We start from the raw sequence: 115,343 nt of genomic DNA on the forward strand, positions 1-115,343 counted from the left end.
TCGACCACTCATTTCTCCTAATTGTTGGCGGAAGAAATTGATACGCTGAGCAAAATTACCGTGAGACTTTTCTTTTCCGTGCTTAGAATTCAATGTCACATTTTCTTGATATGCCGCATCGATGAGTTTATTGATTTTCTCATTCACCGCTTTCATACTCTCTAAAGTATTTGCCGAGTTGATCTCTTGTGTTAAATCAACCAAACCTTCAGATAATTTTTTAGCTATCTCCTCTCGATCCTTAGTCAGTGTTGAACCTGTAATATAATCTTTTAATTTATATAAAAACTTCATAAATGAAGAGGATTGATAAGCCTCAAGATCCATTTTAGCTGACTTGACTATTAATTTCAGGCGAGCAAGATATGAGTTACACAAATCACCCGCATTGATCTCACGAAAGCGACCAAACTGTTTGCTTTGTGATACATCTATTTTTAAATGTCTTTCAATAATGTTACTGGAAGAAAAGGTTAATACTTTAACATCAGAGATATCCACGCCTTGTTTTCTGAAATAATCTAACGTTTTATACATGCTATAAAGACTTGGTCTATAGTGCCCACTATGCTCCGTTATGGAAATTAACTTGCCATTTTTAATTTCAATTTCACCGGCTGAAACCACAGGTACCCCTGCGTTCATTGATGAATGAGCAATACCTGTTTTATCATGGTCAATATGTTGAAAGATAGTTAACTCACCATTCACATTTAGTGTAAATGCAGCAAATCCTTCCTTGTCATGGGAGATACTGTTTTGAGTATCAAATACCTCACCGCCAGCGTTATAGAACGCGCCTTGTCTAATTACAGCCCTCAGCATGTCACGTTCTTCAGGATTGAAAAATTCCGTTTTTTGAAGGTTTACTCTTCCATGTTTCAATTTTAATTGACCTTTATCCTTTAATTTTGAATTTGGATTAACATCCAAAATATCTTTCTTTTGAATTAATTTATCGACTTCTTCAATATGAGTAACGCCTGTTTTTTCAGTTTGTTTTAGATCTGATTTAATTTTTTCACTAAGAACAATTGGAGATTTGCCAGGAATAAAATCAGGATTATCATCTTTACGTAATTCTCTCTCCAACATTAACCTTTCCAAGGTTTCGTTTAAACTTTCCAGGATATCCTGATCTTTTAAATCGAGCACAAAAATCATGTAGTTTTGTGCGATAAGTCTGTCTTCCTCAGTGCGTTTATCGTCCTTGTAAATTTCCCAGGCGTGATCCAACCGGTGTGCAAGTGTCCCCCTCCCATTGTATAAATCTTGTCTTAACTGATCTTGACGTTCAGTCATTTTTGACATTATATGGATGAAGGCTTGACAACTTCTGGCTTGCTTATCAGTGATGTGATCCAATTTTATGTTGAATTTTTCTACTAAAATACCTTCTGCTTTTTTTACTCGGTCGTTAGCCTCTTCTTGACTTTCAGTATCTTCATTTCTCGGTGTAATGTATCGAATATAAGCTTCGTCAATCACCTTATTTCTTCGATCAAGGCTCGTTGCTTTACCCAAGCGATTTTGAAAGGATTTCAAGCGACTTCTTGCGCGTACAGTTAACTCATCCTCCCCTTCTTTGAGTTCCCGAACTAAATTAGGTTCGACTAATTCCTCATGCAATTCTTTTCTTTGTAAAATCGCTGTATTATAGTCAATCGTCTTCGCTACAGCGCGTTCAAAAGCATCATCATTTTCAATCTTGAACAATTGTTCCAATGTAAGAGAATTAAACCCTGGTAAGTTTTTAAATTCATCTTGCACTTCTGGTAGTTCTAAAACACTGATAAATTCATTTAAACTATGGCCTCCATAATAGTACGTCAAATAAGATATAAAGGATTTGAAATAATTTCTTAATTGTTCTTCAATCTCATTAGCATCTTTACCTTTTGCTTCATACACGTATTTTTTGTCTCTAAACAATTGAGCCATGGCTCTTACTTGTATCAACATAGTTCCAGAAATGGAGTTAACAAAAGGAGCTACTTTCGTAGCAAATGTTCTATCAGGGATCAGATGTTCTTCCCCATCATCCATATAAGTACTGTTATCTGCTGGCCTACCATAGCGGGCTGGCATTTCAGAATGCAATTCATCATCGCGTCTGAGTGGCATGTAGGATCTCATAATGCCCAGATTGTTGGAACGAACCGTTTGCACATGACCAGTAACAGTGTCTTTTCTGGCTACTCTACCGCGGTTTGGCGGGTCAAAAACATAATCTTTTTTAGAATACAAATTAAGAGGATAACGACTATTATTCTTTTTATTATTAACTACTGACATGGCTACCTGAGAACACTGGGCCAACAGCGTCATTTTATCTTTTCTTTCTTGCAATATCTCTTCTGGTGATTTTTTACCTTTACCTGTTTCAGGTTTTAGAGATTGAAAACTGGTTGGATCTTTTAAAGCAAGAATTCCTTCTCCATATTCCTTTTGTGTCCCGGACAAGTCCTCGATGCTCCATTTGGTACCACCATAGACATGTTGCAAAAGATATTGTTTTGTGGATTCACCCAATCTAATAAACATACTCTCAAAATGTCTCTTTAATCTTCTGCTATCTAAGGAATCAAGAGAATCTGATAAGGTTTCGTGACTTAATTGACTTTCAAAATAACGACGAACAGGATCATCATTAATAGCCGCTCTGTCCTCAGTAATCTCATATTTTGATAAAGTGTCGTCTTGAAGCAACTGCTCCAGTATCTCAGCATCCTGGGGAGATCGAACACCAGATAAATATAGGGATTTAATCTTATCGTAAGTTTCTGTGTTGCTTTTGTCTTTACGATATTTTTGGGCCAAGATTGTTAGGGCTTGAAATACTGTAATTTTCATAAGGACCACCCGAAAAAGGATAAACAACTATTCCCAAATATAATTATGGTCTATTTTTGTGGTTATTGGTTTATTTATATATTTATTGGGCTTTATATTGATAGATTATCAAATGCATATTAAGAAATTATTAATGTTATTACTTTGTGTAAAAAATTAGTACAAATATTGGGGTCTATTGACAATAGCGCCCTAAGCCCACGTTCATTGTTTTATGCGCTGAACGTAGACTAAGGGCCGAATTAAAAGCAGCTTCATTCTAAATGATTCATCAGTCAACTATAAAAAACTTTGTGCCGGAACCAGATATTCCTCATCTTTATTCACATCTTTTGGGGTTGGTGAAACTTTATATAACGCATATACAATTAAAACAAGAATAGCAACTGAACTCACTAATAATCCCAAAAACATTACGGGATCAACTTCTGTTGTAACAGATGAATTTGGTCCCAAAGTGTTAGCAGCTTGAGCACTTATTTGAGAAAACATTGACGCAGCACCAATTGCCAAATTTCTTTTACTAAAAAATGTTGGAGGATAAGAAGTTGAGGTGCAACCTAAGGTTTCTAAACGATTAAAATGTTCTTGTAACAAATACACTTGAGTTGGGATGATTTCTACTATTTGTTGTTGATCGAGCAACCTAAAATCTTGCTCGAGAGCGTCATAGTCATCATTCCAAAAAACCGTGGAGACAATCACGTTTGCTATTGAAGAGGCTGGTTTAATGATGTCGTTTTCACGACATCGCCATTCGATTTTATAACCGCCACCATGAAATACAGGCGGCTTTAGTTTAGAAATAGTCCCTCCATGATAAGGGGCTACTAACTGATACATACTTGCAAAAGGTCCCCATTTACTTTGGTCATGGAGCTGTTTAATGGGGTCTTCAATACTCAAACCTAAATGTAAACGCAGATGGAGCTGGCGTATATCCACTCCAGTTCGAATTTGATACATTTCCGGCGCAACGCCCCCTGGAGCTCGTGCTGCGACTTCCAGAAAAACCAGTTCATTATTCGACGTTTTTTTAAATACCTCTAAATGCGTCACTCCATCAGGAAGTATTGGAAAATGGCTTAATGCTTCCTCAGCAAATTGTTTTAAACGCTTATAGTCTTCTGCACCTGGATTCAGGGTCATTGTTGCCAATGCTTTTCCTGAAAGAGCATCCGCATTGGGATGTAAGTACTGACTAACCAAGGTAAACTGTACCTGACCATTTTGAACCACTGAATCACAGTGAAATAAAATTCCATCGATGTATTCATCAATTTCATAAACGTGACTACTCTCCGATGCTTTGTTACTCCACGCTCTTAATGCTTCAGTATCCTGAATAAACGCTGTATTAAGACTGCCGGCGCTATCAACAGGCTTAGCAAACATAGGAAATCCCAGTAATTGTTCAATTGATTGAAGATAGGCTTCAGGATTATGTTTATAGGCTTCAGAATCAAATTCAGTGTAATTTGGTAGTTTAACGCCCTTAGGCCCCAGATGTTTTTTCATCAATAATTTATTACGAAAATTTTGAATAACGTCTATACCCGGTCCTTGTATATTAAAGGCCTCTCTATAATGATCTCTTAATTGAGCAACGAGCTCTAATTGAAATTCATGTAAGGTAGCTATGTTGGATTGATCGCCCATTTGATAATATTGAGCAAATATTTTATCCATTTCCTGTTTTGCTTGCACAAACTCAAATTGTTCTAACTCAATAATGGCAGTGAAGCTTTTTTTAGCCTGCGTGCCTAGTGAATCAATACTACCTTGTTCACTAATAAGCACTAAAATCATCTCGGGGTCTTGTTCGTTTATTAGATTATCCCAATCAACCAAAGATAAAGCAGATTTTTGTTGTATGATAAAAAAGATTTTTCTCATTAATACTCCATTATACAGATTGTGTTCCGTTATTTAATAACAATATGTCGTCATTTTAATCAATGCTACAGTGTTGATGAAGCACACTCGCCCAGTTTAGAAATAACCCGTTTATTAATTCCTTTTTTTAGATACCCTATAAAAAAATCCAACAGGACAGTTACACAGAACAATTTACAGGATCAAGATGTTTTCTTAAAAAAATTCTATCATGACCGTTTAAATAATTTTTTATAGTCCCGATAGGTTTATAACCTTGCTTAATATAAAACTGTTCAGCTTGAAAGCTAAAAGTATCTAAGGTGGATTCATAGATGTTATGTTTAACCGCCTCTATTTCTACTTGTTTAAGCAACATAGAACCTAGACCCGCCCCCCTGTGACGTTCATCAACCCAAAGCACATCTACATATACTGATGTGGGAAATGAGTAGACAGTGGCACCTGCAACTATCTCATTGTTCTCATTTTTTGCATAGATGGAAAATCTCTGTGGTTGCCCACCTGCGAATGATTCATTGTATCGGCGTATCCCTTCACTAATCACTCTATTTTGTTTTTCTAGCACCTTGCTGTCAGTAACCAGTTCAAATTGATAAGATATTTATTTTATCCCAAACTATTTATCTTTTATTTTCAATAAGCATATCTCGTTACCATCAGACCGAATCATATAAATAGGGAGTGTGATATGTCAGCCAGTGCTCATGAAGTGCAATCATCAATCTCAAAGGTCAAACGTCAGGATTTTGCCAAGGAACTGGATACTCGCGATGCTCAGGTGCGTATATTGCGAGGCGCCTTGGCTTTTGCCGAGTCAGAGATGCTTTATGAAATTTTTCCGGGAATAAATGGTAATATAAGAATCACCAACTTTGATGGACTGCCTATGGAGCGTATTAAGCATCACATACAGAATGATGGCGTTGGATCGTTGGAAAATGAACTTCAATTACTCTGGAACTCCGCCATTGGAGAAAAAAAGGTCGCCCCAAAAAAAGACGAATTTTTTAAGGAATACTTCTATCCCGTCGATTTAACACTTAATTTTGTGATGAGAATACCTTCCACAGATGGAGGCGAAAGGCGAACTTGTCATGTTGATATCCAGTTTCTTGGCGTGCAACTACCGGCAGACGAAGCGCTTAAGATTAAAACCAATAACCCCGAGCTGTTTAAACCTAAGACCAGCTTGTCCTGCCAGATTTCCTGATCGGCTATCAGGCGTAGATACTGTCTTTAAACGCAAGATAAATTTTCATTAAAAGGCAGTTTACTTTTTAACACTCCAAAGATGATATGAGCTAATTTGCGCATTACAGCACAAACAATAGTTTTAGGAGTTTTTCCATTGTTCTGAAGTCTGGTAACGAAGGCAGATAGTCCTTTGTTATGTCTTTTAGCTACTAATGCGGCCATATAAAGAGCTTTCCTGAGACGACTATCACCTAATCTCGAAATAGTTGTTTTTCCAAACAATTTCCCGGATTGGTGTTGCTTCGGAGTGATCCCAATGTATGCAGCGAATTGTTTGGTGGTTTGAAAGGAGCTGACATCAGGCATGAGTGCTAGCACACGAAAGGCTGTGAGTTTTCCAATGCCTTTAATACTCGTTATTAACCTCATGTTCCTGTTTAACATGGGCTCCTCATTAATTAATGCAGTCATCTTTTGTTCCACTAAACTTACTTCTTTTTCTAGATTTTTAATCCATTTAATTAACAGGTCGGTTGCCATGCCTTCATGTAAGCTATGTAATTGGTTATTTAGTTGTACCAATTGGCCTTTAAGCATATCTAATAATTTCATTAATCCTTTTAACTGCTTTTGAGCCTCAGAAGTAGTTACATACACTCGGGGTTGCATACATTTACAAAATTCGCGAATCACCCTTCCATCGATGATATCGTTTTTATTTCGCGCTAAGGAAGCTTTTGCAAAGTTTTTGATTTGATATGGATTAACCACACTAACCTTGATGGATTTTTTTAATAAAAAATCAGCAATGCCCTCACTATAATGTCCGGTAGCTTCCATGCAAACCCAAGGTGACGTGGAATTTTTGGTAAGCCATGCAGCAAATTCAGCATGACCTTTGGCATCATTAGGGTAGACTGAATGTTTGTAACGATTATTAATAAAAGTAGCTACATCAAATTTATCCTTGGCAACATCTACACCTACATATTCAGTCTGATCCATGTTAATCTCCGATAGCGTTAAATACTTGGCGATTATTTATCAATGACCATGCTTGTTCATGCAGGCTTACTTTGAAGGGTGGCCTAAGATACTGTTCGGTCGATAGATAATTGGGGAGAAGGTCCTATTCTACGCCACAGGCTTTATGCCTTGCCTGGATTCAAGATCTCTTCTCCCATCCCAAGTGCCCTTGAGATTAAGCTTTCTTGCTTACAATTTAAAGATACAAGCCTGGGAGTAGGCCCAAAGGGCCGTATCCCAGGTTTTCATTGTTATGCCAGCTTAAGTTCACCACTCATTTACTCTCCAAACTCACTTAGACCAACCTCTTTCACTAATTTTATGGCAATAATCCATTTTCAACTTAAAAGTAACCCTGGGATACGGCCCTTTGGGCCTACTCCCAGGCTACGCCAGCTGAACAGATTCACAACTCAACTTATAAATATAAAATAAGTTTAACCAGGTTTTCCCAGGGTGGTTTGTTCATCTTCCCAGACTGTTAACCTTGGCAGTTCTGGGTATTTATCGTTATACTCCTTGATATAACCAGACCATACTTTATGATCATTTCTATAATTCGCATCTCTTAAAGCTCGGACGCATTTCTTCATTTCGGTCCTTAGCTCCTGAATCATTTGCCCAGTAATAATTTGATCCAGTTTGTTTTTAATATTTCCATGTTTAAAAAAACCTTTCCCACGGTTAGCAACTTCGGTTTTTATTTCACGCAGATCTTCTCTCAACTGTTTTAAGGTATCTGTTTTACGTTCAAAATCATCAATAATTCGCATTGAAAACTCTTTGTCGAGCGTTGGATTTTCATGCGTATTCAGAATAAGGAGTTCTCTTGCCATTACGTCTTTAAAAGTACTTTCTATAGCACTGAATTTTCCATGAATCTCAGCAACTGATTTAAAATGGCGAGTGGTTCCCATCATTTGCTCCGTGAATACTGGCAGACACCTATATTTTAGTCAATTTGGTGCAAATTTCAACTCAAGATCTTAGATAAAAGGGCCATTCAGGTCCGATCTTGTTTTTGCCCTTTAAATAAATAACCTCACCAAACAAAAAGCAAGACCAGGCAATATATACTCACTTGGTAAAAAAAATTACTCGATGATAATGTTGTCCGGTTCAGTCCTAACACCAACAGTAATATGGAATACAACTTGTTGCCCTTTAAAGTTAGGCTTTGGATCAAGGTAATATTTTTGACGAAAAACAGTTAAAGTTGGCGAGGTAACGGATAATGCAAAATACTCTTTTAATCCAAACTTGGCCTTTATCAATCCATCAACTCTAAAAAAGTGCTTTTGACCAATGTGTGCTCGATTCAAAGTAACATTTTCTTCAGGATAAATAACAGAAATATGTGCGCCAACATCTTCAGGTAGCCTAAAATAATCAGGCTTATCTATATCATAATGGGCACTCAGTATCGGGTGAATTAAATGGATGTAATCATCATCTATTTTTAAATAGCAATAGTCATCACGCTGTTCAAGCAGCCCTTCTGTTTTTAAAGTGCCGGCTTTATTGAGCGCTGTTTTGCAAGATAAGTGGATCATATTATACTGCTCAAAATGTTCTTTCATTTAATCTTGCTCGGTCACACGTACATCAAAGGCCAGATATTTTTCATTTTAAACCATAATTTCTTAACGCAAAAGGCAAGACCTGCTCTTTAACGATCCCGTAAGTCCATCAACATAAATAAAAAGGTAACTTCATTAGTTCATTTATACAGTCGTTTCATGAAACAGCGTTCCATATATGTCGAGTTAAATGGAAAAACAAAGCAAATAAAAATTTAGGGCAAATACATGATGCCCTTTATCATTTTTAACAAAAAATCAGATCCAATATTGAACCGATTAATGCACCACAAACCATAATGCACTAATATTTATTACATGGGACATGTGGTACAATACGTACTGCAAGGCACTAACCGTAGTAAATAATGGAATCCATAATGCAAAATTGTTCCTGTTATCTGATAGGTGATGATCACTTAATGATTCAGTGCGCTGAACTTCTTTTGAAGAAAAAGTACCGCATTTTAGGAATCATATCAGCACTTGATGCAGCACGAAAACTGGCTGAAGCACATCATATTAAGCACTACACTTCTTTAGATGAGGCAACTGAATCGTTACTCGTCACCGATTTTGATTATTTGTTCAGTATTATCAACGGGACTATTGTACCCCCAATAATTATTGAACGAGCACGCCATTTAGCCATTAATTTTCATAATGCGCCTCTGCCCCGATACGCTGGGGTACATGCACTGTCATGGGCTATTTTAAACAACGAACCAGAACACGGCGTCACCTGGCATGTAATGAACGAACGTATTGATGAGGGAAACATACTGAAACAAGCCCGATTTCCTATTGATGCTCAGGAAACCGCCTTAAGCTTGAGTTTAAAATGTTATACCCATGCCTTGTCTTTATTTAACGAACTGATTGAGGATCTACAAAACACATCCATTACGTCAATCCCGCAAGACATCACGCAAAGTAGTTATTACAGTTTTAAGCAAAAGCCACCAGGTAACGGGTGGCTTAGTTGGGAGCAACCCGCATGTGACATCGTGCGTACGGTCCATGCCTTGGATTTAGGTCACTATCATCATAACCGCCTGGCCACACCCAAAATTCAAATTGACAACACCGTATATCTTGTGGCGCGAATGCATCAGCTTGGTAGGGGCTCAGAAGATCGTCCAGGAACACTTGTGGCACTTCATCCTCATGCCTGGCATATCAGCACCAAAACTGATCTTGTTAGCTTAGAACAACTGATGCTACTCGATGGAACGCCGTGCACTCTTTCTGATTTAGCGGTAAAGCATCAGCTTAAAAAGGGGATGCATCTTGCCTCGCCTACCCAAACCCAACGCAACCATTTTCATTATTTTAGTGAACACCACGCCCCCAAAGAGTTGTTTTGGGTTCAGGAATTAAGTACGTTCCAACCCGCCTATTTGCCTTTTCAACCAAAACACAGCGAGCAGTGCATTGATGATGCTTTAATCTCTGTCTCGCAGCTTACTGTCGATAACACGTTGAAGGCACAATGGACAAAGTTGCCTGAAAATGTTGAAACGATGGATGTGCTCTTAGCAACTTTATTTATTTATTTGTATCGATTGGGAAATAAAGAATCGTGCGCTCTTTGGTTATACGACTCACAAGACGCCATGGTGCCGGATGATCTCACTTTATTTTTTGCATCATTCCTCCCCTGTTCGCTTCTCCTTGATAACCGCTTCACCTATGCTAAAGCCATTCAGCAAATTCACATGATGCGTACAACGCGTAAAAAAATGGGGACTTTTCTACGTGATGTCTTTTATCGATACCCAGAACTTTCTCAAACAGAACATCATCAGGCCCCTTTGGCCCTTTATGTAGGCACAGAAAAGCAATGCGCCACGCCCAAAAACCTCGTTAATGCCTCTGTGCTTATTACGATTTCATCCGATACGAACACCATCACCTGGTGGATTAAAGAATCGATGGTGGATCATAATAAGGCACTTATTTCAGTGATAAAAAATGCTCAACGGCATTTAAATCATCTGATACAGCACTTAAATACAACGCAGCATCAACCCATTGAGACACTTTCATTGATGGATGAGGCTGAACGTCACCTCATGCTGAATATGGGAATACCTAAATGCTTTGTATATCCCAAAGATAAAACAATAGTCCAAATATTTGAGGCTCAGGCTCAAGCAACCCCAAATCACACAGCGGTCGTGTATGGAGCAAAATCACTAACCTATGAATCACTGAATCATCAAGCGAATCAATTAGCACGTTGCCTGCAAAATAACGGAGTCATGCCTAATACCTATGCTGCCATTTGTACTACCCAGGAACTGCATTTAATTATCGGTTTATTAGCCATCTTAAAAGCAGGGGCTGCCTACATTCCCATCGATCCTAATTATCCCAAAAAGCATATTTATTCAATTCTTAACGACAGTAAACCCAGTCTTTTATTAGCTTCTCATCATCTGAGTCAACGAGTTGAAGACGACTGTGCGGAACTGGGCGTTCCTATCGTTCTTTTCGATGAACTGGCATTATTGATGAAACAACAATCCTCAGCCAATTTGGATCTAACAGACATTTCTTCTTCAAGCCTCGCCTACATCATGTACACCTCGGGCACCACAGGCAACCCCAAAGGAGTAATGATTCCACACAGAGGCATCACGCGGCTGGTAAAAAACACAAATTACATTGAGTTTAAGGAACACGATAAAGTGGCACAAGCAGCGAGTATTAGCTTTGATGCTGCAACGTTTGAAATATGGGGAGCCCTTTTAAATGGTTCAGAACTTATTGCCGTGCCTCATGCTGTCTTACTGGATGCCAACAAATTCAGTTCTTTTTTAGAAAAAAAACGCATTACCATCCTGTGGCTTACATCTGCTTTATTTAATCAACTCTCAGCTCAGGATGCATCCATGTTTCGTCATCTGACCTATCTTCTTGTTGGTGGCGATGTACTGAATAAAGAACGTATTATGAGCGTGATCCAATGCGAACAAGGTACTCCCGAATACGTTTTAAATGGCTATGGACCAACAGAAAACACCACGTTCACGACGACTTACCACATCACAAAACTCGATGAATCACATGAGACCATCCCGATCGGAACCCCCATTGCCAACACAGAGGTTTATGTTCTTGATGAGCAACTTCAACCGACCCCAGTAGGTGCTCTTGGAGAGCTGTATATCAGTGGTGATGGATTAGCACAAGGCTACTTAAATCGACCTGAATTAAACGAGCAAAAATTTATTCAAAATCCTTTTCAAACCAGCACTAATTCAGTCCTCTACAAAACAGGAGACAATGTTCGTTGGATGCCTAATGGAACTATTGACTATTTTGGGCGTCAAGACAATCAAGTCAAAATAAGAGGCTTTCGAGTAGAACCTGAGGCCATACAGGCTCATTTACTCCATCACCATGCCATCAGTCAATGTGCGGTGATTACCTCAAACAGTGCCAATAACACCAAGGTATTGGTTGCCTATATGGTCTGTACTGAAGAGGTGAGCGACGAAGAAATTCGTCTCTTCTTAAAAAATCAACTTCCTGTATATATGATTCCAAGCTACTTTGTTCGCCTCGATAAAATGCCATTAACCCCTAATGGCAAAGTGAATTATAAAAAACTGCCCACACCGGATATCACCCAATTCGCTGTAGGGAGTAATTATTGTGCTCCTGTAACTGCCACAGAACACGCATTAGCTGAACTTTGGAGTACGTTACTGGGTATAACAAAAATTGGCGTGGAAGATAGTTTTTTTGATTTAGGAGGTCATTCCTTATTGCTGACTCAATTAATCTTGAAAATTAAAAATTTATATCACATCGATTTACCTCTGCCTGAATTTCTTGAACACCCAACCATTAAGCATTTAAGCCAATTGATTGAAGGAAATACCTTGTCAACACGTGCCGTGAATCAGCTCATGCTGCGCGACCGGTTTTTACATAGGGAACTATCCCTGGCGACCCCGTTGTCGCATCCTCAGGATATAAATCAGGTATTACTGACCGGGGCATCAGGATTTCTTGGAGCTCATTTACTCTATACGCTCTATCACCACTCTCAAGCAACAATTTATTGTTTAATTCGTGCCCAAAATGAAGACGAGGCTATAGAGCGGCTCAATACAACCATGGCTAAATACGATTTTGATTTATACTGTAACGAACGAATTATTCCCTTGGTTGGTGATTTAGCAAGTCCCAATTTAGGACTGTCTTCTTCTAATTTATCACAACTATCTAAAACAATTGATGTCATTGTGCATAATGGCGCTTCGGTCAATCATCTTTACCCTTATGAGCAACTAAGAGAAGCCAATGTAAGAAGCACTCGTGACCTCATCGCCTTTGCCGCAAAAAACAAAGCGAAACCCATCCACTTTATTTCTACTCTATCGGCTGTAAGTCATTTTCTGGATGAGTCGCATTCTATCGTGGAAGACTTTATGAGAGTAGACAATGACATCCCTCCCCCTCAAGATGGATACAGTCAAACTAAATGGGTAGCAGAGCAGCTTCTTTCAGAGGCAGCACATCAAGGCTTATTAATTAATATTTATCGCCCGGGATGGATTGTAGGTCACAGTCAAACAGGCGCATTTAACGCTCAAAGCAATCACTTATTCCTATTACTTAAAGGATGCATTCAACTTCAAGTCGCTCCCGACTGGGATCTCATGTTGGATATGTTACCTGTAGATACTATTAGCAACGTTATTGCAAAAAGGATTCTTCTTGGGCCACAAACCAACCGTGTCTTTAATCTGATTAATCCCAACAAACTGCCCTGGAGGCAATTAATTCATTATATAAACCAACGCGGCTATCCGGTCGCATTAATTGATCCTCAACAGTGGAAGCAAGAACATGTTCAATTCATTAAAGAAGATAACGCGCTGTATAGCCTTTACTCCCTGTACATTAACAGTCAAAATGATGATTGGATGAAGGGGTTAGCCACTATCTCTCGTGCCAATAACTATAATACACATAATGCATTTAATGAGGTAGGGCAAATAATGCCCTCTTTAAATAAAGAACTATTGGATGTTTATTTTAATTATCTGGAAAATGAAGGCTTTATAAAGCCCCCTTTAACTCATTAATCTGTTTGGGGATAGCCAATGAAATGGAGAGCAGACATTGATCATGAACACATCACAAAATGTATATCTTGAATCCCTACTCAAGAATTTAAAAGACGTGGTTATATTTTTGTCATCCGATGGCATTATTGAAGAATTAAGTCCAATAGCAGAAGAGTATTATTCCTGGAACATAACGAACATAAAAGGGACCCAATTCTCCACTTTATTATCAGAAGGGAGCCCATTTTCATTCTCAGATTTTGTTGCCATTCGTGATAATGGGGCATCTATTGTAACCATTATAAACCACAAAAATCTTAAAATTTATCTGTCCTGGTCAGTTGTTCCGCTAGCCAATAGCTTGGGCTGGCTGCTTATAGGTCGTGATGTTTCAGACAGCGACAAGCATGATGTTGTTCACCATACACTTTATTCCCAATTAGAAAAAATATCAGCTTGTGTTCCCGGTAATTTTTATTGGAAAAACACCGATGCTGAATATTTGGGATGTAATGATACTTTACTTAAAACCTTAGGACTTACCTCCATCAAAGACATTATTGGTAAAACAGACAAAGATTTATGGCCTGAGCAGGCACAAACGCTGAAACAGAACGATCAGCAAGTCATTCAGACAGGAAAAACATTATTTTTAGAAGAAAAAGTAACGATGAACGGCCAAGATCGGTACTTTACAGTCATTAAAATGCCTTTATTAGATGATAGGGGCAACACTATTGGTATTTTAGGTAATTCACTGGAGATTACAGAACTTAAAAATACTCAAGCCGCACTGCAAATAGCCATAGAAAACGCCGAGGCTGCGAATCGAGTCAAAACGGAATTTATCGCTAATATGGGGCATGATATACGTACCCCGCTGACAGGAATCATTGGGTTTTCAAACCACTTAAAAAACCATATTAAGGACATTCAATTCAAAGAGTGCGCCAAACAAATTCATGACAGTGGGGAGCAATTACTAGGGTTGCTTAATTCAGTCCTGGACATGATAACGGCAGATAACCTGAATGAAAACAGTTTAATTAGCGAAGTTTTTGATGTACATCGCCTTATAAACGATGTCCTTGAGCTGGAAGTTCCAGCAGTTCAGGAACATCATTTGGCTATAAAAACACAAATCGATGAACGGATCCCTCATTATCTTATTGGCGATAGGATGAAATTACACCGAATATTGCTTAATTTAGTTGGAAATGCTATCAAATTTACTCCCAAAGGCCAAATTGAAATCAGTGCAACTTTTATTGAACAAGAACATGAAACCATCACCATCCAATTCAAAGTAAGTGATACCGGAATTGGAATCCCGTTGCATTTACACGCTAAGGTCTTCGAAAGTTTTTTTAAAATTAGCCCCTCGCACAAAGGAGCCTATACAGGAAATGGCATTGGTTTGCACATTGCTCAGAAATATGCCGAACTGTTAGGTGGTGACTTAAAGCTTGAAAGTACTGAAGGGATTGGAACATCCTTTTTCTTTTCCCTAAAAATGAAATTAGCTAATAAAGACTTAATATGTTCTTCTAAACATCAAAATACTGCTGTATTGGAAGAGACGCAAACAGTTCAGTCTGCCTTAATAGAACCACTGCATGCACAGCAACTTCATGTACTTTTGATTGAAGATAATGAATCAGCATTAAAAGTATTAAAGATGATGATAGAACCCTATAGCACTCACATCCGTACCGCGGGCGATGCAGAAAGCGCGATGTTATTCGTTAGAGAATCCCCGTTTGATTTGATTATTTCCGATATTGGGCTGCCCAATATAAATGGCGATGAACTTGCCAGCACTATTCGAGCCTTTGAAAAAGAGCATCAACGACGACCTTGTTATATTGTCGGGCTAACAGGTCATGCTTTAAATGATATTATGGATGACTGCATAAAAGCAGGAATGAATGAAGTCTATCGAAAACCAATGAATAAAGACGCTTTAAAACAAATCATCAATCATTTTAATATACCTGATTTGCGGCAATTGCAAGGAGAAGAAAAAGAAGCGCGTATGCAGCAAAAATCACTTATTGAAGGCGAAATCCCTAAAAATGAAAAAGATTTTTTTGATTTAAACAAATTTCCAATTTTTGATATTTCTGAAGCGTTAAAATTTGTAGGGACGGAAGCGATGCTAACCGAGGTTTTGACGGTAATGAAAGATCAGTCCGTTCCGGATGATTTAAAACTTATGACTCAGGCGTATGCTGAATCTGATTGGGAAAAAGTACAGCAAATAGCCCATAAAATGAAAAGCGGAGCCATTTATGTAGGAGCCGTCCGAATGAAAATGGCATGTCAATATCTTGAACGTTATTATAAAGTCGGACAAAGAACATTATTAGAGCCTCTTTATCAGCAAGCATCTGTTGTTATAGATCATACGATGGAAACAATTAGCGATTACTTAAAAGGTTGAACTTCACTTCCATGTTGAAACCCATTCTTTTTTAAATGAGGTTAACATACCCCTTTAAATCCTTGTTAGTCACTTAAATTTTCAATACAAATGGTTTATAGTTGAATGCTTGGTTGAAAAGGGAATTTTAATTATGCTCAAACGAATCATTTTATTTATTTCTGTCTGCACTTTATTTCTATCGCCTTTTTGTTTTTTGCATCCTGTATACGCAGAGGATGTTGCCAGAACAAATCAATATTGGTGGCCCAATTTGCTGGATCTTAGCCCTCTTCGCCAGCCAAATGCCACTTCTAATCCAATGGGTACAGATTTTAATTACGCACAAGCATTCAATAGCCTTGATTTGAATGCATTGATTGATGATCTCAAAAAACTAATGACAAGTTCTCAGCCGTGGTGGCCTGCTGACTATGGCAATTATGGCCCTTTATTTATTCGGATGTCATGGCACGCAGCAGGTACTTACCGAATTTACGATGGTCGAGGCGGAGCCAATGGTGGGTTTCAACGATTAGTTCCGCAAAACAGCTGGCCAGACAATGCAAACCTCGATAAAGCCCGACGTTTGTTGTGGCCAATTAAACAAAAATATGGCAATAAAATATCTTGGGCAGATTTGCTTGTTCTGACTGGAAATGTTGCTATGGAATCCATGGGCTTCAAAACCCTGGGATTTGCTGGTGGTCGAGAAGATGCATGGGAAGCTCTTAATATAAACTGGGGTTCTGAAGGAAAATGGTTGGAAAGCAATCGCCATACTCCGGATGGTACTCTTCAAAAACCACTTGCCGCTTCAGTTATGGGCTTAATTTATGTTAATCCGGAAGGTCCAAACGGAGTTCCTGATCCTCTTGCAGCAGCAAAAGATATTCGAGAAACTTTTGGTCGCATGGCAATGAATGATGAAGAAACTGTTGCATTGATAGCTGGTGGGCATGCATTCGGTAAAACTCATGGCGCAGCATCTACCCAAAATCTTGGGCCAGCTCCTGCAGGTGCCGACATTGAACAACAAGGTTTTGGTTGGAAGAACAGCTACGGCACTGGTAACGGCAAAGATGCTATTACGAGTGGCCTGGAAGGAGCTTGGACAGTCACACCGACCAAATGGAGCCATAATTATCTGCAAAATCTGTTTGCATTTAACTGGGTGCAAACAAAAAGTCCTGCTGGAGCCACTCAGTGGATTCCTGATAATAAAAATGCGTCCAATATGGTGCCGGATGCTTTTGACACGAATGCACGTCATGCCCCTGTGATGTTAACAACGGATCTGGCGCTTAAATTTGATCCTGTTTACAGCAAAATAGCCAAACGATTTCTCGATAATCCCGATGAATTCAATGAAGCCTTCGCGAGAGCTTGGTTCAAACTAATTCATAGAGACATGGGGCCAAAATCGCGTTATCTTGGCCCATTAGTCCCCAAAGAAACGATGATTTGGCAAGATCCCGTACCAGCAGTTGATTATAAGATGGTTGATGAAAAGGATATTGATCTGCTGAAAACACAAATCGTTAATTCTGGACTAAATAATGCTGAGCTTATAAAGACAGCCTGGGCTTCAGCGTCTACATTCCGTGGTACAGACATGCGTGGGGGTGCCAATGGCGCAAGAATTCGGCTTGAGCCACAGAAAAATTGGGAGGTAAACGAGCCAGCAACTTTAGCTAAAGTTTTAAAAGCCCTCGAAAGCATTCAAGATAATTTTAATAAAACGCAAACAGATGGCAAGAAAGTATCGCTTGCTGACTTGATTGTCCTTGGAGGTAATGTTGCCATTGAACAGGCAGCAAAGAAATCTGGCTACACCATTAAGGTTCCATTTGCACCTGGACGCACGGATGCTTCACAAGAAATGACCGATGTGAATTCTTTTGAAGTACTCAAACCAACCGCGGATGGTTTTCGTAATTACTTTGATAAGAGTAATCAAAAATCCCCCCCTGAAATGCTCGTCAGCAAGGCAAGCTTGTTGAATTTAAGTGTTCCTGAAATGACTGTTCTGGTTGGAGGAATGAGGGTGCTCAATGCTAATTCGGGGAACAATCAGTATGGGGTCTTAACTGATAAACCTGATGCCTTAAGTAATGATTTTTTTATCAATTTGTTAGATATGGCCACCGAGTGGAGAAAGTCCAAGGATGAAGAAGGCGTCTATGAAGGTTTTGATAGGAAAACAGGCCAATTAAAGTGGAAAGCTACCTCAGTAGATCTTATCTTTGGAGCCAACTCTGAATTAAGAGCTGTTGCAGAGTTCTACGCGACTAATGAAGCCAAAGAACAGTTCGTAAATGATTTCATAAAGGCATGGGTTAAGATCATGAATGCCGATCGATTTGATCTCAAAAACAAGCTTGCAGCTAAACAAAACAGCAACTAACAAAATCAAAATAAGCTAATATCGATGCAGCTCTCGTAATATTATGAGAGCTGTATTTTTAATTTTTATATTCTATATTTATTTAAGGTACATCAGGTGAACCTTGTATGTTGACTTACTTAAAAAAAGGTTGGAATGGAGAGTTGACCTTTTTCCAAATTATTTTTGGGAGATACTCTAGTTCTTATCTTTTTGATGGAGGAGTTGTATATATCGGTTTTTACATTCTACTGATATGCGCCTTAGTAAACCATCCATGGAATATCAATAACATTTGGCTGTATCCATTATTACTGTATTCGATAGGTTTCTATATATGGCTGTTAAAAGCATTTTGGGGGTCTGCATATCAAACAACTCATTTTTATAGCTTTATATTGATACGTATATTTACTATTCTCTTGCCCATATTTTCAATTTGTTTATTCTTTTTGATACTCATCTATTATTTTGTATCTGCGCTATTTGATTTATACAATTAAGCCTATAGCGTAAAACCAATTCTGCAGACTATCCTAACTATTTTGCACCCTTTCTCGCCATTTTCCTGCCAAGCTAAAATAGTAAATTTAAGCTAGAATTATAATAATGATAGGCTTTTGGACATCTTGTTATTTTTATAATAAGTGCTTAAAAGGATGATACTTTATATGGCTCAATTATGAAAAATGATTTATAGAGCATCCTTTATATTATCTGGCGGAGATTGCGGTGTTAATACAACCCGTTCAACCTGTAAATGTTACCGTTAAAATTGGCGATAATATACACGAATGCCAAATGATCAGCCTATCTGACACCGAGCTGGTTTTAAACTGTAACGATTATTTAGACAAGGACAGCCAGGTATTGTTTATTGCCCGCTATTTTCGTGGAGCGGCGATTATACGTGAAATAGACTTTATAAAATTCCATTTCACGTATAAATTGGAGATCGAAAACATACAATTTCAACCGGGCTTATTAATCAACACCCGGTTATAACTTGGATATAAAGAATTATATTTATAGCCAATAAACAAATAAGAATAAAAACAACCACACAACGTCTACAAAATGCCAATACCAAGCAACACCCTCAAATGCAAAATGCCGCTCTGGAGTAAAATGACCACGTTTGCAGCGTATTAAAATAACAATCAGCATAATGGTACCGAGCGTTACGTGCAATCCATGAAAGCCTGTAAGCATAAAGAACGTTGTTCCGTAAATACCAGCAGCTAAAGTTAAGTTCATTTCAGTATAGGCTTCATGATATTCATAGGCCTGGAGCAACAGGAATAATATACCCAATGCAATAGTCAGGGACATTCCAACTAATAATTGAGTACGCTTGTTCAATTTTAAAGCCCAATGAGCCCACGTAATCGTAACCCCTGAAGTTAAAAGTATCAGAGTGTTGATTGCAGCAAGGCCCCAAGCACCCATAGCTTCATGGGCACCAGAGAAAATTTGATTATTCGGGTTATCCAGTAATGGCCATGCTGCTTTAAAATCAGACCACAAGGTATAATGAGTTATCGGGTGTATTTCACCACCTAAAAGGGGAACAACCCAAAAGCGGGCAAAAAACAGAGCACCAAAAAAAGCCCCAAAGAAGCACACTTCGGAAAAGATAAACCAACACATTCCCCAACGAAATGATCTATCGACTTGCATGTCGTAAAGACCTTTACCATTTTCATAAATAACCTGACCAAACCAGCCAAACATCATAAAGATAAGGATACACAGTCCCGCAGTGAATATATACGGACCATACCAATCAAGATGAAGCCAGGAAGCAGCTCCTACCAGAGTTGTAGTCAATCCAATCGAGCCCACCAAAGGCCAATGACTAGGCTTGGGGACATAATAAGTACCGTGTGCTCCCATTCTATTTTATTCTCCTGTATCAATAAATCAGGCTGCAAAAGCTGATTTATGGTCTGTTTATAGTGCAAGATTTATATTTAATAACTTGTTCATCGGGAAGATTTGATTTACGGAGATGTTTTATCTGTATTGGAACCAGATAAGATCCCCACGTTCTAATTCATAATTCTTCCTGACACATCAAACAAGGTATAAGACAAAGTAACCGTCTTAACGTTCTCTGGTAACTCTGCATCCAGATGAAATAACAACGGCATGTTCATTGCCTCATGTCCGTTCAAGGTCTGCTGAGTGAAACAAAAGCATTCTGTTTTTTTCAAATATTTAGCGGCAATTCCTGGAGTTACGCTGGGTATTGCTTGAACCGTCATTCTATGATCTGTTTTGTTTTCAGCATAAAAAGCAAGCCGGGCAATTTCACCAGGGTGTACCCGTATTTTAGAAATTTTAGGATAAAATTCCCAAGGCACACCGCTATTATTTGTTGCAACAAATTCAACCAATACTTCCCTTTCTTTATTAATTTTTGCTTTGCTCACATCATAAGCAACTGCCTCTGGATTTGTTTTGCCATTGATACCTAAGGTTTTGCATAAGCTATTATAGATAGGTACCAAGGCGAAACCAAAAGCAAACATTCCCAAAACAACAAGAGTTAATATGATGAGTAGTTTTTGTTGCTTTTTTACATTATTCATTAAACCCCACCTTTAGTGAATCTCAGGTGGAGTTGTAAAAGTATGGTAAGGTGGTGGAGATGGCAATGTCCATTCCAAACCATGTGACCCTTCCCAAACTCTAGCTGTAGCTACATCCTTTTTAGTACCTCGTTTTCTTACAGTTCCTATAATGTTAAATAAAAACAGTAACTGGGAGAAACCAAAGATGAATGCCCCAATAGTAGCAATCATATTAAAATTAGCGAATTGCAAAGCATAATCCGGTATCCTTCTTGGCATGCCTGCAAGTCCAAGAAAATGCATGGGGAAAAATGTCAAGTTTACGGAAATAACGGACAGCCAGAAATGCCATTTTCCCATACGCTCGTTATACATATGCCCGGTCCATTTCGGCAGCCAGTAATAGGTAGCAGCAAGGAGAGCAAATATAACCCCGGGTACCAACACATAATGAAAATGTGCCACAACAAAATAACTATCCTGATACTGGTAATCAGCAGGTACTAATGCCAACATCAAACCGGTAAATCCGCCTATAGTAAACAGAAATACAAATGCCAAGGCAAAAAGCATAGGCGTTTCAAATGTCATCGCCCCTTTAAACATGGTACTGACCCAGTTAAACACTTTGATGCCCGTAGGAACCGCAATAAGCATGGTGGTATACATGAAAAACAATTCAGCGCCCAAGGGAACGCCAGTGGTAAACATGTGATGCACCCAAACAATAAAGGATAGGAGGGCAATACTTACAGTAGCATAAACCATAAAATGATAGCCGAATAAAGGTTTGCGACTGAAGGTGGGAATAATTTCAGAAATTACTCCAAATGCGGGCAGAACCAATACATACACTTCTGGATGTCCAAAAAACCAGAATATGTGTTGAAACAGAATCGGATCACCACCGCCTGCAGCATTAAAGAAACTGGTTCCGAAATGTCTGTCAGCCAACATCATCGTAACAGCACCTGCCAAAACAGGCATAATCGCGATCAATAAAAATGCGGTAATTAACCAGGTCCATACAAACATGGGCATTTTCATCAAAGTCATGCCTGGAGCACGCAGATTCAAAATTGTTGCGATAATATTGATCGAACCCATAATCGATGAAAGTCCCATCATATGAATGGAAAAAATCATAAAATCGGTACTGGGAGGCGCATATTTTGTTGATAGTGGCGCATACATTGTCCATCCAAAATTAGGACCACCGCCCGCATGAAACATTGTAGAAAATAAAAGACAGAATGCGAATGGCAGTATCCAAAAACTCCAGTTATTAAGTCGAGGCAAAGCCATATCAGGGGCGCCTATCATCATAGGAATCTGCCAATTCGCCATACCTGTAAACGCGGGCATGACTACCCCAAAAAGCATGATCAGACCATGCATGGTGGTCATTTGATTAAAAAAGTTAGGATCTACAAAACGATGTCCAGGTTGAAACAGTTCAGCCCGAATAACAAGAGCCATACCACCAGCAACAAAAAAACTAATCATGGCTAACCATAAATATAGGCTGCCGATGTCTTTATGGTTTGTGGTAAACAACCAGCGTTTCACAAATCCCATAATTCCTTTACCCTGTTCTGGACCGTGCTCATCATGAGACGCTTCTGCATGCGCTAATGCCTTGCTCATTGTAAACCTCCTGCTTTAGCTTTATTAACCATGGTAGGTTTTTTATTATTACTTTCTCGCAACTTCGCAACATCTGATGGTTGAATTTCGTCGTCAGTATTGTTACCCCAAGCATTTCGCTCATAAGTTGTTATTGCTGCAATCTCTTCATCAGTCAACTGATCTTTATAAGGCATCATTCCAGCAGATCCCGGAATACCATTAAGAATCAGATCAATATGACGTGAAATAGGCTTGCCTACTGCAACTGAACTGCCTTTCAAAGCAGGGTACATAGGCGGAAGACCGGTTCCATCAGCTTTATGGCAGGCGGAACAGAACTGTTCGTATTTTTGTTTACCCAAGGTCATTAATTCATTGCGGGACATTGTTTTTTGATCGGCTGCCTGAGTTTCTGTTCTGGCATACTGATCTTCAATTTTATCCTGCTTGGCAACCCAATCATTGAACTCATTTTCACTTACAGCCTGAACTACAATCGGCATAAAACCGTGATTGATACCGCACAATTCAGCACATTGCCCCCTGTAAACTCCAGGCTTTTCTATTCTCGCCCATGCTTCGTACATGAATCCGGGAATTGCATCTCGTTTAATTCCAAGTTCAGGTACCCACCAGGAATGGATTACATCGTTTGAAGTAACCAGAAAACGAATTTTTTTATTGACTGGCAGTACAAGCGGTTTATCTACTTCCAGCAAATACCATTGGCCTTTTTTCTGTTTATTTTGAATTTGATCATAGGGTGTTGATAAATTACTGAAGTAACTTATGCCTTGATCGAGGTATTGATATTGCCACCGCCATTGATAGCCAACAACCTTAATTGTAACGTCAGACTCTGAGGAATCATCCATTCTTATCAATACCTGGGTAGCAGGAATTGCCAAACCCACCAGTATTAAAAAGGGTATTATTGACCATACGATTTCAAGACGAGGGTTGTCATGAAATGATGCAGGCTTATAACCTTTGGATTTTCTGTGGTGAATCAGGGAATATATCATTACCCCGAAGACAACTACACCAATTACGGCACATACAGCCATACACACCATATGCAAATAATACATATCATGGCTTAGCGGAGTAACCCCTTTATACATATTTAGCTGCCAGTTATCTGCAGCTGCCCAAACTGATTGACCCGATGCAAAGCCACAAAGCATTATTACGAATCTACAGATCTTTAACCTGTTTAACATCCCAATCCCTCATCTCGTCAAGTAGTCGGGAAAACCCGACTCATTTAAATCGATTTAACCAGTACAAAAACCTATCAACCTACCACAAGGAATAATTTCCATCGGTTTTGGATTGACTGACCATATACTTGATTGCCTCTATCACTTCATCTGTAGTGCATTGATCGCAACCACCATTTTTAACATGGTCTTTGCCCTTAACCGTATTTTCTATTAAAACATCCATATTTTTGGCAATTAAAGGTGCCCAGGCCTGTTTATCACCAATTTTAGGAGCACCCAATTTACCGTCATTATGACAAACGGCACAATTTTCATTGTATATATTCTCACCGCTTGCAGGATACTTTTCGGCACCACCCGCTTTCAAATCAATCCATTGAGCACGAGTCAGGGATTCATTTAATATATAATCCACAGAGGAGATTATATCGTTGTCAGAACAGGTGACACAGGCTCCTTTAACAGGCATCGAGTTAAAACCATGGATCACATGCCGATACAAGCCTGTTAATCCACTGCTTTTCAACCTCATATACCAGTTTGCGGAATCACCAATTACTGGCGCACTCATCTTGCTATCCTGATGACATATAATGCACGCTTTCAGGTAAACCTGTTTTCCTCGCGCCAGAGTTGGAGGCATATCTGAAGGGGATACTCCGTAAAGCTCTTCACTTTCTACAGTCTTCAGATAAGTCGCAATAGCCAACCGGTCTGCATCTGTCAAATGACTTAAGCTGTTGTGGTTTACTTCAGCCATTGGCCCGGCAACGGGTCCTGCGTTATTAATCAGCTCATTGTTTTTAAACACATCAGCAACCTGATCATGTGTGGCGGACTCCAATCCGTACTTGGTAATATTAGGAGCCCAGTAGCCGTCAATGAAACTACCTGTCAGATAATATCTGTTTTTGGGTGCTCCAAATACATTAAGTGGGGTATGACACATGCTGCAATGACCCAGTGTATCCACTATATATTTCCCGCGATTCCATTCAGGTGACTTATCTGCCTGGTACTCGATAGAGTTCTCTTCCGGGAAGAAAAACAGAATATTCCACCCCCACAAAGAGAATCGTGCACCGGGCACTCCAAATGGAAAAGGCAAATCTTTATTTTTCTGATTTATGGCGGGAATACTCATAAAATAAGCATATAAAGCGCGAGCATCATCATCCGTCATTTTGGAAAAATAAATGTAGGGAAATACAGGAAAATAGTTTCTTCCCTTTGGATCCCTGCCATCTTTAAGGGCTCGGATGAAATCTTGCTCAGTCCAGTTACCAATTCCAGTCTCTTTGTCTGGTGTTATATTAGGACTATAAAAAGTTCCAAAAGGTGTTTCTAAAGGAAGTCCGCCTGCATAAGCACCAGTTCCGCCTTTAACATCAGTATGGCAAGCGATGCAATCACCCATCTTTGCCAAATATTCACCGCGTTTTATCAATTCCTGCTGTGCGCCAGTTGCAGGAGCAGTAGGAGGATAGCTCGGATAAAAACCATCAATTAATGGTTCGATGGGTTTATTAGAAGCATCTTCAGCTTGTACTGTTTGGCCCATAACGCTGAGCATTGCGAATGATACAGCAACTATAAACTTTTTTCTAAACAAAGAGCCCACGCTCCCTCCTATTTGTTCTTATTTTGCATGCTTCTCTTGAGGAGACAGAATAAATGTCGCATTTTATACTTCTCTGTAGCCAAGATGCAATGTATTCAGGTTGTTAAATGGCCCTTTTATTCAGTTAAGGCTAAGGTGTAAATTGACCTGCATATCACCACTTAACCAAGATGAGCAAAAACAAGCCACGCAATGAATCAGCCCCGGCAAATAACTGCTAACAGAATACCTACTTCACTGTTATAATGACCATTTTTTTAAAACAAGGAATCTCATCATGGCATTCAAACCAGCAATGGAACTGGCGAAGTTACAGCAAGAAAATCGACACGTGGCTACAATTGATGGCCAAAAAATACTATTAATCTGGCACAATGAACAAGTTCATGCAATCCAGTCACAATGTCCTCATCTGAAACTGCCTTTAACCAAAGGCACCATTACTGAAGATTGTGCCATAATCTGTCCATTTCACAAGAGCGAATTTGATTTAAATACTGGTGAAGCCAAATGTTGGTCTCCATGGCCCCCTGTCGTGGGCTCGTTGTTAGGAAAAATTTCAAAAGAAAAAAATTTGAAAGTATATCCTACTCGGATCGAAAACGGGCAAATAATGATCAACATGTCATGACTAATCAGTACAATTTATTGCATCGACTATAAAAGTCCATTGAGGAGCGCGGGATGAGAATTTTGAATGTGATGTTTTCCAAAGCAAACGGAGGACTTGAACAAGCATTTTTAAACTATACCCCCGCTCTTACCATGCAGGGCAACACAGTCATTCCCGTGATTCACCCTAAAGCTGAAATTAAAAACAATTGCCCCCCAGAGCATTTAACAACAATTCACAACTTCAATCAGCATGACTTTGTTGCTGTCTATAGACTAAGACAACTCATTAAACGTGAACATCCGGACTGTATCATTACTCACAGCTATCGAGCTGCTTATTTACTCAAAAAAACCAGGACAAAAGTTCCAAAAATTGCAGTGTGCCATGTTCGAGGTCACTACGATTTTGGAACGGATGCGATCATCGCAATTACCGAGCACATGCGGCAAGAGATTATCAATTCAGGAGTACCGGCAAATACCGTTTATACAGTGCCTAACATGGTTCATATTCCTGAGGAACTAACCTTCAAAGAACCCAAAGAATTCACCATACCCACTATTGGAGTTTGTGCTCGACTAGCAAAAATTAAAGGAGTCGATATTTTTATCGAAGCTCTGGCTGAGTTAAAAAAACGAAACGTTGCCTTCAAGGCTAAAATTGCAGGTGATGGCAAAGACAAAGAGCAATGCATTCAATTAATAAACCATCATGGATTAACTGATGACATTGAATTATTAGGCTGGATAGAAGACAGGCACTCTTTTTACAAGAGCCTCGATATTTTTTGTCTTCCCTCTCGCGAAGAAGCATTTGGGCTGGTCGTATTGGAAAGCATGATGCATTCTTTGCCCATGGTGCTAAGCAGGTTATCTGGCCCCTTAGAAATTGTGGGGGATTCGCAAAGTGCGCTCATGGTGCCACCTGAAGATCCCATCAGCATGGCCGATGCGTTGGAACGCGTAATCACCGAGAAGCATCTGGCAAGGCAGCTGGCATATAATGCCTATCAACGTGTACAACACTATTCCAACAGCATCGTAGCTCCCATACTCCATAATGTATTAGAATCTGTGTGCCGAAACTACCATAAAAGTTACTCTAAGTGAGGCATCTGACTCTTGGTCACCAATAGGGAATCTTAGGGAATTATGCACGTAGATTACTCCAAATACCTCATACTCGCTATTGAGTTCCAATAATTGACTGTGCCACATTAATAAACTTATAGTTCAAAATTAATTCACTCAAGCGAGTGCAATTGATAAATTTATGATATAATCGTCAGCCTTTTAATCCTGTTCTTGCTTTATATTATGTTTGTATATTTTAATGGCTTGCTTTTGGGCTTATCGTTGATCATGGCTCTGGGACCTCAGAATGTTTTTCTGATCAAACAAGGTGCGCGCCGGAATCATGCCACATTATCCGCTGCCGTATGTTTTATCTGTGATATTATTCTAGCCTGTGCCAGTGTTGCGGGCCTGCATCAAATACTATTAGCTCACCCTACTCTGAAAATTTGGCTGGTTTGGTTTGGTACTGCATTTCTACTTTATTATGCAATAAAAGCCTTTCGAAGTGCGTTCACCCATCATAAAAAAGAATCAGACAAGGCACATCAACCTCATAACAGAGTTCAGATTGTCCTTTTTGCCTTGGGCTTCAGTTTATTGAATCCCCATGCCATTATCGATACGCTGGTCATTATCGGCAGTGGCAGCAGCCAATTTCCCCATAATAAGATGGCCTTTTTATTGGGAGTCATCTCTTCAAGCTTATTGTGGTTCAGTTCACTAACCGTTACAACGCGTTATTTTTCCAATATATTGACCAAGACTACTGTATGGCAAGCAATTGAATTGTTCAGTGGGGTATTAATGACCTTTATTGGAATTAAACTGGCATTAAGTAGTTTTTAAAGGGGAAAATAGAAAGGGCCAATCAGTGTGTCGCCAATTGACCCAGTGGAATGACACATAGCAAGTCCAACCTCGCAAACTGAATATCTCATATTATACCCAATAATGTCAATATTTTTACGTTATTTGCCGAATTTGGTTGATGGGTCAATTTAAAAAGTCCTTTTACAAAGAGGCCGAAGACTCTCCGCTCACCATATCAATCCGTTGTACCATTTACTGATTATTTTAAACGCGGAAAAAACATCGGCGTCGTTTTCTGGTAATCAATATAAGCCTGCCCTCTTGATTCTATCGATCCCTTTTCAGTCATTGGGCCTGTGATTTGGGTCATGATCAAATATAGGGTTAATGGTGAGAGCAATCCAATAAAGCCGCTGCTGTATGCCAATCCAAACAATGAAAATCCACACCACACCAACCATTCAAAAAAGTAATTCGGATGTCTGGAATAATACCAAAGGCCTATATTACATAAGGCTCCTGAAGGTGCTCTTTTATATTGTTGCAGTTGCAAATCCGCTATAGTCTCGCCAACCAAACCTGTAATAGCGAGCAGGAACCCTAAATAATCAAAAATACTCAGACTAGCCACGCCTGCAATACCACAGAAATACCATGGGATAGCAATTAGAGTAATCAATAAACCTTGTATCTGAAAATTAAGGAAAAAGCCCAGTGGCTTGGCTATTTTCCAATGATTACTTAATCGAATGTAACGTGGGTCAACATGCCCTATCCTGATTCGTGTGTACCAAAGATAGAACCCCAAACGCCCTCCCCACAAAGCAAGTACTGCTCCTAATATCAGGGCACGAGTCGAAAAGGGATTGGCAAACAAATAGACAAGACCGCTTATAGTTAAGCCTGTAGCCCAACCAACATCTACTATTGAAGGATTTTTCAAATATCGATACAAACACCAAATCAGACACATATGAAGAAACACAATACAATAGACAAGGAGAAGCAGTTTCATAAAATTAATTCCCGATTTATTTCATCATGAATGCCAGAGCGACACTTCCTTTTCCAGCATGAAGCCCCAAAGCAGTTGAAGCGGATTCGATAAATGCAGGGGGTTGTCCAAAAGCTTCTGTGGTTAACTGAGCAAATGATTTAGCTTTGTCAGGTACTCCTGCATGCACCAAACCATAGGACTCCAATTGCTGATCTTCGCGCAGAGAATCTACATGACGAATCAATTTAGTTAATGCTTTAGTTTCACTAAAAGCCTTATCAAACATTGCTGCCTTTCCAGAGCTATTCAGGCGAATAATGGGTTTTATTTGGGCTAGTTGAGCGATACGACCACTTAGCCTGCCAATTCTTCCACTACGAATTAGTGATTCAAACTGCGACACATACACTACCTGTTCTATTTTAGGTATTTTTAGAATCAATTCCTTTTTTATTGCTTCGATAGGTAATCCAGAAGCAACTAATTGAGCGGCAAAGCTGACCAGTAATCCTAACCCACCGGATGTCTGACAAGAGTTCACCACATGCACATTATTTAAACGGTCAGTCGCCTTGATTATTGCATCGTGTGTACCACTTAAACCTTGTGAAATAGGCAAAACAAGTACATGCTCGTATTGGTTAGATAAATGCACCAGTTGCTCTTCGATGAGTGCTGGCGATGGAAACGATGTTTTTGGATAGGTTTTAAGATTGCTTAAATGATCATAGAACGTTTCCTGGTTGAGGCAGATTCTATCCAATAAATTATGACCATCCAGATGTATGTTTAACTGGATAATATGAATTTGATTCTCGTCCAGTACGGATTGAGGGATATCAGCGCTTGAATCCGTCACTAAAGCTATCGGGTATTTACGTTGATGTATCATTTGAAATTGGCGTAACATATCCTGAGCTTTAGCATGAGTAATCGTACCCGAATTAAAGAGGGATTCAAAAACCACTGCCGGTTTTGTGCAATGGACATGAAATCGGCATAAATTAGCATTTCCGCTGCTTACAACGCTATCGCCAAATTGTTCTAATTGATTTGCGATTGAAGTTCTATCAATGAATTCCCCTGAAAGGGTAATTTCAGTACAATATCGTTGTTCTGGGATACTGCCTTTGTCTGGCAGTTCATGATTAGCTTTTAAACAGTCTTCCTGATGATGAGTACGATTTATCTCGCGAGGATTGCTTAGATAATCTGCAAAACCATGAATAAAATGGTAAAATCCTAAAGCTCCAGCATCTACAACTTGAGCATCTTTTAAAACAGGTAGCGTATTTGCTGTGCTTTGAAGCGCTTGACTCACATCGGATAAGCTGTGTTGCATTAACTTTTTGAAGCAAATGAAATCCTGTGCTACTTTACTGATGCTGGTCGACCAGGCATCGATTACAGTAATAATGGTACCTTCTACTGGATGAAGAATAGCCGATCGGACGCTTTGACTAGCTTGTGTAATTAATCTGGAGAACGTTATCGTATCAATATGTTCCGAGTTTAATTGAGTTTCAGTAAGCCCATTAAAAAACTGAGAGAAGATCATCCCTGAATTACCGCGAGCGCCAATAAGGGCGGAGTCTGCCAAGGATTTAAACGTTTCCTGCAGCGTGTGTTGAGAGGAGGAATGCGTGATGACTGATAATGCGGTAGCAGACATATTATCGCCAGTATCTCCATCAGCTACAGGAAACAGATTAATGGCATTAAGATTCTCTCGATTGGAAATTATAGAGTCACATGCCGTTAAAAATGCTGAATGGATGGTTTTTGCATCAAGATGATGAATTTCCATAGCTGCTATTTTTTGATTAATGGTCTATCTTATTAGAATACACATATAAGTTATTAATTTAAAAGAGTGATTTATTTAAAATTTAAAGATAAACAAAAACAGGTCGAAATTTAAAACCAATAAACAACAATTATAAACCAGGGGAAGAGCTATGAAAAAGTGGGGGCTCACGATAATAGCAGTGATGCTATTCAATCAAGTTGCTTTTGCAAATCAAAATTGGAATGATTGGGTTGCGGGGGTTAGAGAGGAAGCCTTACAACAGGGTATCGCTCCCAAAGTCTTTGATGAAGCGTTTGCTGGTATTAAAGAACCCAGCCGTCAAATTAAAGGATTTATGCATTCACAACCGGAACATCGATTAACGTTTACAAAATACCTAAATACTCGCGCTGATAATTACAGAATTGCGATAGGACGCAAAGAATATAAAAAAAATAAAGAGGTATTGGACGAAGTTGCCAAACAGTATGGCGTCAATCCTTGCTTTATTGTGTCATTCTGGGGGATGGAAACCAGCTATGGCACGTATATGGGAAATTTCCCTGTCATCAAGGCTTTGGCTACTTTGGCTTATGATTCAAAACGCAAAGATTTTTTCCGCAAAGAGCTTATGCTGGCCTTGCACATTCTTAATGATGGTCATGTCAGTCTGGCTGATTTTAAAGGCGAATGGGCGGGTGCCTCTGGCCAACCCCAATTCCTGCCATCCAGTTGGGTAAAATATGCGGTTGACTACGATGGCGACGGACGCAAGGATATTTGGAAAAGCAAGCCTGATGTATTTGCATCCATTGCGAACTATATGAAACAAAATGGATGGCAAACGGGTGAGCCCTGGGCAATACAAGTTAAATTGCCCGCTAAATTTGATATGAAAATGGAAGGAAAAACAATAGTCAAACCCGTGAGTGAATGGAATGAATTAGGCGTTCGTACTGAAAGTGGGCATCCATTACCGTATCAAGAATTGCAAGCCAGTATCGTTCAGCCCTATGGCGGACCGACATTTTTAGCATTTTCCAATTATAAGATGATATTGCGTTATAACAATTCAATCTATTATGCAGGTGCTATAGGATATATGGCAGATAAAATCTGTCAGGCTCAATAATTCTGCTCAGTCCCAAAACGTGAAAAACGTTCAAAAAACCGGGTATGGACGACGTCTTAACCCGGTTTTTTTTGAAACTAAATCATTGTATCTGTCACCATCTGATCTATATTAAATGAGGGGGCTCAAGAGCATCGGCGTACATCATCCCGAATGAAATGAACGCCTCCAGAATGAAATATTGTACCTGCATTTGAAGATCTCTCACTGCATTGAGTGATGACGAAACTTCTGGTTTTTTTGAGGCATTACCTCAATATCAGATAAATTTTTTAAGGATGCATAAAGTGAATGAATATCTTGATAAAACGGCCAGCCTGCCCCCTGAGGTACAACGCATTGTATGCAACAAAGCAACGGAATACCCGCATACCGGTCAATACAATAAAGTGAATAGCCATGGGACTTATTTGTGTCGGCGTTGCGGATTGGCATTATTTCGAGGAATCAGTCAATTCAGTTCAGGATGTGGTTGGCCAAGTTTTGACGATAACATAGCTCATGCAGTGAAACAGGTGCCAGACAGAGACGGCATGCGTACTGAAATAGTCTGTTCACGTTGTGCTGCTCATTTAGGACACGTATTTACAGGAGAGTCCTTTACTCATAAAAACCTACGCCATTGCGTCAATTCAGCGTCGTTGGATTTTGTAAATGACAGGCAGGTCATGGATAGTGAAGAAGCTCTGGTAGCTGGAGGGTGCTTTTGGGGAGTAGATCATTTTTTAAAGCAAATTCCTGGTGTATTAAAAGTTGAATCAGGCTATAGCGGAGGTCATATCCTGAATCCCAGTTACGATGAAATCTGCCGAGGAAACACTGGGCATTATGAAACGGTACGAGTAATTTATGATCCTGCCAGAGTGGATTATTATCAGGTTATTAAACGCTTTTTTGAAATACACGACCCCACTCAGAGAACAGGTCAAGGGCCAGATTTGGGTCAACAATATCAAAGCGCTGTCTTTTATTACAATCCCGAACAGCAACAGCAAGCTAAGTCTTTAATACAAAAATTACAAAATAAGGGATTTCAGGTTGCAACGAAATTACTGGAGGCTCAAACTTTTTGGCCGGCGGAAGATTATCATCAGGATTATTATCTGAAACATCAAAAAGCACCTTACTGCCATAAACCGATCAATCGTTTTGACGATGAATCATTATGAATGCTGAATGGAACATCCATTGAACAGAGATTTCTGCTCAATGGATTTCAATAAACCAGTTACTGTTGTTGATTAAAATACCCGGGAATGTAGGGATATAAAGGAGCTGAAGCCACTTCATTCTCAGGCATATCAAGAACAGGAGCCGATGGTGTTACAGGCATCGAGTGAACAGAGGAAGTACCACTAAAGAACGGGAATGCAGCACCATTAAACTCATTTACATTTTGCGCTTTAGCCAACAAGTGCTGCATCGCAACCTGGTGTTCATTTAGCTCACTCTCTTTTTCGGCAATAAGCCGTCCGGATTCTGCAATACTCAGATTGAGATCAGGGAGAGTGTGCTCGCGTAATTCATCAGCTTCTCTGGTATGTTTTAAAATAAGATCTTGATTCGTGCTTATGGTTTTTGCGTTTCGTGCCATCTGATTGTCCGCAGAGGATTTTTGAAAGTGATACACAACTGCTACAGTTAAAGAAATTACAGTAGCTAAAGCCAACACTCCTGATAGCGCAAAATACAAGGGACTTACCACAAGCGATCCAATGATTGAAGCGCTGACTAATGCACTGGCGCCAACAAAAAGAGAAACATACAGTGCATTACTTCTCGAAGAGCCTGCTGATTCACTATTTAGTTTCAACCGTTCATTTTCCTCTGCAAGCTTCTTATTGCTCTGCCTTAATTGCGGGTTAGAGCGCTCATAATGCTGCAACTTTGCTGTGCATTCGCGGAGCCATTTTTGCTGTTGTTGTAACGTACTTCTCGCCTCACCCAGGGACTTAATCAGTGTTTGTTCTTGACCGCTCATCTCAAGGTAAATTTTCATCATCCCTGTGATTGTTTTTAATGTATCGCGCTCATAATAACCTAGCTTAAGCTGAGTTGCGCCTTGTAATGCTTCGTCAAGTTGAGACACAAACAATGAGTAGCTATTGTTCACGGCACTTTGTACTAATTTAGCTTTTAATCTATTTAATTCATCAATTTTAAGAGTAATTTTCTGAGTTAGTGCTTCACGGTTTTTCTGTGACAGTTGCATCAAATCAGGATCATCCGTCGTTCGCGCTTGTTCTCTTGCCAGCCGTTCCTGATTTCTAATGTGCCTTTGTTGTTCACGTTTTGGAAGTTCAACGTCCAATTGTTGCCTTAAATATTTTAAACGCGCTTCTGCCTGATTCTGTTCATTGCGAAGACCGCCCAATTGCTGCCCTTCATGAAAAGAATCCGATCTCTTTAATCGAATGACCTCTTTCAATCGGTGAAGCTCGTCATTCAGTCTGTTTTCCTCACGAGCCAAACCATCCAGAGCAAGTTGATCTTGAATGGAATAAACAACGGGATATAAATTAGGCACTTGTATGCCATTTTGAGGATGCCCATGGACATTGGGTTGAGGAAGCGCGGGGCTTACCACGTATCGGACTTGAATCGCTCTACGCTCAGTTTTTAGTCGCTCTATAGACCGTTCAACCTGATTAAGGTTTATTTGATATTCGGAAAGCTGGCTTTGCAGTTGAGCGCTGTACTTGTTTTGCTGATAGATCATAGTTCCAAGCTGGGCCAGCCTGTTTTGTACTGCAGATACTTCCTGGACATAATTCGTTCTTAACAGGCCGTCACTGTTTTTTTCCTGTTCATCATGTATGACCTCTTCAGCATCACTCTTTTTTTGAGACTCACATGCAGCATAGGTAAGCTGCTCGAGTACCATTTGCTTATCGGCAATGAAGTGTTCATTTAAAAATGTGTCAATTTCGTTTGTAACGCTCGATAAAGGTTTCCGCTCCAGGAGGTATTGACGCAGAGTAGGAAAATTGGCTTCGCTAATAACAAGATTGGTTTGATATTTCACTACATCGTTGATAATGATTTCTGATAACGCCATGATTCGTGACTCCTCAGGTAAATAAATTATTAACTAATTGGTATGTCTTAAACACGTTTGGAATTATGTAGCTTTCAGGCACCTAACCTATATCGAAAGTCCTGGCCCATTCCAATGTTCAGCTGTTTGGGCTGGTTCTCTCCTTCTGTACTGTCTTAATTGTCATTGAGTTGGAAGAATTATGTCAGACGAATGTTAAGGAATTGTTAAATGTATGTTACAAAAATGTAAATTTATTCGATTTTTTAGGTATTTGGAAAGGAGTTCAAGGGATGATCGTGTTAAGCGCTAAATTTGATTCATTTAAATTCACAACTCATAAACCTCTATAGGATTCACGATTCAGATTTGGATTCAATATTCTTATACTCTTCATCTCCAATTTCTGCTTTACGCTTATTTTCCTGCAATTGAATCTCATTGAGTTGTTGTTGCCAAAAGATTTCGGCTTGTTCTTTTAATTGATTTAGTTTTCGCAGGAACAGACCAAGATGATTGGCCAGCATAGGGAGTTTTGATGGCCCGAACACAATGATTGCTACAATAAACGTGACTAAAAACTCGCCACTGCTCATAGTGATTGATCATCCTTTTTTGATTCAGTAGAGTGGTCATCGCTCATGGCTTTACGAAAATTTTTTATGGCTTCCCCCAGATCGGTGCCAATCGTTTTCAATTTGGAAGTCCCAAATAATGCTACTATAATTCCCAATATTAATAATAATGATAAAGGGCTGATGCCGCTTAATCCCATTTTAGCTCCTTAATTTACGGTTTATGAGAACAAATAGTCCCGCTACAGCAGCCCCTACTAAGGCTATAGGAGTCATCTGCTGATAGTCAATTAAATCAAGATAATCGACTGCCGCCAGCGACAAGAATGAAATAAACACGCCTATACCAATGCTGTTCCATTGAATCATACCTTCCTGATTGTTCACATCTGAATAGTTATGATTCTTTTTTGCGACTAATTCGGCTTTTTTCAACTCCAACACATCGAAAATTAATTTCGGCATATTTGGTAATTGCTCGGTAAAAAATGGCAAATTTTCTTTTAATTGATTGAAGAAATTCTTTGGACCAATCTGCTGGCGTAGCCATTTTTCCAAAAAAGGCTTTGCAGTGACCCACAGATCCAGATCGGGATAAAGCTGTCTTCCTAACCCCTCAACAGCTAATAATGTTTTTTGTAACAAGACTAACTGAGGTTGAACCTCCATTTGAAACCGTCGCGCCACCTGGAACAATCGTAGTACGACCTGGGCAAATGAAATATCTTTTAAAGGTTTTTCAAATATGGGCTCACATACAGTTCGAATAGCACTCTCAAATTCGTCAACGCGCGTATCTCGAGAAACCCAACCAGACTCAACATGCAGTTCGGCTACTCGTCGATAATCACGGTTAAAGAAAGCCAATAAATTTTCCGCCAGGTACCGTTTGTCGTTTTCATTTAAAGTACCAATGATGCCAAAATCAATACAAATATACTGGGGTTCCTGAGGATGTTTATAAGAAACAAAAATATTTCCCGGATGCATGTCCGCGTGGAAAAAACAGTCACGAAAGACCTGGGTAAAGAAAATTTCTACACCGCGTTCAGCAAGTTTTTTGATATTAATCTGGTTATCACGCAAACTGGCCACATCAGAGACGGGTATGCCATGAATACGTTCCATAACCAAAATATTGTCACGCGAATAATCCCAATAGATTTCTGGAATATATAACAGCGGTGAGTTATTGAAATTACGTCGTAATTGAGCCCCATTTGCTGCTTCTCTCAGCAAATCCAGCTCATCTAGTAATGTATGTTCAAACTCTTTGACTATTTCTTTAGGTTTCAATCGTCGACTTTCGGGCCAGTATCGATCGGCCAATCTGGCGATGGTATACATAATACTGATATCTTGTTCGATAATTCGTCGCATGTTCGGTCTGAGAATTTTGACAACAACGTCTTCACCTGATTTCAAAGTGGCTGCATGAACTTGAGCCATAGAAGCAGATGCCAGAGCATCAGAATCAAACTGAGCAAAAAGTTCATAAGGAGATTTCCCATAGGCTTGTTCAAGCATGGAAATTGCAATATCACTGGCGAATGGAGGAACTTTATCCTGTAATTTACTTAACTCTTTAGCTATATCCTCAGGAAGTATATCGGGTCGGGTTGACAGAGCCTGACCAAATTTTATAAAAATAGGACCCAATTCTTCCAGAGTCTTCCGCAGGGCTTGCCCTCGAGTGAGCTTTTCCTTTCGCAACCAATTCCATGGATTTAAATAAACAATAAAGCGCAGGGGCGCGAAAAGTCTAAGAGATACGACCACGTTATCCAATCCATTGCGGGCAAGAATAAAATTAATATGGATAAGGCGAATTATTTGCTTCATTGATTTCATGACAACTCATCAGTTAATAATCGTGATGTTGGTTTCCATTGTACACCGTAGATACAATGTAATCTGGAGATTCGCTTGGAGATTGCTAAAAGTGCTTCTGTGACTTTAATAGATAAAGTCAAGTGACTATCAAATAACTGCTTCATTCGATTAATGAGTTTCATTATCGTTCAACAATTGGTTCACATGCGCCTGCAATCTTTCAACACTTAATGATAATTCATCGACATCATTATAAAAATCTTCAAGTTCATTTCTCGATGGAAGAACACGTAATTCTTCCTGAAGAAATTCGGTGACATTATGACGCATGGATTCACTAAATTGATTTTTAAACTCCATACCCTTGCGTATAAAAGAACCAATTTGGTGGGCAACCACATCGCCAGTAAAATGAGCTAAATGGCCTTCCCAATCAATGTCCATCTCATCGAATAAATGTTTTACCTGCTGCCCAAACTCGATATCACCAGACATCCTGATTTTATCATTGAATAAAGAGCGTGCTTTTGATGGGGGCAATAAACTAAGGCGTATTAAACCGATAGGGTTGCTATGAATTACCGTATCCGCATGGCCGTCATACTGATCCAGAAGTTGCATTTCCCCATCAATGAATTGAATAAAAAAACGGACATTTAATGGAGCAACAACCATTTCCAGCACTTTTCCATGCAGGGCAATCTGTTTGTCACGCATTGAATCATCGAGGCTCATTGCCTGATTAATTGCTTTTTGTAATGCTTTTAAAGTGTATTTTTTTAGCATATTAAACTCAATATTTATAGGCAACGTGCAAGGCAACAATGCCTCCACTCAGATTATGATATTGGCAATCTTCAAAACCGGCTTTTTCTATCATCTCTTTTAAATCATCCTGATTTGGATGCATGCGTATTGACTCAGCAAGATATTGATAGCTTTCTTCATCCTGGGCAATAAATTTGCCTACTTTAGGCAGGATATTAAACGAATACCAGTCATAAACTGGCTTTAACCCGGGTAGAGTTGGAGTTGAAAATTCAAGTACCATAAGCTTGCCTCCAGGTTTACAGACACGGTACATGGAGCGCAGGGCTTCCTCTTTATCCGTAACATTTCGCAAACCAAACCCCATAGTGATGCAATGAAAGGTATTATCCGCAAAAGGCAGGCATTGCGCATTCCCTTGAACAAAATTAATGTTTCTAAATAAACCTTCATCAAGTAATCGGTCGCGTCCGACATTAAGCATTGCTGAATTAATATCAGCAAGAACTACCTGGCCACTATCACCAACTTTCCTGGATAGCAAACGAGTTAAATCGCCACTTCCCCCAGCCAAATCCAGAACCGTTTGTCCTGGTCGAACCTGACTTAATTCTATCGTAAATCGTTTCCAGAGGTGATGGATTCCAAGCGACATTAAATTATTCATTAAATCGTAGCTTTTAGCGACCGAATGAAAAACATCCGCAACTTTTTTTTCTTTTTCATCCCAGGCTACGGATTTGAAGCCAAAATGAGTCGATTTTTCCTGATTATTCATAAATAACCTGGTTGAATAGTTAAAAAACTTATCTTAACTGATTATCATCAATATACCCAGACAATGCATTCAAATAATGCTGTTCATCAGGCGGCATATTATTTTTTTGAGAACTCCATAAACACTCCGCTAATTGTTCCATGATTAAATGTTCAACAGCTAAAGTGTCTTTATATTTCTTGACCAGAGCATGATAAACAGCACGAATTCCTTCAGGGCGATCTGTGCTGATTTGTTCTCGTACCGCCAAATGTAACCCCATATGAAGAAAGGGATTGGTTTCACCTAATTCAGGGTAATAAGCATGCTCTTGAAATTTAGAGCTTTGCTCAAGAATTTTATGATATTCAGGATGAACCAGTATCACCTGAACGATTTCATTTTCCAAAGGACTCAGCAGTTGCTTTTGTTGGTATTTATTCCAACTGGTAAAAAACATCTGTCTGGTGTCCTGAATTGTATCCCCGTATAACATGCTGTACCAAATCAATTAAAAGGCTGATTTTAACTGATTGAAATTATAACAACAATGGTGAGCAGCAAATAGGGCTTTTTCAGGCATAATGAACAATCCATCCCGAGCTTAAATAAAACTCAAACTCAGCTTTAATAGCCATGGGTTGTTTCGCTTATTCACTTCGTAATGAGACCATAGGTTCAAGCTTTGCTGCCCGACGAGCTGGATAAAAACCAAAGAAAATTCCCGTTGCCGCAGAGACTAAAAAACCGGCTATAGGAGGAAGTAAATAAATTGAGAAAGACCAGTCACTAAAATATGCCACTATGCGGGTAAAGATGAGCCCCAGGATCACGCCAAGAATTCCACCCAACAAAGAGAGCATCACAGACTCCACCAAAAAGAGGGCTTGAATCTCGCTGTTTTTTGCTCCAACTGCTTTTCTAATACCTATTTCCTTTTTTCGCTCACTGACTGAAACCAGCATCACATTCATCACCCCAATGCCTCCAACAAGCAAAGAGATACCGCCAATAACCGCAAGTAACAAGGTGAATATACGCCCCTGACTTTCCATACTAGCAATGATTTGTTTGGCACTACGTGGGAATATACTTAATTTTGGTGCGAATGAACTGATCATTTGTTTTATTTGATCAATGACTTCATCTATAGGACTGTCGGGTTTTAGAAGAACTACCGCATTATTTATTTTTGCATCTTTGCTCACCAGACTGATGCCTGCAATAGGAATTATTGCCGCCTGATTAATGTCTTCATTAAAAAATCCGCTTTCTTTCCAATGACGTGCAATACCGATAATGGTGTATAAAGACTGACCGATGCGGAGCTGTTTCCCAATCGGATCGTCCATACTGATTTCTTTTATTTGCTGTGCCAATCCATCACCAATCACACAAAAATGTTCAAACGACTCAACAAAAGAGACAAAATGTCCCTGAGCCAAATCAACATGCACAATCTCAGCTAAATGTTCATCTGCGCCAATAACAACCCCCTGCATCAGTTTCCCTTGAAAACTAAGCTGTTGATAGGCCGTACTGTATGGGGCAATTTTTACTATATACGGAATTTGCTCTGCCAATTTTTGCCATTGATCAACGGATAGGGAATCCTCACCACTGCGCGATTTACTTGGCACTTTTTGATACACTGAAACGGCTAATAAATCAGTTCCCAATGCCTTGAATTGCGCCAGAGCTTTTTCTGTAGCCAACTGGCCGCAACTAATTAAAGCAACAACCGCAGCAGTACCCACCAAAATTCCAAGCACCGCTAAAATGGAGCGTAATTTTGAAGCGGTTAAATTAACTAGAGCTTGCTGACAATGGTTTACAAAATTCATTGGCCAGACTCCGCCACGACGACTCCATCAGCTAAAGTAATTCTACGCCGACATTGTGCCGCGACATGTTCATCATGGGTTACCATGATAATAGTACGGCCTTCATCATGCAGTGCTAAAAACAGATTCATTACTTCGGAGCCTGTACGCGAATCCAAGGCGCCTGTCGGTTCATCAGCAAGGATCACTTGAGGTTCCGTAACCAAAGCCCTGGCGATTGCAATTCGTTGTTGTTGACCACCCGATAATTGCATTGGCCGATGAGATGCGAATTGCGCCATCCCTACTTTTTCGAGTACCTGCATCACTTTGTCTTTGATTTCCGTAGCAGGCGTACCTCTATAAGTCAAAGGCAAAGCAACATTTTGCATTGCCGTAAATCGAGGGAGCAAATTAAACTGCTGAAAGACAAAACCAATGCTTTGATTGCGTAGCTCGGCAGATTCATCATCACTTAAACCTGCCACATTCCTGTTCTTTAAAATATAAGATCCTGAATCCGGCTTATCCAGTAAACCAATAATATTCATCAAAGTTGATTTTCCAGAACCTGAAGCACCCACGATGGCAAGCAAATCCCCCTGATTTACCGTCAAGGAAACCTCTTTTAAAACAGTACTGCTAATCCCTTCAAGCTGATAGGTTTTTACCAAATCCCTGAGCGTAATCAAGGGTTCATTAGTCATAAACCACCACATCGCCATCTTTAAGCCCCGACTCAATCACAACCGAATCCGCCTGCGCCGGGCCGGTGGTAATAATGCGTTTTTCAATAGAGCCTTGAGCCAATCTTAAGTTAACAATGCTGTTTCCCTTCTCACGCTTTACTGCAGCAATAGGAACCAATAATTGATTATCACTCGCTACATTGAGCTCAATAGCTGCACTCATACCCACTTTGATCCAGGGTTGTTGTTCCGGTGTCAAAGACTTTACCTCGACTACTGCAGTAAATGACGGCAATCCGCCACCACTGGTATTTGAGGCTTGTGCATTGACGGCGACCAAGGTGCCTTTTAATTGATGTTTACCAAAAGCAACACCACTTATCGTTGCATTCATCCCGGGGCGGATCTTGTCTATATCTATTTCAGGAACGTCGATTTCAATACTAATTCCTTTCAAATCACCAATTAAAGCAATAACTTGCCCTGATTTCACTGAAGAACCTACCGTTACTCGTGCCGATTTATCTTCCCCAGATTTTGGAGGATACAACATGACCCCGTCACTGGGGGCTTTTAATCGAATAATATTATGGTTTGAGGTTAATATTGTTCGTACCTTTTCAAAGTCCGCCAGACTCAAATCAGAAAAATTCTGGGATTTATTCTCATCCATTTTTTCCAGCAACTCAGTAAGCTTACGGGTGGCTTGCATCAAGGTAACCCTAGCAGTATCGACACCGGATTTTTCACTCAAAAAATTATTTTTAGACAACAGGCCAGCATCCCATAACTCTTGAGTCCCAATAAATTTGGCCTTGGCAATGGAGTAGCTGTCTTTGGCTTTAAGATAGTCAGTTAAGGTATCATTGTACTGCTTCTGCAATTCAGTGGAATTCAGCGTTAACACGACATCGCCTTTCCTGACCATCTGACCGTAATGAAAATTCATTGATTCAACTACTGCGTCCATTGGACTGGTCAGTGTACTTTCATGCAAAGGCTGAATGGTTCCAGTGAAATGCAAAGTTTTATGTAAGGGTTGAGGCTTTACCGTATAAGCATTCAACGTGCTGGCCTTAGGCTTATCCTGGCTGCCGCATGCTGACAGAATGCCGGTTACCACCAAGCTCATAATAATTTGTACGTATTTATTCATCCGCCATACCTTAGTTTAATTTGCCAATAGTCCAGCGTGGTTCCTAAAGTCCTTTGCAGGGCTGATAACTGATTAAGATACGCAATCTTTGCACCGATTAAACCAGATTGCGCCTGTATTAACTGATTCTGTGTATTATTTACATCCAAGGCACTGGAAATGCCAGCCTGCTGCTTTTTCTTTTCCAATGCGTATGATTTTTCCGCCAGTTGTACCTGTTTTTTAGCTAATTCATAGCGTTTTGCCAAGCTTTGTATGCTATTTATTGTGTTCGTTATATGGGTAACCAAAGCACGTTTTGCGGCAATCAAATTGATTCGATCTTTTTCCAATTTTAATTTCGCGCTGATTAATTGACTTCGACGCCCTATATCATTCAGTGGAACAGTAAGCGTTACTCGAGCTGATTCGGTAATATTATTCCCATTATAAATACCACGTACCCCTGTGTTGGTACCAGTAACATCATTTACAGTGCCACTTTGTACATTAGCTGATAAATCCAATTGCCATAATTGTTGATTTTTTGCAACCTTATACGCTCGTTCATCGGCACGTAAAGCCATTTTGTGAGCCAGGTATTGAACATTATGATTCAGAGCAAGATCAATAGATTGTTGCAAATCAGGAACCACGAGTTCGTTCAACGTGACATCGCTAGGTACTGACAAATGCATTTCAGGATCAAGGCCTATGGTTTGCAATAAATCCTGGGCAGCTGTTTTAAAATCATTTTCACCTTGTTCCACTAATAAACTCAACGATTCAATTTGATAGGATTGTTGAATATTTCCAGTAGGTTCCAACTGGCCGGCCTCTATTTTTTTTTCATTAATTTGATACGATTTTTTTGCTTCTTCTAATTGTAAACGCTGATTTTGCAAGTTATTACCACTTAAAATAAGCGCTCGATAGGCAATAATGACCTGAGTGATTTGATCCACCACTGATTGCTGTAAGCTGAGTTTATTAATCCACTCATTATCCATGGCATCCAAGAGTCCGGCTTCATTTACAGATGAGCCAAAACCACGTAAAAGCGGCTGAGTTACTGAAAAATTTAACACCGGATTATAACTGTTGTTCACTCCGACATTGTTATCTATAGCTAAAGAGCCTTTGGTACCTAACTTGGTTTTCAAGCCTAATTCAGGGCTTGCCAAAAAAGTATTGGTTGAGGAAGTGCCAACGCCATCAAAAGTACTTTTCTGGATCATTCCCTGAGCGCCAAGCGCATATTGCAACTCAAATTCATTATGTGCCAAACGTAATTGATAACGTTGAATAATGCGATCCAATTCAGCATTTTGGATATTGGGGTTGTATCGTAAAGCCAAAAGAATGGCCTCTCTGATACTCAAGCGCAGAATGGTTTTTTTACGTGCGGCAGGTGATGTAGGTAACTCAATCCAGTTTTTTAACATCAATTCAGGATTGTTGATCGCTTCTCGCAACCGAGCCCCCGCCTGCTCAACACGCTGTGCTTCTGCAGAGGGATCATCGACCCATTTATATAAAGATTGCGATGACTTCGAGGCGCTTGCAGAGTATGTCACTGAACCTAACAGGAAAAACAACAGGAATATCTGTAATAACCCTATTTTTTTTATTAAAAAGTTCACCAATCTCATCGCCCGTTGTTTTTAAAATTTAACCTGAAACAGAAAATCTTTGTTTATCCTGCAGTCTTAATGCGGTTAATTCACCGCCCCAAAGGCATCCGGTATCTATCGCATGGATTCTGGGATTGGGACATAAGCCCATTAGAGCAGCCCAGTGACCAAACACGATGTCTGCCTCAATTTCTTTACGTCCAGGAACTTCATACCAGGGATGCACATGAGCTGGCGCTTTGGAAATTGCGCCCTTATAGTTCAGCTCCAAACGCCCCAGGTCATCACAAAATCTCATCCGGGTAAAATAATTGGTAATGACTCGTAGTCTGTCCATCCCCGTTAAATCATCTGACCATATATTGGGTTTATTACCGTACATCTGTGCCAAAAACTCTCTATAAAGAGCACCAGAAAGCACTGCTTCCAATTCTTTTGCCAAAGACATAGCCTTAGGTAAATCCCATAATGGGGAAATTCCAGCATGGCACATAACGACATTGAGTTCCGGTGAATAACACAGCATCGACTGCTTTCTCAGCCAATGTCCCAACTCTTCACCATCTGGAGCATTGACAACTTCCTGAATCGTATCATCATGCCCTTTCCAGGGTCGTCCTCCAAATAAGGAGCCTAATAAATGCAAATCATGATTTCCCAAGGTAATCATCGGGGTAATTGGCAACCTGCTGATAAACCGCAATACCGCTAAAGAGGCCGGGCCACGATTAACCAGATCACCGACAAACCATAAGCGGTCGACTCGCTCATTAAATTGAATCAATTCAAGCAATCGCTGCAATGGTTCATAGCATCCTTGCACATCTCCAATGGCATAATCAGACACCGCGCTTAGCTCCCGGTATTAAAGTAGACACGTCATTCTCAATGTTCTGCCATTGCCCTGATGCAGGTAATTTTTGCAAGGGGCTAACTACTATAGCATTCTGTTGCTGGGTAAACTGACTGGTAAATTGCGCTTTGTGAATTAATTCCGTTGCAGACATGGACTCGATCTTGCCAGTGTTCAAGTGATGAACTTCTACGTTTGATGGCAGGGCTACCGCAAACTCAGTAAAAACCACCCCTGTTTGCATATGTTGAGTATGAGCCTGTTCAAATCGGCCAATAACATTTCCTGCAATTCCACGACCGTGTAAACCTAAAGATAAAAATCCATTTTGAACGGCTTGCCAATTTTTATACTCAGGATGTTCTCTCACAAATAATTGAAACATTTCCTGCGACATTAACATTCCACCGGGCACCATAAATAAAGGTGCCTTATTAATCAAAATTTTGCCCTCAGCCAATGCATTGGTAAGCCATTGAATAAATTCGACACCTATTGCCTGTTCTTTTTCTGCAACAGACGCAGGAACTCCCCCTGCAAATGTTCCCGCTCGTCCATAACGTCCAACGCGGCCAACCCCAGCCTTCACCATAAATTCACTAATGTATCGCTGAATGGCTATAGCATCTGCACGTATTAAAATAGCTCCCAAGGTACCTGCAGAACGCATGTCCTCATTCAGCAAAGCTAACCATACCGCCAGAACCTGGGGATTTGAGGCAATCCAGGTAAATCCACTCACCGGCATTAAAGCTCTTGCCAGCAGCAAATTCAATCGACGACGAAAATCCTGATCCGATTCTTTCTGGAATTCATAATCATAGTAAGTTCCCGTATTGACCAAACTCTCAAGCAAGGGATTCCATTGTTTTAATAATTGGCCGTTTGCATCGAATAAATTAATGCTGTAATCAACAAAGAGTTTACCTATCCCTTGCAAAACAGCCGCAGAATATAAGGCATACTGCCAAAGTACCTGTTCTTCAGATAAAATCCCGGTCTTGTCAAGGACCATAAAGTCCTTAAATAAACTCAATGCTGCTTCTGTGCGATTCAGCGCGTAATCGACCAAGCCGCCAGGTTGAGAGTAATAGCTGTTTGTCGTTTCAGGAAGAAATTGGCAATAGTTGACCAGATTCTCAATAAGAACCTCGCATAAACTCGCATATCGAGATTCTTCCAGACCACTCAACTCCCTCATTTTTTGTAATAATACCTGACGCTTATTATCGAGCAGAAATTGAGTAGCGGATACATTGCGCGTCAAATCCTTAATTGATTTGGATTGCGCAGACAAAGGGCTTTTTCGTTGACGATGAAACAAAACAACCTCCAATATGCTATATTATTTATTTTACACTATTTGGAAATAAATTTCGCTAGTTGAACATATTCAGCAACAGAAATTTGTTCCGGTCTTCTACTACCATCAATACCTAAAGCACTTAATTCATCTACAGAAATGATTCCCTTCAAATTATTAGTGAGTGTTTTGCGACGCATGGCAAAGGAACTGGCAACAATTTGCTCTAATTGTTCTACATCAACAGGCTCAAAAGGAGAGTCGCGATAGGGTGTAAGCCTCACTACAGCAGAATCCACTTTAGGCTGTGGGTCAAACGCTTCTGGGGGTACATCAAATAAATGCTCGACCTCGCAGTGATACTGTAACATGACGCTCAGGCGGCCATAAGCTTTAGTTCCGGGACCTGCGGCCATTCGATCGACAACTTCTTTTTGTAACATAAAATGCATATCCTCTATATAAGAGGCATAACCTAACAAATGAATCAATAAGGGCGTGGAAATATTATAAGGCAAATTTCCTACCACTCTTAAATGTGAACCGAACAGACTGTAATCAACCGTTAACGCATCAGCAGAAATCACATTTAATTTGCCCTGAGCTATGGGAAGATTGACCAGAAAGTGGTGTAAATCCGTATCAATTTCTACTGCAGTCAGTTGCTTCAAGTGGCGCAACAAAGGCTGAGTTAATGCCCCAAGACCCGGTCCAATTTCTAACACATTGTCATCAGCTTGAGGATTAATAGCGCGCAATAATTCATCAATAATATGCTTGTTTTGCAGAAAATTCTGACCAAAACGCTTACGTGGGCTATGCCTCACTTTTATCACCTCAAAAGTTAAAAAGAAATTATAACGCGCTTAAGGAATGATTACTAATGCCAGACGGGCTATGAATACTATTATGCATGTTGAAAAGCCTTAAACCGGCAAAAAATGCCTCTTAATATTCTTTTGCATGCCAATTTTTTGATCACCTGTTTTAGCATGGAGTTATACGGATCAATAAATTTGTAAAGCAATAAAATATATCTGGCCTAGGCCACACACAATGATGTAAAATCGGCCAAACTGAGCAAGGCTGATGTGCTCATCCTTTTATTTCCACTTATTTTTAGGCAATTGCTATATGACATACAGAAAAATGCTGAAATCTAAAATTCACCGCGCTTATGTGACCCAGGCCGATTTGGATTACGAAGGCAGTATCACCATTTCTCCGGAATTACTCAAAGCGGCGAACATTCTTCCTTACGAGGCAGTCAATGTCTGGAATATCACTGCTGGAACCCGATTTGAAACCTATGCCATTACCGGGGAAAAAGGGTCTACCGATATTTGTGTTAATGGTGCCGCAGCTCACTTGGTTACCCCTGGAGATTTGATCATTATTGCCTCATTCACACAAGTGCTGGAAGAGGATTGCGCCTCCATGGTACCGACCGTAGTTTTTGTCGATCAGTTTAATCGTTTAAAAGAAATAAGACCTGAAATCGTAGGAGTTAAAAATAGAGACTCTTGCGCTATCGTATAACAGGCTTTTTATTCTGTTGCCCGTTTAATTCGCGCAATAGGAAGATAAAGATTTATAGTTTATTCTATTACCTATTTATCCAGGTCAACAGAATCTATGCTAATTCATTTGATGGAATTAAGACGCAGGGCACTTAATACCTTAATCTGGTTTAGCGCTCTATTTTTTATCTGTTTTTTCATGGCAGCGGATCTGTTTCACTTGTTAGTGACCCCGTTGCTCAAATCCCTGCCTAACCAGGAAGGGTTAATCGCAACTCAAATTACCTCTTCTGTTTTTACCCCACTTAAGCTTGCTGCTGATACCGCAATGCTGCTCAGTGCTCCGTTTGCTTTATACCATATTTGGCGCTTTATCAGTCCAGGCCTGTACAAAAATGAAAAAGATCAATTACGTGGAGCGATCCTTATCAGTTTGGTGCTTTTTGCAATCGGCGTGGTATTTTGCTTTTTTCTGATTCTCCCCTTCATGTTTCAATTTTTTGCCCATGCCCTTCCCAAAGGGGTGCGGTTGATGCCCGATATGGCATATACCCTGGATTTTATTACCCGAATGCTGCTGTTATTCGGTTTTAGCTTTCAAGTACCGCTAATCTGCCTTGTTCTTGTCCGCTTGAACCTGATTGACGTACTGACACTAAAAAAAATCAGGCCCTACATTATCGTAGGCGCCTTCACAGTAGGAATGCTGCTTACCCCTCCAGATGTATTATCTCAATTAATGCTGGCCTTACCTTTATGTTTTCTGTATGAGCTGGGTATTATTCTGGCCATTGTATTCGCTTAATCTTATTTCGGACTTGATCAGCTTTAGCCGTTACTTCCGTAAATTTCGCCAGCCTCTGATCTGAGGCTAAACAATCTATGCAAGAATCCTCCCCAAGCCCAACAGAAAACTCTTTGTTTATCGAACTGGCTAAACCACGCGCCATTTATCTATTTATAATTTAGAAATTAACTCCATAGGCTTACTCTCCGAGACATCAATGACTTTCAGCGGCTTAAAAAATAATAGCCGTGGTTGACCACCAAATTTAATAAACTCCTGTGGTTCCTGATTTTTCAAAGTCTTCTGTAAAATTCTTTTTGAGCCTTCATTTGATGGATGTACTGTAGCAACAATCTCTTTAATATTCCGCTCTAATGAATCAATCTTACTTTCAGCAATTATGTGTTTTATAAATTTTTTTCCCAAGATTGCGATTTCAGTTCCATAACCTTTTCCCCAAAAAGCTTGATCAATAATATAAATGATTTCACCGACATTTCGATGACCGCCCCCTACAGTGGAGAAATCATCCAGACAATGTTTCATATAAAGATAACCAATAAATTCTTGGGTAGCTGAATGGTAAATTGAAAGCACAGAGAATTGAGTACCAGAATTCCAGCGTTTGGTTTCATCTTGAATGAATTCTCTTATGGAAGCACTATCCCAAACCTTGCCCTCACCAAACATTTTTGTATTTTCGGGATTCTCTAAAAGAGATGTATATTTTTCAATTAAAAAAGATTCTTCATCTTGATTAAGGGATCTGCCCTCCACCCTTTTTGAACAAATTGTATACTGATTCAATTCACTTTTGATGAGTACATTACCCAATTTTTTTGATGTATAAGTTACCTGTTTCATTGAAGTATTCCTCGAATTGTTTTTTTAATTAAATTGTGCCCCGTTTCAACTAAGGGGATACACCAGATTCACGTCGGTATAGAGGAGTTTGAAGTAAGAATTCACTAACGTTGTGCTTCACAATATCATTAAGGCAATGATTATAAGCAAATACCTTACGTTGCCGTTCGGAACTGGTACCTGAATTCATAATCATTTTTAGAGTAGAAAAATAAGTTTGATAGTGCAGTTTTTCAATATAGGGTTTTAATTTTTCAAACCATTCATCTATGTCTTCACGCATCAATTTGGTTTTACCTTCAGTATTCATTACTAACTCAGCATCCAAACCATAACGAATGGCTCTCCATTTATTTTCCCGTGAAAGCCAATAAGGAGGATAGGCAACTGATTCAAGCCAACTTCCATTATCAGCGAACCAATGAGCAAATGTATGAATCAGGGCAACTAAAGCTAGCGTTTCAGCTAAGGTGGCTGCTCCATCACAAACCCGAATTTCTAATGTTCCAAAACCAGGACTTGGTCTTAAATCCCACCATAAATCTTTAAGTGATTTAACTGAACCGCATAATTTTAATGACTTATATAGATGCTCAAAATCTTTCCATGTTCGGACATGATAGGGCTGTCCTGCAGTGGGTAGCGCTTCATAGGTGGTAGGTCTACAAGAAGCTAGACCTGTATCTATGCCTTGCCAAAATGGAGAGCTTGAAGAAAGAGCTAATAAATGAGGCAGAAAATACATAAAAAAATTGTTAAACCGAATGCAATCTTCCCCACTGGACATGCCTATATGAACATGCAACCCATAGACACTCATGCGTCGTGTAAGCCATTGATTGCGATCAATCAAGTCCTGATAACGCGTCGTAGGAGACACGACCCAATCAGAGTATTTAGAGAAAGGATGAGAACCAGTTGTAGAAAATAAAATCCCTAAATCTTTCGTTGCTAATTGTAATGACGCAAGTGTTGCATAAAGATCGTCCTCGACTTCCTGGGCAGTAAGGCATTTATCTGTATTCACTTCTATAGTACTTAAATAAAACTCTTGTTTGATTTTTTCAAGATGAGCTGTAGCGTTAAGAACATCAGTGGCTCTGGAGCATAAGTTATAGCTTTTAGAATCAATGAGCTGAAGCTCAATTTCCACTCCTAATGTTAATACTCCATTACTATTAAAATATACTTCTTCCTCCAGAGAATGGCTGTCTAATTGCAATGTATTCCTGTTTGGTTTCAAGAGGTTGCTTATTTGATTATCCATTCGATAATCCTCCCTTTATTGGTGATCTTTGAGAATTATTAATGAGACAGGCGTATTGAACATTATTTTCAACACTATTTTTGAGGATAGTTCTATAGTTATATTGAATACTTGGATACAATAGTCAAAGTCCTTAAATATCTATATCTGTTGATATGATTTGTACACAAAGCATTTGTCATATTAATGGGTAAATTTCTTCATTGCAACTGTTAATAGGTAAAGAATCATTCATGAGTGATATCGAAAATCAATCGCCAGACAATAACATAAAGGCGGCTCAACAATCAGAGCAACGTTCCAAAAACATCATTCTTGCCTTGCGAAAAATTATGCAGCAGATGGATTATCATTCCAGAAGATTAAACAAATGCTATGGTTTAACTATCCCTCAAATAGTCTGTTTGTATGAAATTTATGAAAATGGACGAATGACTATATCTGCTCTTTCAAAAAAAATTTATTTATCAATGAGTACTATTGTAGGGGTAATTGACCGTCTGGAAGAAAAACAATTTGTCAATCGAACTCGTGATATTGAAGACCGCCGTATTATTTATATTGATATTACAGAAAAGGGAAAAGAGTTTGTTGCTGCTGCTCCTTATCTTCTACACAATAGATTGAACGATAATCTTCAGGTTTTAACTGAAGAAGAGCAAATAACGCTTGCTGATTCTATCGATTTATTAGTTAATCTCTTAAAAGACATATAAAAATGACGTATTGAAGCACGTTTGTATTATGCATCAAAATCTAATTAGTTTTCTGTTAACGCATATGATGCAGATGCCAATTTACGATCAATAGCCAGGGGCTGTTGGCAACTCAGCTCCTAAATCAATTTGGTTTACTGAATTTTTAAATTTCTCTTAAATCCCATCATTTAATTCAAGCTATTGAACAATGTACCGATACATTCATCACAAAGCTCACAAAAGGTGCTTAAAATGGATAAAGTTGCTAAATTTAACATTGGGGATGTGGTGATTCATACACGTATACGTTACAGAGCAATTGTGGTGGATGTGGATCCCATATTCCAGGCTTCAGGAACATATAATCCACAGGCAAGCCAACGCCAATTTGCCACACGTAACCCATGGTATCGATTATTAGTAGATGACAGCAGCCAGGTAACCTATGTTGAGGAATGCATGTTAATTGCAGATCCCAGCCAGCTGCCCATCAATAATCCCAATATTCATCATTATTTAAGAGAACAGGAAGGGAGTTATCGGATTACTAATGCTAAACATTAAATACTTGAGATGTATAGCGAATAAGTTCCCAATGGGGAGAATGTGTCAATCAGAGAAGAGCTATCACTTTGCTCCAGATGACCTCTTTTCTTGCTTTGTCATCCAGAACGCAGTGAAGGATTTTCAAATGCGGATAGGATACCAATTGCAGAAAGCTCTCTCTCTTCATTAGTAATGACGTCGCCCGGAAGTACTCAAAAGCGACTTAGGTACTCCTTAACATCAAAACCAGCAACGCAATAAAACCAATTAAAACCAGAGCTAAAACACCCATAGTGAGCGAGCTTTTACTTAAATTTTCTTTACTGAATTGCTCAGGACTTCCCTTAATGACACGATACAAAACAAATACAATCAATACGGCACCAATAACCCCTAAAATTTGATATAAGGTCTCCATCAATCATCTCCTGTAAGTTAATCCTGATTATTTTTAAACCGCTTTACCTGGATTCAAATGCGAAAGCGTCTGAAAACAAATGAGAGGGCAATACACCATTACTCACTAAAACATCACGTGTACTGTAGACCATGTCAAAAGGACCACTCAGTACGATTTGCCAATCATTAAGATCATTTAAATGTCGAGTCAGCACACAGGAAGCAAGCGTCTCCTTGCTTTCATCAGAAATGAGTGAAACATACCTAAAGCGACTGGCATGATTCTGCCAATGAGTGACCTTTTCATCCATATACAGATCGCTTCGTGAACGAGCGCCCCAAATCAACTCAAATGATCGTGGATCTGAAGTTGCTAACAATTGTTCAATCATTGCTTTAACCGGTGCAAATCCTGTGCCTCCGGCAACAAACAAAATGGGTCTATCGATCTCTAATTCATTGATGCTGCACTGACCATAAGGCAGGCGAATAGTAACTTCTCCATGTTCTTTTATATGAGAGAATAATTGCTGATTGTAAGGATTTTCATGACTGTGACGAATATGTAATTCATATTTGTGTGATCCTAAAGGAGCATTGGCAATAGAGTAGCTTAATTCGTCATCACCCAAAAGAATCTGCAGATATTGGCCAGCCTGATATGAAACATATTCAACGGGATTTAAAACCAACCGCATGATACTGTCCGTCAATGGTGAAATGGTTTCAACCTGAGCCTGAACTATTTTTTCATTCATTAATCTAATCCCAGTGAAGACCAATATCCATTTACCTTTTTTAAAATATCCTCATCCATTTGGATTGGTCTGCCCCATTCTCTTTGTGTTTCTCCAGCCCATTTGCTGGTTGCATCCATTCCCATTTTTGATCCCAAACCAGAGACGGGAGAAGCAAAATCGAGATAATCTATAGGTGTATTCTCAATCATTACTGTATCACGAGCCGGATCCATTCGTGTAGTAATAGCCCAAATCACATCTTGCCAATTTCTGGCATCCACATCGTCATCACAGACAATGACAAATTTAGTGTACATGAATTGCCGCAAGAAAGACCAGACAGCCATCATAACTCTCTTGGCATGACCAGGGTATTCTTTTTTAATGGTGACAACAGCCAATCGATAAGAGCAGCCTTCAGGCGGTAAATAAAAATCGACTATTTCAGGGAATTGTTTTTGTAGTAACGGGATAAACAATTCATTTAACGCAACGCCTAATATGGCCGGTTCATCAGGCGGTCTTCCCGTATAAGTACTCAGGTAAATCGGCTTATCACGATGGGTAATCCGTTCCACGGTAAAAACAGGAAAAGATTGTACTTCATTAAAATAACCGGTGTGATCACCGTAAGGACCTTCAGGGGCCTCCTCACCTGGTTCAATATAACCTTCCAATATAATTTCCGCACTGGCAGGTACATGCAATTCATTGCCAATACAACGTGTTAATCGGGTACGCTGCCCTCGCAACAAACCAGCAAAAGCATATTCAGACAAAGTATCAGGAACAGGGGTTACTGCCGCCAAAATAGATGCCGGATCCGCGCCAATGGTTACTGCGACGGGAAAACGCTCGCCCGGATTGGATTTCAACCAGGCTTGATAATCAAGAGCGCCGCCTCGATGGGAGAGCCAGCGCATGATCAACTTATTTTTGCTCAATAACTGTTGACGATAGATTCCCATATTTTCGCGCGTTTGGTTCGGACCTTTTGTAGTAACCATTCCCCAGGTAATCAAAGGCGCCACATCACCCGACCAACACGTTTGGATGGGCAGCATGGTTAAATCCACTTCATCCTTTTCCCATACATGGGTTTGACACTCAGCACCACTCACGTATTTGGGCGCCAAAGTCATGGCAGGTTTTAATAAAGACAATTTACTAAATAGATCTTTAATCCCCTTGGGAGGTTCTGGTTCCTTTAAAGCGGCCAATAATTTGCCAACATCCCTTAATGCGGTGATCGACTCTTCACCCATACCCATTGCGACACGATCGACCGTACCAAACAGATTAGTCAAAACCGGCATTCGATGATTGGATGTATTGGTGAATAACAGAGCAGGTCCTCCAGAGCGCAGCACGCGATCACTGATGGCAGTCATCTCAAGATAAGGCGAGACGGGATAGTCAATTCGTTTTAATAAGTCTCGTGATTCGAGTTGTGCGATAAAGTCTCTAAGATCAGAGTAGTTCATTAGTGATTTAACTCAAAAGGATTACATTATTTAATTCCAATTTAACCCTTAATCCCTTCAAGTTGAGAGGGCACTTATGCCAGTCTCGAAGCCTGGTTAACAAGACTTAGAGACGAGGCTACCGCCTCTCCTTAGTTCGAACGGATAGAGGCGAAAATCGTGACTTAATGGCAATTGGTATTCGACAAGCAATCCAACGCTGGGTTATTGCTTGCAAAACCGTACTTTTAATTACTCTTGTCTTTTCATTGCATCAAAAAATTCAGCGTTTGTTTTATGATTTTTCATACGCTCTAACAGGAATTCAATGGCATCACATTCATCCATGGACTGCAGGATTTTACGTAATATCCAGGTACGCTGTAAATCTTCTGGGCTGAGCAATAAATCTTCACGACGCGTTCCTGAGCGATTAATGTTAATTGCAGGAAATACGCGACGCTCAGCGATATTACGGCTCAGATGGATCTCCATATTACCGGTTCCCTTGAATTCTTCGTAAATCACTTCGTCCATTTTTGAACCCGTGTCAACCAAAGCCGTAGCGATAATGGTCAAACTGCCGCCTTCTTCAATGTTTCGTGCCGCACCATATAAGCGCTTTGGACGTTGTAAAGCATTCGCATCAACACCACCAGTTAATACCTTACCGGATGATGGAACAACAGTATTATAAGCACGTGCCAAACGGGTAATGGAATCAAGAAGAATAACAACGTCCCGCTTGTGTTCAACCAAGCGCTTTGCTTTCTCAATAACCATCTCGGCTACTTGAACGTGGCGATTTGCCGGCTCATCAAAGGTACTGGCTACCACTTCACCCTTTACAGAACGCTGCATTTCGGTAACTTCTTCAGGACGCTCATCTATCAACAATACAATCAGGTAACATTCCGGGTAATTTTTTTCTATAGAGCGCGCAATATTTTGCAGCATCAAGGTTTTACCCGCTTTGGGCGGAGAAACAATCAAACCACGCTGACCGCGGCCAAATGGCGCACACAGATCGACAACCCTTGCGGTTAAATCTTCGGTACTGCCATTGCCTTGTTCCATCACCAAGCGTTGCGTCGCAAATAAGGGAGTCAAGTTTTCAAATAATATTTTACGTTTTGCGCTGTCTGGTGTGTCGTAATTTATTTGATCAACTTTTAATAAAGCAAAATAGCGCTCGCTGTCTTTAGGTGGTCGAATTTTACCAGAAATGGTATCACCTGATCGAAGACCAAAACGTCTGATTTGACTCGGCGAGACATAAATATCATCTGGACCAGCTAAATAAGAACCATCCGCGGATCGCAAAAATCCAAAACCATCAGTCAAAACTTCCAGAACACCATCACCATGGATGTCTTCGCCTTTTAAAGCATGGGCTTTAAGAATAGCAAAGATAATGTCTTGTTTGCGCAAACGGGAGGTATTTTCAACTCCCATCTCTTGGGCGATATTAACGAGGTCAGCAATAGCTAATTGCTTTAGTTCACTAAGATTCATACTTCTCACTTGATTTATTGTTTAAACGAATTGAATATCCGAGAAAATTTTTGTTAGGGAATAGCAGTTAAGGATTCGACTGCCTATGCAACATACTTGAATTAAAGTTTGTCACATATTGCTAACAGGCTATCACAGCTTTCAAACAAGATCCAATTTTTTTTATGAAAACTAAAAGAATTTCTTTATAAAGTAAATCAGAATATTTTATCAATATTGGGTTCGAGTGATGATTGAGCTCTGTATCTGCTAACCCTCAACCATCACTTAAATACAATTAGACGTGACTTTCAACAAAAGCACTTAATTGAGATTTGGATAACAAACCCATTTTAACAGCTACAACCTGCCCATTTTTAAATAAAATTAAAGTAGGTATGCTCATAACACCGAATTTTGAGGGCGCTTGAGGGTTTTCATCGATGTTAATTTTTGCAAAGTTAACATCGTTACTGTGAGTTGCGGCTACTTCTTCCAGAATGGGGGTAAGAGCTCGACAAGGCCCACACCATTCCGCCCAAAAATCGACCAAAACTGGTTTGCTGGAATTAATTACATCCTGCTCGAAACTTGCGTCTGTCACAGCTTTAATATTATCACTCATGAGTATTCCTCAACTATTTATAATTCAAACTATTATTATAGATCACCAGCAACCGCTTGCAACACACTTAAAGCAGTAATAGCCGCCGTTTCTGTACGTAAAATTCTTGGCCCCAAAGATAAGGGTAAATAACCCGATTTACAAGCCAATTTAATTTCTTCATCAGTCAACCCACCCTCCGGCCCGATAATCAGTGAGCTATCTGATTGACCGATTGTGTAATCCCGCCACGTTTTTTTTCCTTCTGGATAGAGAATAAATTTGGATGCGGTGTCTACATACCTCAAGTACTCTTCTAATGAAACAGGAGCATGCACCGGTGGAACCACGTTACGCCCAGATTGTTCACACGCTGCAATTACTGTATTTTGCCATTGATGCCATTTTTTCGACATCCTTTCTTTATCCAGCTTTACCGCACAGCGTTCCGTGATTAACGGCGTTATTGAAGCCACGCCTAATTCAACTGATTTTTGCATCACCAACTCCATACGATCTCCTTTAGAGATGGCCTGGGCCAGATGAATGCTCAATGGTGATTCCCGATTGTGTTCTTTAACCGCCTCAATCAAAACCCTTACTTGCTTTTTCTTAACATGCTCAATAACCGCTGAAAATTCGCGATTGTCTCCACAAAACAACGTCAGAGGATCGCCAGGTTGCATACGCAACACCACGGCCACATGTAGTCCCGCTTCAGGAGATAGCTCCACTAATTGTCCATTGTCATATTCACCAGGTTGGTATATACGAATTTCTCTCACAATTTATTCACCAAAAATCTTGAAAGGACACTATAACAAAAATTACTTAATAACGTCTGCTATGCTAAAATAATTATTTAATTTCGCACGCAATTATCTTATCCAAGGAATTAACCATGACGAACACAACGCGTATTGAATCAGACAGTATGGGTGAAATTGAAGTACCCGCAGATAAATATTGGGGTGCCCAAACTGAACGTTCCTTACATCATTTCAATATTGGCCATGACATTATGCCTCGTGAGGTAACTCATGCTTTTGGAATCCTGAAGAAAGCAGCGGCCCTGACGAATCAGGACTTAGGAAAATTACCCAAAGACAAAGCAGATTTAATTGTCAAAGCAGCTGATGAAGTAAGCAAAGGCATTCTGGATGATCATTTTCCTTTGCATGTCTGGCAAACAGGCAGCGGCACTCAATCCAATATGAATGCCAATGAAGTTATATCCAACCGAGCCATTGAATTGGCCGGCGGGACTATGGGCAGTAAAACCCCCATACATCCCAATGATCATGTGAATATGTCTCAATCCTCAAATGATACGTTCCCTACGGCCATGCATATTGCTGCGGCCATTGCGATCAATCAAAAATTACTGCCTGCAGTTCGCAACTTAAGGGATGCATTCGCAGTGAAGGTGGCGGCATTTAAAGATATAGTAAAAATCGGCAGAACCCATTTACAAGATGCGGTGCCAATCACCTTGGGTCAAGAATTTTCCGGTTATGTTGCTCAGCTGGATGCCTGCATCCACCGGCTGGAAGAAATTTTGCCAGAACTATATGAATTGGCGGCGGGAGGCACTGCCGTAGGAACTGGTTTGAACACACACCCCCAGTTCGCAGTCAAAGTTGCAGCGCACATTGCCAACATTACCCAATTACCGTTTGTTACAGCTCCTAATAAATTTGCTGCTTTAGCATCACACGAGCCTTTGGTTTTTGCACACAGTGCCATGAAAACGCTGGCCTGCGCATTGATGAAAATCGCCAATGACATTCGCTGGCTGGCTTCAGGACCTCGCTGTGGCATAGGAGAAATAACCATTCCTGAAAATGAACCCGGTTCATCCATCATGCCTGGAAAAGTTAATCCAACACAATGTGAAGCAATGACCATGATTTGTGCCCAGGTTTTAGGTAATGATACTGCAGTAGGAATAGCGGATAGTCAGGGCAATTTCGAACTGAATGTATTTAAGCCCGTCATTATATTTAATGTGCTGCATTCGTTGAACCTGTTGGCAGATACCTGTCATTCATTCCAGGAATTTTGCGCGGAAGGGATAGAAGCCAATCAACCAGTAATCGACTATTATTTACACCACTCATTGATGCTGGTAACCGCACTAAACCAACATATAGGTTATGATAAAGCAGCAAAAATAGCTAAAACGGCTCATCATGACAATACGTCTCTACAGGAAGCAGCCGTGAAACTGGGCTATTTAACCGCAGAACAATTCGCGGAATATGTAAAACCGGAAGAAATGATTGCTCCGCAATAAGCCCATTCCTTTTTATAGACGATTGAATCCTGGCGTATTTAAGCCAGGATTCAATTCTACTCAATATATGGAGTTACATCAGAAAGGCCTGTATCCCATAATTACTGTATGACTGGCAATTGTGGTGCAGCAGTTTGTTTAGGTCCTGGAGTTGATTTTTGGGTGGGCTCTTTTGAAGCATAACTTTTTTGTTTGGCTTGTGGTTCACTTGCGGTTGATTGACTGCTAGGAGTTGAGTTTGCAGTGGAATAAGTTGACTCTTGAGCGCTTTGGCTATCCATATAGCAACCTGACAACCCAAAAACCAAAGAAGCAACACATCCCCACTTCAAAAATTGTTTATTGTTCATATTAAGCTTCCTGCATAAGTTAATAAATTGAAACCAAAATAATAAGTACTTCCGCAAATAATATAGATTAAAAATCAGCAATTAACCACAATAACTATGGATTTTCTCAGCACGACGATGGAATCACCTAATTAATGCTTTAAACCTCTTTCATCTATCGCAACACTCCTAAATGATTGTTACATTGTCATGAATTTAGAATTTCTGTAAATAGAGTATTTTTATGAGTTCCAGGTTCCGAGCTGTTCATATCTTCCATCTGCGATGCACCCACCACCATTGCTCCGGATGAGCCAAAATCATGCGTTCCAAGGTTTGATTGTAAATCAGGGTATTGTTGTATATGGCTTGAGAGTGATCCGGGTGTTCTTGCCATTTAAGGGCGGGGAAAAACTCAATCACATGCTTCCCTTTAGCCTCTCGATAACACGATAAAGGCACCACAGGGCAGCAGTATTTCGATGCAAGAACAGCCAGGCTACGATAAGTTCCAGCTTTGGCACTAAAGAAATCTACTGCCAACCCTGAATTTTTTTCTATACTGGCATGCTGATCGAAAAAAAAGAGCACGATCTCCTTCCTACTCAGTGCGCGGCTGACTAACTTGGGGGCGTTAATGCTGCTGATCAATTTAAGATTCCATTTATAAAAGCGCTGAAAAATCATCTGTTCCAGCCACTTTTTACGAATAGGCCGTCTTATGATATGAATTTTATCAATCAGCGAATCAAAATGAAGTAGCCCTGCTGACACAGCCAACTCCCAACTACCCAAATGGCCCGATAAAACTAAAACCCCTTTGCCCTGATTCACTGCCGCAAAAAAATGCTCAGCACCGCGAATTTCTACTCTGCGTTTCATACTGTCTGTACTCAACCATCCAACTAGCATTATGTCCCTAAGCACCATAACCAAATGAGAGTAAAAAGCATAAAGTAATCTTTTTTTTGCAGCAGGACTGACATTATCTTTAAAAACCCGATCAATATTGCTGGTAATAATGTTTTTCCTCAAAGGAACAATCCAATACATTAATCGCCCCCAAAGAGTAACGCGAAGTTTGGAAAAATCGTAATCTGCCATCATTATGCCTTAAAAATTACCAGCGCTTATAAGACCAAAGCCATTGCTCTGGATGCGAAAGGATCATTTCTTCAAGTCGTTTATTGTAATTTTGGGTATTTTCAAAAATCGCTTCTTGTTTATCGCCGCTCTGAGAACGCTCGATTTCGGGATGTAATGCAATCACATGCTCTCTATTGTTAACTCGGTAAAAAGTTATTGAGATAACGGGGGAATTATAACGCACTGCAAGATACGCCAGACTATTATAAGTTCGTGTATTCTGGCCTAAAAAATTTGCCAGGACAGTATTATTTTCTTTCCAGGACGGTCGAAGATCAAATGGAAAACATACAACCCCTTTTTTGCGAAGTGCTGCACCCACCTTAGAAATTGCATTTTTGTTGTTTATCAGCTTAAAACCGGCTGCTTCATAACGTCGTAAGAAGATGTTATCTAAAAATTTAAAGCGTAAAGACTTTCTAATGCAATAATAAAGGTCTTTATTGTCCTCAATTTTATCAAGAAAAAACAGGGGGGCAAACTCCCAGTTTCCAAAATGCCCAGTTAAAACGAGCACGCCATTACCCTGATTCATCGCATTATATAAATGTTCCAAACCGATAACTTTTACACGCTTCCCCAGACGTTTTTTACAGACTAACGCATATAAGATCCATTCCTTTATGCTTGTCACCAAATGAGAATAATAGGCAATTACCAAACGTTTTTTTTCTTTAGAGCTAAGCGAATGTTGAAATACACGTTCAATATTATTTTGTGCGACACTCTTTTTAATTGGGGTAATCCAATAGACAAACCACCCCATTAACGACAAGGGGAGTTTTTTTAAATCACGTGTTAAAGTGACCATAGAATTATTCCTTCATAACACCATCCAGATAAACCAGTTCACAGATAAAGTAAAAAAATCCGGCATAGAGGGCAGTCTACAAGCAGTGATTTCCAAAGTAAAATAGTACTTGGTTTTTGCCTTGAATTTGAGCTACTATCCCTCTTTTGAAACATCCCATAATTCAGAGAATTAATTGAGCTTGTGTCGTCCTTTACGAATTGCCATGATAGCAGGAGAAGCCTCAGGAGATCTGCTCGGAGCCGGTTTAATTAGGGAATTAAAAAAACATCGCTTCCCATTAGAATTCGAAGGCATAGGCGGCACACAAATGATTATGGAGGGCATTCAGTCCTTCGTTAACATGGAGCGCTTGTCCGTTATGGGTATTGGAGACGTGCTAAAGCGGTATCCAGAACTGTACCTAATAAGAAGACAGCTGCTCAATCAATGGATACACCATCCTCCCGATGTATTTATAGGGATAGACTATTCCGATTTCAATTTATGGCTTGCCAAAAAATTAAAACAAAGAGGGGTAAAGACCATTCAATACGTCAGTCCAAAAGTTTGGGCATGGCGACAAAAAAGAGTTTTTCACATAAAAGAAGCGGTTGATTTGGTTCTGACCCTTTTTCCTTTTGAAGAACAATTTTATCAAAAATATGAAGTACCTGCTCAGTTTGTTGGACATCCTCTAGCTGATGATATTGATTTGGATATGGATACGAAACAAAAAAAAATTCAACTGGGTTTGAATAGCCAGGAGCAACACATTGCCGTATTACCCGGCAGCAGAGCTGGTGAAATAAAATATATGGGTCCATTGTTTCTTAATGTCATTCAAAAAATCTACGCACAGCACCAACAAGTTCATTTTATGGTGCCACTCGCCAATGCAAATTTACAGAACATGTTTCAAAAACAACTGGAGGGCAGGGGTATTAAAGCGAATATCCAAATAAGCACTCAAAATGCCCGAGAAGTGATGGCTGCTGCAGATGTGGTATTAGCAAAGTCGGGCACAACAACACTGGAAGCAATGCTGTTGAAAAAACCGATGGTTGTTGCGTTTAAATGGGGTGCGATTACCCATGCCCTTATTGCGCCACAACTTAAAATTCCCTTTATTTCTCTTCCCAATTTATTAGCCAATCGTGAACTGGTTCCTGAGTATCTTCAATCAAAAGCGCTTGCACAACCTATAGCACAACAGATTCTGCAATTACTGCAAACACCAGAACACCATCAACTCACTCAACAATTTAGAGAAATTCACAAAGACCTGCGCCAGAATGCCAATGAAAAGGCGGCTTTAGCTGTACTAAAGGTTCTTGATGTTGCCTCGGCCTGACTCTTTTTTTAATGAATAAATCTGCCTAAGCCACTCACGAGATGGCATGGCAGGAAAACCTCCCTCTCTAGCCCCTGGTGGGACGTCTTTAAGAACTTTGCTGCCAAACAAAATGTTTGCCTTGCTACCAATTTTTAAATGGCCAATGACACCAACCTGTCCCGATAAAGTAACGCAATCCCCTAATTCTGTACTACCCGCAATACCCACCTGAGCAACAATAATCGAGCCTCGCCCCACTTTAACGTTATGCCCTATCTGGATCAGGTTATCCAAACGGCAAAAATCACCAATAACTGTGTTATCCAGCGATCCCCTGTCGATGCAGGTATTAGCCCCAATCTCAACATCATTACCGATAATTACCCCTCCTCGGTGAGGAATTTTATAGTGTCCATATTCATCGCTTGCAAAACCAAAACCATCTTGACCAATGCGAGCACCAGGATAAACGATTACTTTGTTTCCCATGAGGGTATTGCTGATGGAGACATTATTTTCAATATGGCAATCATCGCCTAGAATAACGCCTTCACCAATATATGAATTAACACCAATTTTACAACGAGCGCCAATACGAGCCCTGTCGCCAATAAAGGCACCATGTTCGATTTGACACTCGCTGCCAATTAATGCAGTTGATGAAACATAAGCTGATGCCGCTATAAAACTACGCGTTTGTTCTAAAGGATAAAAAAGTTGAGCAATCAGGGCATAAGCTTTATAGGGATTTTTATGAAGCAACAAATGCATCTGCTCAGGAGCATGCTCTTTGTATTCAGGAGCGAGTATACAGGCCCCAGCCAGTGAATGTTTTAAAGCCTTCAGATATTTTTTTTGGTGCAACATGGCCAGATTTGTCGATTGAGCATCAGCAAGCGTCGCAATATCAGAAACCATAAATGAGCCCTGAGACTCCTGTAATAACTCAGCCCCGGAAATCTGAGCTAATTCAGCAAGACTGAAAGGTCCACGAGGAGTAGAAAATCGATGTGAATGCATAAGCACCTTTATTAACAAAATTAACGATAGATACCGCGTGTTGAACTATTAAGAAATTTGATAATGTCTTGAATATCCATGTTTTCAGGAAACTCTGATTTAAGCTGCTCAATGGCTGCTTTCATGGTAAGGCCTTGATGAAAGAGTATTTTATAAGCGCGCTGTATGGCAATTCGCGCTTCGGGTTCATATCCGTTACGACGAAGTCGTTCTATATTGATTCCGTACCGTTTTGCCGGATTGCCTGTAACCAAAGCAAATGGAGTAACATCTTTAGTTATCAAACTAAGTGCACCAATCATTGACATACGCCCTAATTTGATGAATTGATGAAGCACGGAACAGGCGCCTACAGTGACCCTATCTTCAATAACTACATGACCCGCAATACCTACAGAATTGGTAAAAATATTATTATTCCCAATGGAAACATCATGCGCAACATGAACATAGGTCATGATGACGTTGCTGTTGCCAATAAGGGTTTCTCCGCCACCTCCGGCTGTTCCACGGTTTATCGTCACATATTCTCTAATCACATTATCATTGCCAATAAAGAGCTTACTGATTTCACCCTTAAATTTAAGGTCTTGAGGAGTGCCACCCAGAATAGATCCAATACCAATATAATTCCGTTCGCCAATATGGGTCCAGCCTTCAATGGTAACATGAGAGGCAATTGTAGTACCCTGCCCAATTCGAACATGCTCGCCAATTATTGAATAAGGACCAATCGTCACATCAGAACCAATTTTTGCTCCTGGGGCGATTACTGCTGTAGGGTGAATGCCCTTTGGAGATGAGATAATAGAACTGGGGACATAGGCATGATCTAACGGACTCACAAGCATGATGTTACCTCCACAACACTATTAATTTAAAACTTAAAGAACTGCGTCAACAGGAAAGAACGCCCCAGATAATCCATTAAACAACAACAGCCACCCATTAAAAGAGTATCAGGGGGAAAAAATGTTAAACAATCGACATGATTTGAAATGGATTCAAATCATGTCCACAAACGAGTTAAGCAAAATAGCTGAATTTAACGAATACGTCACGAATAGCCAACCGCTGATTAAAATATAGGCTATTAGCGGTATTGTTGCCACGAATTGCATCAGGCGAAGTATTAGTCCAATATTGCTCTGTATTAATCCCACCTTGAACCCCAACGCTACTGCCATTTTTTAAATCAAAATGAGTTGCAATCGCCAAATTGGACCCAATAACCAGTGATGTCCACATTCTGTTACTGCTATTCTGAGTATAACTGTATCGGCCTGTTTGCTGGTAGCCAGGAATAAACGCAGTTGGTGTAGTAATCAGAGCTTCATTCCAACTGGTCTTGTAGGTTCCACCTAAAAGTGAAGCAGAAACATCACCAACAAGGCTAAAGTATCGGTTTAAATCCCATGCTGCGCCCATACCTATACGAGGGCCAATTCCGAAATATTTCGCTGCATAATTCATTTGATCGGTCAATGGTTCAAGTGACGTATTAAAGGCATTGGGATCAATAGATATTAATGTTCCAGCATATTGAGCTGAAAATCCCTTTTTAAATTCTGATGCTTTAATGCCATAATAACGAGAAAAATGAACGTAATTCAAAAAATTACTTAGAAAATTTCTGTGTGTTATCAGATCAGCCGTTTGATAGTCGTAATAAGCGCTCACTACTGCACTTGCAGGTCCTATCATCTCCTTCCCACCAGATGAAGCAATAAAAGCAGGATTTTCAAATTGAGATCTTACAATCTGGCTTAATCGATTAACCAGCACATTGCTTTCACTGGTAATAGCTGTAGCCACAGTACCCCGATTTTTTAAATTGGTATAGCTTAAAACGACATCATGCCCGTTTTCTGGACCAAATTGATAACCCAAGCCCAAACTGTAACCCCAGCGTGAATCAGTATTCGTCATCAGTGCTGTTTGGGCTCCACCAACGATGGTATCCGCAAACGGGGTTCTATTAATGCCGTCATCACTTAATGAACCGTATATAGGTGACACATAACCAAAGAAGCGCTTGCTATCATCGTGAACCTCGCCCATGACTCCAGCAAAAGATAATGAGCTATTGGCTACAATCAAACTTAATAAACTGGCTTTCCTGACAAAATGCAACATAATCCTTCAAACTCCTTGTTATTATTAATATTCCTGATCCGGAATTTTCAAAACATAGTATCAATATACCCAAAATGCGTCTACGAATTTTTTAAATAAGGACCATTTTTATATTTTTATCCATTTTTAAATACTTGCTCTGTACATCACCCAAAAATCGGTCATGCCCGTGCAGACGGGCAACCATTTATGATTCATCACGGAAGCAAGATGAGATGACTCCCTGACCTATGTTGGACATCATATAATCTGGATCGCCAAAGAGAAATACTTGTTAACTTGATAGTTCATATGGCCTGAATAATAATTAAATGCTGCTCCAAAATTTAAATTCACTATAAGGTGCATTCAAAATTCCTTTGAACTTTAAGTAGAGTTGACTGCACAATCTGCTCTTTAAAATACAAGGCAACAGTTTTGCATTTTCTCCTCAGATGCTTATAATCAAATCTCTTATCATACAAAGGGACTAACATGATTTACCCTAATATTCTGGCCACCATAGGACATACTCCGGTAGTAAAAATTAATCGCTTAGGTAGCGATTTAGACTGCGAACTCTACGCTAAATGTGAATTTTTCAATCCCGGAGGCTCGGTTAAAGACCGGATCGGGTACGAGATGGTTATTCAGGCTGAACGCCAGGGAAGAATTAAACCAGGGGATACTCTGATAGAACCCACTTCCGGAAATACAGGAATAGGTATAGCACTGGCAGGAGCCGTGTTAGGATATAAAGTGATTATCACCATGCCGGAAAAAATGAGCCAGGAAAAACAATCCGTTCTTGAACTCCTGGGAGCAACAATATACAGAACACGGACAGAGGCTGCATCGCACGAACCAGACAGCCACATTTCCCTGGCAAAAGCACTTCAAGCAAAAATACCCAACTCGCACATCCTTGATCAATACTCAAACCCCAACAATCCTAATGCCCACTATCATGGAACAGCCCAGGAAATAATTGATGATTTTGGTATGGACTTACACATGGTGGTAGCAGGAGTTGGAACTGGCGGCACAATAACAGGCATAGCAAAACGCTTGAAGGAACACAATCCAAAAATCCAGATCATTGGCGCTGATCCGGAAGGTTCTATACTGGGTGGCGGAACTGAAATCAAATCCTATCTGGTTGAAGGAATAGGTTATGATTTCTTTCCTGATGTTTTGGATAATAACCTAATTGATGCCTATGTTAAGACAAATGATGCTGACTCATTCCACACTGCAAGACGATTAATTCACGAGGAAGGATTACTCGTAGGAGGCTCTTGCGGTGCTGCGATGTGGGCGGCATTGCAGGCTGCAAAATCCTTAACAAAGGGACAAAAATGCCTGGTCATTTTACCAGACTCCATTCGAAACTACATGTCAAAATTTGCACATGATGAATGGATGAAACAACAAGGATTTCTGTAAACAATCCAGAAGAGGTGTTGAATTGACTCCAGAGTGGAGTCAATTCAACACCTCACAAGACAATTGATTAAACGGGCTTAAAGTCCATAAATCTGAGCAATCAACAAGCAGATCAGGCGGCTGGACTAGCTGCCCGCATTCCGGGTTTATCCATATAATCCAATAATAGATCAGGATCTACCTGATTCAGACTAATCCACTCAGCCAAAGTTCCAGCTAATTCTTCATTCACATATTGCGCATTACTCATGCCATCAACTTTAATTACCCTGCCTTCAGGTGCAGTTAATTTTGAGAAAAATAATTTGGAGTCGGGAATAATCGTGCTTTGTGACGGCAAAAATTTGATATAGAGTGTTATCAAATGTTCTCTTGTCAAACCTTCCATCAATAAGTTCTTTTTCCATTGCTCATAAGTTCTTAAAATCTGTTTATTATCTGATTTAATCAAATCGATTATTTCGGCAAGAGTACTCTTATCACATTCTTCGTTTATAACTGGCTCAGGAGGCTTAATTGCCAATTGACCTACATAAGCATAATCCGCTTCATTTTTGACTCTAGGATAATAGTTACCCTCATTAACCTGTAAGGTCAGTTCGGCTTTAAACATATGAGACGGGCCATGAGAATATATCTCTCTGAGCCGCAATTCTTTTCCCTGTTCCGTAAAAGAAAGAACAATCGTTATCCCCAGGGCATGGGATAAAGCGCGAAGAACACTAGAAGGAACTGTTGTATCATGCTGGCGCAGAAACGCTTTAGGCGTATTGACATTAAGGCCATCGAAAGCTTCACGGTAATCTAAAGGGTGGGCGTACACTTCATCTATAGTAATTTGGTGTAATACATAGGCCAAACATTCTACCACCTCGGATTTACGCGCGTTGTTAATTAATATTCCCATGCGCTCTGTTGGCGTCAGGTATGCTTGATTCGAAATAAATTTGGGATAATAAGTATAAAAGCGCTCTAATATTTTCTTTAAAGTATGATCATTAACACGGTTAGATTGTTTAAAAAAATCAATAAAAGCTACAGCCAGAGCTTGAAACTGCTTGCCACCCACATTAATAAATGTATCTTCTGATATGACCTGCTTTTTATCGTGTTTTGCAAGAGCCCTATCAAAAAAACTGTTTCTGGCCATGGTACTCTCCACCCCCTAATCTATATGTCCATTCTAATGAATCAATATTAAGGAAATATTAACTGGCTTTTTACAATTTACTGTACTAATTTCCATTAGGAAGCAGTAATTAAAATCAAAACGTCTATTTAATCAACTTCAGTAGATGCGACTCTCACTTTAGAGGCTGAAGACAAGCCCACCACGTAGCGGTCTTAGAGCAATTATCAACAACGCTTGAATAATTTAAAACAGGGATACGTACGGAAATGAAGCATAAAGCTTGCCAAAATCACACGATCATCTATTAAACCATCAGCCCCTGGTAACAGCACTAATCGAATCACACATCGATGGATTAAAGCAAATATGGGCATTCGATCAAACCAACATATCAGAGATAGCTTCAACTGGCTTTAATGCACAAATCAAGTTCCAATTTTGCCGTTCCAAAAACATTTTTAACGATATAGAATGAACTATAACTACAATACATAGGTAAATAAGATCACAATACCTAATCAGGAACTCATTGCCAGACCTGACTTAAGATTGTAACGGAACTGTGTATAGAGAGCATTCTACTGGAAAAGATGGAACGAAAAGGAGAGCGCATGGAACAGTATCAAGATAATGATATAGTCCGCGTCAAAGAGTTATTGAGGCATACAGGCGAATTTATCGCTTATTTTGAACTTGCTGAAACCAAGATGTTGGAGTGGCGGGAAGAAATTGAACAACAAAATACCAAATTACTGCACTGCACTCAATCGCTACAAAATGAGCTGGCCACAATTATCGACTTGTTATCCCAAGCAGGAGTAGCCCAATTTAAAGTAACGGCAGAAAAAGCATTGGTACAAGGGGAGGCCAATCTGCACATATTAGAGCGTAACTGCAATGAATTCGCTCTTACATTTCAACAGCATCAGAACCAACTCACCACGTTAACCGAACAATGTATTGATAAAATTGAAAAAAACGCTACAAAGGCAACGCAAACGATCGTAGCTCAACTGGCTCGATACGACGTTCATCAATTTCATCGCATAGCCAGTGAAAGCTGTGATCATGTTGAACGAGTAGCGAACGACGCAGTAAACAAAAGCAATAAACTACTTAACATGTTTCAGTTAAGATTTGGCCTCTTTGCGGTCTTTACCACGCTCTTAACGGCCTTTGTTATTGTACTGTATCTTAGCGATGAGCTTCCCTGGGAAATGCATCGCCAAGCAATGAATGAGCGAGAGGCCGGAAAAGTACTACTCCAGGCATGGCCCAATTTAAGTCAGGAAGAAAAAGAAAAAATCTTAAATGATGATGGCTTACGGCATGGTTGATACCATTTTCAATTTCATGCATCTCACCGCAACCCTGCTTTTCCTCGTGATAATGTTCCTATTGCTATTTAATTATGTGCCTAAAATGCTAAGGCGATTCAAAATTCAGCGATGGCAACATTCTTTGAATCTGCCCAAACATGCTCAAGTTTTTAAGCAATTGTACACAGAGGTGGATGGATTCTCTCTTTCTCGCCTGGCAAGGCATAATCAGAAGGAGGATGCAATTGAATATACTTATGGTGAAATTGAATTTTTGCCTTTTATAGCTCTGTTATCTTTAGTCAGTCCAGACTGCGACACTGTATTTTATGATTTGGGATGCGGGGTGGGAAAAGCGGTAATTGCCTGTGGTATGGTTTATCCTGTACGGAAAAGCATCGGTGTAGAGATACTTCCGGAGCTTTATTCAAGTGCCTGCGCTCAAATCCAAAAACTTGCTGCCAATCCTGACTACAGGACTCAAACACAATGCATCCAATTTATTAACAGCGATCTATTGGACGTTGATTTAAATGAAGCAACCCTCGTTTTTATTAATTCCACCACATTTTTCGGTACAACCTGGGAGCGAGTCAATTCGATGCTCAGTCATTTACCGCAAATTCACACTGTAATTACAACGAGCAAACCCTTACTAAACCGTGAATTTACAATGATAACCCGTACCAAATTACAAATGAGCTGGGGGATTGTCCCAGCATTTATACATATTAGAAAACTAATTTAAACTAACTGGCTTGAAAACATTGAATAATTTTTTTCCCCGTCTATACTTATAAAACAAAGGAAAAATGTCAGCACCTGCTGTGTCTTGGTAGCAGACTTTAGATCACGCGACAAAACGAGGTGGGTATGATTAAATCGGAACTCATTGAACACATCGCTGCTCGAATGACGCATCTTTCAGAAAAACAAGTAGCTGATGGGATCAACAGAATCTTGGAATTAATGAGTGAAGCCCTCATTAATGGGCAAAGAATCGAAATTAGGGGATTTGGAAGTTTTTCACTGCATTATCGGCCACCGCGAAATGCTCATAATCCTAAAACCGGGGAAAAAGTTGTGACTGAAGCAAAACACAGTCCTCATTTCAAACCAGGCAAAGAACTTCGTGAGCGAGTCGATGCGTCTCGAGCAAAATATCCATTGTCTGAAGAGGATTGAGTGTTCACAAGCTCACAAAGGAATGTAATAGACCAACGGATAATCCCGTATATCAAAGTGATACGGGATCACCAATTCAGATAATATCTTACGTGCGTGGCAAAGTCACACCCGTTTGCCCTTGATATTTTCCACCACGATCGCGGTAAGAAACGGCACACACTTCGCTTGCCTCTAAAAACAACATTTGCGCCACGCCTTCATTTGCATAAATTTTAGCAGGCAACGTTGTAGTATTTGAAAATTCCAAAGTCACATGTCCTTCCCACTCAGGTTCTAAAGGTGTTACATTCACAATAATTCCACAGCGTGCATAAGTTGATTTCCCCAAACAGATAGTCAAAACATTTCGGGGAATACGAAAATATTCAACAGTTCGGGCCAATGCAAATGAATTGGGCGGTATGATGCAAACATCGGATGTCACATCGATAAAACTATTTTCATCAAATGCTTTGGGATCGACAATAGCAGAATTGATATTGGTAAAAATCTTGAATTCATTAGAGCAACGGACATCATAACCATAGCTTGACACACCATAAGAAATGATACGACCGCCATCATTTTCTCTTACTTGTCCGGATTGGAACGGGGAGATCATTCCATGCTCACGAGCCATTTTCTCAATCCATCTATCTGACTTAATTGACACTATTAGACCTCATTGCTTCTAAAAAAATAGAGTTCTATCATAAAAATTGCTCAAACGAAAGTTTGAACTCTAAAAATCATTTATTTTTTTAAAAACCAACCACAATAATTATTCTTCGAGCACCATGGGCATAGGGCATATAATCATTAAATGATTAGTCCCTGTACTATTTACCGGGGTCTGTGAACACAATTAATTTATATTTTTTGCTGCTATTGAGCAAGAACTTGCGAAGTCTGCAAGTAGTACACATGTTCCGATCTTTTTGAGATGGTCATATACGATATAAAGAGTAAACAGAATATCTGGCATTCCGGAGAGCATAAGCTTAATCAGAAATTCATTGCAGCCTGGCAATCGATTTATTTTAGCAGGCTGCAGTAGGTGGATAGGTAATCTCGAGTACTCATCCGCAGAAACAAGTTACGAAACACTGGGAGCCACCTTATGAGAAACCAAAATCCTCTAGAAATAGACTCCTATCTGGGCAGACACGGTATCCGCTGAACGGCCTGTACCCAAGGTAGGAAGATTCACCAATCCAGGAGGAGCAGCTCCATTAGCATATTGTCCCGCTCCGTAATCGATATCATGACGATATTCCAAACTTTCAACTGTATCTTTCCATATTGATATGTTGAATACACCAACAAACCTTTGTTGAGGTAAGTTTAAGGCTAAAGCATCTTTTGACCACTGATATCCCAGACCAATTGAAGAGGGTCTGTTGAAGGCCCTAAAGGTCATACCGACTTCAGCTTGAGCAGCCTGAGGTCTGGCCCCTCTACCATTGAAACTCAAATCCTGAGGTCTAAATGCTTGTGTCGCGCCAACCCATTCAGCAGTGAAATTGTATCGGTCATAGCCTATGTTGCCGTGTACGTCCATTGCCTGGGTTTTTCTTACAGCTTCGTTACCATTAGTAATTGAGCCGAATCCACCGAATGTGGTACCTATAGTAGAACCCGTGCTTTGCATTCCTGCCGCATCATCTATTGAACTAATGTAACTCGCTCCAATTTCACCTGTAACCTCTTGATATTCAAATATATACCCTAAATTCACTCCGCCTACACCAGATTTACCTAAATTAGTATCACTTCTGTAAGCATAGACCGCAGCAAAAGGTCCTGAATCTTCCTGAGATTTATAACCTAAAATAAACGGCCTTGTTTTGGTACGTGCAACATTCATCGTTAAAGGAGAACTGATCATGGAGCTTGAGTATCGACCAAAGGGAACGTAAAGCTGACCCGCAGTAAAATACAATGGAGTTTTATCCAGATTCCCAATATTCACAAAGCCCATATTTAAATTAAAAGCTGAATTATTAATGCGAGGACCTACTTCAGGGGGGCTTTCATCGTAAGCAATAGCAATATAGGCTTCAACATTTTGATTCAGTGCTGCAGCGATATCCAACTCACTTGAACCCAAGGTCAAATCACCATTGGTATTGCCTCTAAACGGGTCGTTAAGAACGCCTACAGGTTCAGACTTTCCGCTCAAGGCTATAATGGGCATATGAGGAACAGGGTAGCCTATACTCTGATAGGCTCTATAAAGACGACGACGCTGTTGCATCAAACGAATATCTCGGTTAATACTCGAAATATTGACGATGTAATCTGAACCATCAAACGCAGGCCTGTCCCCCAAATACGGCGAACTGACGACCGGGGTACCCGCGATATAAGTAACGACTTGATCATCGGCAACAAGCGCTGTAGGGTAAAAACCTATTGACTCGGGATGCGCTTCCGGTGCGTGCACGGTTACATGTGTAGAATAATAATCATTTCTTTTTTTCTTGCCTTTACCCCCGGCAGGAACCGCTTTAGGCAAACTTTTTTTCGCTGCAGGTTTTCTATTACTAGGCTCTTGCGATGTATTCTGTGACACCAATTTTTTTTGTAATCGATCAAGTTGTGTTTGCAAATCTTTAGCCTGATGTTGTAAACGTTGGATTTCACGTTGGAGTTGTTGGTTATTTTCCGCATATAAGGTCGTTGATAAACAGGCCAAAGCCAATATGATTTTCTTAAACTTCATGCGGGGTACTCCTGTTTATTATTTTTACATCAACATCATTTAAGCAACGGATTATATCGTGACAAATTCCAGATGGCTAGGTTCTGTGAGCGAATTTTTAATACGTTCAATTGAACCTTCATTACGAACGAAGTGAAGAAATCCAGAACAATATGTTAGCAAAGAGTCGATCTGGTTTGCTTCTCTCATACTCAAAATAACCTGTTTTTAAACATAAACTATTTGTTGTCCACAGAAGCTAAAGTTAAATTCGAAGCTTGTTTTTAATCCATGCACCGGATTAGCATGGTATTTCAAGCTGAAATTTATTGGTTTTATAAATGATGTACTTGGTTTAAAAGGGGATGAGCAGGCGTCAGGTGTTGTGGTTGAGATATTGAGAATAAATTAATAAATAGGCAGTACGCTGTTGCTAAAAAAGTCCATTTTTAATGGGCTTTTTTAGCAACAATTACTTGATTATGCATTACCTACGTACTTAACACCGAAATATGGTCCATATAAACCATAATCACTGTCAGCAACTTGAGATGCTGTGAATCCATTAACACCAACTGTTTGTAAGGCATTAAAGTAGTTCACTACCTGATAACCACCCTCAAAATTCAATACACCTTGAGCCATAGCATAAGCATAATTTACTCCGAGTTTAGCTTCTAAACTGGGAACAATTGCTTTTTTACTGCCATATCGATCAAATAATACAGCGCCTACAGGTGTACCAGTGAAACCATAGTCAAAACGACTTGTTCCATAAAGAATAGAACCTGCTCCATTCGCTGTAACACTGAATGAATCGGTTATATCGTATGAGTAATCAATTCCAACTACTGGACCAACACCTTTAAAAGCTGTTTTATCATATTGATACACAGAATCAATTCCTGATGGAATTAATTGAGCAGGTGATCGATAAAAATAGGAATAGGCATTATCATTTATGTTGGCATACTGCAATCCACCATAAAAACGCATGTTTTTAACCAAACCAAAATCAGCATGCTGGCCCAGAACAAGATTAACCTGATCAAAATAAGTATCGTCTTGAATACGGTAAGATGAAGATAATGGAGCCGCTAATTGTGAAAAGGGTATTAAACCGACAAAACCATCGCGGTTTGAATCATTTTTATAATGAACCCAGGTCATTGTTGCATCATTACCTGTATTAAAATGATAGGAACCCTCCAGGCGATACCCCCAATCCCACTCATTATTTACTTCACGATAGCCATTAAATGGTAAAGTATCATGTTGATATGCTTTATCAGCATCAAATATTTGACTTAAGTACAGAGCCTGTACACCAATGTCCCACATTCTTGCTTCGCAAGGAACGGTTACATTTCCAGGTGTACATACTGGTCCCATAGTGCCAGCAATTGCAAAGCTGCTTGCTGCCATTCCCAATACAGCTAAAGTCGTCTTTTTTAACATAAATACTCCCTTACGTAAAAGAAAAAAAAAGCCCATCACCTTAATGACGGGCTCTACAATAATTCTTAATTTAATAAGAAATTATACATTACCAACATACTTCAAACCAATGTATGGGCCAGAAGCTGAGAAATCAGTTTCAAAACCACCCAGTGTGTTTCCTATTGTATTATGCATAGCATTGAAGTAATTAAACCACATGTAACCAACGTCAAGAGTTAAGTCACCTTGAGCCATTGCATAAGTGTAATCAGCACCCAGTTTAGCTTCTACTTCTGGAACAATTGCATTCTTAGAACCGTAATTGAAGTTAAAGCCATCATTGAATTTGCTGGTACCAACTAAAATTGCAGTAGCTGCTTTAGCATAAATTCCGAAACCGTTACCAAATACATAGTTCATGTCAAGGCCGGTACGTGGTCCAAAACCACTGAACTCAGAGTTTGCATTAGCTAGGAATACGCCACTGTTATAGCGGTTGTGATCCATTTGGATTCGTGCATACTGAACACCACCGTGGAAACGCATTTTTTTGTTAGCACTGAAATCAACGAATTGACCTAACTCACCATTAACAGCATCCCATTTGATGTTGTGACGATAGTTATCAACTGAACCGAAGAAATAACCGTCGTTATCAGTATCTAAGTGATACCAGTTAACATTGATGTCATTTCCAGTGTTGAAGTGGTAAGAACCTTCTAGTTTGAAACCCCAATCCCAATCATGATTCCAATCTTGGTAATGGTGATAACCGTTAAGATCAACGCTCTCACGGTAACCCCAATTAGCATCATAAACAGGTTGTAAATACAGAGCGGTAATTCCGATATCCCATGCAGTTCTTTCGCAAGGAACAGTAACGTTACCTGGGGTGCAAACTGGTCCCATAGTACCAGCGAACACTGCACTGCTACCTAAAGCAAGAACAGCTACCGCTGTTTTTTTCAAATTTAACATGCTTATCTCCACTTTTTTATTATTAATTTCCGTTCGTTACCAATTTTATTAGTAATCAGCAACAGTACGCATTCTTCGCTCTAATCGAGAGCGTACCTGGATAAATTATCCAGCCGGACTTAAATAAAGTCAACAGTATTGCTGAAATTTCTTAAAAAGTTAACAAATTACACATTACCAACATACTTCAACCCAATGTACGGGCCAGAGGCTGTGAAATCACTTTGGAAGCCTGCTGGAGATGCGCTGTTATGCATCGCATTGAAGTAATCGAACCACATGTAACCAACATCCAGAGTCAAGTCACCTTGAGCCATTGCATAAGTGTAATCAGCGCCAAGTTTCGCTTCAACTTCCGGAACTATTGCATTCTTGGAACCGTATCTTAAATGAAGCCCATCATTGAAACTGCTAGTTCCCACTAAAATAGCTGCTGCACCTTTAGCATAAACACCAAATCCATTACCAAATACATAATTCATATCAAGACCGGTACGTGGTCCAAAACCGCTAAATTCAGAATTTGCATTGGCTGAGAAGACACCGCTGGTGTAAAAATTATGATCCATTTGCGTTCTTGCGTACTGAACACCACCATGGAAACGCATTTTCTTGTTGGCGCTGAAATCAACAAATTGACCTAACTCCACGTTAACAGCATCCCATTTATCGTTATGACGATAATGATCAATCGCATTAGAATAATAGCCGTTGTTATCCGTATCTAAATGATACCAGTTGACGTTAATGTCATTTCCAGTATTGAAGTGGTAAGAACCTTCTAGCTTAAAGCCCCAATCCCAATCCTGATTCAAATCCTGGTAATGTTGATAACCATTGAAGGAAGCAATTTCACGATAACCCCATTCAGCATCGTATACAGGTTGTAAATACAGCGCTGTGATACCAACATCCCAAGCAGTTCTTTCGCAAGGGACGGTCACGTTACCCGGGGTGCAAACTGGTCCCATAGTACCAGCGAACACTGCACTGCTACCTAAAGCAAGAACAGCCACTGCTGTTTTTTTCAAACTTAACATGCCTTGTCTCCACTAAATTATAATTGAGTTCCCATTTTATTGATAACTCACCTTTTAGAGTTGTCAATAGCATGCTTTCGTCGTTCAGGTTCGAAGCATGCAACGATATGAGTATCAGCACTGATTTTCAGGTTGTCAAGAATTTCGATTAAAAAAATGAATATTTTCATGGGGATAACATTTTTTTGGGCACGCAATGTAAATTTTGAGCAGATATTGTTTTTCTGAAATCGACTAAAACCAAACATCCATTGTTTCGTTTTTATATCATTGTATTCGCTTTTTAAAAATGGAATCCATGATAAAATTTCTAAACTTGGCTATTCACCCATTTAAGAACGCTCCCCCCAAATGGGTGATGCCAACAACTTTTTGTATATCGCGCTTTATACATGACCTACATATTTCAAACCGATATAAGGACCTGACTCTGCAAGATTACCTTCAAACCCTCCAAAAGGAATAGCAATTGAATTATGTGTTATTTTGAAATAATTAAACCACATATAACCTGCATCCAGAATCCAGTCGCCCTGAGTTTGCGAATAAGTATAAGCCGCGCCCAACTTAGCCTCAACTTCAGGAACCACCGCATTTTTTGAACCGTAGTTTAAGAAGAACCCATCATAAAATCGACTGCTTCCGACCAATACAGCAGTTGCAGCCTTTGCATAGACCCCAAAGCCATTTGAGAACACATAATTCATATCAATACCAGTGCGAGGCCCGAATCCGCTGAATTCTGAATCAGCATGACTGTTAAACACGCCTCCTCGGTAGTTATCGAGGTTGCCTTTTAGTTGTGCATACTGAACACCGCCATGGAACCGCATCTTCTTATTTAAACTAAAATCAACAAACTGGCCCAACTCAGCATTAACTACGTTCCATGTCAATTCGTGATGAAAAGTTCGATCAGCGATTCCAAAATAACCATTATTTACCGGATTTAAATACATCCAATTTACAGTGAGGTCATTGCCTGTATTGAAATGGTAAGAACCCTCCAGTTTAAACCCCCAGTCAAAACCATGATTCCAATCACTATAATGATTATATCCAGCCACAGGCACAATACTGCGGTAACCCCAGTTAGCATCTTCTATAGGCTGTAAGTACAATGCGGTTAAACCGACATCCCAAGCGGTACTTTCGCAAGGAACAGTTACATTACCTGGAGTACAGACTGGCCCCATGGTCCCAGAAAATGCCGCCCCGCTGCCTAAAACCAGTAATGCGACTGTTGTTCTTTTTAAACTCATCATGCCTCTCTCCATCGAAAATTAGTTAATTCCATTAGTTATAATGCAACATGCATAGCATTTTGTAGCTAAGATGCTTTGTTTTAGTGAGCGTTTTAATAACTATAAGAGTATCTAAAGTGACTATGAAAAAGTCAAGATAAAATAGAATTTATTGAATACTATCAGCAAGATAGCATTATTGGAAAGATTGGATTATTTTTTTATCAACTCAATGACAACACGGCGGTTTGCAGCACGCCCTTCATCGGTATCATTGCGTGCTATTGGCTTTAGTGCTCCAACCCAGGTGACAGACAATTTGCTTTTGGGTACACCAAGCCATATTAGATAGTTCTTTACTGCTTCAGCTCTGAATTGAGAAATGGCATTATTATACCCTTTGCGGCCACTCTCATCAGCGTAACCGACAACTCGAATCACATCGACCTGCATGTCTGCCGCAACATATTGAGCAATTCGACGTAACTGCGCTTTATCTTCATCCGTTAACATTCTACTGTCTATGCCAAAATGAAAGACCGTTTCTTTTACATCGTCATAAGAAAAGGGCAATAATCCGCCAAGACATTGTTGATATTTTGCATACACTTTCTGAAAGCGAATTGGTGAGAGTGCTACGGTAACGCTAAATCCTTCTTCTGATAAATAATTAAAATTTGCCTGATAGCCCTGGGATAAAAAAATCAGTAATTTTAAAGCAGGTTCCCGGCCTAGATAAATTCCATATTCACCGGGTTTAATATAAGAACGGGCAACGACATACGAATTGGTTAAAGAGGGTTTCCATACAGGAGGTTTAGCCAAAACCAGAGCAGGCAAAGATCTTTGCACTTGATCCCATTTGCGCAAAATAAAATGCGGCGGTTTTGTAGCGTATTGTTCAAAATATCCTATTCCATAATCTGGAATAGCCAATGACAATCCACATCGAAGAGGATTTCCACTCATTTTCCATTTTTCAGCTCCCATGGGACTGGCATAATCAATATGTGGCACCGCCATGGCACTTGTCATATAGAGCATACTGCTCATCATACCGGTTAGAATACTTTTGCCTGAAAAATGTCCAAGTGCCATTATTTGCTCATCCCAATGACCAAATTCATGATATCCTTAAGTATCGGCAATGTTGCAGGAATCTTTATTATGCGATCTCTACTTATTAACCGCCCGGATGACTGGCATGTTCATCTCAGAGACGGAGACCAATTAATCCATACGGTTCCAGCAACAGCACTACACTTTGCACGCGCATTAATCATGCCGAATCTTAAACCAGCTCTTACTACCTTACCATTAATACAAAGTTATCGAGAAAGGATAGTCGCAGCTACACCCACCGGTAATTCCTTTACTCCCTATATGACGTATTATCTCAATGAATCGGTGTCAGCTGATGAATTACACATTGCTGCATCAGAGCCTTATATTTTAGGAGCAAAATTGTATCCGGCTGGTGCGACAACCAATTCTGAAGCAGGTGCCAAATCATTAAGGGCACTTTATCCATTATTTGAGGTCATGCAGAGCAATAATCTGGTCTTACAAATTCATGGAGAGGTGACTCATAGTGATATTTTTGAACGAGAAGCATTATTCATCGATGAATATTTAATCCCCATAATCACTAATTTCCCTAAATTGAGAATCGTACTGGAACATATTTCAACCAAAACAGCTGTCGACTTTGTCAGTGATGCCCCCCAAACGGTTGCCGCCACAATTACTCCTCACCATCTTTTTTATAATCGTAATGATCTATTGGCCGGGGGATTAAAGCCCCACTATTATTGTTTACCTATTTTAAAACATGAGAACGATCAACGGGCTCTGCAACTCGCCATCAGCAGTGGAAATCCCAAGTTTTTTGCGGGCACTGACAGTGCCCCTCACGAAACATCAACAAAGGAGAGTGCCTGTGGTTGCGCCGGGATATATTCAGCACCCTTTGCTGTTGCCCTCTACACCCAGATGTTTGATGAGCTTAATCAATTAAATAAACTCAACGATTTTATGAGTGTGCATGGAGCCGAGTTTTATCAATTGCCCATAAACAAAGAACAGATTGAATTGATAAACACCCCTCAAAACGTTCCTGAAGTGATGCCTTTTGGGCAGGGTAAGGTAGTTCCCATGGCTGCTGGACAAACGCTGCTTTGGAGTACCCATGAAGAAAAATAATACTGTATTAAGCACCCATATTAAAGAGAGATTTCGTGGGTTTCTGCCTGTAGTTGTTGATGTTGAAACTGCCGGTTTAGTGCCGCATAAAAATGCGCTTCTGGAAATGTGTATTGTTCTCGTTGAAATGGATTCAGAGGGGCAACTAAAACGAGGAGATAGTTTTTTTGAGCACATCTTACCTTTTCCCGGGGCTGAATTAGACCAGAAATCGTTGGAATTTAATCAAATCGATCCCTTTCAGCCTCTGCGTTTTGCAGTAGAGGAACAAGTTGCTTTAGATCGATTATTTCAACCCATCTTTGCTGCCTTAAAAAAAACACGCTGCCAAAGAGCGGTTCTTGTAGGACATAATGCCTGGTTTGATTTATTGTTTATAAAGGAAGCAATTAAACGAACAGGGGTAAAATCCCCATTTCATGCATTTACCTGCTTTGATACTGCAACACTGGGTGGTTTAATTTATGGACAAACCGTGTTGGCAAAAGCAGCTCATGCAGCAGGAATCCCATTCGATCCTCAAGAGGCTCATTCAGCCATTTACGATGCGGAAAAAACAGCCGATTTATTCTGTGCCATGACCAATCAATGGCGTACATTGTCGATGTTGTAATTGCACGGTTTAATAAAAATCCGGGAACTTGTCTCATCATAAAATGAGACTAAGAATTCCCGGATTAAAGCGCATTATAAAGAGTCTGAATGTTCAGACAGATAAGCGGCAACACCTTGAGGAGATGCTTTCATACCGGCATCACCTTTTTTCCAGCCAGCAGGACACACTTCTCCGTGCTCTTCAAAAAATTGAACGGCATCTACAGTACGAATAATTTCATCAATATTTCGGCCAATTGGTAAATCGTTAACAATTTGAGAACGAACCATTCCATTAGTATCAATGATGAATGCACCACGGAATGCAACGCCGGCAACTGGATGCTCAACGCCATATGATTGACAGATGCTGTGAGTCATATCCGCAGCCATAGTATAGCGTACAGGTCCAATACCGCCATTTTTTACTGAAGTATTTCTGTAAGCATTATGAGTAAAGTGCGAATCGATAGAAACTGCGACCACCTCAACGTTTCTGCTTTTAAACTCTTCAATTCGATGATCAAGAGCAATCAGCTCAGAAGGGCACACAAAAGTAAAATCGAGAGGATAGAAAAAAACTACACCGTATTTGCCTTTTAAATGTTCATGTAAATTAAATTTATCAACGATCTCACCATTTCCCATTACTGCCGCGACAGTAAAGTCTGGTGCCTTACGCCCAACTAATACACTCATTCTATGATCTCCATTGCAATACGTGAGGTTGCCCTCACGCTATTATTGTCATTATGCAGCAATCGCATCACGTAACATGGGCTCTAGTTCACCTTGCTGAAACATATCAGCAATGATGTCAGAACCACCAATTAATTCACCTTTCACATAAAGTTGTGGAAAAGTAGGCCAATCAGAAACCTGGGGTAAAACCTGACGAATATCCGGATTAGCAAGGATATCAACATAGGCAAAGTCAACTCCACACGCTTCAATGCACTGGACTGCGCGAGCAGAAAACCCACATTGTGGCATCTTGGGTGTTCCTTTCATGTAAAGCATAATTGCATTTTCTTCAATTTGCTTTTTAATTTTATCTAAAGTATCCACTTATGCACCTTTTTAATAAATAAATCCCGCCAATTATGGCGAAAACCAGACAAGGTCGCAACTAATGAGTCGCATTTGCATTATGATGCAGCAAATCAACCATACTGGCAACCTGATGCTATTTCATAAATAAAGAGAGTTATTTGATAAAATAGTCAATTTGGACTAATAGTATACACCAAGTTTACAAAAAATAATAATCAAATGCTCTTTCAAGTACATTGAATATCGCATCCATCCTGCTACACTAATCGCTTTATGAATCGGAGATAACAATGACATTTACCCTGCCCCAATTACCTTACGCACTGGACGCTTTAGCGCCGCATATATCAAAAGAAACTTTGGAATACCATTACGGCAAACATCATAATGCTTACGTTACCAATCTAAACAAACTGATAGTCGGTACCGAATTTGAAGCGATGAGCCTTGAAGACATTATCATGAAAGCAAAAGGCGGAATTTTTAATAATGCAGCCCAGGTTTGGAATCATACATTTTATTGGCACAGTTTGAGTCCCAATGGTGGCGGAGAACCCAAAGGCAAACTGGCTGAAGCGATCAATAAACACTTCGGTAGCTTCACTGCCTTCAAAGAACAATTCACCCAGACAGCAGCGACAACCTTTGGTTCTGGTTGGGCATGGCTTGTCCAGGATGCAACAGGCGCTATGAAGATAGTCAGCACCAGTAACGCTGCTACGCCTATGACCGATGGGTTAACCGCTTTATTAACTTGTGATGTATGGGAACATGCCTACTACATTGATTACCGCAATTTGCGCCCCGATTACATTAATGCATTCTGGTCTTTAGTCAACTGGGATTTTGTAAGCAATAACATGAAATAATGATAAGGACGAAAGGGAGAAATCATGGCTTTAATTACGACCTACAATCCGATGCCCGTAACCTTTACCCATGGTAAAGGAGTTTGGCTGTACGATGAACAGGGAAAAGAATATCTCGACGGTTTAAGCGGAATAGCGGTTTGTGGTCTTGGCCATGCACACCCCGAGGTGACGCAAACAATCCAGGAGCAGGCAGCTAAATTATTGCATACCTCTAATGCTTTTCATATTAAGGAGCAAGAGCTGCTTGCGGCAAAACTTACCGCAATGGCAGGAATGGATCAGGTGTTCTTCGCCAACTCAGGTGCAGAAGCGAATGAAGCTGCCATTAAATTAACCCGTCTTTATGGACATAAAAAAGGCATTGAAACGCCTTCTATTATTGTAATGGAACGAGCCTTCCACGGGCGAACAATGGCTACTTTAACTGCATCCGGAAGCCGCAAAGTTCAAGCGGGTTTTGAACCCTTGGTACCCGGATTTATTCGAGCACCATTTAATGATCTTGATGCCATTCATACTATTGCTGCCAATAGAGAAGATGTAGTCGCAGTTATGTTAGAACCCATCCAGGGTGAGGGCGGAATTTATCCAGCGGAGGAAGGATACCTGCGCTCATTAGCCCAACTTTGTGAACAACATGACTGGATGCTTATTTTAGATGAAATCCAAACAGGAAATGGCCGTACAGGAAAACTGTTTTCCTGCATGCACTATGGGATTCAACCGGATATTTTAACTACGGCCAAAGGACTGGGTAATGGGATGCCGATTGGCGCCTGCCTCATGAGTAAAAGGGCTAATGACCTGTTTAAACCTGGCAATCATGGTTCAACCTTTGGCGGAAACTCACTGGCATGTGCTACAGCATTGACCGTATTGAATGTAATTGAACGCGATAAACTCTGCGAAAAGGTAACAAAAAACAGTGGGCTGCTTTTGGATAAACTAATTAGCAATCTCGGTGAGCATCCTCATGTCAAAGCCATAAGGGGCAAAGGCTATATGATAGGTATAGAGCTGGACAGACCCGCCAATGACATGCGTGCTCTCGGCCTTGCCAATGGAGTTTTGTTTAATATAACCGCAGACACTGTGGTCAGACTTTTGCCGCCATTGATTATCAGTGAATATGAAATTGATGAGTTGGTCGATCGTTTAACTCGAACCATCAATCAATTTACCGGGCAATTATAGCACAATCTCCTCACCGCTTTAAAAATACCGTTCAACTCTATTCTTCGAATTCCCGCGGCTTTGACCGCGGGATCCATTGCTTACGCTCGGTTGTTCTATACTCCATGACCAAAGACAGGAAAGTATAAGAAGTCCTTAGAAACTGCCACATTGATCTAATGAGCCCTTTTTCAGAGCAAGGCATAGACAAGAAAAATGCCCCAGGTAACTGCGGCATTAATACCAACAACAAAAATGGCCGCAGATGCCAAGTCTTTTGCGAGACCCGACAAAGGATGATGTTCCAAGCTAATCCTGTCTACAGTGGTTTCAATTGCTGAATTTAGCAACTCAACAATAAGTAGCAGTACTACTGAGCCAATCAAGAGTATCAATTCTACCGCGTTATTCCCAAGAACAAAGGCACAAGGAATGGCGCAAGCTAAAAGAACTAATTCAAATTTAAATGCCCACTCATAACGAAAAGCATATTTAAGACCATTCCAGGAGTTTTTAAATGCATTATAAAAATGAAGAATTCCTTGTACCATTTAGTTGAACACCCCTTTATTTTGCACGCCACCAGAACTGCCAATCATTTATTTTTTTCCGAACGCAGCTGGTGCAAATGCTGACTTATTTCGATAGCGTTATTCGTAAATATCCAATTTATACCTCGGTTTAACTCCCTGTACAAACTGTTTTTGGAATTAACAAAACCGACTCCCGAAACTTGATTGGCTTCATTAAGTTTTTTTCTTTTCTTGTTAGTTAAAAGTAAATAACTTCCCATTACGCCACCGTAATTTTCCCGGATACTTAACTCACAAAACTGGTTGACGTTATTATGAACGGCTACCAATAATAAGGACTTTCTTGGGAACAGCGTCAAAGAATCAAAAATAGACGCCTCTAAAGCCAGTAAATGAAAATCTTGGATGGGTGACAATCCCTGTAGAGTGTTCATCAATGAACGCTCATCCTTTATTGGTGATTTTAATTCGATAAACAAATGCAGATCTCTGCCGTACTCGGTGATCACCTCGGCAAGTGAAGGAATTTCTGGAACTAAAGAGCGTAAATCATTAAACGTCAAATCAGTAATAGTCACATCATGACCCCACAAGCGATTGAGGGTTCTATCATGATTCACAACAAAGACACCATCTGCCGTGGCATGTACATCTAATTCGATTCCCCAACACCCGGCATTTCGTGCCAAATGAAAAGATTCATGAGTGTTTTCGATGATTCCTTTGGTATTATTGTGAGCGCCTCTATGTGCAATGATCTTCGCTTGATCAATGTGCATTGACTGTGGCTTCTGTCGTGGAACCACAGCAAAGCAACCATCCATCATTTTTTCCGTTAACGTGAGTAACACCTTATAAATCCCTAGCTTTTGATGGTAAAGATTTTCATTTTATGCTGACGGGGATTAAAAGGCAAAATAGAACATCACAACAAAATAGATAAAAATCAACTACACTAGATGTATCAAGAGATTGGGTATTTTTCATAAGTCCTGCGAATCATAACAAGGAGTGTTTAAATGACTGTAACTATAACAAAACATGGAATGGAATTAATAAAAGATTCTCTGCTCAACAAAAATACTGCCTTTAGCACTGAAGAAAGAGATCGGTTTGGATTACATGGCCTGCTTCCCTCAACTATTGAGAGCCTTGAAGAACAGATTGTTCGGTGCCATGACGCTTATCACTTAAAAGAAACACCCCTGGAAAAACACATCTATTTACGAGCTCTGCAAGATTACAACGAGGTACTATTTTATCGTTTTATAATTGAAAATCTCGAAGAAATAATGCCCATTATTTACACTCCGGTAGTCGGTTTGGCTTGTGAGCAATTTTCACATATTTATCGGCAACCAAGAGGTCTATTTCTAAGTTACCCAGTTCGGGACAAAATGGATGAGATTATCAAATCGATCGCCTCATCACGAACTATAAGCGTTATCGTCGTCACAGACGGAGAGCGGATACTCGGCTTGGGTGATCAAGGAGCAGGAGGATTAGGGATTCCAATTGGAAAATTATCACTTTATACCAGTTGTGGTGGTATAAAACCGTCTGAAACGCTCCCGATCATCCTGGATGTTGGTACCAATAATCAGGAGCGCTTAAAGGATCCGGAATACATTGGCTGGCGGCATGAGCGAATTACAGGAAAGGAGTATGACGATTTTGTCGACCAATTTGTCCAAAGCATTAAAAAGCATATGCCCAATGTTTTATTACAGTTTGAAGATTTTGCACAACAACATGCTTATCCATTACTCGAACGCTATAAAGATCAATTATGTACCTTTAATGATGACATTCAAGGCACTGCTGCGGTAGCTGTCGCAGCGATTATTGCTGCAACGCGTGTTGCCGGTACGCCCTTGAAAGACCAACGCATCGCACTGTTAGGTGCAGGATCTGCAGGTTGTGGAATCAGTGAACAATTAGTACACGCCATGATGAGTCAGGGCTTATCTGAAGCGGAAGCTCGTTCTCGTTTTTATTTAGTAGATAGAAATGGCCTGCTTCATGATGGCATGGCCGATCTATTACCGTTCCAAAAAGGATTTACTCAACCCTTGGATTCATTAAAAAGCTGGAACGTACACAATTTAGAGCAAATCAGCTTAAACGATGTCATCATTAATGCAAAACCAACGATACTTCTCGGTGTGTCTGGACAACCCAAACAATTCACTGAATCGATGATCAAATCAATGGTGGGTTATTGCCAAAGACCTATTATATTTCCATTATCAAATCCAACATCCCGTGTAGAGGCTATTCCTGAAGACTTGCTGCATTGGACTTCTGGAACTGCATTAATTGCAACTGGAAGCCCATTTGATCCAATAGAATTGAACGGGCAAAAGTTTGATATTGCTCAGTGCAATAATTCATATATATTCCCAGGAGTGGGTTTGGGAGTTGTTGCAGGTAAAGCCAGAAGGGTCACTGATGATATGATGATGGCAGCCGCCATAGCTTTAAGTGAATTAGCACCTGCAGTAGAAACGGGTGTAGGTCGCCTTTTGCCTGAACTGTCATCAATCAGAGAGGTCAGCAGACATATAGCCAAAGCCGTAATCAAACAAGGCATCAAAGAAGGACATATAAGTGCAATGAATGACCTTGAAATTGATAAAGCCATTGATGCAACAATGTGGACGCCCCATTATGAAAGCTACATATAACAGGGTTTTTCAAGACTGTTGGACGGATGGTCTGACAGTCTTTTATACACCACCTCAACCGGGTTTTGATAAAACCAAAATTCCAGCGGCTTTGTATCCGGTAATGAGGTAATGCGCTGCTGATATCATGGTAAGTACACAGTAGAGCGAGTTGGCGTTATTTTTAGTATTAACTATTCCATTAGCAGGGCGATCTGTGTAAAAATAATGCTCTGTTACTACCCATTCTTTTGGCCAGTTTCCTATATCATATCAACCTATTAATGAGACCCATTTATGCCCCAAATTACCACTAATCTGAATCGAGCTATTCTTGATTTAAAGAATGGAAAACCTGTTGCCATTCCAACAGAGACCGTTTACGGATTAGCTGCGCTGATCAATAAAGATAAAGCGATTAAAGCAGTTTTTGCCATGAAGAACAGGCCATTGAATCATCCGTTAATTGTTCATATAGCAGAAGATTGGGATTTGAATGAACTGGTAGACGAAATCCCGGAATATGCACAAATATTAATTAATACATTCTGGCCTGGACCTTTAACTCTGGTATTCCGCGGCAAAGAGAACCATATTAACCCCTTAATTACTGGCGGCCAAACCACTATAGCCATAAGATGTCCTGCACACCCGGTTGCCCAAAAACTATTACAAAAACTGAATAGCCCTATAGTTGCTCCATCAGCCAATCCTTTTGGCAAAGTCAGCCCAACAACGGCCTTACATGTAAAGCAATCCTTCAAAGATCAGGAGTTATTAATTTTAGATGGTGGTCGATGCCGCGTTGGCATTGAATCGACTATAGTGGATGCAACCAATCCTGAGACATATCAAATTTTGCGCCACGGGCTCATTGATGAACAAGCGATAGCCGCTGTTGTTCCCTCTCGTTACGCTGCCAAAGAAACCAATATTCGAGTACCTGGCAAATTAGAGAGTCACTATCAACCGCAAAAGAACTTATACTATTTTAAACAATTTGAAAAACTGTCCAGCTTTTGTCAAAGAAGAGAGGGTGATGTTTATGTCATCGCCAGCAAACAACCCGAGGGTGTAGAAGACGAGCTGTTTCATCTTCTGGCAGACAATCCTGAAAAAGCAGCTTATGACTTATATTACCAGCTCAGATATGCTGATTCTTCCCATGCCATCTGCATCGCCATAGAGCTTCCACCAGAAACGAGCGAATGGGAAGGCGTCAGAGAACGAATTTTAAAAGCAGGGTTACCCTACTCAAAATAAAAAAATATTGACATAAGACTCTATTTTGCGTAACGTAGCGCACTATGCCGAGGTGGTGAAATTGGTAGACACGCTAGCTTCAGGTGCTAGTGGGGGCAACCCCGTGGAGGTTCGAGTCCTCTTCTCGGTACCATTGAGCAAGTTTAAAACACTTCTTAATGATTCGCAAGTATGCTTAAAGCATTGATTATTATTGAAATAATACAGACTTCGTCTTCTCAAATCTTTCTCAACTTTTCGTTATTTTTCATATTGATCTTCCCTCAAATAGCCGGACACCTTGTTTACGAGATATAATCTTATCAACAAGGAGTAATCATGGTAAGACAAGTTTATACAAAAGAGTTCAAAATTAAAGCTATTGAACTACTGGAATCAAGTAATAAGCCATTAAGACAAGTAGCCAGAGAGCTTGGTGTAGCAGAAAATAACCTATATAACTGGCGCAAACAATACCTTCTCAAACAAGAGAAAGTATTCCCCAATCAACCTCAATTAAATGAAAAAGACTTAGAGTTAAAGCGATTGAAAGCGCGCGTAGCGGAACTGGAAGAAGAGCGAGAAATCTTAAAAAAGGCAGCAGCGTTTTTCGCCAAGGAAGGCCAGCGAAATACGCGTTAATAAAAGAACAATCGGCTTTCCATCGTGTACAAAAGCTTTGTCAGGTATTGGGCGTATCCAGTAGCTCCTATTATGCTTGGTTAAAAGGTTCTGAAAGCTCACGCATACAAGAAGATAAACGTTTAGCAGTTTTATATTTGATATAGCTAACTTTATGAGCGAGGAATTTAGACGTGAACTATTAAGTTTATTTCTTCAGAAAAACAAGGAGTTCAAAGATTTTAAAAAACTTGAGCATATATCAAGAACAATGAGCTGGTCTGGAAGTAGAATGCCAATTTTAGAGAGAGAAAAGAACTATCTTATGAGTCTTTTACCCTTGTTCAATTCAGTAGAACTGCTAGAGCATAAGGCTTATGTGGAGAAGCAAATAGAATATATAGTTGAATCCATTGAAAACGAGAAAAAAAAAGGACTTTTTAGAAAGCAGAGATTAAGTGAATTCAATTTAACTAAGGAATCTAATGAATAGCACCACAAATAAAAATCCTAATAAGCAGATCGCTTCATCTGTCGTTTCAGCCATGGTGGGGAAGCCAGCTATATCTGCAACAAGAATGACAACAGGCGATCAATATTTTGTGTTTGCAGTCAAAACTGCCGACGCAGAATATGTTATTCGAATGACTGATACCAATCAAAAAGCAAAATTTCTCTCCGCAATCTATTGGCAGGAAAAACTATTACCGCTGGGAATACCTCTTGCTAAATTTATTGACTCAGACTTAGAGGGAAAACATTCGCCTTTTCCTGCTTTGCTTATGATGCGCCTACCCGGTGATGACTTGTGTAATGTCTATTCAAGTTTGACAGATATAGATAAAAAAAATTTAGCTACTCACATGGCAAAAATTCAGGCAACTGCCAGTACACTTCCTCTAGGCATAGGTTACGGTATCACTGATAGTTATGAGCATGTTCCAGAAGAAAGGTCTTGGTATGATTTTTTGCTTAATCGGTTACATTTATTTAAAAATATTATAGCGAAAACTGGTTGTTTTGATCCTGAGCAAATCACAAAAGTAATTACCATTGCAAATCATATGAAAGATGAATTATCTACTGTAACTGCGATACCTTTTTTGTGGGATGCCAGCGAACGTAATGTGATTGTCTCTAACGGTAAGATCACCGGGATCGTTGATGTGGATGATATCTGTTTTGGTGATCCATTATTTGTAATAGCATTGACGCATGCTGCTCTAGCACTTGAAGGCCTCGACACCTTATACACAGATTACTGGGAACAAGCATTGCATCTGGATAAAAAAGCCCAATGTCGCCTTAAGTTTTATCGACTATTTTATGCAGTTGTATTTATGCGTAAACATGCCATGCAAACAACCAATAGCAAAAAAGTAATGTTCGATACAGAAAGGCTTTATAGGATATTTCAACAAGCCTTGAAAGAAATGGAGAACAACTTACACTAATAAATGACAACAATATGCGAGCCTCAACCAAAATTAATACTTCTATAAGTATCAGTTATTCTGGCTGGTTCAGAAACAATTTCTGCAACCATACATTAATTTCATCTAAAAGGTCATTAATTTTTTCAGGTAAATTAAGTTGTTTTTGAATTGCTCCTAATCCACGAATATGCCTAGACCAGAAACCCTGTAATCTTTCCAGGCCTAAGCTAACAAACATAATAGGTAGCATCATCCCAGTACCGCGTTGAGTAAATGTGGTGTGTAGCGTGCCTCTCAAGATAGTTGGGTTTAATAAGCCCGGCTCCCAAATCATTAAAATAACATCATGATAGTCCTTCATGCGGCTATTATTACTACCTTTCGAAATAATCGTTTCAAGTTTTTCTGAAAAAATAGATTCCACTGGATAAACCATCATCGTAATTTCACCAACAAATAAAGGCTTCCCTTTGTATTCAAAAGGACGAAAATCTTTTTCATTTGGGATGACTTGATCACCAACCCCAATATCAATGTGAATCTTATCTTTCATACCGCCGAAGAATACCTGTAGTGTTGCGCGAAACCCGGTGTAATCCATATGTGGTTGAGACAATACTTCCATGGAGTCCCATTCAAAGGAAAACGCATCATCAACTGGCGTAGCAATAATATCAGAGATAGCTGCTTTTACTGTTGAGAATTCACTGTGAATTTTTGTCATTAAAAAATCAACATCTACTGTTTCTCGTCCAATGGTAATGTACTGTGCTAATAGCAATCCGCCTTTGAAAATAAACCATTCTCGAAATGCTGAGTTTGCTAACCTAGCTAAAAATCGTTCCAGCAAGAGTTGTTTCCACACTTCGTTGAAGGTTACTGATTTTTCTTGAGCGATTGTTTTAAGTCGAGCTTTTAACGCGGCTTCATTCATAGTGTCATTGCCAGAAGGTAGGATTCAATATTGACTCTCATTTTCTTTGCATAAGTCCGAAGCTTTTCAATGTCTATTCTTTTTGCAAGAGGTTGTTGAAGGCTCGTTCTAAGCGCCTTTAATGCTGTTTCTTTACTTAAGTATCGAAATGCATCAAGAATTGTACGCTCTTTATCAAAGATTGGAACAGCTGTTCCCTCTATATCTATACTCGTTTTGCCTAATGTATAGTTACGCATGCGCACTACTTTTACAGACGCATTTGCCTGATGGCGTGTCCCATGTCTAATGGCTATCCAATGCTGTCTTGGTATTTCATCTGTAAGCTCATAAAGAGCAAGGGCAGAAGTAAGGCAAATCACTCCATCCTCGGTATTTCTAACAGCAACTACTAGATCCTCCCACTGAAAACTAATCATGGTAGGGGCCATTATCCCACGGTAAAGCCCTCGACCTAGTCGCTCTATATCGCCTGTATGTATATAATAAGCAAGCTGTTCTGAACTAACTCCACAAGCTTTAGCCTCTTTGCTTGTGAAGCTCATTGCAGACAGCAGCTTCTTTAGTTTTTCAAGTGCAATTTTAGGTTTCATTCTATTAATTTAGCAATTGCACCCACAAACGTCAATTGGGTGCAGTTACTAAATTAAAAACGGGGAAAATTCATAACTGATCGTATCTTTTCGTAATCATTCAAATCAGCTATCATACGCAATGTTGGGTAAGATCTTGGGTAAGCTTTAAGTCCTAGCCGTTACAATCCAATAAAATCAAGAGATTAAGAAAAGGTTCAAGTCCTCTTCTCGTACCCTTACTTTAGTTCGCAACAGTTCAATTAAGTATATAACTCCCTGATTTATATCGTATTTTGCATAATCATTTTAATTAATGTCAGCCAATAGTGTTTGTGATTGAAATTAAAGCCGCCTACAACTGGTTGAGCATGATCCAGATGGGGGAGTAGTACATGATTAATATTGGGCCAAATTAAATCATTCAAGAAAAATTGGCCATCATGGGCGCATGCAGGACGAATCTCATTTAGTCGGTCATGGAATGAATCAAGCCACAGGGTGGGTTGTACAGACCAGGAAGCCGTTTGAATCACCGGAAAATTAAATTGCTGTTTTTCTACTGTCTTGATGAGCTTAGGCCATACTCTTGATGTGAGTTCTTCTCCACCCACTCTAGCCCGGATAGCAGACAACATCACCCTTTGCATTTTTTCAGATAAAGAACGGTACCATGAGTAATTTGTTTTTTGGTGTTCCCCGTGCAAAATGCTTTCCAAAACAAAAGAAGAGCCATAGGCAGTCTGCGACATGATTAACGCATTTGTTTTATTGCGAATGTCTTCATGTTCAGTTAATAAACTCAAACATTCCAATCCGCCTCGACTGTGGGCACAGAAAATAAAATGTTCCCGGTTTTGACGATGCTTTAATTGCTGATACATCATCTGAACATTGTCTTTGTAGGAGCCCCCTGCTGTTTGTTTCATTATAATCGAGTCGTAACCTAATCGTCTTAATAAATGAGCAGGCTCTTTAAGACTTTTTAGCAGGTAGCGGCCTAAATAACCTCTGACAAAGACAATCGTGACGTTTTTATTTAATCCATCAAGTCTTTTTTCCAAACTCTTCAATCCCAAATTCCAAATATCACAAAACTGGTGTGTGATGTTTTGGGAAGCATGAAGCTTCAGGTCAGGTGTGCTTGGAAAATGACTCAAATAATTATCAAATCCCTCCGGTTTCCATGGTTCTTTAAAAGCCATCAGAAATATCTCTTCTCTAACTTAGATACATCTTGAGGAAAAACGACGGGTGGACGAAACACCAGAAGATAACGATACCAAAGGGGCTGTGTTTCCTCTTGATTGCTTTTTCGATAGAGCTCTTGCCATGGCATTGCCGGGTGACGGTGATGAGTCAGGTTGTAATTGAAATTAAGAAACAATGCTCTGATCAACCAAGGCGCTCTGAGATTATAAGCACCCTCAACGACATGAATGGGAGTGTGTAAATGATAAACCCATTGCAAGGTAGACCACGAAAAAGCAAATGCACCATAAGCCAACAAGAAAGTCGACCCATGCCAAGGGCCAAAAAATACAACTAAAGCCCAAACAACAAACAAACACCCTCCTTCAACGCGCATGCGCAACCAATCAGCACGGGTAAATTCCTCAAACGCGGCAGAATAAGTATTAAATCGTTTATCACGAGCTATTTTTTCAGCAAATGAATAGGGAATAAAAGGCGTTATCATCGGGAACAGGAAACACATAAACCAAATTCCGCCTAAAATGGCAAAATAATATCGTCCTATTTTTCCCCATTTACTTTCATCATCGTGAATGAATTCTGCTCTCTCAGCTTCGGTACGGTTTCGGCGATGATGCCCCCAATGTTGTACTCTTAAGAAAGTGGCTGAAGTACCAAAAAGAGTAGAAGAAAGGCATCCTATTAAATAATTCAATTGTTTATTGTGATGGGCATTTCGGTGGCAAAATTCATGCACCATTGTAAAAACCCCTTGCATGAGCATACAAAATAAAAATACTGCTATTACTCGTACAGCCAAAGGTAAGGAATGCTGATCAATGGTATTCAATAGAAAAAACCAGGCCACAATTTGCAGAGATATCACAATCAAATTCATAGAACTATAGCGCCCTAAAGAATCGTATTGCGGCTCAACAGGACTCACCTCATCGATGCCTTCTACCTTATAAGTTCCTTTCATTTTATTTATTTACACTCCATATATGTTGTATTAATGTTTTTCCTGGGCGTTGTTCTGCGTTGGCAAACCTCTTTGGCAACTCATCCCAACTGATATTGCTCTTGCGATGATGCTCTTGATGATAGTTAATGTTGTAAGGCCAAATAAAAAACGCGCCCAACCAACTTGGCGCCCATGAACAGCTACCAGAATCTGTATCAGTTGTTCTTTGTGTATGTTCCGCAAAGCTGCGAATCTTCTGCAGCAATTGGGTGACCGTTAAATAAGGAAGAAACCATAAAAACAAGACGTGCATTATTGCTGTCGGCCAATAGTGATAACCAAAGCCAATCACTGCGAAAAGGAACATAAACTGAATATAAAGGTCGTTATAATATTGGGTAACAGGCAGATTTATATCGTTATTACTGGAAGTTCGATCTTTAATAAAAAGCCACAACATCCTGAGAGAATTCCAAAGCAATAAATCACCTAATATCTGTTTAAGCAATAAACGGGTGCTCAGTGCTTGATAGTTCCATGGCTGATGTCGATATAAGTACCGCTTTTCTGGATCATTTTCAGTTCCCAAATGCTGGTGATGGCTAAAATGTAACGAACGATATCCGTGAACCGGCATAAAAAAAGGGACTCCAGCAAAGCAGTTAATAATAAAGTCATTTAAACGCTTATTTGAGGAAATCAGGTAATGCACTCCATCATGGTAAAGTGCTAATAAGGCATGTTGCCGAGACGCGATAAAGATGATGCCCAATGTAAAAATCGCAGGATGCCAATATCTTATGATGAGCGTCATCGCCAATGCTATCAGTGATATCTCGGTCACTAATGCCCCAAGGGTTCGGACATTTAACAATTTTTTTTGTTTTTTTGCATATAAGTAATACATTGCGGTCAATACAACAATGGCAGCCAACAGAATTCCAGAAACCACGTCCAAAACAAAATGCTGCTTGGTCAGTAAAGTTGACAAGGCTAGCAAACAAAACCAAACGAAGTAAAAAACAGAAATTTTGCGCCAAAACGAGGTGACTTCTGGTGGCCTTTTTTGACCAGCAATCATAAACGCTCCGAGGGCGATGGATAATGGAAGCGCCACATGCCCGGAGGGAAAAGCACACAAAATAGTGTCTTTAGCTTGTAAATAAGCTAAAAAAGAATATTCTGGAGCCGAAATCCGCTCAAACAATCGGGTTGGAACGAGAGTGTAGATCAGAACATTAATTACCCCACAAGCCATAGCACTATAAAATACTGAAGAAAAACCTGGCTTACCTCTGGCAACCAAAATTAAAACAGGAAGCAGGAAAAAATAACTCAAGTATATATAAACTGACTGCGGAATCATGGGGATGTATTGATCAAAATTCAGTTCATTAATTACAAAAGGTTCATAAATGGGATGATGCGATGCCAATGAATAAAGAATTCCCGTTATCAGCGTATATATAAGAAAATGAATGGTGTATTTCATAGCGTGGCAACCTCCACATAAGGCACACGATCATCCAGGTCTTCATGGTTATCGTAATCGACCAAAAAAAGGCGGCCAGCATAGGGAATGCCAGGAAACTCAGCAAGAAGCGAGGCACGTTCATCACGCTCATGTATTCCAGTTACTAAATGAGTGAACCCCTGACTTCTGGCGCGCCGCAAACAAGCGCGGAGCAAAACTCGATGATCCTCGATGCTGTCAGAGGCCACAAAAGCCATGTACACGCTCTTAATATGCTGTCCCGCCTTGGGAAGGCCATAAGACAAAAAATGGTTAAGCATTGGTCTTAACCACCGATAATACCCGCCATAATGAATCGGAACTGTCTGGCGAAATGAGCTTTGATCCCACAGGGCAGCTACCGCTTTTATTTTAGATCCCTGCCTTAAAATTAAAAAATCGTCCACTTTAAAATTTGGAAATTTTCCAGATGTAAAATCAGACTCGGAGTAATAGGGGGCTAATTGCTGTTTATTTTCATTCAGTTTCGCACAAATCTCTGGTAGCGTATTCAAAGAACCACGCTCCAATTCAGGACAACGCGTTAACTTCCTCATAGTAAATAATAATGGGGTCAAGACTCTGCCATAATCGCGAAATCGGGGAAATCCTTTGTAATTTGAGGCAAGAGAAGTTAGTGCGCGCTGATTATCGTCACCAATGACGGCGGTATAATAGGGTATTGGATTGTCATGATGAAGTTTTTTTAAAAACCGATTGGCTTGCAACAAAGCAAATCCATTTCGTGATGATTTGGCAATTCGAAAATCGGCCAGATATCCTGTTTCTTGTACCTGACCATTGACCTGACTTAAACGTGTAGCGCGTATACCTGATACTTTGATTGTCCCATCTGTGGTGCCAACAAAAGTCTGTACCTTGTCGCCTTGAGTTTTACCGATATTAAAGTAATTGGGTTCTCGTGCAAAAACCAGATCTACAGCCCCCTCCATTGGAGTTTTCCATAGATGTCTTCTGAGCAAAGCTTCTTCATCAGGTCCTGCTAAATCAAATTTCATGAGCGATTCTCTCTGCTAAATCAATTGAATGGACCAAGGCTCGAGGCTTGACATCTCCTGGCCGTTGTCCAGCCCTCACACAAGCGTCATAATAGCGTTGAGGCAAATCCGGGCAGTAACGAGATTGAACCGGAGCAAGTTGCCCCAACTGACGACAATAGTTGTAATGAAAAGATTCTTGTAATGCTTTTTCTACTTTATTGGCTAATTCCGAGTCATGAATGCTTTGATGATACAGAGAATAACACGGTGTTTCTCCCCATTGAGGTAGCAACAGAAAAAATGAATCATCAGGAAGATGCTTATCAAAAACACTTTGCACAAAACGTTCAGATAATTTTTCCCCACACAGATCACTCATTGCGTCACCCCTCCCTTTAAATTGAATACATAGAGGGGCTGTAACTTCAACTACATCACCCAAGCCATACCGTACAAGACCGTTCCCACTTGTTAACAGGACTTTGTATTGGCCTCCAACAGTTAATTCGTCCGCCAGATAGCAACGATCATTATCATCTACAAACTCCAGAAAATGAGAGGTTAAAGCAATGACAGGATCGGGTTGTTCAAACAAAGGAATACTAATCACTCCTTCTGTGGCCATTAAGCCCTTAAATTGTATTTCTATTCCGGGAAACAGTATTTTTAATTCCGGAATAAATCGTTTCGCAGCAGCATCTCCCCAGCAACTGATAATTTTTAAATCTGGCCATAAATCCTGAGAACAGATCCCTTTTGGTAAATACTGCATTAATGAAATCAGAAAAGAAGGGCTCCACACTGAAATAAACCGTAAATCCCTGTACCCGGCAAGTTGTTGGATACTCTTGTTTTGCCAATCATCCAGGGGTAATTGTGACACAGCTTCAGATGTCATCGCCAGGTTAGGCCCGATGAGGCGTTGAGAAAATCTGCCTAAATACTCGCTATCATCCGTAATGCCTATGGGTATATTGCCCTCAGTGTATTGCTTTGTTCTAAGCATGGGGCTAATGGACCAATATTGGGATCCTTTCATTAATTCGGGTCTATTCGTGAACAAATCATACATCCAGGCAGAAATCGATCTCCTGAATTCATTCAGAAAACGATGATTGTATGGAATATATTTTACAGGCCCCGAAGATCCCGAGCTTGTTTCAAAAAACAGAGTTTTATCCGTACTAAGCACATTACTCTGACCTTTTTTAATTGCTTCAATAGGTAATTCAAAATCTTCATAATCCTGTTTAGGTACCCGATCGCGAAACTCTACAACGCTTTTTATGGATGCATATCCATATTTCTTACCAAACTGGGTATGTTGGTTACGCTGCAAAAAATCCATTAAAATTCGCTCTTGGGTTTCACGAGGTTCCAGCATCGCCCGTTTAAATTGTTTAGCGGCAGGTGCATTCATCCGTGTCCACAAGTAATGGCGTACAAATTTTTTATACATTGGAAACATCACTCTCTTTTTTGAAACAATAGGTTTGTTTGACCTTTTGTAAAGCCGCCTGGGCTGCTCCCAAATTATTTTCAAATGAAAATTCTGTGAGACAAACTAACTCGTCACCTGACAGATATCCGGGATTTTTTTCAAGGAAAAAGGCAACATGAGGATTTTTAAGCTTTCTTTCCGGGGGCTGAGCAATTGATTCGTGCAAACACTCTCGAGGCACAAAAGGACGAACTAATCCATTCGAGTATTCATCAGGAAATTTAATCAGCCCAAGCGTATCGATAAGTTGAGTCTCAAAAGGGGGCGTTTTTTTATCATATCGAGGATAAAATTCTTTATAAAATAAAGGTAAAAACATATAAGTTCGATATCCGCTGGAAATGAGATACCAATATAAAGGAACATCCGGTTCTGATAGCTTTAAATAAGCCATAAAATGACTCCAGGTTTTAGAGAGAACCCCTGAGCCCCAAAAATCTTTTTCAATGATGGTATTGCCACTGAACACCGCACGAACGGGTTTCCCTTGAAAGACCAAATCGTACAGCATCATGGTTGTAAAGCCTTGAATGGTGCGGTCGTGATCTTTCATTAACAAGACCCATTGTTTTTCATTGAGATCCTTATCAAAAGTCTCTCTATCTGTTTTAGAATAATATTTTATGAAAATGTCATACAACCGTTGTCGCGTGTTGTGATCGCACTGCTCGACCAACTCAACAGAACCGTGTAATTTTCCTTCTTCTATATTTATTTCTGATATCATAAATTTAACTCTCTTTCGAACACACTAATGGCCTCGTTGTCATCAAGAGTTCCATCAGCTGCATTCTTTCTTAGCGATATAATGTGTCGACCTAACAAATCCGCATTGGTGTGTAAAAATTGCGGGCCGAAACGTTCCGTTTGTTGTCCTATTTTTTTTAAAAGGCGTACATCCTGGAGAATAACGTGTCGACAATACGCGCGAAGGATGGGTTTACATAACATTTTTGGCAATGGTAAATTCCAGGCAATATGAGTGGTCACGTTGACGATACCTTCATCTTGCCTGGTGCACTGAGAAGTAATGAGAAAAGCTCTATTATTTGAAAAGGTATAGTCCACCCGAGATATGGACGGCAAATAAAATGCATCGGTATGGCGCATTTGAGTGCCTTTGGGAAAAAACAATCGGGGACCAATTCCGGTGAGTACCGGCTCATTCAAAAATTCAGCTTTCACAGAATGTGAATCTTTTGTTATACGGGCTTTTACCGCTGTAAGACTACCCTTCCTGAATAAACCTGGATGGACGTATACAGTATGCGGAACATCTAAAAAATTTTCTAAACAGGCAACAACAGACGCTTCAAATTGGGTATGCATAAAGAAATGCCCCCATCCTTTTTCACCGTAAAATGGAAAAGAAAAGGGAGGGGATTTAGGGGGTGAATGACCAATGTATACCCAAATATGTTCTTCTTGCTCGAGGGTGGGAAAACTGTCTATGGATAAGGTTTTGGATTTAAGGGGATCATGGTCGCATAAAGCCGGCTGGGAAACGACTTCCCCTTTCCCATTATATCGCCATCCATGATAAGGACATTCAAGTGTTCCCTGTTTAACGCATCCATTTGAGAGCCTCATCCCTCGGTGTAAACAGTGATCAACCAAGGCCTGTACTTGGCCGATTTCATCTCGGAATAAAACTAAAGTTTTTCCTTCGACAACACGACGGATAGGGGCTTTTTTGACTTGCTTTGAGGTTGCTGCAATATACCAACCATCGAGAAAAACATCCATTTACATCACTCCATGTAGGCTGGAATCCCTCATACATCGTCAATCGAGCAGTCATTTTAAGGCATTCCTTTATAAATCCAGTCAAATTTAGCATATTATTCAATAAAAATAACTTTTTTCAGAAACAGAAATTATTTAATCAGACGTGCATCATGTGTCTATTGAACAACGGCCATGGATTGACCAAAACGAACGACGCTCTCGGCCTTTAATGCTTTATCCCATAAAACATCTTCACCATTGGCAAACAACATCACGACTGTTGAACCCAATTTAAAATAACCCATCTCTTCACCTTGGGCATAAAATTTTTTGATATCAATTTGCGAGTAATCAAAATGTTGTGTTTTCTTGCTGCGCTGAACCACTCCATGCCAACTGGTTCCAATAGCGCCAACAATGGTGGCACCCACCATAACCATAGCCATAGGCCCTGCCTTGGTATTAAAAAAGATAGCCAGTCGTTCGTTTCTGGCAAATAATTTCGGGACTACTCTGGCCGTTGTTGGCTGAACTGAAAATAATGCCCCGGGAATATAGGTCATGGAAGTGAGTTCTGCATCAATGGGCATGTGCACTCGATGATAATCTTTCGGTGATAGATAGATTGTCGCAAATTGCCCCTGGGCAAATTCTTTGGCTGTATCGTTGTTGCAAGCCAAAAGCTCTTGAACTGAATAATAACGTCCTTTGGCCTGAATCAGTGTTCCCTGATCAATTGCGCCTATTTCGCTGATACACCCATCAACAGGCGAGACAATATCTGCTGCCGCCATGGGCCTGCATTCTGGCTTTAAATGACGGATAAAAAACTCGTTAAAACAGGAGTATGCGGTCGGATCTTCAATAAGCGCTTCACTCATATTGACTTGATATTTTTTTACAAAACGCTGAATTATATAATTTTTTATTGGAACATGCCGTATATTGGCCAAAACACCTGCGAAGCAAGTAAGTCCTTGTTTAGGAATAATATATTGAGGAACCGTTTTTAATAAATCAAAAGACATACACCTTACCCACAGATCTTGGAGAGATTCAATAATAACCTAAAGAAGAGCTGCTTGTCACAAAAACAACCCTTCTCATCACGGCTGTCCCATTAAAAATATGACGTCTTTCCGAGCGTAGCGAGGAATCTCCTGCAAATTGGCACAATCTGAATTAATGCATTAATTATCATTACCTTTTAAATCCTATGTTTTTACAAGGAATTTAATGATGTCATCAGAAGATGTACCTGGATTTTTATATCATTTCGACTGATATGATTTTAATGGCGGCATTTTAATGGGATCGTGCAACCTTGCAGGAGATTCCTCGCTACGCTCGGAAAGACGTCATATTTTTAATGGGACAGCCGTGCCCTTCTCATCCTGAAGAATCGATAAACAGTATTAACCTCCAGCGCTATCCCATTCATATAACTAATGCAGTGGGATCTGCTTTGATATCCTGTTTATGAGAAGGTTCAACTGAGTGCTCTTTTAGACAGGCAAAAATATGAGTCTTGTGCTCTCTTGGATCATATTGGGTAATTAACTTGCATCCAGGTGTGTTCTGCATTTCAACGCTTTTACTAATATCAATTTTTATTTGAGTAATTAATCTATCAAATAGCGCTGTATTCATTGTAGATGAATCTGCCCCATTGATAAAAGTCAAAGCGACAGCCTTTGCATGACCATATTTTTCACAATACCCTTTGACTTCTTTTCTCCTGGGAGGTGATCCCCAAAAATTAAATCGACTTAATCCTGCTTCATAGTCTTTTATGGCTTCTTCTACTATGTTGTTGAATCGATCATCAGGTAATTTATCTACCCAATCATACAACGTACTATAAAATAAGCCTATTCCATCTGGATGATATAAGTGAATAAATCGAGTTTCAAATTTCGCAAAATTAACCGCAGCTTTAGTGAATAACGGTATGTCATTATCAAAGGTGCCGTTTCTGACTGCATTACTAATACTAGGTAAAGGCAGTGGAGGAGCCTGTAGCATGATTGGAGTAAGATATTGAATTAGATATTTATTTAATGCCCCTGTTTCTTCTCTACCAGAACTTAAAATATATGCCAGACGATTATCCCCGCTTTGGTTCATACTTGCGGCCAAAAATTCTTTAACCGGCCCTGATCTGTGACGATAAGACAGGCTTTCGAGGGTTGGGGTATAATATCTATCTATAATTTCGGTTATGTACAAAGCAAGTTCTTCGGGTTTGATCGTATTGGCCCAATCAAACAGAGCGATATTGTATTTTTTTATCACTTCCTCATGTGTATGAGGTAGCAATTCTTTTTCTGCTGTAGATCGAATGGAATCTTTCATCATTTCATCAGTAGTTATCAAATGAAGTTGGAAATTGGCATGCTCTGCCAAGTGCTTTAATTGAATCGCTATAGGATTAAATTCTGCTGCATAAGAACTGGTGTGAAATAGTTTTTGTCTTAAAGCCAGATTATAGGACTGGTGTAACTCATTTAAACTGTTACAAAAAGCCAGGTTGTCTTCCTCTGTCAGATCGTGCCGTTCTTTACAATAATAAGTTTTGACGATGTTGTATAAACCCTGATAAAAACCAACCAGCATCAGGATGCCTTCACGAAAATGACTTTCTTTATCAACACTAATCATAGGCTCAATGGCATCAATAGATAATTGAGGCATGGCGCCAAACAACTCCCATGCAGTCGTTAAGCTGTCATCTGAAGTATTTTTACCTTCGACTTCTACGATTTCTGGCTGAACAACGCATACTTTATCAAGAAGTCTTTTAGTCAAATTAAAGGTATTGTGTAATAGATCCTTCACAGTAAGAGCATAAGCATCACGCCATATTTGATGATAACGGTGTTGTAATTCATTTATATCATACTTCAGACTTGCATCATCTTTTTTGTATAAGGTCTCATTTTGAATGCTCATCCAATCAACAATACCTTTAAATATAGAAGGTTTACTGTATAGCGTAGAATGGGTTGAATCGAGAGCAACACCATTTCCGTTATTTTCACATCCCATATAAAAGACAACGACCCGATATAAATTATCATAATGCTTTTGATAAATGTTCATCATGAAATCAACAAAAGACATGACGTTTGTCTGGCTATTACATAATTCAGGGAACTCGGTCTCGTACTGAATACGAAGGTTCACGTCTGTTGCGTCTAATGAAGTATAATTAACCGTCATGTCACCAAAAAGGTCTATTAAACGTTTGCGCACCATTTCAGGTTGATAGGTCAATAAAGCTTTCATTGCTGCAACAAATTTTTGCTCATGGGCGCGTGGTTCATGAGCCAATTGCTCAAATTGAGTGGGATCTGCAAATTTTTTAGGAAGGACACTCTGAAGTATTTGTGAGGGAACCGCGCTTGGTAGAGTTTCCTGGCCGGGATGCCTAAAAGTCGGCCAATGATAGGGTTTAGAATCCTTTACCTTCGGGAACGTTTCCCAATCTCGAACCGTGAGATCGATTCTCTTCTTGGGGACACCAATTATTGGCCTTGGCTCTTTCATGTAAATGGTGAACCAATAAAAAAACATGTCAAAATCAAGATCCGCCGATTCATTATCTACGAACCCCATTTGATGTGCATGTGTATCATCATCATCAAGAAACCATCGACCAAAAAGAATCTCCATGATATACTTTTCAATTAAAGTTTTTGTGCTGGGAATGACTTCTTCTTTTAAAGCGAGATCAATTGGGACAGGTTCATCAGCAAAATTAAAACTCTTAAATCCTTTGATGCCTATGGATAAAGTACCCACCAATTTATCGTTTTCATCAAAAACCAAACGCTCTTCGGCTGAGTTTTTTCCTTGAAATAGTCGTTTAAAAAATGAGGCAGCAACACTGATTTTAGCCAGCAATTCAGGATAATTATTTTTCGGCTCCAGTCTTTTATAAAAAGCTAGCTTTTCTATGCCGTCTTCAATGAAGGTAACACGAGTAATTACATGGGAGCCATCTTTAACAGCAGATCCAGCTGTTAACTCTTTTAAGTTGCTCTCCCTAAGCGCTTTCTTAGGTAACCCCATATATCAAATCCTTGAATGCTAGTCCATCATCTTATGCATCATATTAAGCAGAAATAATCAAGAAGTTCAAGAGTATTTTTAATACAAAATATTAATTAATGGTTTTTAAACGCCAGATTTAAGGTAACTTGTTCATTTAATATAAAAAAATATGACTTAAAAAGGGGGGAATTGAGTCTGGCTTGGTCTAATCGATGAAAATAGTGGGGCAGATTCGAATCATTACCCCACTCACTTGATTTACTTTAATTTAGGAATTTCCGAATCAGGGCATTCAATAAGCGATTGGACTTCCTTATCAAGAGTTCGTAGTTTTTCACCCGACGTGGTTTGATTAAAAAACCAGTAATTTCCTGTATGTCGTTCTTTAATATCATTGGCTACGCCCAAAGTAAGCGTCGTGATCACAATATTCGCAATAATCACCAAAATTTTGTGTAACCAGGACTTCATTTCAGGATCAACTATATCCAGAACCTTTTTTTCTGCCTGTTTTATTTTTGATGTTATATCCGTGCCTGGTTGTGTAATTCCTTCAAAGGCAATACTGTAAAGAGCTCTTCTATAATCTTCATCAGCTCGTTGCCACTTACTCACTTTATCTCTATCCGTTGACGACTTTCTAAGACGCTCATGAACTCCTTTACATTGTTCTTCAACCTGGAATATTACATTTCGAAAACGAAGACCATTCAACGACTCTGCTTCACTGGCTAGTGCTATCACCTCATTAGTAAACCGAAGATCCTGCATTTGTTTCACGCAAATAAACCGTTTGTGCAGCTGCAACGCAATTGAATACAAATTCTTATCTGTAATTTCGAGCAGTGCTTTGCCTTGGCTCACAACCCCCTTTTGCACCCCTTTGTAAAGTATGTTAACAAGCGTTTTTCTTTGCTCAATATCTGCAATTTGGGACAATTCCGGCAGAAATATACGCAGTATTTGTCCTTGATTATTTTTCTTTAATACCCAGCTGTATTCTTCAGATGAAGTAATTCCTGTTTGTTTTAATACACGGAACGAACTACTAAGATCATGCAACTCTTCCAAACTCAATTTGGTTAATACGGATTTATTTAAACCGTACTGTTCAAATTCATTGATATAATGATGCAAGATGGATTTTTGCATATGAATTAAAGGATTAAGGGCATGCTTTCTCAGGTCTTTTATGCTTATGATTCTTTTTGACTGATCCAGGGCAACCAAAGTCGTAGCTAACATGGGATATTGTTGTGTTGCCTGAACAACCTCCGTAAGCTCCTGGAGTGACAATTTCCCTTTAGCCCAGAAGATTAAGCATAGTTTTCTGCAGTCGCTCTCTGTTAAACTGTTTATATAACTTAATTGCTCTAATTTATTTGGATCTTTATATAAGTCTGGAGCATCCTGAGCGATTCCTAACTCGAGCAACACCTTAAAAGCACGATAATAAGCTTCTTTTGATAAGATTAATTGCACTAATTCCAAATCATACTCTTTTGCTCGCAATTCGGGCAATAATTTGATTTGTTGTGGATCCCACATCAAAGCGCCCATATCTTTAATAAATTCATGATCACGAAGCAGATCCTGGTTTCTTTTGAGGCTTTTTTCCTCATAGAACACCACGATCATCTGTAATAAATTTTTATTCAATCGATAATCATCTGTCAATTGAACTGATTCAAGCTCCTTTTGTAATCCATCTTTTTTATGCAGTAAATCCCACATCATATTGGGTGAGATGAACAAGTTATATGCCAAGATCCGTTCACGAACTCCATTGGGTTTTAAATGAGTATCATTCGATTTATCAAACTGTATGTAAGTGGATAGGGCATCAACACATGGAGCACCAAGATCAATTTCTCCAGTTTCCGCCTTAATTACATTCTTTAGTTGATATTGAATAAATGGATAATTAATTGGATCCAGTAATGATTCAAGCTCATCGCCTGCTTGAGAAACTCTAAGAACGGTTTCCTCTGGTTTAAGGTAGGGTTTTAAATCAACACCAGACAACAGAGTAACGACTCGCTTCTCAGGAGCCAAGTGCGTGTTATTCATTAATCCCAAAAACCATTGAGATGGGTTATCTTTCCTATAAATTAATGTCAACCCACAAGGTTCCTGGAGATCGTTAAAATAAGCAAAATCATGGCGTGCGATTTGCTTTTCATAATGAGCAAGACTTTCACCAGCTAATTTAAACGGTTGATATGGAGGGCCAAAAATCAGGAATAAATTGGCAGCAGAGATGGTTCCCGGGGCTAAATGAGGCACTTGCCCTGTTGATTGCCACTTACTTATAAATTCACTTGCCTGTTGTTCAGTACCAAGAAATTTAGTTTCAGATGAAAAAGTATTATCTCTGATCCTTAGCAACCATTCCAAATCAAAAGCTTTAAAAATTTGCTGTGCATTTCCTTGAACCCAATAAACCATGCTCAATACTCTCAAAACTACAAATTGTGAATATTATAACCAATTTTATACCAAAATAGTGTTTTTTTTTGAAATATATCTCTGTACATGATCAAAAACCAGTCATATACAGAGATAAAAATCAGGAGTACCCCTAAACTAAGCCTTATGCATGGGGCAAACTACACCCACTTCAGCAAATGCATCAATCACCGGGCTTTTATCCAGTTTTCTATCTAAAGCAGCCTGAATGACACCACAGGCAGCAAAATCATAATAAGCAATTGGCGACCAATAATTCATGTTCGCATCAACCATGATCTGAAATGCTTTTTGAACAGACCAACCCGGTTTATGAGCTAGCAAATAAAATGCCTTATTAAATACCCCACTCGTCATATGAACATCCAAAGCATCCGTATATTGTGCCGCATGTCCTATAGACCTGCCGTCTTTAGTTGGATCATCCATATAACGTAATGGTTGACCTCCTTTTACTGCTTCACGCCCAATAGTCCAGTCTTCACCGTCCCAGTACCATGGATAATCTTGCCTTAAGTAATCTTGAAGGGCTATAGCAGCCATATCTGAAAATGATTCGTTAATGCCACCCGATTGTCCTTCATAAAATAATCCTGAATTGATGGCAGTAAAATTATGCGACAATTCGTGACCTATTACCGATTGAGCAGGAGCAGTTAAGTATTCATCTCCGTTACCAATAACAATTTGCTGATGAGCCACAATTAATCCATCAAGACTGATGGTTGGAATCGCAAATGCATTATCCATATCACCAAGATGGGTGTAAGCACGTAATGGCAAATCATCACCAATTGGTTTTTTAACGTCATAATGCTTTTCATACATGTCCAATGTCTGTTGAGCAAAATACATAGTGTCATTCACGGGTGAAAAAGCATAATTGACAGGTCCTGTTGCGCCATCTGCATAGTTTAAATAGAGATTGCTTTCATCGCAGGCATATGAAAAGACAGGGATATTAAGCATTGATTCAGCAAACGTTGTAATTGGAAATACATCGTAACCCAGAGCAAGATTTTCCAGGTTCATCACTTTTAAGGAATCATTTTCAACGCTACACATACCATCCTTGACCGATACATCAAATTTACCCAAAGAGGGTAATCCTGGCAACGCATTCCCATGCTGAAACATACCGCCACGATAAGGAAGAGGAAATGCGTTTCCACCCAGACCTTGACCAATACGTTCATGACGAACTTCATCCCACTGTTTTAATATCTTGGCTGTATTCGCATCAATTAAATAGTTAGGTGCTTTGATGTGTTTTTCTTCACTGTTGCTGTAATAAGATAAATGATAAGCGAGATGCGCTTTGTTATCCGAATCAATAAAGATAACCTTGTTCATTTTTTTAAATTTTACCGGATGACTTACTGATCCCAAAATTGCTTGCTCAATTTCTTTCGCTGAAAATGCACCCTTGATACTGCTAATGTCTTTTTCAATTCCAGTCACATTTATTCCAGTTACTGTATCCTTGCTTCCTTGTTTTGAATGATAAATGACTTGATAGCCCCAGACAGGAATGCCCTTATACATCAACTGATATCGAGCATGATTGGCGCTGGCTTTTGCTTCGTCGCTCAGTTGGAGTTTATAGTCGTTTTGCTGAACAGCCACTGAGTTGATAACTCCCTGTTTAAAGGAATGCTTTTGTTCAAACTGAGGCAACGATTTATTTGAATCACCCCAGACCATATTTTGTGAGACAGCATGGGCCGATGAGGCTACTGTTGAAATGACTAATAATGAAGCAATCCGTTTTTTCATAATATCATCCTGATTTTTTATCGAAATTCCATCCTGCTATAAATTCGTAACAAAAACAATCAAAACAGTTAATTACAGTTATATTGTTCTTTTTTTACACCTTGGATTAGGCTTTATGTGCATCTGAAGTGATTAGTTTATTTATGCTTTTATTGATACAATTCAGCTAATTATGAATAAACTTTGCTAATATCAGCGCCTCTGGACTCCTCATGCAGCATGATATCTCCTGAGGCCACAACGATGCCCACATTTCACTCCATTCAAGTTGACTAAGTACTGTAAGTCATCGTTGTTTTACCTTTAAAGTGCGCCACTAGAGAGGAACTAATGAACTACAACATTATTGGGGCGGGTCGTTTAGGCAAGAACCTGGCCATGGCATTATCCACTTCCCGAATGCTCGTCCTTGATTCAGTGTGCAATCGTACGTTTAAATCAGCGCAACAAGCCTGTAGTGATCTGGGAGTGGGCAACGCAGTTGAGTCATTAAATCAACTACCCCAAGCTGATGTAACCTGGATCACATGCAGTGATGATTCAATTGAAACCGTAGTAACTCAATTAATACAAGATTCCGTTCTAAAGCCCAATAGTTTTGTAATTCATTGCAGTGGTGCATTAAATTCCGAGTTGCTTAAACCACTCAAAATGGCTGGATGCTCTATAGCCAGTTTTCACCCACTCAAAGCGTTTAAAACAGGATACCTGGATTCTATGGCCTTCAATCAAATCGACTGTGTTGTTGAAGGAGACCCCGATGTTTGCGAATGGTTAAATGATATTTTTAGTTCTTTAGCTGCACGCGTTATACCGATTCAACCTGAAGCAAAAATAAAATATCATGCTGCTGCAACTATTGCCTCAAACTACTTAATTACTTTAGCCAGTGCCAGCGAAGAATTACTTCTTCAAGCAGGAATACCCCAGTATCAGGCACGCGCCATGATCTGTAACCTGATGCAAGGCAATATTAATAATTTGAGCAACACCAATCCAATCGACGAATCATTAACCGGACCCTTATGCCGTGGAGATACTCAAACACTATCTCTGCACTTGAAGACCATCAATAATCCTATGATTAGAGCGCTTTATAAAACAGCAGGCTTAGCGACTTTATCCCTGACTAAGCTATCTCAGGAAAAATCAGACTTCATTAAAGAAATGTTTGAAGTTTAGCCAATGTTTCACGGGAAACAGTGGCTATAAATTAATAATCAATTAAGCCTGTTCTGCTACCGTGACCTGTAAATGAGTCACATTCTGTAGCCCTCGCGGCAAACGATTTCCCCGTCGACCTCGTTCCCCTTTGTAATGTGCTAAATCAGCACCTTTAAGAGTAAAATGACGTTTTCCAGCATGCACCGTTAAAGAATCGTCTTCAGATAATACCTGAAGATCAATAATATATTCTTCTCGTGACACCGATTTGCTTGATGGGATACTAATTAATTTATTACCTTTTCCTCGAGATAGCTCTGGCAATTCCTTAATGGAAAAGACAAGCAATCTTCCCACGCTGGTTGCGCAAGCAACAAAAATATCATCCTTATTCGGTAAAAGTCGAGGTGGAACGATACGACTGTTTTGAGAAAGCTTTATACATGCTTTTCCGTTGCGATTTTTTACATACAGATCGCTTACTTTAGCAACAAAACCATAACCCGCATCGCTAGCTAATAAAACTCGTTGATCTGGCTCTCCACCAACCAACGCTTCAAAAGTCATGCCTTCAGCAGGATTCAATTTACCAGTGAGCGGCTCACCTTGACCTCTTGCGGAAGGAAGAACATGGCCGGGTAATGAATACACCTTACCCTCGCTATCAAAAAAGATGATTTGCTGATTTGAGCGCGCAGGAGCCTGGGCTTTAAATTCATCACCCGCTTTATAACTCAGATCGGTACCCACCACGTCATGACCTTTTGCTGCTCTAACCCAACCATTTTTTGATAAAACAACCGTAATCGGTTCGTTAGGTAAAATATCTTCTTCTTTTAGAGCTTGTGCATCTTGTCTTACAATAATTGGAGAACGACGTGAATCACCAAATTCATCACGATCTCTGATTATTTCTTGTTTTACTAAAGCCTTCAAAAGCAACTCACTGGCTAAGGTAGCCTGGATACTATCTCGTTCAGCACTAAGCTCTTCAAGTTCGCCACGCAATTTAATTTCTTCGAGTTTCGCCAAATGACGCAGTTTCATTTCTAAAATTGCTTCAGCCTGCCGCTCACTCAAATTAAATCGGGCGATTAAACCTTGCTTGGGATTCTCATGTTCTCGAATGATGGCGATAACTTCATCTATATTTAAATACGCAATTAACAAACCTTCCAAAACATGAATACGCTCTAATACCTTTTCAAGTCGGTACTCCAATCTTCGTCTGACTGTTGTAACACGATATTCCAACCATTCGGTCAGAATTTTTAACAATCCTTTGACACGTGGCTTACCATCCAAACCAATCATATTAAAATTGACTCGATAGCTCCGCTCCAAATCAGTTGTAGCAAATAGATGAGACATTAAAGCGTCGACATCAACTCGATTTGATTTGGGAATAATCACGAGGCGCGTGGGATGTTCGTGATCAGACTCATCGCGTAAATCCTCAACCATCGGTAATTTTTTCTGCTGCATTTGCACAGCAATCTGTTCTATCACTTTAGCGCCAGAAACCTGGTATGGCAAAGCAGTAATAACAATATTCTGCTTTTCCTGATTAAAAATAGCTCGCATTTTAATCGATCCATTTCCTGACTCATACATTGCAGTAATCGCTTCTCGTGGCGTAATGATCTCTGCTTCTGTTGGAAAATCAGGGCCTTTTATGTGTTCATTAATTGCGGCTAAATCAGCATCAGGATTGTCTAACAAATGGACACAAGCATTGGCAACTTCTGTTAAGTTATGCGGAAGAATATCTGATGCCATACCAACAGCAATACCTGTAGCACCATTAAGTAAAATATTAGGTAATCTGGCTGGAAGCAATGACGGTTCATGTAGCGTTCCATCAAAATTATCCACCCAATCAACAGTACCTTGTAATAATTCACCAAGCAGAACCTCTGCATAAGGTGATAATCTGGCTTCTGTGTACCGCATTGCAGCAAATGATTTGGGATCATCAGGAGATCCCCAGTTTCCTTGGCCGTCTACAAATGGATACCGATACGAGAACGGTTGCGCCATCAAAACCATGGCTTCATAACAGGCACTGTCGCCATGAGGATGGAATTTACCTAAAACATCCCCGACAGTTCTTGCCGATTTTTTGTGTTTTGCTGTGGCTTTTAAGCCTAGCTCCGACATTGCATAGACAATTCTTCGTTGAACAGGTTTTAATCCGTCTGCAATATTGGGTAAAGCTCTATCTAGAATCACATACATGGAATAATCAAGATAGGCTTTCTCGGTAAATTCAGTTAGTGGCTTTTGTTCAGTTGTATCATTCATTGTTTTTGTATTCATTGTGGTAGTAATCACTATTTAATCATCGTAGTGCAATAAAGGTAAGTAATGCAAAGCAATTTTAGCAAAATATTCATCATGTTAGAAATATACTCAGCATGTAAGATGTGAATAACTTTATGCTCAATTTATGGTTCAAATTTCAATAAACGTAACTATATGATTTTAAACGATTTTATAAAATATAATTCTCCAATTAATTTTATTACCTGTGGATAACCCTGTGAATTGACCATAGAGTAACGTGTGCAACTCTCTGTATAATACCGCATTTTGCACATTGGTAACTGTATATATCAGGTATCTATCAAATTAGAGGGCAATCAGGCTCGATAATTAACTGCGCAGCTCTCGCGCTGTTGGCATTTTATTCTTTTCAGACCCACTTTTCGTGACCTGTTTACGGAATCGAGAGTTCTCACGCACACCAAGAACATAGTGCGATTGTATTGACCTTAGGAAATTTTAATAGCATCAATAGGGTCAACAGGGATTATTGTCATCAGCTGAATCATAAAGCGTATAAAAAGAAAAGGTCAGTACCTTGGTACTGACCTTTCACATATTAATTGAAGCTACTTCTATTTAATTTTCTTTCTAACTTTTTGAATCGCACGGATTTGAGCAACAGCACGAGCTAACTCAGCAGCAGCGACAGAATAATCAATATCGCCGCCTTTATTTGCCATTGCTGCTTCAGCCTGAGCTTTTGCAGCTAGAGCAGCGGCTTCGTCCAGGTGCTCCGCACGCTCGGCGACATCAGCAAGAATAGTCACACAATGCGGCTGAACTTCAAGCATTCCACCTTGCACGTAATAGATTTCTTGCTCACCGCCAGGCATGGTTAATCGTATTTCACCAGGTTTTAATACGGTTAACAAAGGAGCATGACCGGGTGTAACCCCAATTTCACCTAATTCTCCAGTGGCAACAACCATCTCTACCAAGCCAGAGAATATTTCATGTTCCGCACTAACAATATCCAGATGCGTTGTTATTGTCATATCGGCTTGCCTCATAGAGTTTTCGCTTTCGCAACGGCTTCCTCAATGCTTCCCACCATGTAAAATGCCTGCTCAGGTAAATCATCATATTCACCAGCAAGAATTCCCTGGAACCCTTTAATCGTATCTTTAAGAGAAACGTATTTTCCAGGTGAACCGGTGAAGACTTCTGCCACGAAGAAAGGTTGTGACAAGAATCTTTGGATTTTACGCGCACGAGTTACCACACGTTTATCTTCTTCAGATAACTCATCCATACCCAAAATTGCAATGATGTCTTTTAATTCTTTGTAACGTTGCAAAGTCTGTTGTACACGGCGAGCAGTATCATAATGTTCCTGACCGACGATTAAAGGATCCAATTGTCGTGATGTAGAATCTAAAGGATCTACTGCAGGGTAAATTCCAAGCTCAGCAATTTGTCGAGACAATACGACTGTAGCATCCAAGTGAGCAAAAGTGGTTGCAGGAGATGGGTCAGTCAAGTCATCAGCAGGTACATAAACCGCTTGAATTGAAGTAATCGAACCAGTTTTGGTTGAAGTGATACGCTCCTGGAGCATACCCATTTCTTCTGCCAATGTAGGCTGATATCCTACTGCTGAAGGCATACGGCCTAATAATGCAGATACTTCAACCCCAGCCAGGGTATAACGATAGATGTTATCAATAAACAACAGAACATCTCGACCTTCATCACGGAATTTTTCCGCCATGGTCAAACCGGTCAATGCAACGCGTAAACGGTTCCCTGGTGGCTCATTCATCTGACCGTATACCAGAGATACTTTATCCAATACATTGGAATCTTTCATTTCATGATAGAAGTCGTTACCCTCACGAGTACGCTCACCCACACCAGCAAATACAGAATAACCGCTGTGTTCAATCGCAATGTTACGAATTAACTCCATCATATTTACAGTTTTACCCACACCGGCACCACCAAACAAACCGACTTTACCACCTTTAGCGAAGGGGCATAGCAAGTCAATTACCTTGATACCTGTTTCCAGTAACTCCTGGCTTCCGGCCTGCTCTTCATAACTGGGCGCTTTACGATGAATAGCCCAATGTTCTTCTGCACCGATGGGGCCGGCGTCATCAACAGGTCGTCCTAGAACATCCATAATACGACCTAAGGTTTTCTTTCCTACGGGAACCTGGATGGGTTTGCCAGAGTTTTTTGCCTTTAAGCCTCTCTTTAAACCGTCAGTGGTACCCATAGCAATAGTACGCACAACTCCATCACCAAGCTGCTGTTGAACCTCAAATACCAAATCACTATCAACAAGCTCTAATGCATCATTGACTTTAGGGACGCTATCACGGGGAAACTCAACGTCTACCACCGCACCAATTACTTCTACTACAGTTCCTAAGCTCATTATATACCCTCTTATAAAGCGGCTGCGCCACCGACAATTTCTGCTAGTTCTTGTGTAATTGCAGCTTGTCGGGCTTTGTTATAAGCCAATTGAAATTCTTTTATTAAATCACCTGCATTATCCGTTGCGCTTTTCATTGCAATCATTTTTGCAGCTTGCTCACAGGCCACGTTTTCTACAACCGCCTGATAAACCTGTAATTCAATATAACGTTCTAATAAATCATCGAGTAAGTCCTTTGCATCAGGTTCATAGATGTAATCCCAATGATGCCCCATTGAACTGGTATCTTCTTCTGATTTTGGTAATGGTAGCAATTGTTTAACCAATGGCTTTTGAGTCATGGTATTAACAAACTCGTTATACACAATATGCAAGGAATCAATAGTGCCATTGTAATAAGCATCTAACATGACTTTTACAATACCAATAAATTCATTGATGCCTGGCGTATCTCCGAGATGTTCAACGGATCCCAGGATGTTTCCACCAACTCTTTTGAAAAAAGCCTGGCCTTTACGACCGATTACAGCAACATCAACTTCATTACCTTGCTCTTTCCAGTTACGAATGTTTCGAATGGCTTCCCTGAGCAGGTTAGCATTCAAACCACCACAAAGTCCTCTATCTGTTGTTACGACGATAATACCGATACGTTTTATTTCTCGTTCCGTCATAAAGGGATGTCTGTATTCGGAGTTTGCACGAGCGATATGCTTCACGACATCATATATTTTATTGGCATAAGGTTTAGATGCACGCATTCTATCCTGCGTTTTTCTCATTTTACTTGCTGCCACCATTTCCATCGCACGAGTAATTTTACGAGTTTTATTGATACTCGAAATTTTCGAACGGATTTCTTTTGCTCCAGCCATATGTTACTTCGCCTTTAATTGATTTATAGGTCATTACATGAATTGTAATGACCTGTATACCTATTGGAATCACTTCCATGAGATATTAAATTACCAACTAGCCGTACGTTTAAACTCATCAACTGCTTTAGTTAATTTGGCTTCAATCTCATTATCATATCCGCCTGCTTCGTTAATTGCATGCAACAAGGCAGCATGAGTACTGCGCATGTAATCATGTAATGACGATTCAAAGGAACTGATTTCACTTACTGGAACATCATCCAGGTATCCTTTTTCC

Annotated in this window: 101 protein-coding genes and 1 tRNA gene (2 of these 102 running past the window's edge); 31 read left to right on the forward strand and 71 right to left on the reverse strand. The window is 39.9% G+C overall.

The window, feature by feature from the left end:
- The 3 genes from G543_RS18240 to G543_RS0100750 all read right to left on the reverse strand — a co-directional run.
- Nucleotides 1-2,853: the 5' portion of a hypothetical protein gene (locus G543_RS18240; protein ID WP_051190539.1), read on the reverse strand. It extends 99 nt beyond the left edge of the window; 2,853 of the gene's 2,952 nt are visible here — the first part of the coding sequence; the start codon lies at nt 2,851-2,853; its stop codon lies beyond the left edge, outside the window.
- Nucleotides 2,854-3,132: 279 nt separating this feature from the next.
- Nucleotides 3,133-4,749, reverse strand: a complete 1,617-nt coding sequence (locus tag G543_RS0100745) for an ATP-grasp domain-containing protein (RefSeq protein ID WP_028382815.1) — start codon at nt 4,747-4,749, stop codon at nt 3,133-3,135.
- Nucleotides 4,750-4,909: 160 nt separating this feature from the next.
- Nucleotides 4,910-5,317 (reverse strand): GNAT family N-acetyltransferase, encoded by a 408-nt coding sequence (locus tag G543_RS0100750; protein ID WP_238584739.1) that lies wholly within the window; start codon nt 5,315-5,317, stop codon nt 4,910-4,912.
- A 123-nt stretch (nt 5,318-5,440) separates the two neighbouring features.
- Between G543_RS0100750 and G543_RS0100755 the strand changes: the two genes are divergently transcribed.
- Nucleotides 5,441-5,962, forward strand: a complete 522-nt coding sequence (locus G543_RS0100755; protein ID WP_028382817.1) for a hypothetical protein — start codon at nt 5,441-5,443, stop codon at nt 5,960-5,962.
- A 26-nt stretch (nt 5,963-5,988) separates the two neighbouring features.
- Here the strand turns inward: G543_RS0100755 and G543_RS0100760 are convergent, their stop codons facing one another.
- From G543_RS0100760 to G543_RS0100770, 3 genes are all read right to left on the reverse strand, one after another.
- On the reverse strand, nt 5,989-6,951 hold the full coding sequence (locus tag G543_RS0100760; RefSeq protein WP_035921118.1) for an IS110 family RNA-guided transposase: 963 nt from the start codon (nt 6,949-6,951) through the stop codon (nt 5,989-5,991).
- Between the two features lie 458 nt (nt 6,952-7,409).
- Complete coding sequence (locus G543_RS0100765) at nt 7,410-7,892, reverse strand: hypothetical protein (protein WP_147286857.1); 483 nt, start codon at nt 7,890-7,892, stop codon at nt 7,410-7,412.
- Between the two features lie 174 nt (nt 7,893-8,066).
- Nucleotides 8,067-8,525: a hypothetical protein gene (locus G543_RS0100770; protein WP_065236046.1), complete on the reverse strand. Its 459-nt coding sequence runs from the start codon at nt 8,523-8,525 to the stop codon at nt 8,067-8,069.
- 407 nt (nt 8,526-8,932) lie between these two features.
- On the opposite strand from G543_RS0100770, the gene G543_RS0100775 reads away from it, so the two are divergent.
- From G543_RS0100775 to G543_RS0100795, 4 genes are all read left to right on the forward strand, one after another.
- Entirely contained in the window at nt 8,933-13,657 is a 4,725-nt protein-coding gene (locus G543_RS0100775; protein ID WP_028382821.1) for an amino acid adenylation domain-containing protein, read from the forward strand.
- 43 nt (nt 13,658-13,700) lie between these two features.
- Nucleotides 13,701-16,082 (forward strand): PAS domain-containing sensor histidine kinase, encoded by a 2,382-nt coding sequence (locus tag G543_RS18245; protein ID WP_051190541.1) that lies wholly within the window; start codon nt 13,701-13,703, stop codon nt 16,080-16,082.
- A 133-nt stretch (nt 16,083-16,215) separates the two neighbouring features.
- Nucleotides 16,216-18,468: a catalase/peroxidase HPI gene (katG, locus tag G543_RS0100785; protein ID WP_028382822.1), complete on the forward strand. Its 2,253-nt coding sequence runs from the start codon at nt 16,216-16,218 to the stop codon at nt 18,466-18,468.
- Nucleotides 18,469-19,179: 711 nt separating this feature from the next.
- Nucleotides 19,180-19,452, forward strand: coding sequence for a hypothetical protein (locus G543_RS0100795; protein ID WP_028382824.1), 273 nt, complete (start codon nt 19,180-19,182; stop codon nt 19,450-19,452).
- A gap of 21 nt (nt 19,453-19,473) precedes the next feature.
- Here G543_RS0100795 and G543_RS0100800 read toward each other — a convergent pair whose 3' ends face one another.
- From G543_RS0100800 to G543_RS0100820, 5 genes are all read right to left on the reverse strand, one after another.
- Nucleotides 19,474-20,343, reverse strand: coding sequence for a cytochrome c oxidase subunit 3 (locus G543_RS0100800; RefSeq protein ID WP_028382825.1), 870 nt, complete (start codon nt 20,341-20,343; stop codon nt 19,474-19,476).
- A 155-nt stretch (nt 20,344-20,498) separates the two neighbouring features.
- Nucleotides 20,499-21,041, reverse strand: coding sequence for a cytochrome c oxidase assembly protein (locus G543_RS0100805; RefSeq protein WP_028382826.1), 543 nt, complete (start codon nt 21,039-21,041; stop codon nt 20,499-20,501).
- Nucleotides 21,042-21,053: 12 nt separating this feature from the next.
- Complete coding sequence (ctaD, locus tag G543_RS0100810) at nt 21,054-22,670, reverse strand: cytochrome c oxidase subunit I (protein ID WP_028382827.1); 1,617 nt, start codon at nt 22,668-22,670, stop codon at nt 21,054-21,056.
- Complete coding sequence (coxB, locus tag G543_RS0100815; RefSeq protein WP_028382828.1) at nt 22,667-23,875, reverse strand: cytochrome c oxidase subunit II; 1,209 nt, start codon at nt 23,873-23,875, stop codon at nt 22,667-22,669. The genes ctaD and coxB overlap by 4 nt, the downstream gene beginning before the upstream one ends.
- Before the next feature lie 79 nt (nt 23,876-23,954).
- The gene (locus G543_RS0100820) at nt 23,955-25,439 is read right to left on the reverse strand and encodes a c-type cytochrome (RefSeq protein WP_420795224.1); all 1,485 of its coding nucleotides are present in this window, start codon (nt 25,437-25,439) and stop codon (nt 23,955-23,957) included.
- A 337-nt stretch (nt 25,440-25,776) separates the two neighbouring features.
- Here G543_RS0100820 and G543_RS0100825 point away from each other — a divergent pair, with 337 nt between their 5' ends.
- The 3 genes from G543_RS0100825 (at nt 25,777) to G543_RS0100835 (ending at nt 28,037) form a co-directional block, all read left to right on the forward strand.
- Complete coding sequence (locus G543_RS0100825) at nt 25,777-26,130, forward strand: Rieske (2Fe-2S) protein (RefSeq protein ID WP_028382830.1); 354 nt, start codon at nt 25,777-25,779, stop codon at nt 26,128-26,130.
- A 53-nt stretch (nt 26,131-26,183) separates the two neighbouring features.
- The gene (locus tag G543_RS0100830) at nt 26,184-27,224 is read left to right on the forward strand and encodes a glycosyltransferase family 4 protein (protein WP_028382831.1); all 1,041 of its coding nucleotides are present in this window, start codon (nt 26,184-26,186) and stop codon (nt 27,222-27,224) included.
- Between the two features lie 207 nt (nt 27,225-27,431).
- Nucleotides 27,432-28,037 (forward strand): LysE/ArgO family amino acid transporter, encoded by a 606-nt coding sequence (locus G543_RS0100835; RefSeq protein ID WP_028382832.1) that lies wholly within the window; start codon nt 27,432-27,434, stop codon nt 28,035-28,037.
- Between the two features lie 223 nt (nt 28,038-28,260).
- Here G543_RS0100835 and G543_RS0100840 read toward each other — a convergent pair whose 3' ends face one another.
- Together G543_RS0100840 and G543_RS0100845 are read right to left on the reverse strand one after the other, a co-directional pair.
- The gene (locus G543_RS0100840; protein WP_035921121.1) at nt 28,261-29,016 is read right to left on the reverse strand and encodes a DUF1295 domain-containing protein; all 756 of its coding nucleotides are present in this window, start codon (nt 29,014-29,016) and stop codon (nt 28,261-28,263) included.
- A gap of 16 nt (nt 29,017-29,032) precedes the next feature.
- Nucleotides 29,033-30,805, reverse strand: a complete 1,773-nt coding sequence (locus G543_RS0100845; RefSeq protein ID WP_028382834.1) for a DegV family protein — start codon at nt 30,803-30,805, stop codon at nt 29,033-29,035.
- A 151-nt stretch (nt 30,806-30,956) separates the two neighbouring features.
- Here G543_RS0100845 and G543_RS0100850 point away from each other — a divergent pair, with 151 nt between their 5' ends.
- Both G543_RS0100850 and G543_RS0100855 read left to right on the forward strand, forming a co-directional pair.
- Entirely contained in the window at nt 30,957-31,919 is a 963-nt protein-coding gene (locus G543_RS0100850) for a lytic murein transglycosylase (RefSeq protein WP_028382835.1), read from the forward strand.
- 287 nt (nt 31,920-32,206) lie between these two features.
- Nucleotides 32,207-33,088: a bifunctional methionine sulfoxide reductase B/A protein gene (locus G543_RS0100855; protein WP_028382836.1), complete on the forward strand. Its 882-nt coding sequence runs from the start codon at nt 32,207-32,209 to the stop codon at nt 33,086-33,088.
- A gap of 59 nt (nt 33,089-33,147) precedes the next feature.
- Here the strand turns inward: G543_RS0100855 and G543_RS0100860 are convergent, their stop codons facing one another.
- From G543_RS0100860 to rsmA, 14 genes are all read right to left on the reverse strand, one after another.
- Nucleotides 33,148-34,977: a hypothetical protein gene (locus G543_RS0100860; RefSeq protein WP_028382837.1), complete on the reverse strand. Its 1,830-nt coding sequence runs from the start codon at nt 34,975-34,977 to the stop codon at nt 33,148-33,150.
- Between the two features lie 335 nt (nt 34,978-35,312).
- On the reverse strand, nt 35,313-35,552 hold the full coding sequence (locus tag G543_RS0100865) for a twin-arginine translocase TatA/TatE family subunit (RefSeq protein WP_028382838.1): 240 nt from the start codon (nt 35,550-35,552) through the stop codon (nt 35,313-35,315).
- Nucleotides 35,549-35,731, reverse strand: coding sequence for a twin-arginine translocase TatA/TatE family subunit (gene tatA / locus G543_RS0100870; protein WP_028382839.1), 183 nt, complete (start codon nt 35,729-35,731; stop codon nt 35,549-35,551). Before tatA ends, G543_RS0100865 begins: the two co-directional genes overlap by 4 nt.
- Before the next feature lies 1 nt (nt 35,732).
- Complete coding sequence (ubiB, locus tag G543_RS0100875; RefSeq protein WP_028382840.1) at nt 35,733-37,382, reverse strand: ubiquinone biosynthesis regulatory protein kinase UbiB; 1,650 nt, start codon at nt 37,380-37,382, stop codon at nt 35,733-35,735.
- A 150-nt stretch (nt 37,383-37,532) separates the two neighbouring features.
- Nucleotides 37,533-38,150 carry a ubiquinone biosynthesis accessory factor UbiJ gene (locus G543_RS0100885; RefSeq protein ID WP_028382841.1) on the reverse strand — a complete coding sequence of 206 codons (618 nt, stop codon included), beginning with the start codon at nt 38,148-38,150 and terminating at the stop codon, nt 37,533-37,535.
- A 7-nt stretch (nt 38,151-38,157) separates the two neighbouring features.
- Nucleotides 38,158-38,910, reverse strand: a complete 753-nt coding sequence (gene ubiE, locus G543_RS0100890) for a bifunctional demethylmenaquinone methyltransferase/2-methoxy-6-polyprenyl-1,4-benzoquinol methylase UbiE (protein WP_028382842.1) — start codon at nt 38,908-38,910, stop codon at nt 38,158-38,160.
- A 28-nt stretch (nt 38,911-38,938) separates the two neighbouring features.
- Nucleotides 38,939-39,385 carry a DUF1841 family protein gene (locus G543_RS0100895; protein ID WP_028382843.1) on the reverse strand — a complete coding sequence of 149 codons (447 nt, stop codon included), beginning with the start codon at nt 39,383-39,385 and terminating at the stop codon, nt 38,939-38,941.
- A gap of 154 nt (nt 39,386-39,539) precedes the next feature.
- Nucleotides 39,540-40,733, reverse strand: a complete 1,194-nt coding sequence (locus tag G543_RS0100900) for an ABC transporter permease (RefSeq protein ID WP_028382844.1) — start codon at nt 40,731-40,733, stop codon at nt 39,540-39,542.
- On the reverse strand, nt 40,730-41,419 hold the full coding sequence (locus G543_RS0100905) for an ABC transporter ATP-binding protein (protein ID WP_028382845.1): 690 nt from the start codon (nt 41,417-41,419) through the stop codon (nt 40,730-40,732). The genes G543_RS0100900 and G543_RS0100905 overlap by 4 nt, the downstream gene beginning before the upstream one ends.
- The gene (locus tag G543_RS0100910) at nt 41,412-42,557 is read right to left on the reverse strand and encodes an efflux RND transporter periplasmic adaptor subunit (protein WP_028382846.1); all 1,146 of its coding nucleotides are present in this window, start codon (nt 42,555-42,557) and stop codon (nt 41,412-41,414) included. Before G543_RS0100910 ends, G543_RS0100905 begins: the two co-directional genes overlap by 8 nt.
- Nucleotides 42,554-44,137, reverse strand: coding sequence for a TolC family protein (locus G543_RS0100915; RefSeq protein WP_420795225.1), 1,584 nt, complete (start codon nt 44,135-44,137; stop codon nt 42,554-42,556). Before G543_RS0100915 ends, G543_RS0100910 begins: the two co-directional genes overlap by 4 nt.
- A 70-nt stretch (nt 44,138-44,207) precedes the next feature.
- Nucleotides 44,208-45,017 carry a symmetrical bis(5'-nucleosyl)-tetraphosphatase gene (locus G543_RS0100920; RefSeq protein WP_028382848.1) on the reverse strand — a complete coding sequence of 270 codons (810 nt, stop codon included), beginning with the start codon at nt 45,015-45,017 and terminating at the stop codon, nt 44,208-44,210.
- The gene (locus G543_RS0100925; protein ID WP_028382849.1) at nt 45,010-46,347 is read right to left on the reverse strand and encodes a conjugal transfer nickase/helicase domain-containing protein; all 1,338 of its coding nucleotides are present in this window, start codon (nt 46,345-46,347) and stop codon (nt 45,010-45,012) included. Before G543_RS0100925 ends, G543_RS0100920 begins: the two co-directional genes overlap by 8 nt.
- A gap of 35 nt (nt 46,348-46,382) precedes the next feature.
- Entirely contained in the window at nt 46,383-47,153 is a 771-nt protein-coding gene (rsmA, locus tag G543_RS0100930) for a 16S rRNA (adenine(1518)-N(6)/adenine(1519)-N(6))-dimethyltransferase RsmA (RefSeq protein WP_028382850.1), read from the reverse strand.
- Between the two features lie 307 nt (nt 47,154-47,460).
- Between rsmA and panD the strand changes: the two genes are divergently transcribed.
- Complete coding sequence (gene panD / locus G543_RS0100935; protein WP_028382851.1) at nt 47,461-47,865, forward strand: aspartate 1-decarboxylase; 405 nt, start codon at nt 47,461-47,463, stop codon at nt 47,863-47,865.
- A gap of 96 nt (nt 47,866-47,961) precedes the next feature.
- Nucleotides 47,962-48,651, forward strand: a complete 690-nt coding sequence (tatC, locus tag G543_RS0100940; protein WP_028382852.1) for a twin-arginine translocase subunit TatC — start codon at nt 47,962-47,964, stop codon at nt 48,649-48,651.
- Between the two features lie 153 nt (nt 48,652-48,804).
- Here tatC and G543_RS0100950 read toward each other — a convergent pair whose 3' ends face one another.
- Both G543_RS0100950 and G543_RS0100955 read right to left on the reverse strand, forming a co-directional pair.
- Complete coding sequence (locus tag G543_RS0100950; protein WP_028382853.1) at nt 48,805-49,497, reverse strand: GNAT family N-acetyltransferase; 693 nt, start codon at nt 49,495-49,497, stop codon at nt 48,805-48,807.
- Between the two features lie 49 nt (nt 49,498-49,546).
- The gene (locus G543_RS0100955; RefSeq protein WP_028382854.1) at nt 49,547-50,764 is read right to left on the reverse strand and encodes a carboxylate-amine ligase; all 1,218 of its coding nucleotides are present in this window, start codon (nt 50,762-50,764) and stop codon (nt 49,547-49,549) included.
- 233 nt (nt 50,765-50,997) lie between these two features.
- On the opposite strand from G543_RS0100955, the gene G543_RS0100960 reads away from it, so the two are divergent.
- Nucleotides 50,998-51,480: a MarR family winged helix-turn-helix transcriptional regulator gene (locus G543_RS0100960; RefSeq protein ID WP_028382855.1), complete on the forward strand. Its 483-nt coding sequence runs from the start codon at nt 50,998-51,000 to the stop codon at nt 51,478-51,480.
- A gap of 234 nt (nt 51,481-51,714) precedes the next feature.
- A complete protein-coding gene (gene hspQ / locus G543_RS0100965; RefSeq protein WP_028382856.1) occupies nt 51,715-52,026 on the forward strand; it encodes a heat shock protein HspQ in 312 nt (103 codons plus the stop codon).
- Between the two features lie 205 nt (nt 52,027-52,231).
- Here hspQ and G543_RS0100975 read toward each other — a convergent pair whose 3' ends face one another.
- From G543_RS0100975 to G543_RS0101000, 6 genes are all read right to left on the reverse strand, one after another.
- Nucleotides 52,232-52,426: a hypothetical protein gene (locus G543_RS0100975; RefSeq protein ID WP_028382858.1), complete on the reverse strand. Its 195-nt coding sequence runs from the start codon at nt 52,424-52,426 to the stop codon at nt 52,232-52,234.
- A gap of 43 nt (nt 52,427-52,469) precedes the next feature.
- A complete protein-coding gene (locus tag G543_RS0100980) occupies nt 52,470-53,165 on the reverse strand; it encodes an NAD(P)H-flavin reductase (protein WP_028382859.1) in 696 nt (231 codons plus the stop codon).
- Nucleotides 53,165-54,631, reverse strand: coding sequence for a 4-hydroxy-3-polyprenylbenzoate decarboxylase (gene ubiD, locus G543_RS0100985; protein WP_028382860.1), 1,467 nt, complete (start codon nt 54,629-54,631; stop codon nt 53,165-53,167). Before ubiD ends, G543_RS0100980 begins: the two co-directional genes overlap by 1 nt.
- A gap of 231 nt (nt 54,632-54,862) precedes the next feature.
- Nucleotides 54,863-56,125, reverse strand: a complete 1,263-nt coding sequence (gene rho, locus G543_RS0100990) for a transcription termination factor Rho (protein ID WP_028382861.1) — start codon at nt 56,123-56,125, stop codon at nt 54,863-54,865.
- 277 nt (nt 56,126-56,402) lie between these two features.
- Nucleotides 56,403-56,729 carry a thioredoxin gene (gene trxA, locus G543_RS0100995; RefSeq protein ID WP_028382862.1) on the reverse strand — a complete coding sequence of 109 codons (327 nt, stop codon included), beginning with the start codon at nt 56,727-56,729 and terminating at the stop codon, nt 56,403-56,405.
- Between the two features lie 35 nt (nt 56,730-56,764).
- Entirely contained in the window at nt 56,765-57,493 is a 729-nt protein-coding gene (locus G543_RS0101000; RefSeq protein WP_028382863.1) for a 16S rRNA (uracil(1498)-N(3))-methyltransferase, read from the reverse strand.
- 116 nt (nt 57,494-57,609) lie between these two features.
- Here G543_RS0101000 and fumC point away from each other — a divergent pair, with 116 nt between their 5' ends.
- Nucleotides 57,610-59,004 carry a class II fumarate hydratase gene (gene fumC / locus G543_RS0101005; protein WP_028382864.1) on the forward strand — a complete coding sequence of 465 codons (1,395 nt, stop codon included), beginning with the start codon at nt 57,610-57,612 and terminating at the stop codon, nt 59,002-59,004.
- A gap of 101 nt (nt 59,005-59,105) precedes the next feature.
- Here fumC and G543_RS0101010 read toward each other — a convergent pair whose 3' ends face one another.
- The 3 genes from G543_RS0101010 to G543_RS0101020 all read right to left on the reverse strand — a co-directional run bounded on the left by G543_RS0101010 (nt 59,106) and on the right by G543_RS0101020 (nt 61,290).
- Nucleotides 59,106-59,354, reverse strand: a complete 249-nt coding sequence (locus tag G543_RS0101010) for a hypothetical protein (protein ID WP_028382865.1) — start codon at nt 59,352-59,354, stop codon at nt 59,106-59,108.
- Nucleotides 59,355-59,600: 246 nt separating this feature from the next.
- Nucleotides 59,601-60,437 (reverse strand): lysophospholipid acyltransferase family protein, encoded by an 837-nt coding sequence (locus G543_RS0101015; RefSeq protein ID WP_028382866.1) that lies wholly within the window; start codon nt 60,435-60,437, stop codon nt 59,601-59,603.
- Nucleotides 60,438-60,453: 16 nt separating this feature from the next.
- Complete coding sequence (locus tag G543_RS0101020; RefSeq protein WP_028382867.1) at nt 60,454-61,290, reverse strand: lysophospholipid acyltransferase family protein; 837 nt, start codon at nt 61,288-61,290, stop codon at nt 60,454-60,456.
- A 205-nt stretch (nt 61,291-61,495) separates the two neighbouring features.
- On the opposite strand from G543_RS0101020, the gene lpxB reads away from it, so the two are divergent.
- A complete protein-coding gene (lpxB, locus tag G543_RS0101025; protein WP_238584742.1) occupies nt 61,496-62,623 on the forward strand; it encodes a lipid-A-disaccharide synthase in 1,128 nt (375 codons plus the stop codon).
- On the opposite strand, the gene lpxD is transcribed toward lpxB, so the two are convergent.
- The 3 genes from lpxD to G543_RS0101040 form a co-directional block, all read right to left on the reverse strand.
- Nucleotides 62,594-63,625, reverse strand: coding sequence for a UDP-3-O-(3-hydroxymyristoyl)glucosamine N-acyltransferase (lpxD, locus tag G543_RS0101030; protein ID WP_028382869.1), 1,032 nt, complete (start codon nt 63,623-63,625; stop codon nt 62,594-62,596). The two genes, lpxB and lpxD, sit on opposite strands and share 30 nt — an antisense overlap.
- Before the next feature lie 20 nt (nt 63,626-63,645).
- Complete coding sequence (gene lpxA / locus G543_RS0101035) at nt 63,646-64,476, reverse strand: acyl-ACP--UDP-N-acetylglucosamine O-acyltransferase (RefSeq protein WP_028382870.1); 831 nt, start codon at nt 64,474-64,476, stop codon at nt 63,646-63,648.
- Nucleotides 64,477-64,651: 175 nt separating this feature from the next.
- Nucleotides 64,652-65,761, reverse strand: coding sequence for an Lpg1974 family pore-forming outer membrane protein (locus G543_RS0101040; protein WP_035921127.1), 1,110 nt, complete (start codon nt 65,759-65,761; stop codon nt 64,652-64,654).
- Between the two features lie 474 nt (nt 65,762-66,235).
- Between G543_RS0101040 and G543_RS0101050 the strand changes: the two genes are divergently transcribed.
- Entirely contained in the window at nt 66,236-67,186 is a 951-nt protein-coding gene (locus G543_RS0101050) for a pyridoxal-phosphate dependent enzyme (RefSeq protein WP_028382872.1), read from the forward strand.
- A 112-nt stretch (nt 67,187-67,298) separates the two neighbouring features.
- On the opposite strand, the gene G543_RS0101055 is transcribed toward G543_RS0101050, so the two are convergent.
- On the reverse strand, nt 67,299-68,336 hold the full coding sequence (locus G543_RS0101055) for a hypothetical protein (RefSeq protein WP_028382873.1): 1,038 nt from the start codon (nt 68,334-68,336) through the stop codon (nt 67,299-67,301).
- Nucleotides 68,337-68,929: 593 nt separating this feature from the next.
- Here G543_RS0101055 and G543_RS0101060 point away from each other — a divergent pair.
- The 3 genes from G543_RS0101060 (at nt 68,930) to G543_RS0101070 (ending at nt 70,822) form a co-directional block, all read left to right on the forward strand.
- Nucleotides 68,930-69,655, forward strand: coding sequence for a hypothetical protein (locus G543_RS0101060; protein ID WP_028382874.1), 726 nt, complete (start codon nt 68,930-68,932; stop codon nt 69,653-69,655).
- Between the two features lie 85 nt (nt 69,656-69,740).
- The gene (locus G543_RS0101065) at nt 69,741-70,385 is read left to right on the forward strand and encodes a class I SAM-dependent methyltransferase (protein WP_238584743.1); all 645 of its coding nucleotides are present in this window, start codon (nt 69,741-69,743) and stop codon (nt 70,383-70,385) included.
- Nucleotides 70,386-70,510: 125 nt separating this feature from the next.
- On the forward strand, nt 70,511-70,822 hold the full coding sequence (locus G543_RS0101070; protein WP_028382876.1) for an integration host factor subunit beta: 312 nt from the start codon (nt 70,511-70,513) through the stop codon (nt 70,820-70,822).
- 88 nt (nt 70,823-70,910) lie between these two features.
- On the opposite strand, the gene dcd is transcribed toward G543_RS0101070, so the two are convergent.
- The 7 genes from dcd to G543_RS0101110 all read right to left on the reverse strand — a co-directional run bounded on the left by dcd (nt 70,911) and on the right by G543_RS0101110 (nt 79,308).
- Nucleotides 70,911-71,477 carry a dCTP deaminase gene (dcd, locus tag G543_RS0101075; RefSeq protein WP_028382877.1) on the reverse strand — a complete coding sequence of 189 codons (567 nt, stop codon included), beginning with the start codon at nt 71,475-71,477 and terminating at the stop codon, nt 70,911-70,913.
- A 465-nt stretch (nt 71,478-71,942) separates the two neighbouring features.
- A complete protein-coding gene (locus tag G543_RS0101080) occupies nt 71,943-73,529 on the reverse strand; it encodes an LbtU family siderophore porin (RefSeq protein ID WP_028382878.1) in 1,587 nt (528 codons plus the stop codon).
- Nucleotides 73,530-73,988: 459 nt separating this feature from the next.
- A complete protein-coding gene (locus G543_RS0101085) occupies nt 73,989-74,966 on the reverse strand; it encodes an Lpg1974 family pore-forming outer membrane protein (RefSeq protein WP_028382879.1) in 978 nt (325 codons plus the stop codon).
- Nucleotides 74,967-75,047: 81 nt separating this feature from the next.
- The gene (locus G543_RS0101090) at nt 75,048-75,926 is read right to left on the reverse strand and encodes an Lpg1974 family pore-forming outer membrane protein (RefSeq protein WP_028382880.1); all 879 of its coding nucleotides are present in this window, start codon (nt 75,924-75,926) and stop codon (nt 75,048-75,050) included.
- Between the two features lie 167 nt (nt 75,927-76,093).
- Nucleotides 76,094-76,966: an Lpg1974 family pore-forming outer membrane protein gene (locus tag G543_RS0101095; protein ID WP_028382881.1), complete on the reverse strand. Its 873-nt coding sequence runs from the start codon at nt 76,964-76,966 to the stop codon at nt 76,094-76,096.
- Between the two features lie 386 nt (nt 76,967-77,352).
- Nucleotides 77,353-78,231, reverse strand: coding sequence for an Lpg1974 family pore-forming outer membrane protein (locus tag G543_RS0101105; protein ID WP_028382882.1), 879 nt, complete (start codon nt 78,229-78,231; stop codon nt 77,353-77,355).
- Between the two features lie 192 nt (nt 78,232-78,423).
- Nucleotides 78,424-79,308: an OmpA family protein gene (locus tag G543_RS0101110; RefSeq protein ID WP_035921130.1), complete on the reverse strand. Its 885-nt coding sequence runs from the start codon at nt 79,306-79,308 to the stop codon at nt 78,424-78,426.
- 69 nt (nt 79,309-79,377) lie between these two features.
- Between G543_RS0101110 and pyrC the strand changes: the two genes are divergently transcribed.
- The gene (gene pyrC / locus G543_RS0101115; RefSeq protein ID WP_028382884.1) at nt 79,378-80,412 is read left to right on the forward strand and encodes a dihydroorotase; all 1,035 of its coding nucleotides are present in this window, start codon (nt 79,378-79,380) and stop codon (nt 80,410-80,412) included.
- Nucleotides 80,399-81,025: a ribonuclease T gene (rnt, locus tag G543_RS0101120; RefSeq protein ID WP_028382885.1), complete on the forward strand. Its 627-nt coding sequence runs from the start codon at nt 80,399-80,401 to the stop codon at nt 81,023-81,025. The genes pyrC and rnt overlap by 14 nt, the downstream gene beginning before the upstream one ends.
- A 74-nt stretch (nt 81,026-81,099) precedes the next feature.
- Here rnt and G543_RS0101125 read toward each other — a convergent pair whose 3' ends face one another.
- Entirely contained in the window at nt 81,100-81,705 is a 606-nt protein-coding gene (locus G543_RS0101125) for a peroxiredoxin (protein ID WP_028382886.1), read from the reverse strand.
- 51 nt (nt 81,706-81,756) lie between these two features.
- The gene (gene grxD, locus G543_RS0101130) at nt 81,757-82,026 is read right to left on the reverse strand and encodes a Grx4 family monothiol glutaredoxin (RefSeq protein WP_233588627.1); all 270 of its coding nucleotides are present in this window, start codon (nt 82,024-82,026) and stop codon (nt 81,757-81,759) included.
- 323 nt (nt 82,027-82,349) lie between these two features.
- Here grxD and sodB point away from each other — a divergent pair, with 323 nt between their 5' ends.
- Nucleotides 82,350-82,928, forward strand: coding sequence for a superoxide dismutase [Fe] (sodB, locus tag G543_RS0101135; RefSeq protein WP_028382888.1), 579 nt, complete (start codon nt 82,350-82,352; stop codon nt 82,926-82,928).
- 24 nt (nt 82,929-82,952) lie between these two features.
- Nucleotides 82,953-84,125 (forward strand): aspartate aminotransferase family protein, encoded by a 1,173-nt coding sequence (locus tag G543_RS0101140; protein ID WP_028382889.1) that lies wholly within the window; start codon nt 82,953-82,955, stop codon nt 84,123-84,125.
- Between the two features lie 170 nt (nt 84,126-84,295).
- Here the strand turns inward: G543_RS0101140 and G543_RS0101145 are convergent, their stop codons facing one another.
- Complete coding sequence (locus G543_RS0101145) at nt 84,296-84,655, reverse strand: diacylglycerol kinase (RefSeq protein ID WP_028382890.1); 360 nt, start codon at nt 84,653-84,655, stop codon at nt 84,296-84,298.
- Nucleotides 84,656-84,699: 44 nt separating this feature from the next.
- Nucleotides 84,700-85,488, reverse strand: a complete 789-nt coding sequence (locus tag G543_RS0101150) for a glycerophosphodiester phosphodiesterase (protein WP_028382891.1) — start codon at nt 85,486-85,488, stop codon at nt 84,700-84,702.
- Nucleotides 85,489-85,656: 168 nt separating this feature from the next.
- Here G543_RS0101150 and G543_RS0101155 point away from each other — a divergent pair, with 168 nt between their 5' ends.
- From G543_RS0101155 to G543_RS0101180, 6 genes are all read left to right on the forward strand, one after another.
- A complete protein-coding gene (locus G543_RS0101155; RefSeq protein ID WP_028382892.1) occupies nt 85,657-87,324 on the forward strand; it encodes an NAD-dependent malic enzyme in 1,668 nt (555 codons plus the stop codon).
- A 276-nt stretch (nt 87,325-87,600) separates the two neighbouring features.
- Nucleotides 87,601-88,566 (forward strand): L-threonylcarbamoyladenylate synthase, encoded by a 966-nt coding sequence (locus tag G543_RS0101160; protein WP_028382893.1) that lies wholly within the window; start codon nt 87,601-87,603, stop codon nt 88,564-88,566.
- A 46-nt stretch (nt 88,567-88,612) separates the two neighbouring features.
- Nucleotides 88,613-88,699 (forward strand) — tRNA-Leu (locus G543_RS0101165).
- 185 nt (nt 88,700-88,884) lie between these two features.
- Nucleotides 88,885-89,187, forward strand: coding sequence for a transposase (locus G543_RS0101170; protein ID WP_003636813.1), 303 nt, complete (start codon nt 88,885-88,887; stop codon nt 89,185-89,187).
- Nucleotides 89,188-89,341: 154 nt separating this feature from the next.
- On the forward strand, nt 89,342-89,659 hold the full coding sequence (locus tag G543_RS0101175) for a hypothetical protein (RefSeq protein WP_028382894.1): 318 nt from the start codon (nt 89,342-89,344) through the stop codon (nt 89,657-89,659).
- Nucleotides 89,652-90,620, forward strand: coding sequence for a phosphotransferase (locus G543_RS0101180; RefSeq protein ID WP_028382895.1), 969 nt, complete (start codon nt 89,652-89,654; stop codon nt 90,618-90,620). The genes G543_RS0101175 and G543_RS0101180 overlap by 8 nt, the downstream gene beginning before the upstream one ends.
- A gap of 55 nt (nt 90,621-90,675) precedes the next feature.
- Here G543_RS0101180 and G543_RS0101185 read toward each other — a convergent pair whose 3' ends face one another.
- The 13 genes from G543_RS0101185 to G543_RS0101245 all read right to left on the reverse strand — a co-directional run bounded on the left by G543_RS0101185 (nt 90,676) and on the right by G543_RS0101245 (nt 108,310).
- The gene (locus G543_RS0101185) at nt 90,676-91,536 is read right to left on the reverse strand and encodes a nucleotidyl transferase AbiEii/AbiGii toxin family protein (RefSeq protein WP_028382896.1); all 861 of its coding nucleotides are present in this window, start codon (nt 91,534-91,536) and stop codon (nt 90,676-90,678) included.
- Nucleotides 91,533-92,081: a type IV toxin-antitoxin system AbiEi family antitoxin domain-containing protein gene (locus G543_RS0101190; RefSeq protein WP_242602595.1), complete on the reverse strand. Its 549-nt coding sequence runs from the start codon at nt 92,079-92,081 to the stop codon at nt 91,533-91,535. The genes G543_RS0101185 and G543_RS0101190 overlap by 4 nt, the downstream gene beginning before the upstream one ends.
- Nucleotides 92,082-92,392: 311 nt before the next feature.
- Nucleotides 92,393-93,313: a hypothetical protein gene (locus G543_RS0101195; protein ID WP_028382898.1), complete on the reverse strand. Its 921-nt coding sequence runs from the start codon at nt 93,311-93,313 to the stop codon at nt 92,393-92,395.
- A complete protein-coding gene (locus G543_RS0101200) occupies nt 93,313-94,284 on the reverse strand; it encodes a fatty acid desaturase family protein (protein WP_115343574.1) in 972 nt (323 codons plus the stop codon). Before G543_RS0101200 ends, G543_RS0101195 begins: the two co-directional genes overlap by 1 nt.
- A 1-nt stretch (nt 94,285) precedes the next feature.
- A complete protein-coding gene (locus tag G543_RS0101205) occupies nt 94,286-95,758 on the reverse strand; it encodes a fatty acid desaturase (RefSeq protein WP_028382900.1) in 1,473 nt (490 codons plus the stop codon).
- A complete protein-coding gene (locus G543_RS0101210; protein ID WP_028382901.1) occupies nt 95,755-96,798 on the reverse strand; it encodes a hypothetical protein in 1,044 nt (347 codons plus the stop codon). Before G543_RS0101210 ends, G543_RS0101205 begins: the two co-directional genes overlap by 4 nt.
- The gene (locus G543_RS0101215; RefSeq protein WP_162145872.1) at nt 96,788-98,239 is read right to left on the reverse strand and encodes a GH3 family acyl-acid amido synthetase; all 1,452 of its coding nucleotides are present in this window, start codon (nt 98,237-98,239) and stop codon (nt 96,788-96,790) included. Before G543_RS0101215 ends, G543_RS0101210 begins: the two co-directional genes overlap by 11 nt.
- Nucleotides 98,232-99,008 carry a hypothetical protein gene (locus tag G543_RS16820; RefSeq protein ID WP_051190542.1) on the reverse strand — a complete coding sequence of 259 codons (777 nt, stop codon included), beginning with the start codon at nt 99,006-99,008 and terminating at the stop codon, nt 98,232-98,234. The genes G543_RS0101215 and G543_RS16820 overlap by 8 nt, the downstream gene beginning before the upstream one ends.
- Entirely contained in the window at nt 99,005-100,027 is a 1,023-nt protein-coding gene (locus G543_RS0101225) for an aromatic ring-hydroxylating oxygenase subunit alpha (RefSeq protein WP_028382903.1), read from the reverse strand. The genes G543_RS16820 and G543_RS0101225 overlap by 4 nt, the downstream gene beginning before the upstream one ends.
- Before the next feature lie 158 nt (nt 100,028-100,185).
- Nucleotides 100,186-101,037 (reverse strand): archaetidylserine decarboxylase, encoded by an 852-nt coding sequence (gene asd, locus G543_RS0101230; protein ID WP_028382904.1) that lies wholly within the window; start codon nt 101,035-101,037, stop codon nt 100,186-100,188.
- A 409-nt stretch (nt 101,038-101,446) separates the two neighbouring features.
- Nucleotides 101,447-104,083 carry a hypothetical protein gene (locus G543_RS0101235; RefSeq protein ID WP_028382905.1) on the reverse strand — a complete coding sequence of 879 codons (2,637 nt, stop codon included), beginning with the start codon at nt 104,081-104,083 and terminating at the stop codon, nt 101,447-101,449.
- Between the two features lie 240 nt (nt 104,084-104,323).
- Nucleotides 104,324-106,513, reverse strand: a complete 2,190-nt coding sequence (locus G543_RS0101240) for a hypothetical protein (RefSeq protein ID WP_238584744.1) — start codon at nt 106,511-106,513, stop codon at nt 104,324-104,326.
- A 138-nt stretch (nt 106,514-106,651) separates the two neighbouring features.
- Nucleotides 106,652-108,310 carry a M4 family metallopeptidase gene (locus G543_RS0101245; protein ID WP_028382907.1) on the reverse strand — a complete coding sequence of 553 codons (1,659 nt, stop codon included), beginning with the start codon at nt 108,308-108,310 and terminating at the stop codon, nt 106,652-106,654.
- A 330-nt stretch (nt 108,311-108,640) separates the two neighbouring features.
- On the opposite strand from G543_RS0101245, the gene G543_RS0101255 reads away from it, so the two are divergent.
- Nucleotides 108,641-109,492: a Rossmann-like and DUF2520 domain-containing protein gene (locus G543_RS0101255; protein WP_028382908.1), complete on the forward strand. Its 852-nt coding sequence runs from the start codon at nt 108,641-108,643 to the stop codon at nt 109,490-109,492.
- A 42-nt stretch (nt 109,493-109,534) separates the two neighbouring features.
- Here the strand turns inward: G543_RS0101255 and parC are convergent, their stop codons facing one another.
- The 5 genes from parC to atpA all read right to left on the reverse strand — a co-directional run.
- Nucleotides 109,535-111,778: a DNA topoisomerase IV subunit A gene (parC, locus tag G543_RS0101260; RefSeq protein ID WP_028382909.1), complete on the reverse strand. Its 2,244-nt coding sequence runs from the start codon at nt 111,776-111,778 to the stop codon at nt 109,535-109,537.
- A gap of 596 nt (nt 111,779-112,374) precedes the next feature.
- Nucleotides 112,375-112,797 (reverse strand): F0F1 ATP synthase subunit epsilon, encoded by a 423-nt coding sequence (locus G543_RS0101265; protein WP_028382910.1) that lies wholly within the window; start codon nt 112,795-112,797, stop codon nt 112,375-112,377.
- An 11-nt stretch (nt 112,798-112,808) separates the two neighbouring features.
- On the reverse strand, nt 112,809-114,185 hold the full coding sequence (atpD, locus tag G543_RS0101270) for a F0F1 ATP synthase subunit beta (protein WP_028382911.1): 1,377 nt from the start codon (nt 114,183-114,185) through the stop codon (nt 112,809-112,811).
- A gap of 11 nt (nt 114,186-114,196) precedes the next feature.
- Entirely contained in the window at nt 114,197-115,063 is an 867-nt protein-coding gene (gene atpG / locus G543_RS0101275; RefSeq protein ID WP_028382912.1) for a F0F1 ATP synthase subunit gamma, read from the reverse strand.
- A 90-nt stretch (nt 115,064-115,153) separates the two neighbouring features.
- A protein-coding gene (atpA, locus tag G543_RS0101280; RefSeq protein WP_028382913.1) for a F0F1 ATP synthase subunit alpha crosses the window boundary here: on the reverse strand, nt 115,154-115,343 show its end. Its footprint extends 1,364 nt past the window's final position; the window shows 190 of its 1,554 coding nt (coding positions 1,365-1,554); its start codon lies off the right edge, out of view — the gene reads right to left on this strand; the stop codon is at nt 115,154-115,156.

Source organism: Legionella moravica DSM 19234, from assembly GCF_000423305.1.
Lineage (GTDB): Bacteria > Pseudomonadota > Gammaproteobacteria > Legionellales > Legionellaceae > Legionella > Legionella moravica.

Coding starts and splice junctions, on each gene's coding strand:
- G543_RS0100745 (WP_028382815.1), bottom strand. CDS start 4,749: ATGAGAAAAATCTTTTTTATCATACAACAAAAATCTGCTTTATCTTTG.
- G543_RS0100755 (WP_028382817.1), top strand. CDS start 5,441: ATGTCAGCCAGTGCTCATGAAGTGCAATCATCAATCTCAAAGGTCAAA.
- G543_RS0100760 (WP_035921118.1), bottom strand. CDS start 6,951: ATGGATCAGACTGAATATGTAGGTGTAGATGTTGCCAAGGATAAATTT.
- G543_RS0100765 (WP_147286857.1), bottom strand. CDS start 7,892: ATGATGGGAACCACTCGCCATTTTAAATCAGTTGCTGAGATTCATGGA.
- G543_RS0100770 (WP_065236046.1), bottom strand. CDS start 8,525: ATGATCCACTTATCTTGCAAAACAGCGCTCAATAAAGCCGGCACTTTA.
- G543_RS0100775 (WP_028382821.1), top strand. CDS start 8,933: ATGCAAAATTGTTCCTGTTATCTGATAGGTGATGATCACTTAATGATT.
- G543_RS18245 (WP_051190541.1), top strand. CDS start 13,701: ATGAACACATCACAAAATGTATATCTTGAATCCCTACTCAAGAATTTA.
- katG (WP_028382822.1), top strand. CDS start 16,216: ATGCTCAAACGAATCATTTTATTTATTTCTGTCTGCACTTTATTTCTA.
- G543_RS0100800 (WP_028382825.1), bottom strand. CDS start 20,343: ATGGGAGCACACGGTACTTATTATGTCCCCAAGCCTAGTCATTGGCCT.
- G543_RS0100805 (WP_028382826.1), bottom strand. CDS start 21,041: ATGAATAATGTAAAAAAGCAACAAAAACTACTCATCATATTAACTCTT.
- ctaD (WP_028382827.1), bottom strand. CDS start 22,670: ATGAGCAAGGCATTAGCGCATGCAGAAGCGTCTCATGATGAGCACGGT.
- coxB (WP_028382828.1), bottom strand. CDS start 23,875: ATGTTAAACAGGTTAAAGATCTGTAGATTCGTAATAATGCTTTGTGGC.
- G543_RS0100820 (WP_420795224.1), bottom strand. CDS start 25,439: ATGGGCCAAACAGTACAAGCTGAAGATGCTTCTAATAAACCCATCGAA.
- G543_RS0100825 (WP_028382830.1), top strand. CDS start 25,777: ATGGCATTCAAACCAGCAATGGAACTGGCGAAGTTACAGCAAGAAAAT.
- G543_RS0100830 (WP_028382831.1), top strand. CDS start 26,184: ATGAGAATTTTGAATGTGATGTTTTCCAAAGCAAACGGAGGACTTGAA.
- G543_RS0100835 (WP_028382832.1), top strand. CDS start 27,432: ATGTTTGTATATTTTAATGGCTTGCTTTTGGGCTTATCGTTGATCATG.
- G543_RS0100840 (WP_035921121.1), bottom strand. CDS start 29,016: ATGAAACTGCTTCTCCTTGTCTATTGTATTGTGTTTCTTCATATGTGT.
- G543_RS0100845 (WP_028382834.1), bottom strand. CDS start 30,805: ATGGAAATTCATCATCTTGATGCAAAAACCATCCATTCAGCATTTTTA.
- G543_RS0100850 (WP_028382835.1), top strand. CDS start 30,957: ATGAAAAAGTGGGGGCTCACGATAATAGCAGTGATGCTATTCAATCAA.
- G543_RS0100860 (WP_028382837.1), bottom strand. CDS start 34,977: ATGGCGTTATCAGAAATCATTATCAACGATGTAGTGAAATATCAAACC.
- G543_RS0100865 (WP_028382838.1), bottom strand. CDS start 35,552: ATGAGCAGTGGCGAGTTTTTAGTCACGTTTATTGTAGCAATCATTGTG.
- tatA (WP_028382839.1), bottom strand. CDS start 35,731: ATGGGATTAAGCGGCATCAGCCCTTTATCATTATTATTAATATTGGGA.
- ubiB (WP_028382840.1), bottom strand. CDS start 37,382: ATGAAATCAATGAAGCAAATAATTCGCCTTATCCATATTAATTTTATT.
- G543_RS0100885 (WP_028382841.1), bottom strand. CDS start 38,150: ATGCTAAAAAAATACACTTTAAAAGCATTACAAAAAGCAATTAATCAG.
- ubiE (WP_028382842.1), bottom strand. CDS start 38,910: ATGAATAATCAGGAAAAATCGACTCATTTTGGCTTCAAATCCGTAGCC.
- G543_RS0100895 (WP_028382843.1), bottom strand. CDS start 39,385: ATGTTATACGGGGATACAATTCAGGACACCAGACAGATGTTTTTTACC.
- G543_RS0100900 (WP_028382844.1), bottom strand. CDS start 40,733: ATGAATTTTGTAAACCATTGTCAGCAAGCTCTAGTTAATTTAACCGCT.
- G543_RS0100905 (WP_028382845.1), bottom strand. CDS start 41,419: ATGACTAATGAACCCTTGATTACGCTCAGGGATTTGGTAAAAACCTAT.
- G543_RS0100910 (WP_028382846.1), bottom strand. CDS start 42,557: ATGAATAAATACGTACAAATTATTATGAGCTTGGTGGTAACCGGCATT.
- panD (WP_028382851.1), top strand. CDS start 47,461: ATGACATACAGAAAAATGCTGAAATCTAAAATTCACCGCGCTTATGTG.
- tatC (WP_028382852.1), top strand. CDS start 47,962: ATGCTAATTCATTTGATGGAATTAAGACGCAGGGCACTTAATACCTTA.
- G543_RS0100950 (WP_028382853.1), bottom strand. CDS start 49,497: ATGAAACAGGTAACTTATACATCAAAAAAATTGGGTAATGTACTCATC.
- G543_RS0100955 (WP_028382854.1), bottom strand. CDS start 50,764: ATGGATAATCAAATAAGCAACCTCTTGAAACCAAACAGGAATACATTG.
- G543_RS0100960 (WP_028382855.1), top strand. CDS start 50,998: ATGAGTGATATCGAAAATCAATCGCCAGACAATAACATAAAGGCGGCT.
- hspQ (WP_028382856.1), top strand. CDS start 51,715: ATGGATAAAGTTGCTAAATTTAACATTGGGGATGTGGTGATTCATACA.
- G543_RS0100975 (WP_028382858.1), bottom strand. CDS start 52,426: ATGGAGACCTTATATCAAATTTTAGGGGTTATTGGTGCCGTATTGATT.
- G543_RS0100980 (WP_028382859.1), bottom strand. CDS start 53,165: ATGAATGAAAAAATAGTTCAGGCTCAGGTTGAAACCATTTCACCATTG.
- ubiD (WP_028382860.1), bottom strand. CDS start 54,631: ATGAACTACTCTGATCTTAGAGACTTTATCGCACAACTCGAATCACGA.
- rho (WP_028382861.1), bottom strand. CDS start 56,125: ATGAATCTTAGTGAACTAAAGCAATTAGCTATTGCTGACCTCGTTAAT.
- trxA (WP_028382862.1), bottom strand. CDS start 56,729: ATGAGTGATAATATTAAAGCTGTGACAGACGCAAGTTTCGAGCAGGAT.
- fumC (WP_028382864.1), top strand. CDS start 57,610: ATGACGAACACAACGCGTATTGAATCAGACAGTATGGGTGAAATTGAA.
- G543_RS0101010 (WP_028382865.1), bottom strand. CDS start 59,354: ATGAACAATAAACAATTTTTGAAGTGGGGATGTGTTGCTTCTTTGGTT.
- G543_RS0101015 (WP_028382866.1), bottom strand. CDS start 60,437: ATGGCAGATTACGATTTTTCCAAACTTCGCGTTACTCTTTGGGGGCGA.
- G543_RS0101020 (WP_028382867.1), bottom strand. CDS start 61,290: ATGGTCACTTTAACACGTGATTTAAAAAAACTCCCCTTGTCGTTAATG.
- lpxB (WP_238584742.1), top strand. CDS start 61,496: ATGATAGCAGGAGAAGCCTCAGGAGATCTGCTCGGAGCCGGTTTAATT.
- lpxD (WP_028382869.1), bottom strand. CDS start 63,625: ATGCATTCACATCGATTTTCTACTCCTCGTGGACCTTTCAGTCTTGCT.
- lpxA (WP_028382870.1), bottom strand. CDS start 64,476: ATGCTTGTGAGTCCGTTAGATCATGCCTATGTCCCCAGTTCTATTATC.
- G543_RS0101040 (WP_035921127.1), bottom strand. CDS start 65,761: ATGTTGCATTTTGTCAGGAAAGCCAGTTTATTAAGTTTGATTGTAGCC.
- G543_RS0101050 (WP_028382872.1), top strand. CDS start 66,236: ATGATTTACCCTAATATTCTGGCCACCATAGGACATACTCCGGTAGTA.
- G543_RS0101055 (WP_028382873.1), bottom strand. CDS start 68,336: ATGGCCAGAAACAGTTTTTTTGATAGGGCTCTTGCAAAACACGATAAA.
- G543_RS0101060 (WP_028382874.1), top strand. CDS start 68,930: ATGGAACAGTATCAAGATAATGATATAGTCCGCGTCAAAGAGTTATTG.
- G543_RS0101065 (WP_238584743.1), top strand. CDS start 69,741: ATGCTAAGGCGATTCAAAATTCAGCGATGGCAACATTCTTTGAATCTG.
- G543_RS0101070 (WP_028382876.1), top strand. CDS start 70,511: ATGATTAAATCGGAACTCATTGAACACATCGCTGCTCGAATGACGCAT.
- G543_RS0101080 (WP_028382878.1), bottom strand. CDS start 73,529: ATGAAGTTTAAGAAAATCATATTGGCTTTGGCCTGTTTATCAACGACC.
- G543_RS0101085 (WP_028382879.1), bottom strand. CDS start 74,966: ATGTTAAAAAAGACGACTTTAGCTGTATTGGGAATGGCAGCAAGCAGC.
- G543_RS0101090 (WP_028382880.1), bottom strand. CDS start 75,926: ATGTTAAATTTGAAAAAAACAGCGGTAGCTGTTCTTGCTTTAGGTAGC.
- G543_RS0101095 (WP_028382881.1), bottom strand. CDS start 76,966: ATGTTAAGTTTGAAAAAAACAGCAGTGGCTGTTCTTGCTTTAGGTAGC.
- G543_RS0101105 (WP_028382882.1), bottom strand. CDS start 78,231: ATGATGAGTTTAAAAAGAACAACAGTCGCATTACTGGTTTTAGGCAGC.
- G543_RS0101110 (WP_035921130.1), bottom strand. CDS start 79,308: ATGGCACTTGGACATTTTTCAGGCAAAAGTATTCTAACCGGTATGATG.
- pyrC (WP_028382884.1), top strand. CDS start 79,378: ATGCGATCTCTACTTATTAACCGCCCGGATGACTGGCATGTTCATCTC.
- rnt (WP_028382885.1), top strand. CDS start 80,399: ATGAAGAAAAATAATACTGTATTAAGCACCCATATTAAAGAGAGATTT.
- G543_RS0101125 (WP_028382886.1), bottom strand. CDS start 81,705: ATGAGTGTATTAGTTGGGCGTAAGGCACCAGACTTTACTGTCGCGGCA.
- grxD (WP_233588627.1), bottom strand. CDS start 82,026: ATGCTTTACATGAAAGGAACACCCAAGATGCCACAATGTGGGTTTTCT.
- sodB (WP_028382888.1), top strand. CDS start 82,350: ATGACATTTACCCTGCCCCAATTACCTTACGCACTGGACGCTTTAGCG.
- G543_RS0101140 (WP_028382889.1), top strand. CDS start 82,953: ATGGCTTTAATTACGACCTACAATCCGATGCCCGTAACCTTTACCCAT.
- G543_RS0101145 (WP_028382890.1), bottom strand. CDS start 84,655: ATGGTACAAGGAATTCTTCATTTTTATAATGCATTTAAAAACTCCTGG.
- G543_RS0101155 (WP_028382892.1), top strand. CDS start 85,657: ATGACTGTAACTATAACAAAACATGGAATGGAATTAATAAAAGATTCT.
- G543_RS0101160 (WP_028382893.1), top strand. CDS start 87,601: ATGCCCCAAATTACCACTAATCTGAATCGAGCTATTCTTGATTTAAAG.
- G543_RS0101170 (WP_003636813.1), top strand. CDS start 88,885: ATGGTAAGACAAGTTTATACAAAAGAGTTCAAAATTAAAGCTATTGAA.
- G543_RS0101175 (WP_028382894.1), top strand. CDS start 89,342: ATGAGCGAGGAATTTAGACGTGAACTATTAAGTTTATTTCTTCAGAAA.
- G543_RS0101180 (WP_028382895.1), top strand. CDS start 89,652: ATGAATAGCACCACAAATAAAAATCCTAATAAGCAGATCGCTTCATCT.
- G543_RS0101185 (WP_028382896.1), bottom strand. CDS start 91,536: ATGAATGAAGCCGCGTTAAAAGCTCGACTTAAAACAATCGCTCAAGAA.
- G543_RS0101190 (WP_242602595.1), bottom strand. CDS start 92,081: ATGAGCTTCACAAGCAAAGAGGCTAAAGCTTGTGGAGTTAGTTCAGAA.
- G543_RS0101195 (WP_028382898.1), bottom strand. CDS start 93,313: ATGGCTTTTAAAGAACCATGGAAACCGGAGGGATTTGATAATTATTTG.
- G543_RS0101200 (WP_115343574.1), bottom strand. CDS start 94,284: ATGAAAGGAACTTATAAGGTAGAAGGCATCGATGAGGTGAGTCCTGTT.
- G543_RS0101205 (WP_028382900.1), bottom strand. CDS start 95,758: ATGAAATACACCATTCATTTTCTTATATATACGCTGATAACGGGAATT.
- G543_RS0101210 (WP_028382901.1), bottom strand. CDS start 96,798: ATGAAATTTGATTTAGCAGGACCTGATGAAGAAGCTTTGCTCAGAAGA.
- G543_RS0101215 (WP_162145872.1), bottom strand. CDS start 98,239: ATGTATAAAAAATTTGTACGCCATTACTTGTGGACACGGATGAATGCA.
- G543_RS16820 (WP_051190542.1), bottom strand. CDS start 99,008: ATGATATCAGAAATAAATATAGAAGAAGGAAAATTACACGGTTCTGTT.
- G543_RS0101225 (WP_028382903.1), bottom strand. CDS start 100,027: ATGGATGTTTTTCTCGATGGTTGGTATATTGCAGCAACCTCAAAGCAA.
- asd (WP_028382904.1), bottom strand. CDS start 101,037: ATGTCTTTTGATTTATTAAAAACGGTTCCTCAATATATTATTCCTAAA.
- G543_RS0101235 (WP_028382905.1), bottom strand. CDS start 104,083: ATGGGGTTACCTAAGAAAGCGCTTAGGGAGAGCAACTTAAAAGAGTTA.
- G543_RS0101240 (WP_238584744.1), bottom strand. CDS start 106,513: ATGGTTTATTGGGTTCAAGGAAATGCACAGCAAATTTTTAAAGCTTTT.
- G543_RS0101245 (WP_028382907.1), bottom strand. CDS start 108,310: ATGAAAAAACGGATTGCTTCATTATTAGTCATTTCAACAGTAGCCTCA.
- G543_RS0101255 (WP_028382908.1), top strand. CDS start 108,641: ATGAACTACAACATTATTGGGGCGGGTCGTTTAGGCAAGAACCTGGCC.
- parC (WP_028382909.1), bottom strand. CDS start 111,778: ATGAATGATACAACTGAACAAAAGCCACTAACTGAATTTACCGAGAAA.
- G543_RS0101265 (WP_028382910.1), bottom strand. CDS start 112,797: ATGACAATAACAACGCATCTGGATATTGTTAGTGCGGAACATGAAATA.
- atpD (WP_028382911.1), bottom strand. CDS start 114,185: ATGAGCTTAGGAACTGTAGTAGAAGTAATTGGTGCGGTGGTAGACGTT.
- atpG (WP_028382912.1), bottom strand. CDS start 115,063: ATGGCTGGAGCAAAAGAAATCCGTTCGAAAATTTCGAGTATCAATAAA.